The organism is Pinibacter aurantiacus, from assembly GCF_019130065.1.
Lineage (GTDB): Bacteria > Bacteroidota > Bacteroidia > Chitinophagales > Chitinophagaceae > Pinibacter > Pinibacter aurantiacus.
This window is the reverse complement of record NZ_JAHSPG010000002.1, coordinates 461,370-576,712: the sequence shown is the minus strand read 5'-3', so window position 1 is coordinate 576,712 and position 115,343 is coordinate 461,370. Positions and strand designations below refer to the sequence as shown.

The window sequence follows — 115,343 nt, the reverse complement described above, 5'->3', positions numbered from 1 at the left end:
TTTTGTATGATGACCAGGATGAAAGTTTATGGAACGCTGAATTGATTGCGCAGGGAGAGCATTATATGAATCTTGCATCCACAGGCAGCAACCTTTCCAAATATCATCTTGAAGCGGGGATTGCCTTCTGGCATACGCTGAAGACGGATTGTGTTGAAAAATGGGAAAGTATTTTACAATTCTATAATCATTTGCTTTCCCTGGAATATTCTCCTGTTGCGGCGCTTAACAGAACATATGCTTTTTCAAAAGCAAGAGGAAAGGAAGAAGCGATTGTTGAAGCTGAGAAACTTGAATTGAATGATCATTATTTGTACCAGGCGCTGTTGGGAGAATTGTATTCAGGGGTAGATAGCGTAAAAGCTATAAGGCATTTTAAGGATGCATTGCGGCTCTGCAGATCAACTACGGATCACCGACTACTGGAGCGAAAGATTGGAAAGTTGGAGTCTCGAATATGAACCACTGAGGCACTAAGGACACTAAGTTTCACTAAGGCTGCCTCTTACATCTAACGTTTTCTTATTGACAATTAGGTGCATAAAAAAAGTCTCCTGAAATCAGAAGACTTTTTTTCGTGGTGTGGGCCGGGATCGAACCGGCGACACAAGGATTTTCAGTCCTTTGCTCTACCGACTGAGCTACCGCACCATCCTTTTACTTCAACAAATTTAGTTCTTTATAGTACCTCTTTCATCGAAGCGGGACGCAAAAATAGGGGTTTCTGTTAAATAATCACTATTCTGCGAAATTTTTTTCTAAATATTTTTTTGGACGGGCGAATGCAATTCGTCCCTACGGTTTACATGCCGTACTGTGCAAGGAATTTGATACGCATTATTTTTAATTGCTCCCAGTCTAAACTCAAATCACTAAGTTCATCCTGTGCCAATTTAAGATCGCTTGTTTCACAACCTTTAAAATAATCTAATATATCTTGCTGGTCATCTTCATCGACCATTTCATTGATGGCATAATCAAGATTCAGCTTAGTGCCGCTCGCTACAATTGTTTCCATTTCTTCCAGCAATTGCTCCATCTTCATATCCTTGTTCTTCGCAATTGTTTCGAGCCCGATTTTTTTATCAACCTGTTGAATGATGTAAACTTTGTTGCCGCTTTTGTTCACCACACTTTTCATTACGAAATCGTCTGGCTTTACTACATCATTTTCTTCAACATATTTAGCGATGAGTTCGATGAATGGCTTACCATAACGGATGGCTTTTCCTTTGCTTACACCCGAACATTTTTCAAGTTCCTCAACGGTTGTCGGAAACATTGTTGCCATATCGTGCAAGGAGCTCTCAAGGAAAATAACAAACGGAGGTAGTGATTTTTTCTTTCCTTCTTTTTGGCGAAGTTCTTTCAGCATTTCAAACAGCTTTTCGTCTGATGCAGCGGCTCCGCTGTTTGATTCACCTTCATCATCATCTTCGTTTGCGTCTTCAAATAAATTGTTGAGCACAATTTTGAATGATGTTGGCTTCTTCAGGAACTTCTCTCCTTTTGGCGTAAACTTCAATACACCATAGTCTTCAATATCTTTAGACAACAAGCCTTCGAGCAACATCTGACGTATCAAAGAGTTCCAATAGTGATACGGTTCGTTGTTGCCTATTGCAAATTCCGCAATGCCTTCATGGCGGAACATCTGTATTTGTGGAGTAAGTTTACCTGTGATAATGTTTACGGTGTAGTCTGTCGCGAAACGTTCATCGAGGGCTTTCACTGTTTTCAATACCTTCGCAGCATTCTCTTTCGCTTCTACTTTTTCTTTCGGATGTAAACAGTTATCGCAATTGTTACAATTGTCTACCGTCCAATCTTCACCAAAATAGCTTAATAAAGTTTTACGACGACAAACACCGCTTTCTGCGAAAGCAACTGTTTCTCCGATCAATTGTGCACCAACTTCTCTTTCACTTAGTGGCTTGTCGCGCATTAAATGTTCGATCTTGGAAACATCTTTGTGAGAGTAGTAAAGAATACATTTTCCTTCCAAACCATCGCGACCCGCACGACCAGTTTCCTGGTAGTAGTTCTCGATAGATTTTGGAATGTTGTAGTGAATTACAAAACGAACATCCGGCTTGTCAATGCCCATTCCAAACGCAATGGTGGCAACAATTACCTGCACATCTTCATTCAGGAACATGTCCTGTCTTTCTGCGCGAATTTTGCTGTCAAAGCCAGCGTGATATGCAACAGCCTTTATGTTATTTGCTACCAGAATATCTGCAAGTTCTTCAGTTGTTTTTCTATTCAGCGTATAGATGATGCCGCTCTTGCCCTTATTCTGAACAATGAATTTCACCATGTTCTTGATCGTGTCCTCTTTCTTGATCTTCGGTTGAATTTCATAATACAAATTCGACCTGTTGAATGAAGACATGAAAATGTTTGGCTCGCGCAGACCAAGGTTTTTCAGTATGTCGCTTTGAACCTTGGGGGTAGCGGTTGCAGTTAACGCGATTACAGGCACATCAGGATTGATCTGCTCCATCATTTCACGTAATCTTCTGTACTCCGGGCGGAAATCGTGTCCCCATTCAGATATACAGTGTGCTTCATCTACAGCGAAGAATGATATAGTGAGTCCGTTAAAAAGTTCGAGATTCTCTTGTTTTGTAAGTGTTTCAGGTGCCACATACAAAAGCTTCGTTTTGCCTGTCAAAAGATCGTCGTGTACTTCACGAATTTCTTTTTTTGTAAGTGTGGAATTTAAGAAGTGCGCTACTTCATCTTTGCTGCTATAGCCGCGAACCAGGTCCACCTGGTTTTTCATCAAAGCAATAAGCGGAGAAACAATGATTGCCACGCCTTCGCTCATAACAGCGGGAAGCTGATAGCACAAGCTTTTTCCGCCGCCGGTTGGCATAATTACGAACGTGTCTTTTCCGGAAAGTAGCGATTGAATGATTGCTTCCTGATTGCCTTTAAACCCGTCAAATCCAAAATTTTCCTGCAAGCATTCTTTCAGGTTGTATTGAGCGGCTGCTTTTTCAATAGATTTAGCGGATGCTTTTTTTGAAGTAGCTTTTTTAGCTGTTGTGGCCATATTTCTTAAATTTTCCTCCTCACAATAAATTATTTCTCTTTTTTCTCTCCCTTAAATTAAATTCTGCCGTGTGGCAAGCTATTCGTAGAAAGATAAGGAAATAAAGGCAGGATTTTTTAAGGTTGGCGAAGTTACTAAAAAAACATATCTATTAAAATGATGTATTTCACAAACGACAAACTTTTAGGGACGAATTAGCATTTGCCTAAATTTGTGGAGTGTTACCTCCTTCTGTTTCAGGTGCTTAGGCAAATTTTCTTCCAAATGGTTATTTTTATGGTCGCTCCAGCCACTAAGCCTTATATGCAAATTTTAATAATACATTTTTCATAACAAACTAATACTTAAGCGAGTCGTGATGTTTGCTATTTTTGCATCCATCATGACGAAAGAACAGATAAGGCAGATTGCTTTGCGAACGATAAGTCTTGAGACTGAATCAGTTGCAGGGCTCGCACAATACGTAAACGATGATTTTATAAATGCGGCCAATGCTGTTTATGCAACGGCTGGCCGATTGGTTATCAGTGGCATTGGAAAAAGTGCCGTTGTTGCACAAAAAATCGTTGCCACGTTAAATTCCACCGGCACGCCGAGCCTTTTCATGCATGCGGCAGATGCCATCCACGGAGACCTGGGCATGATCCAACAGGATGATATCGTGATGATCATCAGCAAAAGCGGCGAAAGTCCGGAGATCAAAGTATTGGTTCCGCTGGTAAAGAATTTTGGCAATCCCATTATTGCAATGGCCGGCAACGAAAAATCTTTTTTGTGCCAGAACGCTACGTACATACTGAACACCACCGTTTCTCAGGAAGCGTGCCCCAATAATCTTGCGCCAACCAGCAGCACCACTGCACAAATGGTAATGGGCGATGCGCTGGCGGTTTGCCTCATGGAGATGCGCGGCTTTACCGGAGATGATTTTGCAAAGTTTCACCCGGGCGGATTGCTGGGCAAAAAACTGTATTTGCGCGTGCAAGATATTTACATCAATAACCCGAAACCGTTTGTATTGCCTGCAGATGGCATCAAAAAAATAATCATTTCCATTTCTGAAGGCAGGATGGGAATGACCGTTGTTGTTGATGAAAACAAACAGATCCAGGGCGTGATAACGGACGGTGATTTACGCAGAATGCTTGAAAAAGAAACCGAAATAAGCAGCGTACAGGCCACAGACATTATGTCGAAAGGGCCTAAGATGATTGAAGCTGATGCACTTGCAGTAGATGCGCTCGATAAACTTCGTAAATACGATATTACCCAACTGGTCGTTGCAGAAAACAATAAGTATTGCGGAATCATTCATTTACATGACCTGGTAAAAGAAGGCTTGATTTAATTAAGAATTAGCAATTAAGAATTAAGAATTGATGGCTGAAAGTTATGATTACACTAAATTAAAGGGCACTCCCACTAATTCCCAATTCCTAATTCCTAATTTCTAAATGCTTATCCTTATCTTGCCATCCTTAAAAAAAATCGCGTTAAACCTTAAGAAGAACAGTAATGAATAAGCACCATTATGTTGCTATTATGGCTGGTGGAATAGGCAGCCGTTTTTGGCCAAAGAGCAGAACTCATCATCCGAAGCAATTTCTTGATATTCTGAACACGGGTAAGACCCTTATCCAATGGACATTTGAGCGTTTCGCGGGATTTATTCCCAAAGAAAATATTTTCGTTGTTACCTCACAAGAATATACAAAAACAGTAAAGGAACAATTGCCAGATATTAAAGATGAAAACATCCTGGCTGAACCTTCCAGAAAAAATACAGCTCCGTGCATCGCTTACATGGCATTCAAGTTAATGCAGCAAGATCCGAACGCATCGTTGATCGTAGCGCCGTCTGATCACCTGATTCTTGATGTAACCGCGTTTACGAAAGTCTCCCTGGAAGCTTTACGTTTTGTGGAAAAGCACAATGCACTTGTTACCCTGGGCATCAAGCCAACACACCCAAACACTGGTTACGGATACATTCAGTATGAGCAACATGCTGTAAGCGATAATGTATACAAGGTGAAAACCTTTACGGAGAAGCCTAAACTTGAGATGGCAAAAGCCTTTATGGCGAGTGGCGATTTCCTTTGGAACGCAGGCATTTTTGTGTGGCAAGTGAAAAATATCATCTCTGCATTTGAAAAGTATCTGCCGGAAATGTATGAAATGTTTGCTGCGGAGAAAGACACCTTTAATACAAGCGATGAACAAGCTGCCATTGAAAGAATCTATCCTCAGTGTACCAACATCTCTATAGACTTTGGTATTATGGAGAAAGCAGACAACGTGTACATCATTCCTTCTTCATTTGGCTGGAGCGACTTAGGAACATGGAACAGTGCTTATGATAACCTGGAGAAAGATTATTTAGGAAATGCTGTTGCAGGAAATAATGTAATTGTAATTGATGCTACTAACTGCATGGTTCATGCACCAAATAACAAGCTCGTTCTTTTACAAGGCGCTGACGATTTCATTATCGTAGACACAGAAGATGTGTTGCTGATCAGCAAAAAGAACAAGGAACAAGAGATCAAAGATTACGTTGCAGAAGTGAAGCGTAAGAAAGGCGAGAAGTTTTTGTAACGTGAAAGGAGAATCGTGAATTGGTCTTATGGTTTGTCTTCACGAGAACAATTGAACACTCAGCCAATTCACGATTGACGATTCACCTTTCACGAAAATTAATAGAGGCATTAACCCCGTGGTTAGTGCCTTTATTATTTAAATGCCTATAAATTTGTTTTCTCATTGTATATCTTTGAGCGTTTTTATTTTTTTAGAATCCAAAAGCTAACTCTTGAATTTTACAGAAACCTGTTCAAACTTTATCGAAGGCATAAAAGGCACTACTCCGCTTGAGTTTGTTGCCGTTGTATTTGGTATTATTTCTGTTCTTTACTCACGCAAAGAAAATATCCTCGTTTATCCTACAGGTATAGTTAGCACTGTTCTTTACATATACTTGTGTTTTGCGGGAAAGCTATATGCCGAGGCCTCTGTTAATTTTTACTATACGGTAATGAGTGTTATTGGATGGGTAATGTGGAGTAGAAAGAAAGATGGCGATGCTGCCTTGCACATTACAAAAAGCAGTAGAAGGGAATGGGCGTTCAGTCTTCTATTTTTTGTGGGATGTTGGGCAATTCTTTTTCTGGTGCTTAAACACTTCACAGATAGTATTGTTCCGCTGGCAGATGGCTTCGCCGCAGCGTCAGCATATACCGGCATGTGGCTGATGGCAAAAAAGAAACTGGAGAACTGGATTTGGTGGATTATAACAAATGTTGCTTCGATCCCTCTTTATTACATCAAGGGATATTCATTTACAAGTTTTCAATTTTTAGTATTATTGGGTTTGGCAATAGCGGGATTAATTACATGGTCAAAGAAAGTAAAGCATGAAGCAAATTAAAAAGATAGTAATAATAGGGCCCGAAAGCACAGGAAAAAGCACGCTATGTCAACTGCTCGCAAAGCATTTCAATACCATTTGGGTAAGAGAATATGCGAGAGAATATTTGCTGCAAAATGGCAAGCAATATACGTATGAGGACTTGCTGACGATTGCAAAGGGGCAAATAAACCTGGAAAATAAGGGCTTAGACGAATTGTCTGAAGAGCAAAACGAACCCAGCAGAACACCACTACTATTTATCGACACAGATATGTATGTGCTGAAAGTATGGAGCGAATTTGTGTTTGGCAAATGTGATCAGTACATTCTTGATGAAATTGTAAACAGAGAGTATGACCTATATCTGCTCTGCGATGTTGACATGCCGTGGGTAAAAGATGAACTCCGGGAATACCCGGACCTTGCTACAAGAGAGAAACTATATCATATCTACAAAGACATTCTTATTAATCAAAATGTGCCGTGGGTGGAGGTGAGTGGTGGCTATGAGGAGAGGCTGGAGAAGGCGATACAAGCGGTGGGGCAAATCATTGAATAACTGAGTAACTGAATAACTGAATAACTGAATGTTTCAAATTCAAAGACCTTGAAATAACTAAAGGTTCTCAGATGTTCAAGCCTTCAGTTATTCAGTTACTCAGTTATTCAATGATTGCCGTCGCTTCAATTTCCACCAAATAATCCGGATCGATCAAGCCTTTTACTTCTATCATTGAGCAGCAAGGTTTGATGTCTTTAAAAAATTCTCCGTGAGCTCTTCCATATTCCTCCCAACGGGAAATATCGGTAACAAATAAACGCGTTCTCACAACATGCTCCAGGGTCGCGCCGGCTTGCAGCAGCACCTTTTGTATTTTCTCAATCGCAAATTTGGTTTGCGCATAAGCGTCGTCGTCACCCACAACATCTCCGTCATCATCTACGGCAACGGTACCGGTAACTTCGATGACGTTACCCACTTTTACAGCGCGACTGTAGCCTACAATGTCTTCCCATTTTGCTCCCGATGAATAATTTGTTCTGTTGCCCATTTGTAACGATTTTATTTTACTTCAATATTCGCCTCGGTAATCATCGCTTCGCCATTAAGTTTAAGAAAAACCTGCGCAACGGTAACTACATCTTTCTGACAATAATTTACAATGCGGTCAATGTCTTTCAACTTCCAGTAAACTTCACCCACCATGCTTCCATCAATATCGTCTTTGGGTGTGGGTACACCAAGGCTGTGTGCCATCAGTTCGAGTGAGGTGTAATTTTTATAGTCGCCAAACTTCCACATGTCCATGGTGTCGAGATGCTTTACTTCCCACGGTTTTTTGCCTTGCATATTCAATGCGCATGCAATAGGCAATTCGTTTATTATCAGGCGACGGCAGAGATATGGAAAATCGAATTCCCTGCCATTGTGCGCACACAGATATTTGCTGTCGTCGTTCGCCCACCTGTTGAGCATTGCGTTAAATTCAGTCAGCAATTTCTTTTCATCATCTCCGTAAAAAGATTTCAGGGAAATTTTTTTCTCCTCACCATGCCCTGTAATAAAGCCGCAGGAAATGCAAACAATCTTTCCGAATTCTGCATAAATGCCTGCTCTCGGATAAATAGACTCCGCTGTATCATCTTCCTTATTACGCAGCAAAATGTCAGCTTTCTTTTGCCACAAATACTTCCAGCCTTCTGGCACAATATCATAAGTTGGGAACTGCGAAACGGTTTCAATATCAAGAAAAAGAATATTCTGTATGGGGAATGTCAATGGCATGCGCTAATTTAATTTGAAAATTTGACAATACGAGAATTTGAAAATGCTTTAAGTGTAACAATCCAATCTAATTGTTAGCTCTTAACTGTTCGGGGAAATAATAAAAAAAGGGAAAGCCGCACAGAACGAATTTTTCCCGCCTGCCTTTCTGGATGATCAGGTGCGGGGAATAACTAGTCGGGCAGGAAATTCTCAAATTTTCAAATTCTCAAATTCAAAATCCTGAAAACAATATTTACGTGTAACCAGTCGTTAACCCCTTACTCTGGCTGGAAGGACATGAATCACCAAAATTTAAAAGTTATATTTTTGTTGCTGATTTTTGATAATTCTATCGTATCTTTTTATAGCGTTAGTTGCCATATGTAAAAAAGAAAACTGCATTAAAAATTTGAAATCAGAATATTCTGCTTTTGAAGGCATTTTTATTGCAGTGTGACGAATGAGCCAAGTTTAAATAGAAAAATCATGACAGCAGAACATCAGCGACTAACAGTAAACGCGAAGAAACCTGTGCCGTTAGAACAATGGGGACCTTACTTAAGCGAGCGCCAATGGGGTACAGTAAGAGAGGATTACAGTTTATACGGAGATGCCTGGAATTATTTTCCGCATGACCACGCAGCCTGCCGGGTGTATAAATGGGGTGAAGATGGGCTAGCAGGAATTTCTGACTACTTTCAAAATCTATGCTTTGCCATTGCACTTTGGAACGGCAAAGATCCCATACTTAAAGAACGCTTATTCGGACTTACCAACAGCGAAGGCAATCATGGAGAAGATGTAAAAGAACTATACTACTACCTTGACAATGTGCCTACGCATTATTACATGCAGTTCCTGTACAAATATCCTCAGCAGGAATATCCATACAACAAACTTTTAGCGAAGAACCGCAAACGAAGCAAAGCGGAAACTGAGTACGAGCTGCTTGACACCGGCATATTCAATAACAATGAATACTATGACGTGTACATTACTTATGCCAAGCAAGGGCCTCAGGATATTTTTATAAAGATTGATGTTAAAAACCGTTATCACAAAGAAGCAGAAATAACAGTGCTTCCCACGTTATGGTTCCACAACAGATGGGGCGAGGGAGGAGATGAAAAAAAGCCCTCCATCACGTACAACAATAAGCATTCCGTTGTAGCAGAGCACGAGCGCCTGGGCAAATACTATTTCTATTTTCAGCCTGCAGATACTTGTTTCTTTACAGAAAATGAGACCAACAAAGAAAAGGTCATGCATTTGCCAAATGAAACCCCTTTTGTGAAGGATGCATTTCATCGGGCCATCGTCAATGGAGAAAATGTTGACGCCTTACATAAAAAGAAATCGGGGACAAAATTTGCACCGGTGTACAAACTACATGTGCCTGCCGGCGAAACAAAGACAATTTATTGCCGGCTCTCGAAATCGGCGCTGGATACACCTTTCGGCCATGGCGCAGAAAATATTTTTAAAACGAGAAAAGAAGAAGCGGATATTTTTTATCGCTCGATATTGAAAAGTGACCCACGGTCAGATCTTTTCCAGGTGCAGCGCCAGGCATTGGCGGGACTGCTTTGGAGCAAACAGTATTATCGTTACGATGTAGAAAAATGGTTAACAGTTCCTGATGGACTTTCTCCTATTCACCCAAACAGAAACCAGGGCCGCAACCACTTGTGGCAACATGTAAAAAACCAGGATATCATTGCCATGCCAGATAAATGGGAGTATCCGTGGTATGCCGCATGGGATCTGGCTTTTCATTGTATACCCATGGCGCTTGTTGATGCCAATTTTGCGAAACATCAACTGCTGCTCATTATGCGTGAGTGGTACATGAAGCCGGATGGTCAAATTCCTTCCTACGAGTGGAACTTCAGCGATGTGAATCCTCCCGTGCATGCATGGGCAGCGATGCAGGTGTACAGAATAGAAAAAGAAAAAACCGGCAAAGGCGATATTGTTTTCCTGAAAAGAATTTTCCAAAAACTGATCATCAATTTCACCTGGTGGATCAACCGTAAAGATGTTCGGGGAAACAACATTTTTGAAGGAGGCTTCCTTGGTCTGGATAATATCGGGGTATTCAATCGCAGCCATTACTTCACACCGGAAATGAAACTGGAACAGGCTGATTGTACCGGCTGGATGGGAATGTATGCGTTGAACATGATGGATATTGCGCTTGAAATTGCGATGGATGATATTGGCTTTGAAGACGCCGGAACCAAGTTTTTTGAACACTTTGTTTTGATCGCCGAAGCGCTCAACGAACATACGATGTGGAATATGGAAGACAAGTTCTTCTACGACATTCTCAACCTCCCGGGTGAGGCACCAATGCCTTTGCGTATACAGTCCATTGTTGGTCTTACATCCTTGTTTGCAGTGTCAATTATTGAGAGAAATATGCTCGATAAACTGAAAGACTTTACGAAACGTATTTCGTGGTTTGAAGGCTACAGAAAAAAGAATAATCGTTTCTGGCCAAACGAAGAGCGTGGCGATAGGGAGAAGATCTTGCTATCTCTTGTTCCCCGCGAAAAACTTACTTACCTGCTGGAGAAAATGTTGAATGAAGATCATTTTCTTTCACCCGGCGGCATAAGAGCTTTATCGAAATATCATGAAGCAAATCCTTACAGCATAACGCTTGGGGGAATTGATCATACCATTCAATACGATCCGGGAGACAGTACTTCTGATATTTTTGGCGGCAACAGTAACTGGCGCGGGCCGGTGTGGATGCCGATCAATTACCTCATCATTCAGTCCATCAGAAAATACGGGAAGTTTTATGGCGAGAGCGTGATGGTAGAATATCCGACCGGCAGTGGCAAGAAATTAAACCTGGAAGAAGTGGCCGACGAGTTGACACAACGTGTTATCAGTTTGTTTGAAAAAAACGAGGATAATGAGCGACGTTATAATGGAGACTACAACTGGTTCTACAAGCAAAAGGGCAACGAGAACCTGGTATTATTCTACGAATATTTCCACGGCGATACCGGCACTGGGCTTGGTGCCAATCACCAAACAGGCTGGACGGCTTTAATTGCAGATTTGATTAATAGTTTAACGCACAAAAAAACGGCTGAAGAAGCAGTTCCGCTGAGTTTGTTTGAAGAGGCGGAGGTGAATGTGGAACGCTTAACGCCTAACGTGTAAAGCTTAATGCTCAATGCCTAACGCCTAACGCAAGAACTACGAGCTACTGGAGCTGCGTTAAGCGTTGAGCAAAATAAAAAAAGACAGAGCAAAAACTCTGTCTTTTCATTTTATCATTCATTCAAACAATTATTCCTGCACAACAAGACGGAAGCCATTTCCGTGGATGTTTACGATTTCAATTTTTTCATCGTCCTTTAAGTACTTGCGCAATTTTGCAATGTACACATCCATACTTCTACCATTGAAATAAGTATCGCTGCCCCATATTTTCTTCAATGCCTGGTCTCTTGGAAGTAGATCATTCAAGTGCTCTGCAAGCATTTTCAACAATTCATTTTCCTTAGGAGAAAGCGTTTGTGTTTTGCCACCATGGCTCAGTTCACGCAGTTTGGGATTGAAATGGTAAGAGCCCAAATTGTATTCTTTATTCTCCTGCTCTTTGTTCAGGTCTTCGTTGCGTTTTAAGATCGCTTTTATTTTTAGCAATAAAACTTCGCTGTCGAACGGTTTAGTGATATAATCATCTGCACCAAGTTTGTACCCCTGAATAATATCTTCCTTCATGGTCTTTGCACTTAAGAAGAACAAAGGAATTTCAGGATCTACGTCGCGGATAGCTTCTGCAAGTGTAAAGCCGTCCATGTGTGGCATCATAACGTCCAGAAGGCAGAGGTCAAATTTTTGGCGTTGAAAAGCTGCGAGACCAAGGCGGCCATCTCTTTCCAATACTACATCATAATCGTTTAGCTCAAGGTAATTTTTCAAGACCAACCCAAGGTTCTGATCATCTTCGCACAATAATATTGTTGCTTTCTTATCTTCCATGATTATACTTGTTTAGTAGAAAATAAAGTTAACCTATTTTGTCAAGGGTCAAAAGAGGGGCGTGTAATTTTTTGTTAAAGGAGACGGGCTCTAACGCCTAACGCTCAATGCTTAACGCTAAAAGCCAAGTTCAGGTCAGTTGCCGCGGTTCGTGTCTTCACGAACCGCAAACAGCGAGATTGTTGAATGGTTCGTGAAGACACGAACCATGGCGTTTTGCGTTAACCACTAACTTTGTTTAAAATCTAATGCCACAATGCATATCACAAACGACAATAAAATAAAGAAGCTGATCGTAATAGGAGACCGTGTATTGATTCGTTTAACCAAGCCCAATGAACGTACGGAAAGCGGCTTGTACTTACCACCGGGCATACAAGAGAAAGAAAAAGTACAACAAGGTTATATCATCAAAACCGGCCCCGGTTATGCGATTCCGGTTCCAACAGAAGATGAGCCATGGAAACAGGATGATGATAAAGTGAAATACATTCCATTACAAGCCAAGGAAGGCGACCTCGCTATCTTCCTTTTAAGTGGCGCCACAGAAGTAATCTACGAGGGCGATAAATACTATATAGTGCCGCAGGGTGCTATTTTGTTGCTGGAGAGAGAGGAAGAGCTATAATTAATAATTAATAAAGAATAATTAATAGAGTGGCGGCGAAATTGTTTGCGGCAAACTAAGTTTTCTGAAACAAAGCAAAGGCGGCATTCAGTATTGAATGCCGCCTTATTAATTATTCTTTATTAATTATTAATTACACTCCCAGCTTATCCAGCACCACCTTCGCCATTTTATAAAACGCTTCATGGCTGTAGCCCGCGATGTGTGGCGTGATGATTACGTTGTGCTGCGCGAGTAACCAATCAAGTTGTTCTTTCTGCTCAGGTGTATAGGTATCAAGCTTTTCATTTTCCAGAACATCCAACGCTGCTGCAGTTATTTTACCATTTTTCAAAGCATTGACAACAGCGGCTGTGTCATGCACTTTACCACGGCTGCAATTGAGGAAATATGGTTTCTGCTGAAGGCTGTTGAAGAAATCATCATTCGCCATGTGACGCGTTTCTTCCGTTAGCGGTACGTGGAAACTCACTACATCTGCATACCTGCCGATCTGTTCAAGGTTTGCTTCGTGAATATTGCCTTTGGCAAAACCATATTTGTATTTATCATAAGCAAGAACGGTAACATCAAAAGAAGACAGCACTTTGGCAAATGCCTGTCCCGTATTTCCAAACCCAATTAAACCAACCGTTCTTCCCGTAAGCTCAGTACCGCGATTGGCATCACGGATCCATTTCCCTTCTCTCACCTCCTGCTGGCTGATGGAAATTTTGTTCATCATGTTCAGCAAAAGGCCCAGCGCATGCTCGCCTACAGCGTTTCTGTTCCCTTCCGGGCTGCTTTCGCACTGTATGCCTTTAGTTTGCGCATAAGCAACATCAATCAGCTCCATGCCGCTGCCTAATCGCCCAATCCATTTGAGTTTTGGAGCAGCATCTAGTATGTTTTTATCAATTCTTAAACGAGTAGTGACAATTAAACCATCCACATCCGCAATGGCATCCTTTAGCTCATCGTAAGTTATTTGCGGAGCATAAATTACTTCATATCCTTGCTCTGTAAGTCTTTCTTTCAGGTAGTCGTGTACTTTGGCAGTTATAAGGGCCTTCATTGTAGTAAGTTAAAAGTCAAAATTAAAAAAATCAAAAGTCAAAAAACTGTTTGCGATTCAAGCTTTTTGACTTTTTACTTTTGACTTTTTATTTTTAACTGTTAGTAGTTCATTAAAAAAGTAAGCTTCGCAAAATCCTCAATCGTCAGTTGCTCGGCACGTTTATTAAAAATTTCGTCTTTCAAAACCTCTGGTGTAAACAACCCTTTTACCGCGTTACGCAATGTTTTGCGGCGTTGGTTAAACGCAGTTTTCACGAGGTTAAAAAATGCTTTTTCACTTTTCATTTCGGGAACGTTTGTTCTTGGCACCAGTCGAATAACGCCGCTCATTACTTTAGGAGGCGGGTTAAAGCAATTTTGATGCACATCAAACAAATACTCCACCTTGTAAAAAGCCTGTACCAGCACACTCAGCACGCCGTACACTTTATTGCCCGAAGGTGCAGCTACTCGTTGTGCCACTTCTTTCTGAAACATGCCGACTACAATTTCTACGTCCTCTTTCCATTCCAGCACTTTAAAAAGTATCTGCGTAGAAATATTGTAAGGAAAATTACCTACGATTGTAAACTTGCCCTCATAAGGTTTGTCAACGTCCAGGAAACTTTTGTGAATGATCTTGTCCCGTAAAACAGGATATGTTTTATGCAAAAACTCAACCTTCTCGTCATCTAATTCCACCGCCTTAAAGGTGATATCCGGAATTTCGATCAGGTATTTCGTAAGTGCCCCACCGCCCGGGCCCACTTCCAGCAACTGTTTATACGGATGTGCCTGCAAAGCATTCACAATCTTTTTACAGATATTTTCATCCTTCAAAAAATGCTGACCCAGGGATTTTTTTAGTGTATACATGTGGGGCAAAAATAGGCAACTTTAGTGGAGAGTTAAGAGCAATGACTGAATAACTGAGTAACTGAATAACTGAAGCTGAATTTTGGACGGCGCCTACAGGCTCGCACGCCCTAACAACAAACAATTATAAACTAACAATTTCACAGCCCACTCTCAACTTTCAATTTTCAACTTTCAATTCTCCCCTCTCCACTAATTCCTTACCTTTAAGCCTCAAATTGTTTTTACAGCATGCATACAACTTCTTCTGAGCAGCACAAACCGGTTATCGGGATTTCTTGCGGAGACTTAAACGGCATTGGTTTGGAGCTGATTATTAAGGCTTTATCAGACAATCGCCTTCTTGACCAATGTACTCCTATTGTATTTGCATCTAACAAGTCGATCAACTTCTATCGTAAGTCACTAGCGGATATAAACTTCAACTACCAAAGCATTAAGGACTTTACACGCATCAGTCCTAAGCAGGTAAATATATTCAACTGCTGGGAAGAAGAGGTTGCTATTACACCCGGACAACTAAATGAAATCGGCGGCAAGTATGCAGTAAAATCGTTGACAATAGCGGTGGAAGCTTTGAGAGACGGTCATATCGACGGTCTGGTAACGGCTCCTATCCACAAGAAAAATGTACAATCAGAAGGCTTTAACTATACAGGACACACGCCTTATTTGAAAGACGCAATGAACGCGAAAGACGTTTTGATGTTCATGGTGGCTGAAAATATTAAAGTTGGTTTGGTTACAGAGCACGTGCCGGTTGCTGAAATTGCAAAACACATTACGCAGGAAGCAATTCTTTCCAAGCTTGCAATCATGCACGAAAGCCTGATCAAAGATTTTGGCATCGACAAACCACGCATCGCTGTACTTGGCCTCAACCCACATGCCGGTGATGAAGGCTTGATTGGTAATGAAGAAGAAAAAATCATTAAACCGGCCATTCAGGCTTTCAGACAAAACAACAATGCTTTGGTGTTTGGAGCATACAGTGCCGATGCCTTTTTCGCAAGAGGCATGCATGAAAGATTTGATGGCGTTTTGGCCATGTATCACGACCAGGGATTGATTCCATTTAAATCATTGGCCATTGGCGAAGGGGTGAATTTTACAGCAGGCTTGAACGTTGTTCGCACATCTCCTGACCACGGGACCGCATTTGATATCGCAGGAAAAAACAAAGCTGATTATACGTCTTTTGTAGCTTCTATATTCAGCTGTATTGATATTGCGTCTGCAAGAAAAGGTTATGTGGAAAGAAACAGAAACCCACTGAAGAAAATCACTGCCAGCATTTTGGCGAATGCAGTGGATGAGAGAATTGACTTGGAGTAAAGTTGTTAGTAGAACTGAATAATCAAAGTTCAAAATAAATTACGGCCAGATCAGGAATGATCCGGCCGTTTTTGGTTTAAGGGATAAGCAAAATTTTTATTGAGTCCAGAACTCCGACATTTTGATTTTCTCTTTTGTCAATTTTGTTACAAAGAAGAACTGGTACAATTCCCAGAACCATACTCTTCTGCCAATCCGGGTATACCAACGCATTGCGCTTCGTAGTCTGGCCTCTTTATGAAAGAATAGTCTCTTTAAAGCGCTCGGCCTGGTTTGCATAATTATTTCAATAAGCTTCACGTATAGAATAACCAACCATGGCCGTAAATATTTAGTGGCGATCACCTGGTGTTTGTAATCCCATTTTCTTTGATCGGTTAAAATGATTTCCTTGTCTTTGACATCTTCGAAGTAAGGCGTCCATTTGTGTGGCGTTACGTAAAGCAGTTGTACCTGGTCGGGATCGTAGGACAACAACTGCCTTAAGCTGTTGTAAAAATCCCTCGTGCGTTCTTCGCCAAAACCAACCACATATGTAGCCATAGATAGTATGCCGTGCTTACGCAAAAGCTGAATGGCCTGTTTGTCTTTTGACACCGTACCCGCTTTCTTAATTCTTTCAAGCACCACTTCATCATAGTTTTCAATGCCCAATAAAAACCTTTCAAAGCCAGCCTGTTTATACAAGTGAAGAACCTCTGCATCGCGTACAATATTATCTGCACGGATCGAACCAACTAATATCAGTTTCAAATTCTTTGCAATCAAAGCTTCCAGAAATTGCCGCCAGGCTTTTGGATTTGAGGAGGGATTTTCGTCTGCGAAATTGATCACTTCAATGCCGTACTTTTTGTTGAGCATTTCAATTTCATCTGCCAGCAACTGCGGATCGCGGTGTCGCCATTTTTTCCAAAACAAACTTTGTCCGCAATAAGTACATGGATATGGACAACCTCTTGAAAATTGTATCACCACAGCTTTTCGTTTTCCCCAATAAGTATAATTATATCCGTCCATCAGTTCCCATGCGACCCGAAAGGCATCGAGGTTTTTAATATTTTCTGCCGGTGCTGTTTTTACCGGAACACCATTTAGTTTAAATGCAAGGCCTTTGATATTTTCCAAACAGCTCTTCTGCGCCAATGCTGTTATAAGATTCAAAGTAATTTCTTCGCCCTCGCCACAAACGATGTAGTCGATCTGCGGATTCTGTTCTAAAATTTCTTTCCAGTGATAAGTTGGAAATACACCACCAATAATTATTTTGATCCGCGGATTTATCAGTTTTACAGCATTTGTAATATCGTTAATGATGGGCTGTGCGGATGTTGACCCGGAATGTCCCAGCATGATCGCGTCGGGATTGTATGTTATTATTTGCGACACAACCTGACTGTGTTTCAAAAAATAGTAGTCTGCATCCAGCAATTTTACTTCGTGTCCAGCATCTATTAAAGGACCAGCAATGGAAAGCAATCCGAGTGGTGGCAAATGTTCCTTTGCCATTCTACTACCGATAGATAAGTGCGGAGGGTTTATGATTAATATTTTCATGGAGGTTTTTTTGGGGGAATCCTTGTTAGTTGTTCGTTCTTAGTTGTTAGAAGAGCTTGTTGTTTCATTTTCAAAAGCATTCGCCAACAACCAATAACGAACAACTATCAACTAACAACTTTATTCAATCGCCTTGCTCATCTTCTTCAATCCTGCATACAACAAGCTGAGAAAAATACTCCAGCCTGCAACCATTATCCATACGTCTTTATTTTGCACCGGATGAAAAATGATACGATAGATATCACACATTAAATTGAATGGATTGGAAACTATGTCCCAGCTGTTGTAGCGCCAGTATCTACCTATATAAATGCCAAGAGCATTGAGGAACATTACGGGATACAACAACAGCCATTCATTCTTCACAATCCACAAGGCGTTAATCATTTTTTCAATGTGCCTGATCGACAGAATGCCCAGCAGCAAACCATTCCATGCAAACGACATGATGAGCAAAAGATCGAACCACATGGGCGTAGTGTGCATTTCACTTAAATGAAAAAGATCTGTGATGATGTAAAATGAATTAGGTACAAAAAGCAACCATACAATAAACAGCAGGCTGAACAACCACTTGTTTTGAATGAGCACAAAGTTTCTCGTCATTAGCCGCGACATAAAGAACGGCACAAACGCCAGCAACAAATTCCAGCATAAAGACAGAAAAGTTATTTTGCCCGTATATAAAACCCTTGCCAGTGACAGAAAAATACTGAAGCTGCAACTGGTAAATAAAAACTTTTCCGCCTCGTTCTTAATGCCGCAGATACGTTGAATTGTTTTTGATAAATAAAGAATGCGTGTCATAAAAACTTTGGAATAAAAATGATTAAGGCAATTATGAATGAAATGATAGCAGCAATCAGCACCGCTCCTGCGGCCATGTCTTTAATGAGTTTTACGTTGAGGTGCATTTCGGGGTGCAGGTGATCCATTATTTTTTCAATAGCAGTGTTGATCAGCTCCATTGCCCACACAAAACCGATGCACAATAAAATGGCGATCCATTCGGCTCCTGATATCTTCATGTAAAAAGAAAACGCTACTATGGCAACCGTTGCAATAAAATGAAGCCATGCATTGTGTTCATATTTCACAAAATTTACAATGCCGTTGAAGGCGTATGAAAATGCTTTAAGCCTTGCTGCTATTGAAAAAGATTTGTCTTGCATGTTTGAAATTTTATGAGATAACTGTTTCCTCTGAAATTACGTGATTCAAATTTTTCAACTGCTTAATGGAAAAAATGCAGGCAATCAGAATGGATAAAAAACTAGCTCCTATCAACACTTTCATATCCTCCATGCCGCCACCTAAGAATGCAATGAGTATTGCCCAAAACAAACCGGCAAGCAGTATTAAAAAGAAAACGGTATTCATAAATCTGGCCGAAAAGGAACCCGAAATTTCAAAAGCAAGCTTAATGCAGTAGCTCGCGAAGAAGGGAACGGGCAGTGTAATGATTGTGCCAACCAGCACTATCGGAATTATCCATAACCAACCATCCATCGCAATATCGACCATGGCTGAAGTAATAATCACACTAAAGAACCAGATGCGCAAGGCAATTAATAATGTTTCTGCAGTTTTCATTTTGCGGCAGTTTTATTTGCGTTAGAAAAATAGCTTTTCACTTTACTATCGGCATAGTTCCAGGAGAGCCACGAGTATTGCTCCTGATCACTCAAATATCTTTTTACTCTCTTGTCCAGGTTCTCTCCCGATGTAGAATCACTGGCGAGGAAAACGTCTTTGTTTTCATACAATACAGGCAAGGTTCTATCCGATAAACCAAGCAGGAACGGTGTATCCAATGTGGTGATTTCTGCTCTGTGGCTAAGGTTGTATCTGACCATCAGTACGTCCCAATTAATGCATGATGCCGCAACCAGCAGAACAACCGCTGCCCATGCATTTACTCTGAATAAAAAGTAACTTGTTTTCGTAGCGTATACTTTCACAAACACTGTCATCAATCCTACCAATACCATTAGCAAAAAGAACAACACGCCTATTCTTTTATACGCCAATCCATAATGCTGGATGTAATAATAATCGCGCAGTAATACCGATAATACAAGAAACGCGTTTTGGAATATCCACAGGTACGTTCCATACTTCAGCCATTTATTTCTTTTGTAAAAATTCAGATTGCCATTAAAGAAAAACAGGACTACGGCCATCGCAAGAATTATGGATACGATCAACAATCCCGTGCCTTCATGTACAAGTTTGTACAAAGGTTTGTCGGGGCTAAATTCAAAGTTCATCCACACATAGTTTAAGTCAATGCAGTTCACAAAAAACAACAACGCATTCAATAACACAAGACTAATCACGCCAGTCAGGTTTTCATTCTTTAAACCGATGATAGAAAAATATTTCACAGGCATTGGCTGCACTGTGAATTTTCTTCGCACTGTCTTTTTTCTTCTCACCAGTTCATCGCTTTGCACAATGTCATTTACACTGAAATAGTTGATCCTGGTTTTCGCCAATAAAGACCCAATGACATAAAAGCCAAAAAGCGTAAAGAAAATCCTCTCTGGTTTGAACATGAAAAAGAAGCGTTCAAAATTTATCTCCAGCCAGTTGGCTACATTTCCCACGATGTTTGCAAATACACTATTGGCACCTGCATAAATAACGAAGAATACGAACGCGATTGCCACTGGAATGATTGAAAACTTTACATACTTCGCCCAATTTGACTTTCGCTTTGCTTTTTTTCCAAACGCGCCACTCACCGTTTCGGCAAGGTTGCCAATGAATAAAAAGAAATTCAGAAAAACAGAACCACCTGCATACCATGCGGAGCGATGCGTGTACTCAGCAAAACCAACGGTTAAAAGAACGTTGCAGATAAACGCATACTTTGTAAGCACCGTGTTGTGCAATAAAAGAGTGCCAAGGCAAATCACATTAGCCACCAATAACCAACGTACGATCGTATTTGCCCTGGCGGAAGGGTACAGATAAAACAAGGCCGAAAGAACAAAAGCATCAAAGAATACAGTATTAAGAGCCATTTGCTCGCGATAAAAAAGAACATTGAATAGAAAAGCTCCTATGATGTACAAGGTCAATTTTCGTAGCTGTTCGTTCATGAGATTTGTTATTTATTATATTAAAAGCACTTTGAATTACAAAGTTTATATACAAAAAAAATCACCCTAAGGATCTGATCATTTTTTCCAACGCTTCCAAATGTTGTTTGAAAGCTTTTTCACCAGCTTTGGTGATGGAATAAGTTGTGTTTGTTTTACGCCCTATAAAACCTTTCTGCACTTTTATGTAAGCATTCTCCTCCAGCGTTTTCATGTGTGAAGCAAGGTTGCCATCTGTTACGCCGATCAATTCTTTAAGCTCATTAAAATTCACTTCCTCATTCACCATGAGGGCACTCATTATACCCAGGCGAACGCGGCTATCAAACACTTTATTTAAATTCTCAATCGGATTCTTCATGTTCGAAGTTATGAGTGATGGGCGAATGCGATTCTCGCCTACCATTTTCAATTTTCAACTTTCAATTTTCAATTTCCTTGGGCGAATGCAATTCGCCCCTACATTTTCAAATTATCAAATTTTCAAATTATTCCCTCTCATATTTCCACCACATCACCAATCCATATACGATGTGCAAGATACCAAAACCAATGGTCCACAAAATAAGTCCCGAATGCAAGAGCCAGCAATTGATCATGCCAAGCAATATCTGCGCGTATCCCAAATACCTGATTTCCCCAAGTGTGTACTTGCTTCCATTCACAAGCGCTACACCATAAAACAACAAACAGGTAGGCGCAATTAAGGTATAAAAATTAAGGTCAATCATTTTTAAGATCAACACACCGCCGGCAGCCATTGGTAAAAAAGTGTTCCACAACAACCTGCGAGCGCTTGTGCCCCAGATCGCGACACCCGTTTTTTTACTTCGTATATAGGTAAAGGTGAAAGCCAGCACCAATGCACCTGCCAAAACGCCCAGAGCAATCAAAAACAAACTGTACTCAAGATTATTTACGGAGTAGTATCTGCTTTCTACATCCAGTCCGCCAAATGAGGCCAACTTTCCATGAGCCATCCATGCGCCTATTAACGCACAAACGCCTGCGCCTACACCACTCCATCCGCTAAGGCTTATGAAGCGGCTCGAGCGCTCCATCATCTTCTTAATATCCTGTAAAGTATCTAAAGGCTTAGATGACGAATCCATATAAAAGTACTTTGAAAAACAAAGTAATATAAAAAAAGCGTACTCTCCAAGAGTTTTAACTTTTTGTTGCTAGCTATTTGTCGCAACCGGCTAGGTAATTAATAATAAAATCACCGTCGAATTGAACAAAAGATTGACTGATTTTGTAATTTATTGAACCTTCTAAATAATTGTTTATTCTGTCAACCTGCTATTCACTTAGAATCACTCAGTTATTCAATAATTCACCAATTCAGTTATTATTTTCTGGCGTATTTTTGAGCATGCATCGTCCTTTGAAAAGTATAATTATTTCAACCCTCCTTTTGATCGTATCATGTACAAGTGCTTTGATAGGCTATTCCCAATCGAAAATTATAACGGGTTATATCAAAGATGGCCTGAGCGATGAACGCATTCCTTTTGCCTCGATTGATTTCATTAACGCAAAAGCCGGTAAACTGAGCGACTCTTCCGGAGCGTTCACTTTCTATTTTGATGCCTGGCCAACGGATACGTTAGAAGTTTCTTATGTAGGTTATAAAGATTACAAACTATTCCTGAGCCCAGAATATTTTCGCCAAAATGCAACGGGCGATACTCTTTTTCTTGTAGTGCCGCTTGACCGTGGCAAATATGAAACGGCAGTTATTGTAAAAAGAAAAATAGATCGTGGATTGTTAATGTGGAAACGGATCGTAAGACGAAAGCCTTACAACGACCGCTACAGATTTGACAATTATTCCTACGAATTGTACAACAAACTGGAACTTGATTTTAATCGCATCAACAAGGAAAGATTAAAAGAGATAAAACTGCTAAGACCTTTCGGATTTATTCTTGAAAATGCAGACACATCCAACGGAACTACTTTCCTCCCGGTATTTTTAACTGAAACCATTTCAGATTATTACGCTCAAAAAAGCCCTTTCAAAAGTCGCGAGATCATTAAAGCAAGTAAAACGCTGGGCGTAAAAAATGAAAGTATTACAAAGTTTCTGGGTGGTACGGATCAGAATGTAAACATCTATGCAAACTTCATCCCGGTTTTCGACAAACAGTTTGTAAGCCCCTTGTCAGACAATGGCGACGCTTACTACCGTTACAGGGTTTTGGATACGCAATATGTAAACAAACGTAGATTAATTCACCTTTCGTTCACCCCTAAGCGTCGTGGAGAAAATACTTTCGAAGGAGATTGCTGGGTGCATGACACCACGTTTGCGATTCAAAAAATGAATTTGTTTTTATCGAAAGACGCAAACATCAACTTTGTTGAAAAGCTAAGTCTTATCCAGGAATATACCATGGTCAACGATTCTTCGTGGTTCATTTCAAAAGATAAATTTGTAGTAGACATTGCCCCTATTGGTAAAACAAGGTTTGGCGTTATTGGAAGAAAAACAACGACCTATCGAAATCCCCAATTTGATCTTCCTACCATTTCAGATGCAATCAATCATAACAAGATAAAGCAGGAGGTGGTAATAGAGCCAGACGCCCGCGATCAGGCAGATTCGTTCTGGAAAGCCAACAGGCACGAGGAATTGAACAAGAATGAGAAAGCGATCTACTCTATGATCGATACATTGCAAAAAATGCCGCTGTTCCAAAAGTATACGAACACCATTTCATTTCTTGCAACAGGTTATAAGAGTATTGGCAACTGGGATATTGGCCCATGGTACAACTGGTTTACGTACAACAGTCTCGAAGGTTTCCGTATGCGTTTTGATTTGAGCACCAACTATGGTTTCAATAAAAATCTTTTGCTGCACGGCTACCTCGCTTACGGTTTCGGAGACCAGCAGTTTAAATACAAGGCTGATGCGATGTACATTTTTAAACGCAATCCGCGATTAAGTATATACGGTTCATATACAAAAGATCTGGAAAACGGTCAGATCAATTACGGAGAAATCAGTCCCGATAACATTTTTGCCATTGCTATTCGCAAGCCCGGCGTTCCACTTAAGTTCATGAAAGTGGAAGAATACAGGCTTGAAATGTTCAAAGAATGGACGAGTGGATTTTCTATAACGCCGACGGTCATCCGCAAAAGGTTTGATCCCGTTCTGAACCTTCCTCCCAAAAGTTTGTACGATGATGGTTCAGGAAATTCACTGAACAATTTTGAAGCGTCTATCATGTTCCGCTTTGCTTATCTTGAAAAGTTCCTGGAGAGCCATTTCTATCGTGTAAGTATGGGAAGCCCGTACCCTATTATTGAGTTTAAATATTCAAAAGGTATGTCGGGTGTTTTTGGTAGTAATTACGACTATCACAAGTTGTTTGGAAGTGTTTATGACTATATAAAAATTCCACCTTACGGAAGCATTTACTATAACTTCTTCGGCGGCAGAACTTACGGCACACTGCCTTACATGCTGCTGGATGTAGTGCCCGGAAACGAAATTTATTATTACAACAAATTTGCGTTCAGCTTGATGAACCGTTTCCAATACATCACGGACCGTTATGCCGGTGTGATATTCGAGCACAACTTCGGTAACGGATTATTCAGATTTATTCCTTTAACACGCAGACTTAAGTTCAGGCAGTTCTACAATTTTAAAATGATCAATGGTAATCTTAGCAAAGAAAACTATGATCTGAACTTTAACAACAGTTACAATACTTTTCAAAATCTCGGCGGCAAAACATATCTCGAGGTGGGAACCGGCGTCGATAACATTTTCAAATTCTTCCGTCTTGATCTTGTTTGGCGTGTGTTGCCAACCCCCTTGCCGGAAAATCACATTGAAAGATTTGGGGTGTTTGGAAGCTTCAGGCTGGGATTTTAGTGACTGAATAACTGAATAACTGAGCGTTCAAGTTCAGTTTTGCATTTTTCGCTCTGCAAGGCTTACAGCCTTGCAGTTTTATTTTATTGCCTCCGGCAATATTGTTATCATTAAAGACGATAGAATAGTGCTGCAATGCGACAAGCCTTGCAGAGCAGCTCCAGTTCGGTTTTGTGTTCTAACACTCGACTTCTCAGTTATTCAGTCATTCAGTTATTCAGCTATTTGCCTCTCCGGAAAAACAAAAAAGCTTAGGCTGTTACACCTAAGCTCTGCTAAGCAAGTAGTTTCCTTTTATTCTAACCCTAAGGCGTTGTAGTCTCTTCGTGCAGTGCGGAAGATGGATCTCCCAACTGACGAATGTCATTATTAAGATCTTCGAGTAACGTTATTTTTCTCATCAGTTGCTGACGCTGAAAATTAAAGGCGTGAAGCTTGGTTTCTTTGTCCGCCACCAATTGCAACAATTGCTGATTTTCATTGTGAAGCGATTCCAGCTTAACCTGTAATGCATCCAGGTTAATGGTACTGGTGCTTATTTTCATACCGCTCTCTGCTTCCGGTTCACCGGCTGATTTTGCTTTTCTTTTGCGAAGCTTTTCCATCTGATCTTTCAACTGCAAAATTTCAACATCTTTCTGTTTGATCAACTCGATAGTTTCCTCAAGCTGAGCTGCCGCTAGTTCTGCAGATTGCAATCTTGCCTGCTCTTTATGAAGTTTCAGATTTTCCAGCTGCGTAGTTTCAAGTTCCATTTCTGTATTCTCCAGTTCTCTAACAGTGGTTTCAAGCCTATCTGTAAGATCCTGGTATTTCTTCTCTTGCTTCTCCGATTCATCGAAATACTTCAACTTCCATTCGTCGGCCTCTGAAATGGCATACGGGGATTTGTTCTTTTTAGGAAGAACCGTATTTCGTCTCGATACAATAAAGAAATGGATGCAAAAGCCGAGTAGCACGGCGCAGAATTGGAAAAATATCATTTCCAATAATCCTAATGAAAGATGAATGGTAAGTAACATTTGTAACATAGTGTTCATACTCACGGGAATTTTAAATACCGTTTGGCATAAAAAATTGAATTCGATCTTTCAAAGGATTTGGGGGTATGGGTCAACAAAAAACCACCTTAAGGTGGTTTTCGTATGCGTAAAAATAAGGCTCAGCTTGCATATTAGCAAGTGATATGCGCTATTTCTTTAATCTTTTACCAGTGTTCCTACTTTTTCACCCATTACGACTTTCAATAAGTTTCCTGGTTTGTTGATGTCAAAAACAATGATTGGCAGGGAATTTTCCATGCAAAGGGTGAAAGCCGTCATATCCATAACCTTCAGATTTTTGGCAATACACTCGGCGAAAGTGATGGTTTCAAACTTTTTCGCATCTTTAACTTTCTCAGGATCAGCAGTATAGATACCGTCTACGCGGGTACCTTTCAAAATAACGTCCGCTTTGATCTCAATGGCTCGAAGAGATCCAGCCGTGTCCGTAGTAAAATATGGGTTACCGGTGCCGGCACCAAAAATTACCACTCTGTGCTTCTCCAAATGTCTCATCGCTCTTCTGCGAATGTATGGTTCAGCAATCTGTTCCATCTTTATAGCGCTTTGCAAACGCGTATAAATACCTTCTTTTTCCAAAGCAGCCTGTACCGCCATTCCGTTTATCACTGTCGCAAGCATACCCATATAGTCGCCATGCGCCCTTTCAATACCAGTTTCGGCCTCGTTCATCCCACGATAAATGTTGCCTCCACCTATCACAAGCGCTACTTCCACACCTATATCTGTTATTGTCTTAATTTCTCTCGCATATGCAGAAAGCATTGCGGGATCTAATCCAAAACTTTTGTCGCCCATCAAAGATTCGCCGGAGAGTTTGAGTAGAACTCGTTTGTATTTAGGTTGCATTTTGCGAAAATAGTATTTTATGGGAAATAGTTGATGGTTGTTAGTTCTTAGTTGATAGTTGATAGTTGCTGACCGTCCGTTGTTGACCACAGAGAAGTTGACGTAGAAATGACGAATGCCAAACATAAAACCAAACAACTAACAACCATAAACGAACAACTTAAAAGTTCTAACTTTCTTCCACTTAACACAACCTAATGAACAAACACTTTTTGAAAGCGATTGCCGCTTTTTTATTGCTTGTAATTGCCTCGACTTGCTTTGCACAAAAAAAATCATCTTTCAAAGTCATTGCTTTCTATACCGCAAAAAGCGATCTCGCGCACATCAGCTTTGTCCATGAAGCCAACAAATGGTTCCCTTCAATGGCCGCTAAGTATGGCTTTACTTACGAATCTACAAATGACTGGAGCAAATTAAATGACACTGTACTTGCGAAATATAATGTTGTCATCTTTCTTGATACAAGGCCTGAAGATTCCACACAAAGAGTGGCATTTGAAAAATATATGAAAAATGGGGGCGCATGGATGGGTTTCCATTTCTCCGCATTTGCGTTAACGCCATCCGCATTTCCGCAAAACTGGGACTGGTACCACAATGAGTTTCTTGGTTCAGGTTCTTACGTAAGCAATACATGGCATCCTACTTCTGCCATTGTTCGCGTGGAAGATAAAAAGCATCCTGTAATGAAAGGCATACCCGCTGTCTTTACCGCGCAGCCGAACGAATGGTACCGATGGTCAAACGATTTGAAAAAAAATCCTGACATTGATATTCTGATTGCTATTGATAGCAGCAGTTTTCCTTTAGGCACGGGCCCAAAGCCTCATGAAATATGGCACAGCGGCTATTACCCGATAGTGTGGACGAACAAGAAATACAAAATGGTATATATGAACATGGGCCACAACGATATGGACTATGATGGCGGCACAAACAAAGAACTTTCTTCTACGTTTGGAAATGAAATTCAGAACAGGCTTATTATAAATAGTTTGCTGTGGCTCGGGAGGAAGTAAGCACGCAGATGACACTGATTAAACTGATTTACACTGATCTTATGCGTGTTGGCTTAATTAAAGACCATCTAGCTAATGACACAATGGTTTGTTGTTGCATTTCAGTCAGAGAGCCTTAAGTATTCAACAATTATCCGTGCAAATCTGTCCAATCAGTGTCATCTGTGTGCCAATAATAGCAAAACAAAAAGGCTCCGAATTTCTTCGGAGCCTTTTTTATATATCGTGTTCGCGATTGGAATTATCCAAGAGCTACGCGTTTGAAAGAAATAACTTTCAGGTTGCTGTCAACACTTTTCAAATATTCGCTAACGCTTTTACCACCATCTTTTACGAATGGTTGAGCAAGCAATGTGCTTTCTTTGAAGTATGCGTTCAATTTACCTTCAGCGATCTTGTTGATCATTTCAGATGGTTTGCCGGCCATTTTAGGATCAGCAGCAACTTGTTCTGTAATGATTGCTTTTTCTCTTTCTACCACATCAGCAGGTACTGCATCCGGATCAACTGCTACAGGGTTCATCGCAGCGATTTGCATTGCTACGTCTTTACCAGCTTCAGCAGCTTCTTTGTTCATACCAACCAATACAGAAAGACGGTTTGCACCGTGGATGTAAGCAGATACGAAATCAGCATCAATTCTTTCGAATTTAGAGATACCGATTTTTTCACCGATACTAGCCAATTTATCGTTTACCATATCAGCAATTTTAGCACCGCCGATAGTTACGTTGTTCAATTCGTCAACAGACTTTACGTTGTTTTCGATCGCAGCATCCATGATGCTTTGAGCGAATGCTACGAAGTCAGCGTTTTTACTAACGAAGTCAGTTTCGCAGCTTACGCAAAGAGCGATACCTGTTTTGTTGTCTGCAGTTGTTTTAGCAAGAACAACACCTTCTTTTGCTTCGCGGTCGCCACGCAGAGCAGCAACTTTAGCACCTTTCTTACGCAACCAGTCGATAGCAGCTTCAAAATCACCGTTAGATTCTGTTAAAGCTTTACGACAATCCATCATACCCGCACCTGTTGCCTGGCGCAGTTTATTAATATCAGCAGCTGTAATTGTTGCAGTTGACATAACTTATTAATTTGAAAATGTGATAATTTGAAAATTTCCTGCCCGACTAAAGTCATTCAGGCGGGGAAAATGCGTCTTGTAAATCCGGATGCAAGTTGTGCATTTGTTGGCTTACAAAGCGACATTCTCAATTAAATAATCCTTAAAAGCTCCTCAATGAACTAAAGTATAAGTGTGCGACGCAACAAAAGACGATCAACGTACTTCGGCTGGGTAACACACTTATTTAATTTTATAGTAGCAGGTGTTTGCGAAAAACAAACACCTGTAACTTTTGTATCTATAGGGGCAAATACAGTGCGGAATTATCTTCCTGCAGGGCCACCTGTTCTGCGGCTAGCGCCACCTGGAACACGACGTTTTTGTTGTCCGCCGCCAGCACCACCAGGACCACCTTTACCACGACCACCACGGCCGCTTTCTGCTTCTGCTTCAGCTTGCAAACGGGCAGCTTTTCTTTCTGCTTCGTTATCTACTTCTTCAACATCTTCGTCTTTAGCAGCTTGTCTTTCCGCAAGACCTTCTGCGATAGCAGCAGCGATGTAGTTAGAAATGATTGCGATAGATTTAGTAGCATCGTCATTTGAAGGAATAGCAAAGTCAACTTTATTTGGATCGCAGTTTGTATCTACCATACCAAATGTAGTGATGCCAAGACGTTTAGCTTCAGCCAAAGCGATGTGCTCGTGTCCGATATCGATGATGAACAAAGCAGCTGGTACACGGCCCAATTGAGCGATACCACCTAATACTTTTTCCATTTTTTCTCTATCGCGGCTTAAAGTCAAACGCTCTTTTTTAGTGATGCTGTCCAAAGTACCGTCGTTCAACATTTTCTCAATGCTCTGCATTTTCTTAACGCTCTTACGAACAGTGTTGAAGTTTGTAAGCATACCACCTAACCAACGCTCAGTTACGAATGGCATGTTGATTTTCTTAGCGCATTCTGTAACGATTTCTTTCGCTTGCTTTTTTGTACCTACGAACATGATCTTTTTGCCGCTGCGTGCAATTTGTTTCATTGCTGCTGCTGCTTCCTGAAGGGCTTCAGTTGTTTTATTAAGATCAATGATGTGAATACCTTTCTTTTCAGCAAAGATGTAAGGCAACATCTTTGGATTCCACTTCTTTTTCAGGTGACCGAAGTGTACGCCTGCATCAAGAAGTTGCTGCTGTAAGGAAGTATTATTTTCCATTGTATTTATATAATTTGAAAATTTGAAAATTTGGAAAATTTGAAAATGTGGTTTGCGATTCTTTTGGCTTCGCTGTAAAATTGAAGGAGTGCTTCACTTACATATTGCCACATTTTCAAATTATCACATTGAATATTAACGTTTGCTGAATTGGTAGCTACGACGTGCTTTTTTACGACCTGGTTTTTTACGTTCAACACCACGAGGGTCACGTTTCAATAAACCAGCAGCTTTCAAAGCAGGACGGTATTCAGGGTTTACTTCGAGCAAAGCGCGGGCGATACCCAGTTTTGCTGCTTCTGCCTGACCTTTAACACCACCACCAGTTGCGTTGATTTTAACATCAAATTTATCAGCAGCTTCGATAGTTTTAAAAGGAAGTTCTACCTGGTTTTGCAGGTAAACCAAAGGAAAATATACTTTATAGTCTTTATCGTTTACTATGATTTTGCCTTCGCCTTTGCTAAGGAATACGCGTGTCACAGCTTCTTTACGACGACCTAATCCGATTTTTTGCTTTTCCATTTATGGGAAATTTGAAAATTTAAAATTTAGTTTGAATTGAGATTAGAATTTCAATTCTTTAGGTTGTTGTGCAGTGTGTGGATGTTGATCACCAGCGTACACAAATAATTTTTTCACCATTTTGCGGCCCAAACGGTTTTTAGGCAACATGCCTTTTACCGCTCTTTCAAGAAGCGCATCAGGACGACGTTTCAACAGATTTTTCGCTGTTTCTTCTTTTTTACCACCTGGGTAACCACTAAAGTTGATGTAAGTTTTGTCTTCCAGTTTGTTACCTGTGAAAACAACTTTATCAGCGTTGATGATGATTACGTAATCACCACAATCAACGTGAGGAGTGTAATACGCCTTGTTTTTGCCACGTAATACCGAAGCAATTCTAGCGCACATACGACCAACGGTTTGATTAGTACCGTCTACAACGAACCAATTGCGTTGTACAGTAGCCTCGTTCGCATGTTTGGTTGTGAAATGTAAATGACTCATTGTTTTGAAAATTTTTATCGGCGCTATCCCACCGAATTATTTTAAAATGGCTGCAAAGGTAGCCACAATGAGATCATTTTTCAAAGCTTTTGAGAAAGTATTTTTACAGACACGTTTACAACAAGCTGATTTTCAATAAAGATTTTTGCAATAAAAAATCATAGCCCTGTAAAAACCAGCAAAATCAGGCCTTTATTTCAGCAAAAATAGCCGGTTCAAGACTTTGGAGAGAAATTGATGGCCTCCTGAGAAGTTTTTCACGTTTGATTTTTGCTGAATTTCGGCAGCGGATTGTACAAAATTGTCGGGAACGAGTTCGTTGGAGCAATTTTCAACCATAGCATTAACTGTTTCCGAAGTTGCTTCGGGATGAAATTGTATGGCCGCCACATTTTCCCCCTGAGTAAAAAACTGGTTTTCGCAGGCTGGCGAGTTTATATGATTAATGCACCCCTCCGGCAGATCGAAGGTATCTCCGTGCCAGTGGAAGGTTGTAAACACTGTTTCTATATCTTTTCCCAGCCAAATATCCAGTCCTGGTTTTACAGAAACATCAAACCAGCCGATTTCTTTACCATTATTTGGATAAACATTTGCTCCCAACACAGAAGCAACTAATTGTGAGCCGAGGCAAATACCCAACACTTTTTTGCCTGCGCCTATGGCATATTTGATGAAAGTTTTTTCTGCCGCCATCCATTCGTATAATTCTTCTTCATACACACCCATTGGACCACCCATAACCACCAATCCATCAAAGTCACCCAGGGATGGAAATGTTGCCGATTCCCAAATTTTAGTGGTAGAAACTTCGATATTGTTTTCAGTCAGCCATTCTTGTATATAACCGATTTCTTCGAAAGGAACGTGCTGTATGTAGTGTATGCGCATTGAAGTTGTTTGTTGGTGGTTGTTAGTTGATAGAAGTAGACGTAAATTTAAACTACTCTTTTAATTTTTGGTTGTAAATGTTTGGTAGCCGGTAATCTGTTTCAGGTAGGTTAATGATGATTTCCCTATAAAAAAATAACAGAAAGAAGTTCTAACAACTATCAACTAACAACTAACAACTATTACTATTTTTACCGCCAGCATTTCTAGACTATGTATACCAACGAACAAACTAAAAGTCTTCAACAGGCAACCAAAGACTTATTGCAGCATCTGCAAGCCATTACAGCAAAGAATATTGAACAGTTAAGAAACGTTTTGCGCTTTCACGAATACAGATATTATATTGCCAATGATCCATTGGTTGCAGACTACGAATATGATCAATTATATAAGGCATTAGAAGAAACCGAAACAAAAGACCCGACGCTTATCACTCCGGATTCTCCCACGCAACGAGTAGCAAAAGGGCTTACTAAAGATTTCCCAACAGTACAGCATCTTGTTCCCATGCTTTCTTTGGAGAACTCCTATAATGCAGATGACCTGCTGGATTGGGATCGCAAAGCAAGGGAGATAGGTAAAACAGAGTTGATTGAATATTGCGTGGAGCCTAAGTTCGACGGTGCCAGTATCTCTCTTATTTATGAGAATGACTTGCTTGTGCGTGGCGCTACCCGAGGCGATGGTGTGGCCGGTGATGACATTACGACCAACATTAAACAGATCAAGTCGGTCCCCCTGGCTGCACGTTTTTCCGAATATGATATCCAGCAAATTGAGATTCGTGGTGAGGTGATGCTTACGAAAGCTAATTTCAAAACATACAATGACCAGCTTGCAGAAAATGGTTTACCTCCCCTGGCCAACCCGCGTAATGCTGCTGCGGGCTCACTGCGCATTAAAGACCCGGGTGAAGTAAGAAGAAGAAAACTTGAAGCCTTTCTATATAATGTAAGCTACTACACAAGAGGCAGGGAGCACAACGAAAAAAATGATCCTTTAAATACACACAGCGGCTCTCTTGAAATGCTTTGGAACCTTGGCTTCAGAAGTCCTAACAAGGAAAAAAAGATATTTAAAGGCATCCAGGGTGTAATAGATTATTGCCGCGAGTTTGAAAGTAAGCGTGATGACCTTCCTTATGAAGTGGATGGCATGGTAATAAAGGTGAATGAGATTGACCTGCAGGAAAAATTGGGCATGACCACACATCACCCACGTTGGGCGATTGCTTTTAAGTTTAAAGCAAGACAAGCCACTACGAAGCTTCGTGGCGTTGAGTTCCAGGTGGGTAGAACCGGGGCGGTTACTCCTGTCGCCAAGCTTGATCCCGTTGCTATTGGCGGTGTTACTGTTTCCAGCATCTCTATCCATAATGAAGATTATATAAAAGAGAAGGACCTTAAAATAGGCGATAGTGTTCTTATCGAAAGGGCTGGCGACGTAATTCCACAAATTGTAAAATCGCTGGCAGAGCTACGCAAGGGCGATGAAAAGACAATTCATTTTCCCAAAACCTGTCCTGTCTGCCATTCAACGCTTACAAAGGAAGAGGGTGAAGCAGTTTGGCGTTGTATAAATATCGAATGTCCGGCACAGGTTGTGGAAAGAATCATACACTTTGTAAGTAAGGATGCCATGGACATCAGGAGTCTAGGAGAATCGAATGTGCGTAAGTTCTATGAGTTGGGCTTCTTAAAGGATATTCCTTCGATTTATAATTTGCCCTTTGATAAGATAAGGCAAATGGAAGGCTTTGGCGAAAAATCCATTACCAATCTTCAGTTTGCAATAGAAACATCCAAAACACAACCACTACACCGTCTTATAACCGCATTGGGTATACGGTATGTTGGCGAAACTACAGCGAAGGCATTGGCGATGCACTCAACTTATTTACCGGCGCTACAGGACAAATCAATTGAGGACCTGCAACAAATGGAGGACGTGGGAATAAAAGTTGCTACGAGTATATATCATTTCTTTCACAATGAAGATAATCTTAAGATGCTTCGTGAGCTGGAACAGGCAGGTGTTAACTTACATAACACAAAAAAGAAAGAAATTATTGAAGGCAACCTTAATTCGCAAACCTTTTTGTTTACAGGAACGTTAATAAAGTTGAAAAGAAGCGAAGCGGAAGAAATGGTTGAAAAGAACGGTGGCAAAATCCTGAGTGGTGTAAGTAGCAAGCTGAATTATTTGGTCGTTGGCGAGGACGCCGGATCAAAATTGGAAAAAGCTAAGAAAATACCCTCTGTTCATATAATCACCGAAGATGAGTTTTTGACCCTTTTGACAACTAAATAAATTCTACATTTCTCAATTTTGTTGTCATTTTTTAACTTAAAAAAACCTCGGAGATGATTAAGTTACTTTCCGGAGAGGAATGGAAGCCCCTACAGTTTACGGGCTGGAAATTGCTGCGCAGAAAATATGCGCTTTCCTCTCACGGCCGCATTGCTAGCTATACAGATAAGTTGCAGGAAGATGGTAAAATACTTACCGGGTCCTTAACAACAGGGTATAAGACGCTTAATTTACATCGACCGGATAGTAATGGCACATTGTATGTGCATAGGGAACTTGCAAAGCTTTTTATGAAGAAGCCTTCGCCGAAGCATAAATATGTGATACATGTGAACCATAACAAAACTGATAATTCCATTAAAAATCTTGCCTGGGCTACTCTCGATGAGATGATAGAGCACCAGCAAAAGAGCCCTGCCAAGCTTGCCTACAAGAAGGTGCAGGCTAACAGAACCAACGGCCTTAAACTAAACGCTACACAAGTACGAAGTATTAAAACCATTCTTGCCAGCAAAAACAGAAAGCTTACCATTAAACAACTTGCCGACAAATATGGTGTTACCGAAATGACGCTATACAGGATCAAGAGTGGTGAGAATTGGGCGAGAATATAATTTGAAAATTTGAAGATGTGGTAATTTGAAAATGGGTTTCCTTTTCGAATTACCACATTTTTTTTGGCCATACACAAGCGAAATATGTAAAAGAATTTCACACTACCAGAATTTTCAAATTTTCAAATTTCCTGCCATCACTAATTGTCTATAAATTCAGAGGCCTGACTTTTTTTGACAACAACTCCGACCTCCGGCATTTTCAAATTTTCAAATCTTCAAATTTTCAAATTAACTTCGGTTCATGCTTTCAGAAAACACACTCTCCTTTTTAAAGAAACTACAGAAGAATAATAACAAGGAATGGTTTGACAAGAATCGTGCTTTGTATGATGAGGCGAAACAGGATTTTGAAAACCTCGTGGAGCAGTTGATTACTATGATCGGTAAAGATGAAGAGGAAATTTCATTGCTTAAGCCAAAGGATTGTACGTTCCGTATTAACAGGGATATCAGGTTTTCGAAAGACAAGACTCCATACAAAACCAATATGGGCGCTTATATAGTGAGGGGCGGAAAAAAATCTGTGTATGCAGGTTACTATTTTCATTGCGAGCCGGGCAAAAGTTTTGTTGGCGGCGGTTTGTGGATGCCTCAACCGGCGGAATTAAAAAAAGTTCGTCAGGAAATTGATTACTGCTGGGATGAATTCAAAAGCATTGTACAAAACAAAAAGTTCAAAAGCGTTTATGGCGATCTGAGCCGCGATGCGGAATATACACTTGCCAAAGTGCCACGCGATTATGATAAAGACAATCCGGCAGCAGAATTTCTGAAACTAAAAAGCCTTGTTGGTTTGCACAACGTTGCAGATAACGACGTCACTTCCAAAGCATTGGTAAAAAAACTGGGCGACGCTTTTACTACACTCAAGCCTGTGATTGACTTTATTAACCGTAGTCTTGAATAATTAATATAGCTATAACTTTTAAAAAGTTTAATAATCCCCTATTTTTGTAGGCCAAACATATAATGAGCGGAAGAAAACACATACAATTATGGAATACGCGAAACATCGTTTCAGCGGTTTTCATGCTGCTCGTGCTTAGCTTTCTTACGGTCAGCAACTCTTTCCTTTACGGCACCAAAATGGCGGTGAAGTCAAAAATTGCGCAGGGTTCCGGTGCAAATCAAACCACCAAAAAAGCAGACCGCCCCTTGCCCAATACAGAAGAAGAAAAGGCACACCAGTCCTCGGTTTCCAACAGCATGAATGAGGAATATCTTCACGAAAATCATTTTGTAGTTAATACAAATATCGAATCAAATCAGTCCCATCACGGACATCTTTATCTTTTTTATATCGGAAAAAATTACGCTCAACTGCACGCACAGCCTCCCGATTTAGCTTAGTCTCTTCAATCATCTTACCGGATCAATCTCTTTACTGATTGCGCATGTTTGCCTGCTATTGAAAATGGTACAGTAGAGACAATGCATGCATTGTCTCTACGGATCGCTGACTTAAATGCTGTCCGTTGCCATGTTCAATTGCTTAAAACGTGGTTCATTATTCATGGGTGTGCTTACCTCTGATGCCAATCAGTGAGGGGTTATCCGGCTGCATATACACATACATACTTTACTATTTTAACTTGTTTATTATGACTTCGAAAAAAGGTATTTTCAGCTTTTTTCCTTCGGATTTTGCGTCCTCCATCGTGATCTTTTTAGTGGCTTTGCCATTGTGTTTGGGAATTGCATTAGGCTCTAATGCCCCATTATTTTCAGGCCTTATTGCCGGCATTGCAGGTGGTATTGTGGTTGGTATTTTCAGCGGTTCGCAACTTAGCGTGAGCGGTCCGGCCGCAGGCCTCACCGCCATTGTAGCTGCTGCCATTGGCAAACTACCCGCGTTTGATGTATTCCTCGTTTCTGTAGTGATCGCCGGTTTGTTCCAGTTAGTGTTCGGCTTCTTAAAAGCAGGTTTCCTTGGGGATTATATTCCATCTTCTGTAATTAAAGGAATGCTCGCGGCTATTGGTATCATCCTTATTTTAAAACAAATTCCTCACCTGGTGGGCTACCATGCAGATTTCGAAGGTGACGAAGCATTTAAACAGGCAGATGGTAAAAACACCTTTTCTGAAATCATCATGTCGTCAAAATGGTTTCTACCAGTGGCTTTAGGAATAGGTGCGCTGTCGCTCTTAATACAAATTGTATGGGACAATGTGTTCGCAAAAAAATCAAAAGTGCTAAAACTTATTCCTTCGGCTTTGATTGTAGTGTTTGTGGGAACTGCCATTAACGAGCTGTTCCTCAAATATTCGCCAGGCTATGCGTTAGCCAGCAAAAACCTTGTGAACATTCCGGTAGCAGCCAGCGCAGATGCGTTTTTCTCATTCTTTTCTTTTCCAAATTTTTCTTACCTGACCAGTTTTGAAGTATGGAAAACCGCTGCCACTCTGGCTATTGTGGCAAGCCTCGAAACCTTATTAAATCTTGAAGCGACCGATAAAGTAGATCCATTGAAGAGGGTGTCGCCGCCCAATAGAGAACTAAAAGCACAAGGACTGGGCAATATTGTATCGGGCCTGTTGGGCGGTCTTCCCGTTACTTCGGTAATTGTGCGTTCGTCGGCAAACGTAAATGCAGGTGGTAAAACAAAACTGGCCACTATTATGCATGGTTTGTTGTTGTTGTCTTGTGTTGCCTTTATACCTGGCATTTTGAACAAAATTCCTTTGCCTGCTTTGGCCGGTGTTCTGGTGTATACGGGCTTTAAACTGGCAAAGCCTTCTATCTTCAAGGCACTTTTCCAAAAAGGCTGGGATCAGTTTTTACCATTTGTTATCACTATCGTTGCGATCCTCCTGACAGATCTTTTGATCGGCATCCTGGTAGGTTGTTTGGTAGGCTTTGTATTTGTTTTAAGAAGCAATTTCAAATCTGCCGTATTCGTGGTGAACGACGATAACAAATATCTCTTCCGCCTTAGAAAAGATGTTTCTTTCCTCAACAAACCAATTATAAAAAGCAAGCTGGAACTGGTTCCTGAAAATTCTTTCGTCTTGATCGACGCCACAAGAGCCGACTTTATCGATAAAGAAATTATCGAGGTAATTGAAGACTTTATGAAGCATGCAAAATTGAAAAACATAAGAGTGGAACTAAAAAGAAGCCAGTATAAAACGCAAGGTTTTGAACCGGTACAAACAACGGTGTTTGTGTCAAAACAAACAGTGGAATTAGTGCATTAATACAATTAATAATTAATAAAGAATAATTAATAGGTGTGGCCTTTTGGTTGAATCAATGGCACTTTTATTTTCGGTTAATAACGATGCCACCATTGATTAGGAATGCCTCGTTATTAATTTTTAATTACTAATTATTAATTATCAAATCAATCATTTTAAACTTTCGGATAACAAAAGCTGTTTGCAATGTTTAACTTTAACATAGCAAACCAAAAAAACAGAAATAGAAATATGAAAGCTTACGAAAAATTATTGCTAGAGAACAAAGGTTGGGCAGCAGAGAAAGTAGAAGCAGATCCTGAGTTTTTTGACAGGTTAGCGCATTTGCAAACACCAGAGTTTTTGTGGATCGGTTGTAGTGACAGCCGCGTTCCGGCAAATGAAATTACCGGAACTCAGCCCGGAGAAATATTTGTACACCGCAACATTGCAAACCTGGTGATCAATACAGATGTGAACTTGTTATCGGTGCTGGAATATGCAGTAGTACATTTGAAAGTAAGACACGTTATTGTGTGTGGTCACTATGGTTGCGGCGGCGTAAAAGCAGCTACTACCACAACAGATTACAAACAAGTGCTGAACATGTGGCTGCGCAATATTAAAGATGTGTACAGGCTTCACAGAGATGAGCTTGATACCATTAAAGACGAAGAACTACGTTTAAATAGATTGACAGAATTGAACGTACAAGAGCAGGTAATGAACCTTGCAAAAACATCCATCATTCAAAAAGCCTGGGCAGAAAGACAAGCTCCGCACTTGCACGGCTGGGTGTACGGCCTTAAAGACGGTATCATTAAGCCCGTTTTTGAAATGGAGGCTTGCACACATATTGATCCGTTGTACGAGTACGATAAATTTTAGTGGAGAATTGAAAGTGGAGAGTTGAGAGTTGTTTAAAGGTCGCAAGATACAGGTAATTTGGGGGCAGGTGCTTAGGTGCAATATTCATTGCTTGAATTAAGTTTTCAGAATGCATAATTCAGGTAAGGAATATTTGGCCAAAAGCCCTGCTATCAAATACCCGCCGCTTGCGGCCTTTTCGTTTGGTTTCATTTTCAACTCTCAACTATTACTGGGCGAATGCATTCGCCCCTGCCACTCTCAACTCTCAATTCTCCACTCTCAACTAATTCCGTATTTTGCGCCAAATACTTCCTTCCAATGTCAATTCAGGTTAGCGGACTGGTTAAAAAATATGGCGAGCAGAAAGCGGTTAATGATATTTCCTTTTCATTGAACAAAGGTGAAATAGTTGGTTTTCTTGGCCCGAACGGTGCAGGAAAATCTACGACTATGAAAATTATTACAGGCTATTTGCAAGCTGATGCCGGTAAAGTAACCGTTAGCAATATTGATGTTCGCCAACATCCATTGGAAGTTAAAAAGAAAATAGGCTATTTGCCGGAAGCCAATCCTTTGTACTACGATATGTATGTAAGGGAATATCTTGACTTCACCGCTGGCGTACACCAGGTTACCAATAAAAAAGAAGCGATTGAAAAAGCCATTGTTACCGTTGGTTTAACTCCGGAAAGCAATAAGAAAATCGGGCAACTTTCCAAAGGTTATAAACAACGTGTGGGCCTCGCTGCCGCGCTGCTACACGATCCGGAGGTCTTGATCCTTGATGAACCAACTACAGGACTTGACCCTAACCAGATCATCGAAATAAGAGAGGTGATCAAACAATTGGGTGTAAACAAAACCGTTATTTTTTCTTCGCATATACTACAGGAAGTGGAAGCCATTTGCGACCGGGTTATCATCATCAATAAAGGCAAGCTGATTGCTGACGACAGCGTTCAAAACCTGCGCAAGCAAAGCAACGACAACTCTATTCGCGTAAGCTTTAAAGAATCACTGGAAGACGAATGGCTCCGCCGCCTGAGCGCCATTCAAACAATTACAAAAGTAAATACCAGCGAGTGGCTGCTAACCGCAACCGACGTTGCAGAAGCAAAGAAGCAACTGCTGGAACTGGCGCTGGAAAACAATTTGAACATCACATCCCTTCAAAGCGGCGGTCAAAGTTTGGAAGATGTGTTCAGGAGTTTGACGCAAGGGCAGGGATAGTTGAGAGTTGAGAATTGAGAGTGGAGAGTTGTTGGCGGCTTGTTAGAACGGTATAAAAACGCAAACAAATCCATTTAGGGAAACTATTTACAAGTCAACTATAATATCCCTCCAATAATGACAAAGTCCGCATTCGAGAAATTAGATAATTCAATTGCCAGTTTTGAACTTCTTAAACAAGAAAGTGAAAAATATTGGGAGCAGATTGAATTAGATGCTTGTTGGGGATTTCAAGTTCAGAAAGGCAGTAAGTGGAAACCAGGACTTACTGAATCAGAGATTGATGATTTTCAAAAACAGCTGGGATTACAATTTCCAGAGTCATTGAAAAACTATTTTAGAACAATGAATGGACTTGATAAACCCGGAATAAACAACAATGGAGGTGAAGGTCCGATTGAGTTTGGTACAAGATTTTACTCATATCCTGATGACATTGAAAAAATAAAGTCGAAGCTTGACTGGATTCTAGAAGATAATGCCTTGCCTAAGGACGCCATCACACAATCAATGGCGCCAGCTATATTTCCTTATTTTGGACATAGGTTTCTAATTTTAGATAACGAGGAGCTTGTGCTTTCGATGTATGGCAGGGACATTATATTTTGGGCGGATAGTCTATCCAAAGGAATAGCGCGGGATACATTTTATCAATACGCTTCGGTAATCACAGCAAAAGTAAATACGAATTCCTTATGGAATAAAAAGGCACTAGATCTGGAGAAATTCAATCGGCCAAAACGCATCTCCCAACAACGACCAACCAACAACTAACAACCAACAACTAACAACCATCACCCCGCACCCTAACAATTAATAGTTATTTCATAAGGTTTTCGGAATTTTCTTCAATAAACTCCACGAAAAGTTCAATAGATTTGCAACCAGTTTATCAAATGGTAAACATTCTTTAAAATCTCAAATTTCAAACGACATTACTTATGAGCTACATTACAGAAGTTCACGCCCGCCAGATATTGGATAGCCGCGGCAATCCTACAGTTGAAGTTGACGTTACTACAGACGAAGGTGCAGTTGGCCGTGCCGCAGTTCCAAGTGGCGCCAGCACTGGTATCCACGAAGCAGTAGAATTACGCGATAACGACAAAAAGAAATATGTTGGTAAAGGTGTATTGAAAGCTGTAAAAAATGTAAACGATATAATCGCAAGCGAATTGTTAGGTTTGGAAGTTAGCGATCAGGCTGGCATCGACCAACTAATGATTGACCTTGATGGTACTCCAAATAAAGGCAAACTGGGTGCTAACGCTATTTTGGCGGTTAGTATGGCTGTTGCAAAAGCAGGTGCTCAGGAAGCTGGTCTGCCTCTTTACCGTTACATCGGTGGTACAAACGCAAAAACTTTGCCTGTGCCAATGATGAACATCCTTAACGGTGGTGCACACGCTGATAACAAAATCGACTTCCAGGAATTCATGATCATGCCTGTTGGCGCTCCTGATTTCAGCGAAGGCCTTCGTTGGGGCGTTGAAATTTTCCACGCTTTGAAAACCGTTTTGAAAAAGAAAGGCTACAGCACAAACGTAGGTGACGAAGGTGGTTTCGCTCCAAACATCCAAAGCAACGAAGAAGCTATTGAAACTGTATTGACAGCAATCCAGGCTGCAGGTTACAAAACAGGTTCACAAATCATGATCGCTATGGACGCTGCAAACAGCGAACTGTGGGATGCTAAAAAGAAAAAATACGTTTTCCACAAATCTGATGGAAAAGAAATGACCAGCGAGCAACTGGCTAAATACTGGGAAAAATGGGTTAAAGAATACCCTATTGCTTCAATCGAAGATGGTATGGCAGAAGACGACTGGAACGGTTGGAAAATGCTGACTGACCTTGTTGGTAGCAAATGCCAGCTGGTTGGTGATGACCTTTTCGTAACAAACGTAGAGCGCCTTCAACAAGGTATCGATAAAAAAATCGCAAACGGCTTGCTGGTAAAAGTTAACCAGATCGGTAGCATTACCGAAACCATTAACGCGGTTACCCTTGCTCAGCACGCTGGTTACAACACCATCATGAGCCACAGAAGCGGTGAAACTGAAGATACAACTATCGCTGACCTTGCAGTTGCTTTGAATTGCGGTCAAATTAAAACCGGTTCTGCAAGCCGTACCGACCGTATGGCTAAATACAACCAATTGATCAGAATTGAAGAAGTTTTAGCTGAAACTGCTATTTACCCTGGCAAGAAGCTGAAATTCGGAAGATAATCAGGTTATAAGTTTTGAGTAATGAGTTTTGAGTTTTGAGTGGAGACACTCTGGCTTAAAACTCATTACTTTTTTAGGCAACTCGGTTATCCACAGCTGAAAACCGGGACTTGAAACTCACTACTTTTTACCCACACCTGCAAAACTCATTACTCAAAACTCATAACTCATAACTTAAAACTCACTACTTTTACGAAAATCCCAAATCTTCATGGCTCTGCTCAACAAAATACCATCCTGGATTAAGAATAAGTATGCGCTTACCGTACTTGGTTTTGCCATTTGGATGATCTTTTTCGACGACAGGGATATTATCACAACCCATTTCCGCCAGCCAAACGAGCTTAAACAGCTACAAAAGAGCGAATTGTATTACCAGGAGCAAATCGACCTCACCAAGGCAGAATTAGAGGAACTTAAAGCAAATCCAGCCACCCTGGAAAAGTACGCCAGGGAAAAATACTTCATGAAACGCGACAGCGAGGATCTTTTTATAATTAATAAATAGCTCATACATAAGAGTTAGGCTCCTATTTTCCAAAAAAAATTGAAAAAAAGACAATAACTTTATCCTGAAGGCGTTTTAAACACGGACTAATTTCCGAAGCTGGACACTTCGGAAGATTTTATTACTGGACTTTAAATGGTTTGCTAATGAAAAGTTTTACACCTGAAGACATTTTATTGTATTTGTACAAAGAAACTTCTCCAGAGCACACCGCAGCTATCGAAAAAGCGTTATCTGAAGATTGGTCTTTACAGGAAACTCTCCGCACTTTACAAGAAAGTATGGAAGGTATCGTTGTAGACACCGTTTCTCCACGCCAGGAAGCTGTCGAGAATGTGCTTAATTACGCGAAAGAAGTTATGGCAGAAACTGCCTGATTCTTTAGCAATAAAATGTAAAAGAGTCGCCGTGACAAGTGAGGTCATGGCGATTTTTTTTGCCCGCAAACGACTAACTCTCAACTCTCCATTCTCAACTCTCAACTAGCAAAGGCAGGACGAATGCGATTCGCCCCTACATTTTCAACTTTCAATTTTCCCCGCCTGCCTGATGCAGTCGGGCAGGAATTTTCAATTATCTTGCTTTCATGACTCGCAAAGAACGATACGCTTTCGTACTTGATTATTTTAAGCAACATGCGCCCAATGCTGAAACAGAATTGCTCTACGATAATCCCTACCAGTTATTGGTGGCTGTTATATTATCGGCACAATGCACAGATAAAAGGGTGAACATGACCACGCCGGCAATTTTTGAAGAATATCCGGATGTGGAAGCTTTGTCCCACGCCACTTTTGATGATTTGTTTCCACTGATCAGAAGTATTTCTTACCCCAACAACAAAACAAAACATCTCATCGGGATGGCGAAAATGGTGGTGGAGAAGTTTCATGGAGAAATTCCCATGACTGTTGATGAATTGGTGGAATTGCCCGGCGTTGGGAGAAAAACAGCAAATGTGATCACCTCTGTGGTAGACAATCAACCAAACATGGCGGTGGACACGCACGTTTTTCGCGTAGCGGCAAGAATTGGATTGACACTTAATGCTACTACTCCTTTGGCTACTGAAAAACAATTACTCGAATTCATTCCAAAAGAATTGGTGCATATAGCCCATCACTGGCTCATTTTGCATGGAAGATATATTTGTGTTGCCCGCACCCCAAAATGCGATGAATGCGGCTTGAGGCCGGTTTGTAAATATTATCAGAAGAATGTGAAGGCGGGGGTGAAAGCGATAGGGTAATAACTGAATAACTGAGTAACTGAATAACTGAATGTCTTGTGTTTGTGCCTGACTTCGATTACTCAACCACTCAGTTATTCAGTTACTCAGTTATTCAGTTATTTAACTTCTATCTGGTAAATATTCGTCTTCTTCGGTTCCTTATCCTCCCAATTTCTGCCAAACCTGAAAGTAACGGTGGTGCTTCCTTTTGCTACTGCAGTTATGGAAAAAACGTCATCGTTTGTTCCGCCGACGGGCCCTTTACCGCCTGCCGTTGCTGCTTTTGTCATTGATGAAACTTTTACCACACCGTCCGGCACAGCTTTAAAGCTCCAGCTATAACCTGTTGTGCCGCCGCCAGGTAATGTGATCGTTTTCGTTTCGTTCACGTTCATAGCTATATTTTCACCGGCCATAAGAGTGTTTTTTAGACGAATACAAATAAAAAAATCCGGCCAAACTAAATTCACCGGATTTTTGACCATATGTGTACCTACATCAAGGTTTAAATGGTTAAAAAAGGGAAACTTTTCAACATTTAGTAGTACCCTACTTATGTACACTTTACAACCAAGCAATCTGCCTGGTTGACAATAGTTACGTTTTATTAATAAAATTTTATTCCACCATTCTTATTGTCCAAAAGTCATCAGCTCTGTTGGCATCGGTTATGTAAGCAAATGGCATGTAGAAATAGCCTTTTACTGCCCAGGTTTTGCTCCATGAGTTCCTGATAATAAAGACCTGCTTTGCTGAATCGTAACCTACCGCCATTACCGCGTGACCGCCGAGCACACTTTCTGTTGGTTTCGGCATTGGCATCATTCCGTCTTTGCCTATGTTCATAAAGCTTTGATACACGGTAAAACCAAACACGAAAGGATAGCCCTCAGACAGGCATGACTGCAATTGGAAAAGATTCGTATTTACCAGTCTCTGGTAACTGGTTATCTGATTCTTCAATGCATCCGTATAACACTTGGCAGGCGGTTTTTTAGAGAATTTTGCACCCGGTGAATTGTCGTCATCATATGTCCATTCTTTTTCCGGGCACACGCCTTGCTTATTCAATGTTTTAATACCATCGCGGATAAAGGCTCCACTATCTGAGTTTATGGAATTAATGAGCACTCTTTCGTTGTAATAAATAAACAAACGGGATGGCATGAAGTATTTCTTCTTTTGCTTCATTTGTCCAAATTCAAATGCGCCACCTAATGCATTTGCAGTGCAACTTCCCAACTGTCCCTGGTCATAAACAGGCGGACATTTGGAACGCAGATCTACTTTTGCAGGCAGCTTCCGGATAATTGTCAACGGCGCAGAGTATAGTACGTCCCTCTGATCCGGGAGATCGGGCAGCCAACCAAAACCATAGGCAGGCTTAGCGGCAGATTTTTTTGTTGCCATGGAATCTCAGTTTAAAGGTTTAATAGATTTTGTTTTGATTGAGCAAACATGGGGTAGATTAAAAACAAGTTTAGGGAGCGGCTGTAATAGAGGGAGATAAATTGTTAGTCGGCGACTGTAGCTAAAAAGATAACCAAATAAATCACAAAAGGTTCGGCAGCAAACAAAGATAATATGAAGGCCCAACCTTTGTCAATAGGCATCTTCAATTATTTATGCACTTTTGAGGTTTTATGAAAACTGATAGACATTTGTTGCGATGGCCATTTGCCATATAGCGCTTCAATTTTTTGATAGCGGTAAGTAAAAATTTCACGAAGCGATTTTTGAACCAGCAGAGCATTTGCCCAATTTCCAATAAACCCAAAGGGCACTTTATAATGAACAATATCCGTCATCTCAACGCCATCCTTTACAGCAGCAAAAAAGTGCTGATGGTGCCAGAGGCTGTATGGCCCTTGACGTTGCTCATCTACAAAATATTTGTGATGCTCCACATGTGTAATTTCTGTCATCCAGTGTAGAGGAATGCCAAGAATAGGCTTTACAATGTATTCAATAATTTGTCCCGCATACAAATGGTCGCCATGATGTTGCGAAATGATTTTAAAGCCAAGGTTTGGCGGTGTAATAACCGGCAATTTTTCCGGGTCGGAAAAAAAGTTCCATAGCGCTTCCACTGATGCTGGAATAGTTTGAACCGACTTTAAAGAATAGACTGCCATTTTGAAAAATAATAAAGTTAAAACTACAATTTTCGCACGCGGTTAAAAGAATATGCACATTGATTTTTTTACGTTTTTGAGCGTTAATTTTATAGAATGTCAAGCTTTCGCGAACAACTCGAAATGAAGTTTATTGAGGAATACAATAAGCTTAATCCGCAACAGAAATTAGCAGTAGATAATATAGAAGGACCCGTAATGGTTATCGCCGGACCGGGCACAGGCAAAACCCAGATCTTAAGCGCGAGAATCGCCAAAATACTGATGGACACAGATGCCCGGCCGGAAAACATTCTGTGTCTTACCTATACAGATGCGGGCGTTGTTGCCATGCGCAAGCGCTTGCTCTCTTTCATAGGTGCAGACGCATATAAGGTGAACATTTACACTTTCCATGCTTTTTGTAATGATGTAATACAGGAAAATCTTTCACTCTTTGAAAAGACATCGCTTGATCCAATTTCCGACCTGGAAAGGATCGAATTATTTAAAGACCTTATCGATGCGTTTCCGAAAGATCATTTGCTAAAACGTTATAGAGGCGATGTGTATTTCGAAATAAAAAATTTGCAGTCGCTCTTTAGCACCATGAAACGCGAGGGCTGGACCTATGAATTTATTTCACAAAAAATAGATGAGTACATCGCCGACCTCCCAACACGGGACGAGTATGTTGCAAAACGTGCCACTAAAGAATTCAAGAAAGGAGATGTGCGTACAGACAAGATAGCGGAAGAAAAAGAAAAGATGGAAAAGCTGCGTGCAGCTGTGGGCGAGTTTGGAAAGTTTCAAAAGCTAATGCGCGACCGCAACCGTTACGACTTTGACGATATGATCAATTGGGTGATCAAAGCCTTCGAAGAAAACAAAAACCTGCTGCTTAAGTACCAGGAACAATATCAATACATACTGGTAGATGAATACCAGGATACCAGCGGTACGCAGAACAAATTGGTTTCACTGCTGATCAATTATTGGGAGAAGCCAAATGTTTTTGTGGTAGGGGATGATGATCAAAGTATTTATCGCTTCCAGGGTGCGAACGTGGAGAACATGTTGAATTTTGCAGACGCATACAAACACGATCTGTTAACGGTTGTACTCACCAATAACTATCGCTCTACCCAACCGATCCTTGACATTTCCAAAACGCTTATTGGCAATAACAATGAAAGGCTGGTGTTGCAAATAGACGGTTTAAGCAAGGAACTTTTATCTGCCAATGCGAGACTACAACAATTACTGCATTTGCCCATCATTAAAGAATATGAAACGCAGCGGCAGGAAATGATGGACATAACGCTGCAAGTGCAGCAACTAATGGCAGAAGGTGTTGTGCCCGGCAGGATCGGCATTATTTACAAAGAGAACAAGTATGGCGAAGAGCTTACACAATATCTCAAACTGCGCAATATTCCTGTATACAGCAAGCGCAGCCTGAATGTTTTTGATATTCCGCTGGCGCAAAAAATAATTCTGTTGTTTCAATATCTCGCAGCCGAGCATGATATTCCCTATGGTGGCGACGAAATGTTTTTTGAGATATTGCATTTCGACTGGTTTGGTATTCCTCCGCTGGAAATTGCAAAACTTAGCATCGAAGTGTCCGAAAGCCAGTTCGGCAACAACAAAACTTCATTAAGGAGATTGCTGAACGAAAAAGCGACACGGCCGGCAAGGGATCTGTTTACACCTCAATTACACCAGGGATTACAAACAGCCAGCCGCGTCATTGAAAAACTGATTGGCGATGTTCCGAACGTGACCATCCAAACGCTTTTTGAGAATATCATTCGCGAAGCAGGTGTTTTAACATTCATCATGAAAAGCCCTGAAAAGATCTGGCTCTTCCAGGTGGTGAATGCGTTGTTTGATTTTGTGAAGGAAGAAACCAAACGTTATCCTACGATGTCTCTCGCGCAACTGGTGAATGTAATCGATCTGATGAAAAAGGAAAAGATCATCTTGCCATTAACCCAGGTAAGCGGTAGCGATAAAGGTGTGAATCTTATGACAGCCCACGGCTCAAAGGGACTTGAGTTTGAGCACGTGTTTTTTGTAGGTTGCAATGCTACTTTCTGGGAAAGAAAAAGAAGGCCAGGTGGCGGGTTCAGCATGCCGGACACGATGTTCTCTTCCCAACCCATACAAAATGATGAAGAAGAATTGCGCCGCCTTTTCTACGTGGCGCTAACCCGTGCAGAGCAACATCTTTTTATTTCTTACAGTCGTTTTAAAAATGACGGCAAGGAGCTAGAGCCATCCCAATTTATTGCGGAAATACAAGAGGTACATGCGTTACCGGTGCAAAAGGTTTTTGTGGGTGACGAAGTGTTGGCGGAGTTTTCTATACTGCAATTTGGTGAATCCCTGCAACCGGAGATCTCTAAAATGGAAGAAGACTTTGTAAGTAACCTGCTTGATAAATTTGTAATGAACGTTACTGCACTCAGCAACTATCTTGCATGTCCGTTGCGTTTCTATTTCCAGAACCTTGTTCGCGTTCCTTCCGGTAAGTCAGAAGCTACTGAATTTGGTTCGTCCGTTCACCATGCATTGCAGCGATTGTTTGAAAAAATGCAGCAAGATCCGGCCAATAATTTTCCTTCGAAAGAAGAGTTTATCAGCGACTTTGAATGGTACATGCGCAGGCACCGCGAAAACTTTACACCGGAGCAATTTGCACGCAGAATGGAATACGGCCAAACCGTGTTGGCGAACTACTACGAGGAATATAGTTACACGTTTAATAAAATTGTTGCCATCGAACGCAATATTCGAAATGTGACGGTGCAAGGCATTCCTCTTAAGGGAAAGCTTGACAAGCTTGAATTTGACGGCAAAAGCGTGAACGTGGTAGATTACAAGACCGGTGATGTTGACAAGGCGAAATCGAAACTACTGCCGCCGAATGATAAAGATCCAAATGGTGGCGATTACTGGCGCCAGGCGGTTTTTTATAAAATTCTTATTGACAACTACCAGCAAAAACAGTGGAACGTTGTAAGTACCGAGTTCGATTTTATTGAACCCGATAAAAAGAAAGAATATCAGCGCAGGAAAGTCCATATTCAACCGCAGGATATTACCACGGTCACGCAACAAATTGTTACCGTGTGGAACAAAATCCAGCAACGTGATTTCTATACCGGATGCGGAAAAGAAGATTGCCACTGGTGCAACTTTGTAAAAGACAACCAAATGGCCGTGGCATTGCATGAAGTGAACGAGGAGGACGCGTGATTTTTTGGCACACGGATGACACGGATTGGACTGATCTGCACGGATAATAATTGAATAAACGAGTAACTGAATAACTGAATGTTTATGTTTAAGAAGCCTGCTTGATTTCAACCCTTCAATTATTCAATCATTCAATTATTCAATTATTATGTTAAAAGATCCGTGTAAATCAGTCCAATCCGTGTCATCCGTGTGCAAACTATTAGAATTTCGTTATAAGTTTGCGGCTCATTATGCGAACAACCAAACACATACAATTCCCCATAATAGTAAGCTTTTTGTTGGTCATTGCTTTCATCTGGCAATTCACCAGTTGTGCCGTGATCGTGGCCCCGACCGGCGGCCCGAGGGATTCTTTGCCTCCGGTGCTTATAAGCGCCGTGCCTAAAGATTCATTGAAGGGTTTTACTGAGAAAAAAATCGTTTTTGAGTTCAACGAGTATGTAGAAGTGAAAGATGTTCAGAAAAACCTGATCGTTTCACCTTATCCCAAAACAACTCCCAGTGTTGAATATAAATTGCGTACGGTAACTGTTCGTTTGAAAGACACCCTGCAGCCGAATACGACCTACACGCTTGACTTTGGAGATGCAATCCATGATATTAACGAAGGCAACATTGTAAAACATTTCACTTACATTTTTACCACAGGAAACCGTTTCGATAAAGGCACTTTTTCCGGAAGGGTAATTGTGGCCGAAACGGGAAATGTGGACAGTACGCTCACCGTATTTCTATACAAGAACCGTGAGGATTCGGCTGTGTCAAAACAGCGCCCAAGCTACATTGCAAGGGTCGACTCGACCGGACGCTTCACTTTCCGGAACTTACCGGCAGATACTTTTGCGCTATACGCCTGGAAAGACGAGGGCGCCGCGAGATATTTTGGCAACAAACAGATTTTTGCCTTCGCCGACAACTACATTGTAACCTCGCAAGAAAATCCTCCGGCTCCGGTAACGTTGTATGCGTTTTTTGAACCGGAAGATACCAGCAAAAAATATACACCGTCGCTGCCAAAACCGCAAACGCAAAAAGAGAAAGACAAGAACAAGGAGGATAAAAGATTCAAATTCTCAACTTCGCTAACCAGTGGCAAACAAGACATTTTGGATAGTTTGAGAATTAGCTTCGAATCGAAGGTTAAAACATACGACACCGCAAAGTTCCTTTTTACACGAGGCGATTTTACACCAATTAAGGATTACTCATTGACGCTCGACACCAGCAATAAGGATTTCACGCTGCATCACAAATGGATCGCTGATACGCCTTATCATATTATTTTAATGAAAAATTTTGCAGAGGACAGTACCGACAGATATGTTACGAAAGATGACACTATTTCCTTCCGCACAATGAAAAAAGAAGAATACGGTTCTCTTCGTCTTCGCTTTACCAACCTTGATTTTTCAAAAAAGCCGTTGCTGGTGCTTTTGCAAAACGATAAAATAAAATTTTCTACTCCACTGGAAACCAGCCAGTTCAGGGCCAGGCTCTTTTTACCCGGCGAATACGTGATCCGCATTGTGTACGACGAGAACAAAAACGGCAAATGGGATACCGGCTCCTTCTTCGGCACGAGAAAACAACCGGAAAAAGCCACCACCATCAAGAAAAAGCTGACGGTGAAGGCGAACTGGGATAATGATGTGGATGTCATACTGTAATGACTGAATAACTGAATAATTGAATAACTGAATGGTTGAGTATTTGAGTGGCTGATTGAATTTGAACCACTCAGTTATTCAATTATTCAGTTATTCAGTTATTCGATTTCGTACCTTTGCACCTATGCAGCTCCCCTCTTCTTTATTGGAAAACGCGGTAAATGAATTTGCCAAATTACCGGGCATTGGAAAGAAAACAGCTTTGAGACTGGTGCTCCATCTTTTGAAACAAGACGTTGAGGCGGTGCAGCATTTTGGAGATTCTATCAGTAAAATGCGCAAGGAAATTAAATTCTGCCAGCGCTGCTGCAATATTGCCGATGCAGATATCTGTTCCATTTGCGCCAATAGCATGCGTAAGCAGGATATTATTTGCGTGGTTGAAAACATTCGCGATGTAATCGCCATCGAAAGCACACAACAATACAATGGCACTTACCACGTATTGGGTGGTGTTATTTCTCCGCTGGACGGCATTGGTCCCGATCAATTAAACATTGAGACGCTTGTCAGCCGCATTCAGAAAGAGCACACACAGGAAATCATCTTCGCCCTTAACCCAAACATCCAGGGCGATACCACGATCTACTATATTCAAAAGAAACTACAGCCATTCCCCGTAAAAGTCACAACGATCGCCCGAGGCATCTCCTTCGGCGGCGAGTTGGAATATGCAGATGAAATGACACTGGCACGAAGCCTGCAGAACAGACTGCCGGTGGAAAGCTACGTTGCCGGAGGCAGGTAGCTGGCCGCTGGATACAGATGGCCGGTGGCCTGTTTCAGGTTGCCGGTGTTTATGCGCATTATGCTTTACTAATTACAGCAAGTTTGCAATTGACAAAGAATGTTACCACCGGCTACTGGCGTCCGGCTACTGGCAACCTCCTCTCGCTTGCATCTTCAAAAGCTTTTCATTACCTTTGCCCTGCTTTTGCAGGCAGATTTGTTTATTGTTCGGCCTGCGCAGTACTTGAAAAACTGAACTAATAAACGATTGAAATAACCGGACTACTTCTCCATTTCTATTTCCCTCGTTAATTCGTTTAGGATTACCAAGTAAAAAGGTAAAAATCAAAAGTCAAAAGTGTTTGCTTTAGCACAACCAGTGCCGCGTTGTATTGGTTTTTGAAAAATATCCTGAACGACAATATTGCAAGCTTTTGATTTTTTAATTTTTCCTTTTGACTTAACAAGGGCTTTTGATTTTTTAATTTTAAATTTTGACTTAACATGGCAGATATCAGAAAGGAACTCGAAAACCGCATATTGGTGATCGATGGCGCCATGGGCACCATGATCCAGCGCCATAAACTTACAGAAGAGGATTATCGTGGCGACCGCTTTAAAGACTGGCACAGCGACGTGAAGGGCAATAACGACCTGTTAAGCATCACTCGTCCTGATGTGATCATCGGCATCCATAAAGAATATCTGAAGGCCGGCGCAGACATTATTGAAACCAATACTTTCAGCAGCACTGTTATCGCGCAGGCAGATTATGATATGCAGGCGCTGGCTTATGAGTTAAACGTTGCCTCTGCACAATGTGCAAGAAAAGCAATTGAAGAATATAAAGCTGAAACCGGTGACACTGCTCCAAAATTTGTTGCAGGCGCCATCGGACCGTTGAACAAAACACTGAGCCTGTCTCCGGATGTAAACAACCCGGGCTATCGCGCAGTAACGTTTGACGAAGTTGCAGAAGCTTATACAGAACAGATCCGCGGCCTTGTTGATGGCGGCGTTGATGTAATATTGATTGAAACCATTTTCGATACGCTGAATGCGAAAGGAGCAATTTTTGCGGCAAAGAAATTCTTCCGCGAGAACAAATTGCCTGAATTGCCGATCATGATCAGCGGAACAATTACAGATGCCAGCGGAAGAACTTTGAGCGGCCAAACGCTTGAAGCTTTCTACATTTCTGTGGCGCATGCCAATCCGTTGAGTGTTGGTCTTAACTGTGCGTTGGGTGCAAGTGAAATGCGTCCTCACATTGAGGAGCTTTCGCAAATAGCAAGCTGTTATGTGTCGGCTTATCCAAATGCGGGTTTACCAAATGCAATGGGTGAGTACGATGAGCAACCGCATGAAACCGCTCACTTCCTTGAAGACTGGGCGAAAGAAGGTTTCGTAAACATCGTTGGTGGCTGCTGCGGCACCACGCCTGATCACATCAAGCACATTGCGGATAATGTGAGAAAAATGAAGCCGAGAGAGTTGCCTGTTGTTGAAGCAGCTCTAATTTGAAAATTTGACGATTTGAAAATTTGAAAATTCTGTTGGTGCTACATGCATGAATTTGCAGTGGCTGACCGAATTCCGATCGGCAGTGATTGAATAATGAATTTTACTATAAACGCTGACCGACTATTAATTTTTAATTATTAATTATTAATTACTCAATGAGTATCATTAAGCCTTACTTGCGTCTTTCCGGCCTTGAGCCTTTGGTTGTGCGACCTGAAACTAATTTTGTGAACGTGGGTGAAAGAACCAACGTAACTGGTTCCAAGAAGTTTGCACGTTTGATCAAAGAAGGGAACTATGAAGAGGCGCTAAGCGTTGCCCGCCAGCAAGTGGAGAATGGCGCGCAGGTTTTGGATATTAACATGGATGATGCATTGCTTGACGGTGTACAGGCGATGACAACATTCGTCAACCTTGTACAAAGTGAGCCCGATATAGCCAAGATCCCTTTGATGATCGACTCTTCGAAGTTTTCCATTATTGAAGCAGGCTTGAAATGCTCACAGGGAAGATGTATTGTGAACTCCATTTCAATGAAGGAAGGAGAAGAAAAATTCATTGAACAGGCGTATGTGTGTAAAGATTTCGGCGCAGCGGTGATCGTAATGGCCTTCGATGAAAAAGGCCAGGCAGATACCATGCAGCGCAAGGTAGAAATATCTGAGCGTGCTTATAAAATACTGACCGAGCAGGTCGGTTTTAAACCGGAAGATATCATTTTCGATATCAACATTTTTGCGATCGCAACAGGTCTTGAAGAGCACAATAACTACGGTGTTGACTTTATTGAAGCAACACGAATCATCAAACAGAAGTTCCCATTAGTTAAAATAAGCGGTGGAGTAAGTAACCTTTCATTTTCTTTCAGAGGAAATGAACCGGTGCGTGAAGCTATGCATGCTGTGTTCCTGTACTATGCGATCAATGCAGGTATGGACATGGGTATTGTGAACGCGGGAGCATTGCAGGTGTACGATGAAATTGAACCTGCACTAAGAGATCTTTGCGAAGACGTTATCCTTAACCGCAATAACGATAACAACGAAGCGACTGATAAACTGATCGCATTTGCCGAAACGGTTAAGAGCAAAGGCAAAGAGGAAAAGAAAGATGAAGCATGGAGAAGCGCATCTGTGGAAGAACGCCTGAAACATGCGCTGGTATTGGGTATCACAGATTACATTGAGGCTGATACCGAAGAAGCGAGACAAAAATATCCAAAACCACTTGAGGTAATTGAAGGTCCGCTAATGGACGGCATGAACGTGGTAGGTGATTTGTTTGGCGCCGGTAAAATGTTCCTGCCGCAAGTGGTAAAAAGCGCACGTGTAATGAAAAAAAGCGTTGCCGTTCTTACTCCTTACATTGAAGAAGAGAAAAAGAAAAATCCGAAGACCCAACAAGGTGGTGCTGCAAAAATATTGCTGGCAACTGTGAAGGGCGATGTGCATGATATTGGTAAGAACATTGTGGGTGTTGTACTGGGTTGTAACGGGTACGATATTGTTGACCTTGGTGTAATGGTTCCTACAGATAAAATTCTGGAAACCGCACAAAAGGAAAACGCAGACATCATTGGATTGAGTGGTTTGATCACTCCTTCATTGGATGAAATGGTGCATGTGGCAAAAGAAATGAAACGTCGCGGCATGAAGCAGCCTTTGCTGATTGGCGGCGCCACTACATCACGTACACACACGGCGGTGAAAATTGCTCCTGAGTACCAGGAAGGTGTAGTGTATGTATTGGATGCCTCAAGAAGTGTAACCGTAGCGGGAAGCCTGCTGAACAAAGACCAGAAAGGCGATTTCCTTAATTCTATCAGTAAAGAATACACCAAATTAAGAGACGACTTTGCGAACAAAAAAGTAACGAAGACTTATCTGCCGTTTGCTGAAGCTCAAAAGAATGTAACCAAAATTGATTGGGACAACTACACTCCTGTTAAGCCTACTTTCACAGGAACTAAGGTTTTCGACAACTTCGATCTTGCTGAAATCGCGCAATATATCGACTGGGCTCCATTCTTCATTGCATGGGAACTCGGCGGTCGTTTCCCGGATATTTTGACTGATGACGTAATTGGTAAAGAAGCTACTAAATTGTACAACGATGCGAAAGCGTTGTTGCAAAAAGTAATAAACGAAAAATGGCTGACAGCAAAAGGTGTTATTGGTTTCTGGCCGGCAACGAAAACAGCACCGGATTCAGTGTTGGTTACATCTCACACCAACGAAGCGGTGAAGCTTGAATTTTTGCGCCAGCAAATTAAAAAAGCAGCCGATCAACCTAACTTCTCTTTGGCAGACTATATTAAGCCTGCTGATAAGGGTTCTGATTTCATGGGTGCATTCAGTGTGACCATTCAAGGCATAGAACCGCATATCAAAAAGTTTGAAGCTGAGCAGGATGATTATAACAAGATCACCTTACAAGCGCTTGCAGATAGATTGGTTGAGGCTTTCGCAGAATGCCTGCATGAAAAAGTGCGTAAAGATTATTGGGGCTACGATAAGAGTGAAACATTATCGAACGAAGAGTTGATCAAAGAAAAATATGTAGGTATACGTCCGGCACCGGGTTATCCTGCATGTCCTGATCATACTGAAAAATACAAACTGTTTAACTTGCTGGGCGGTGAATCAGTTACAGGCATTCATCTTACAGAATCTCTCGCCATGTATCCTGCAGCTTCGGTTTGCGGCTGGTATTTTGCAAACCCGGATAGTAAATATTTTGGCGTTGGTAAAATAGAAAAAGACCAGGTGGTTGATTACGCCGCTAGAAAAGGAATGGATCTCGAAGTGGTTGAAAGATGGCTGAGCCCGATCCTGGAATACGCATAGAAAGGACCAGATTTTAATCCAAATATACAAGGCCAGATGTCAACAAACATCTGGCCTTTTTATATCCGTGATATTGCATAAACGTTAATTGCAATTAATCTCTACACCCCCTCATGCATCAATTGAGCATCATCATCTGTAAATAGTTTATTGATGCGCGGTTGCAGGAACCAAATTCCTACAATAAAAAACCAAAACAAAAGCATGTCCAATATGTAATCTCCCAAAAGGGCCTCTCTTTGCAATTCCACACTTTTTAAAGCTTTTGAAACAAAATAGAGACAATAAACAGCACAGAACATCGCAAACAGATGCAAAGGTATTATAAGGAAAAATAGAAAAGGAAAATATGTAGGGACTTCCTGGTTGTAAGGGTGCATTGCATGCGAATACATATACGACATAAAAAAGCTTAATGCGACCAGGTGCAAAACAGGGAATGAAATGAAGATCAAAAACGGATTAAGATTCATTTTCACCGATGCAGGCAGTTTCCTATGCAGGTTGATCCCAAGTGTATAAAACCACGAAAAGAAAATGAGAACCATTGTTATCACTATAACTGGAACGGCAACAGACATAAACCTGAAGATGCCCGGGAAATCAGGCAGGGAATTGGAAAAAACAGATGAGAACATCCTGACCATCATTACAGCCCCTGCTATGATCTGCATGACGAGCGGAATACCAACTACTACGATAAACAATTGCCAGTGCTTAGATTTTAAAAAGAATTTCATGGTTTGATTTTTCTATAGTTAAGGGTTTACGAATTCAAATTACGCATGTTTCAGCGCTTCGCGTTTTGTTAAATTAGAAACTTTCGTTTCATCCACAAATTTCTGCACCGCTTTCATGTTGTGGCGGGCATACTGCCTCAGCGCCCAGCCCATTCCTTTCTGAATAAAAAATTCTTTCGAATCAATTAGTGCCTTGCAATGTTTAAATAATAGTTGCTCATCGGTCTTCAATTTGTATTGCAACTGAAAGATCATGCTAACTCTCTGCAGCCACATGTTATCAGATTTGTTCCACCGTGCGGTTACCTTTTGTGTTTGCTTGGGAAATAACATAAAATAATTGCCTGCCCAATCGGTGGCAATAGCATCAACGGAATCCCACCAGCTCTTTGTCGTAATGCAATATTCTATCAGTTCAAGAAAATCTTCCTTCCATTGTTTTTTCATTTTTGCCGCTAGTTCGATAGCGATATATTGCCATTCACGTTGCGGTTGTTGCCACATCCATTTTATAAGAGCAGGTAGTTCTTCGTATGACGGCAGGGATTGCGCTGCAATAAATTCTTTGAAGATCATTCTCCTCTCGGGCGTCTTTAACCCGTAGTAGGAAAACATGTTGCGCATGTAGGCGGATTGGCCTTCGGCGATGGTTTTGTTCGCGTTTTCTTCGAATAACTCTTGCAACGGCTGGAGGTATGGATGCGTTTTTTTCATGTTATGGTTTTAAGTGCGAAGTCTCACATTTACCACTAAGGCACTAAGGGCACAAAGTTTGGCGCAAAGGAAACGAAGATATTTATATAAGCCCATCTTTGTTTCCTTTGCGCCTTACGAATTTACTTTTTGTCAGGGAGCGTTTTCTTTGTGCTCTTTGCGGTTAAAAAAATCATAGTGAGGCTTAGTGTTCTCAGTGTCTTAGTGGTGGAAAAGATGCGAAGCGTCTATCTTATAATCACTACAGTTCCTTTTCTTGCAAATATCTCACCGGTATCACACTCCGCTTCTACGAAGTACACGTAGGTGCCGGATTCAACAAAGCTGCCTTTCACCTTGCCATCCCATGCGGCGTTCAGGTCTCCAATCTGGAAATTACTTTTCTCGAAAATAATATCACCCCAGCGACTGAAAATCTGGAAATGTTTTATTTGCTTAATACCCTTTCCTTTCAAATTAAACAGATCGTTCTTACCATCATTATTTGGCGTGAACGCGTTTGGAACAAATAGTCCTTCTGAGCAAATAAGTTTTATGTTGAGTGTATCAGATGCTTTGCAACCAAATTGTGTTGCCCCTACCGCTACGTACGACATATTCTCACGTGGTGCTGCAACCGGTGACGCACAGTTTGAACAACTCAAATATGTAGAGGGCAACCATAACCATTTCACCACATCGCTGCTTCCTGTTGCGGTCAGGTTTACAGTGTTGCCCGTTGGCAATTGGATATCAGGACCAACACTTACTGTTGGCAATGGTTTTACATCAATCGTTATTTTGGCTTCGCTCGTAAAACAGTGGTAAGCATCGGTTCCCGTCACCGTGTAAGTTGTGGTTACCAAAGGCGCAGCTATAGGATGATTGCTCGTTATGTCGCTCAATCCATCACCTGTCCATGCATAAGTAGCACCGCCGCTTACCGGCAATTCGATACTGCTTCCTTTACACACAAATGAATTAGGTGGAACTGTTAAAGTAAATGGTTGCACTACCGTTATCAAAGTGGAATCAATGCTTACGCAACCAAACTCATTCGTTGTTTTTACTTTATAAAGCGTTGTCGTAAGCGGGCTGATATTTGGCGAAGCCTGCCCACTATTGCCTTGCGCCACGTCCGGCGTCCAAATGTATTGGTTTCCATCATGCGCATTTAGCTGAATGGTTTTGCCCAGGCATATTGTTGAATCCTTTGGCTGAAGATTTATTTTAGGGCTTGCATGAATTACAATAGCATGATTGCTGGTATCACTGCAACCATCTTTACTTACGATCAATGCAACATTGTAAGAACCCGCTCCATGATAGATATGCGAAGGGTTTTGCACGGCGCTGTCCCTTCCATCTGCAAAGGTCCACACCCATCTAACATCCTGCAGATCTGCCGATCCTTTAAATAAAACATTTGCATTTTCACAACCATAATCCGGCGCACTAATACTGCCCTTTGGTCGATGCACAACAAGAATCGAATCTTTAAACTGCTTTTCGCATCCGTACAAAGTTTTTACATCCAACGACACTTCGTATTTACCGAGTTTATTAAAATCAAATTGAGGATTGCTGGTTATGGAAGTATCTTTTGCAACACCGGTTCCAAAAGTCCATTTATAGTTCAGCGGTTGTTCCATTACATCGCCGGAAAAACTTTTTACGTTCGGCGTAAAACTCACTATTCCGGAATCGCAAACCACCAGAGGTGAATTGGAAAAAGCAACATTCAGCGAATCAATTATAATCTGTGTATCAATCTCAGAAGTGGAAGCGCAATTGCTTCCGTCTTTCAAAAGTAGTGACGGCGTGTAAGCACCAACACTGTTGTAAGTGTGTACGGCAAAAGTATCCGTTGTTTGCACGGTGTTGCCATCACCAAAATCCCAGGTATAGGAAGTTGCATTTTTTACAATGGCGCTTAACGTTATCTTTTGTTGTTTACATCCGGAGGTTATGTCTGCGGATAGGACGGCATAAGGGCCCTTCACTTCAATGGTTTGTACAGAAGAGTCTACAGAATTATTATTTCCATAAGCGTATAACACAACTCTGTAGATACCTGCACTCTGGTAAGTATGTTTAGGATTGGAAAGATTATCCGCTTGGCTGCCATCACCAAAATCCCACGAAATGTTGTTTGCGAATTGCGACTTGTTATTAAAAGTCGCAACCAGCGGAGGACAGGAGTTATTGTTTAGATAAGCTGTAGTAAAATCATATGCAGCGGTTACGTATTTAATTCCAATTATTTTAGTCGTCGTATCTGAACAACCCGATGTAAGATTTGTGGCAACAAGGGTTACAGTATCTACGCCAACTTTACCATAATACTTTTGAGGATTGTAGGTAAACATATCCGTCGAGTGATCGTAGGTAAATGTCCACTTAAATTTATATCCGTTCAGGTAAGGGTAGTTAACGATTTTGTTATAAAAACTAACGAAGGTGTTTGGTTGCACCGCCTCGGGATAGTAAGAGAAATCAGTTTGCGGTCCGCTTACAGTGGCACTTCTGTAATAAAGCGGAGTAGAGGCAGAACAGCCATCGGCATCTGTTACTTTCAATGCCACAGGATAATTACCTGGCTTGGTATATGTGTACGAAAGCTCCTCTTTACTTACTTGCGTCTCTTTATTTCCGTCACCGAAATCCCACTCCCATTTTGTAATCGGTGTATTATCAGATATGGTAGATGCATCTTCAAAAACAACAGGTGATTTCAAACACACAATATCTCTTTTGATATTGAACGCGGCAGTTGGCCCTTTAATTTTCAACGCCACATAATTGGTTGTATCTGTACATCCCAAATTGGCTTCCTTGATGATCAGGCGCAATCCTTTTTTTCTAACATCAAACCCACTGATATCGGCCGTAAATCCTGTCGTCCATGGTCGTGGAGATGTTGGATAATTGGCTGCTATGTTTGCCAGCGAGCCATCAATATATTCCCAACGGTATATGTAATAATTGTATCCCTGCAAATCAGGATTTGGATTTGCTTCAAGGTTTCCAAGCGTGCCTTTTATACTTCCGCTGGCACAAACTTCAGATTGCTCTGCTGTGAGTGTTGGTTGTTGTTTTAACAGCACAAAAGCGTTCACAGAATCCTTCACGGAACAGTTGCCATTGGTTGTGGTCAGCACAACTTTATACTTACCTGTTTTTGCAAATTCATGTTGTATTTTCTGTTGATCATTTGAAAGATCCACAACTGGTGAATCATCGCCAAAATCCCATGACCATGTAAGTGCTTTCTTTGACGTTTGTGAGAAAGTTACCAGGCCCCTTGTGCCGTCGCACGTATTCTTCGCGCTGCTTATTTTAGGAAACGGTGGAAATACCTTTATGTAGTCTTTTTTGATGATTGTATCCGTGCACTGACCATTGGAGGCGATCAACTTTACAGTAAATATCTTATCGTCATAATATTGATGCCTGATGTCATATTCGCTTGTGTAATACACCGGCGAACCATCGCCAAAATCCCAGCGAAAATTGCTGGCGTACCCTACAGTAGTATTTGTAAACTTAACCGGATTGCTCCCGCAGACCTCGGTAGGCGCAGTAAAATCGGCTTTGGGTTTTTCTCTTACATAAATAATTGTACTTGCGGTACCTGTACATTTTCCTGTCGTAGTATACGTAAGCACCACATTAAATTGCCCTATTGAGTCGAACACATGTTGCGGTTGCTTATCGGTTGACTTCTTGCCATCACCGAAGTTCCAGTTGTATGTTACAATTTGATCCGGTGCTGACGACATGAAATTGACCTTTAGTCCTAAGCAACCTTCAATTACATCGGAACCAACGCTTACATAAGGTTTAAATAAACTCAGTGTTTTATTGATCGTGTTGCTGCAGCCATTTCCATTTGTCACCACAAGTCCTACAGTATAGTAGTTATCAGCGTTATAAGTGTAAGTTGGGTCTTTGTCAGTTGAGGTCGCTCCATTTCCGAAATACCATTTCCGTGAAGCGATGTTAGTGGAAGTGTCGTGAAACTGAATGGTAACAGGCGTTCCGCAAACGCCATCTGCATCAAAGGTATAACCACCAGTGGGCGCAGGGTTAACGATAATTTTTTTAGACCCGGAAGCAGAACAACCTCCATACATGTCAATCAATGTCACAGTTGTTTCTCCCGCATTTTGAAACTTATAGGTGAAATTCTGACCTACATTTTCAAACCGGTGTCCTTCTGCCTGCCAGATAGTTGTGGTGCTTCCCGAAGTACTTTTATCCTTAAATGTAGCCTCCGCATATTGGCAAACAGTGGCAGGAGCATCGAAATCGATATTGAAATTTGCAATGTTGACCTGCTGTGTATCGCTTACAGCTTTGCAACCATCGCTATTGGTTACTCTAAGAACAGCGGGGTAAGCGCCTTTTTTTCCATATACATGTGTCGGATCTTTATCAGGAGAAGTTTTTTGATCTCCAAAGTCCCAGCTGTATGTAAGGGTTCCTGTTCCGGTCGTTTTATTTGTAAAACTCACGTTGTCGTTTACATCGCAATACACCGCTTTTGCCACCGAGAATGCTGCCTTCAATGGCGCTTTAACTTCTACAAGATTTTTTTCCAGGCTGGTGTAGCAGCCATAGCTGTTTGTTACGGTAAGACCAACGGTGGGCCTTTGAGCAAAATTATAGGTATGTGTTACCTGCTGATATGCACTTCCCTTTTGTACGTTACCATCACCAAAATCCCAAAAATAATCGGATATCGAACCATCACCGGCAGAAGAGCTGCTGACAAATGTTACATTAAACGGCGCACAGCCCTTAACGTCAGTTGTTGTAAAATCGACGGTTGGTTTTTTGTAAACGGTAACTTGCCTGGTTGCTTCCGATGTTTTTCCACCGTCAGTCACCGTTAGTTTTATAGTGTATGTTTTTGCAGTTCTGTAAATGGCACTTGCACCATCGGAGTTGGTCGAGGTATTTCCGTTGCCTAAGTTCCAGGAATATGTTGCGTTTGGAGATGCACCGGTAGTAGCGTTTGTGCAGGTAATAGCAAGAGGAGAACAGCCACCGGCTTTATCTACCGTAAAATCTGCCTTGAGTTGTGCCAACGCAGGATTGCTGAAAAAAATCAGAGCAATGGTAACAAGAAAGCACAGTGATTTTCTTACATCAAGGATTGAATGCATTGGTCATAAACAGAATGTCAGTTAGCTACTAGGTTTAACCTCTCTTCTGAAAATTACTCTTTGCTTTTCACATATTCAACGATCGAACGATGTGTTTCAAAAAAATAATGTAAATACTACCAGTTTCCCATCTGCTCAGGCACAATGCGGTCCATGTGCTTATCATCAATAGCATGGTCCTTCCAGAAGGGATCATATCTTACAAAGAAAGACAACCACATCGAGCGTGATAATCGCATAAGGTAAGGCTGCATAGCTGCTAAGAGTACGGCATTAAAGCCAAGCCACCAGAAAAAGCGTGAGTCGTCCAGGGAGAAGCCAATTAACAGCCACCATGCAGCAAAAGAGATGCCACAAACCATTAGCGCCAGTGCATAACTCACATAGCCCGTTCCATAATAAAACCCTACTTCTATTTCTGTTGGTTGCTTGCAAACAGGACACAGTGAGTTCATTTTCATACAAGTTTTCAGTTTGTATGGATTCTTTTCTTTGAACATATCACCTTGCCTGCACCGGGGACATTTACAAGTAAGCACACTCCATAGGTATCCCGGACTTTTTTGCTGGCTCATATCGCTCGAATTTGTGCAAAGGTACGGAATTGAGGGTTGTTCGTTGTTAGTTGATAGTTGTTAGAGCTCTCAAAAGGGCTTTAATTAATTGAAAGTTGAAAATTGAAAATTGAAAATGAACCTCGGGAAGAACTTTTCAAATTATTACCAGTTTTCAGATACAAGGGGTTTCCAAATATTAAAGCATTTTCAATTTTCAACTTTCAATTTTCAATTAACTAACAACTTTCTCCATCTGCATGCTCCTCGACCCCTTCACCAGCAAATGCGTATTTTGAAACTGCTGCTGCTGGAACCAGTCCTTTGCTTCAGCAGCATTTTGAAGTTGAATAAAAGGATGTTTGATTTTGAGAAAATCGCCACCTACGAGCACCACATCTTTCCAGGAATATTTTTCAATCAGATTAACAATAGAATGGTGTTCCGCCAGACTTTCTGCGCCAAGCTCTGCCATGGCTCCAAGCATAAGCACTTTGTCTTTTGCATTTAGCTTCGCAAAATTTTCGATTGCGGCTTTCATGCTGCTGGGGTTTGCGTTGTAGGCATCGAGAATAATATGGTTTGTTCCCAGGCTCATCATTTGCGAGCGGCTGTTGGATGGAACATAATTTTCAATAGCTGACTTTATTTTGTCTGCGGGCACTTTGAAAAACTCTCCGATAGCAACCGCAGATAATACGTTAGGGAAATTATAATCTCCTACCAAATGTGTTTGTATGCGCTCAATGTTCTTCGTGGTAACATAAAGAAACGGCTCGCTTTGCACAACGCTTCCCCAAACATCTGCCCCGGTTGTGCCGTAGGTAAATAAATGTGGAATGCCTTTACTCATTTCGCGCAAATAATCATAGTCCCACATTACAAAGGCAGTTCCATTGTTTGCCCGCAGGTAATCGAACAATTCACCCTTACCTTTCTTAACGCCTTCTATTCCGCCAAAGCCTTCCAGGTGGGCCTTTCCTGCGTTGGTGATCAAACCATGAGTTGGCAAAGTGTATGTGCAATAACCTTCTATTTCCTTTTGATGATTGGCCCCCATTTCTATCACCGCCATTTCAGCATCTTTTTTCACGCTTAGTATTGTAAGCGGAATACCAATGTGATTGTTCAGATTTCCTTGTGTAGTATAGGTTTTATAAGTTGTTGCCAGCACCGTAGAAGCCAGTTCTTTGGTAGTCGTTTTTCCATTGCTTCCCGTTATCGCGATAAACGGTATGTCAAATTGCTGACGATGATATTTCGCCAGTTGCTGTAATGTAGTTAAAACATCTTCTACAAGAATGGTCCTTTCATCCACATGATAAGTCGCATCATCAATTACGGCATAAGCCGCACCGGTTTTAAGCGCATGCTCCGCAAATGTGTTGCCATCAAAGGAAGCTCCCTTGAGCGCAAAGAAAATCGAGTCCGGCGTAATCTTCCTCGTATCGGTAGTAATGGCCGGATGTTGAAGGAATATGTTGTAGAGTTGTTCGATGTTCATGAGCCAAATATAAATAATTGAATAACTGAATAACAGAATAACTGAATCTAATAAACAAAAATGCCTTACATGTTCAGTTATTCTGTTATTCAGTCATTCAGTTATTTGCATAAAAAAAGCCATCTGTTTCCAGATGACTTTTTAAATATTATGAACTGAACTTATTTCTTACGATTGTTCTGTTTTCTTTGTTTGTATTCGATACCAGATTTTCTGCCGTTACCTGCTGCGCTACCTACGCGATCCATTGCGCAACGGAAACCTACAGTGCTTGCACTTTGTTCTTCTTCAAGGAAGCGACGTGTGCCTGGGCTCAACCAGTAAGCTCTGTCATCCCAGCTACCACCTTTGATAACTCTTGAGTGATCGCTGATCAAAGTAGTTTTTCCGTATCCGTAAGAAACACCAGCCAGAAGTGAGTCACCATCAAGGTAGTTGATTACGTCACCTTTTTGATAGTTACGACGTTTCTTGCTCTCTTCGTCAGTTACGTAGCGATATTTAATTCTTCCAAGGCTGTCTCTTTCAGCTTTTCCTGTGCTCACATCGATAGTTTGGAATTTGTTACCACGGAAAGAAGCCACATCATTTTCGTCAGTTGAAGAAAGTGGACGATAAACATCGGCTACCCACTCACTTACGTTACCAGACATATTATAGATACCGAAACCGTTTGGATAGAATGAATTAACAGGGGCAGTGTAAACAGCGTTATCGTTCAAACCTCCTGCAACACCCATGTTATCACCGGCACCTCTTTTAAAGTTAGCCAGGAAAGTACCTTGCCAGCTTCCGCGACGAGTGTCACGAAGACCGTTTACGTTTTGGCTCCAGGAATACACTTGTTTGTTTGTAACCAACTCTTCACCGCGTTTTTTATCATTCTTAGTAGGCATTGGGTTCTGGTTTACATAACCAAGAGCCGCATATTCCCACTCAGCTTCTGTTGGAAGGCGGTAGTTTGGCAAAAGAATACCATCTTCAAAAGTTACGTTGGTACGAGGTGTACCGTTTGGATTTTTGAGCGGGTTCTTTTTAGAACGTGCACCTTTACCAGGAGTTGCCTGAAACTCACCTAACAGGTAAGATTTAGTATTGAAGTTCTCCTGGCCGATACCAGAAATGTTTTTGATAGATTTATCGTTAATGAATCCTTTTTGGATCAGCGCAAGTTCGTTTACGCGGTCAGTTCTCCAAAGACAGAAATCATTAGCTTGTTTCCAGCTTACACCTACTACAGGGTAATTATTATATGCCGGGTGACGGAAATAATATTCAACCATTGGTTCGTTGTAAGCAAGTTCGCTTCTCCAAACCAAAGTATCTGGCAAAGCTCCGTTTCTAACTGCCTGGTATTCGTCACCGTCAAAAACAGTGTTGATCCAGTACAGATACTCACGATAGTGAACGTTCGCCACTTCCGTTTTATCTATATAGAATGAGTTAACAGTAACGCGGCGTGGAATATTGTTCCAATCGCTCATTACGTCCTCTTCTGTAGCGCCCATTGTAAAAGTACCACCTTGCACAAACACCAAACCGGGACCACTTGGTTGTTCTTTTTCTAAAGCAACCTGATAACCGCCCTGGTTTTTATCATTATAGTTCCATCCTGTAACATCCGATTTGGCTTTTTTCTTGCCAAATAGTTTTCCATCCTTGCAGGAACCCAAAACTGCGGCACAGGATAAGAGTATCGCGAAATTTTTCCAGTTCATTTTGTATGCCATTTATGCTGGTTTTAAATTGTAATAGGTAATAACGCAGTTGATATCCAAATATTGTTATCCCCGCAAACTTTGTTACAGAATTGCGAATATAAATACTTTCAACATTTTAACATTATAGTAATTGCGCCATTTTTCCGAACAGCAGATCGTTGATTGCAACATCCATGCCTTTTTACAACAAATCTTTGGCTTATTCGTTAATGCCTATGTTTCAGCGAGTATTATTTTTGTACCCTTAAAAAATTACTTACCATAAGTAGCTAGTTTTTATGAGAATACTATTATTTTAGCCGCCGAATCAATCCTCCTACTAAAAGCAATTAATGAAATAAATTTTTACTTTAATCCCCTGAGGCACGATTTTTTGTATAAAAATGGCCTGTTTCAGAATTCACTTTTAAGGAAAATAAATCTATCAATGAAAAGAGCATTGAAATTAATTGTTACAGTTGCAACAGTTATTAGTGTTAGTTATGTAAATGCGCAAACCGGAACGAATCCGATAAATGTGACCACTACAGCGGTTCCGTTCCTGCGTATTTCACCGGAGGCAAGAGCAGGAGGAATGGGCGAAACTGGCATCGCGACCGCACCTGAAGCAAATGCAAACTTCTGGAACCTGGCCAAAACACCTTTTAATGAGAGCAAAACTGGCATCGCACTAAACTACACTCCCTGGCTAAAAAAGCTCGGGCTTAATGATGTATATCTTGCCACACTGGGCGGATACCACAAATTAGATGACAACCAGGCACTTACATTCTCCATGAGATATTTTAACCTGGGAAACATTCAGTTTGTAAACGAAAATCAGCAGGAACTTGGCTCTTACAGGCCACGTGAATTTTGCTTTGACGCAGGTTATTCACGTAAACTTTCTGAGAAAATAGGCATGGGCCTCGCGTTGAGATACATCAACTCAAAGCTGGCAAGTGGTGATGTTCTCGGAAACGGAACAAATTACAAAGCAGCCAGCACAGTTGCAGCAGACCTGTCATTTTATTACAATGGTCTTAACGCCGAAACAGGTGAAGGTTTCACCGCAGGAGCTACACTTACAAACCTTGGCGGTAAAGTTTCTTATACCAGCGATGCAAATAAGAAAGACTTTATTCCCGCAAACTTCGGCATAGGTGGCGCTTACACAAAGGTGTTTGACGAAAGCAATAAAATGACTTTCGCACTTGACCTCAATAAACTACTGGTTCCTTCCTTCCCGCTTGACAGCGCCGGAAGAGAAGATTACAAAACCACCTCTTCAATCAGCGGCTGGGGCCAATCTTTTAGCGACTGGCCAGGCGCTAGCAACGTTTCTGTTGGTATAGAATATGGCTACATGAACCAGTTCTTTGTGCGTACAGGTTATTTCTACGAAACAAAAGAGGCTGGCGATAGAAGATATTTCACAGTGGGCGCCGGTTTGAAATACAATGTATTTGGACTTAACTTCTCATACATCATCCCGTCTGGAAGCGGTGTAAACCAAAATCCGTTGTCTAACACACTTCGCTTTGGTCTAACATTTGACCTCGATCCGGCTACAAACGGAAGCGAGAACAGCGGCGGAGAATAATTTTATTAATGGAGAGTTGAGAATGGAGAGTTGAGAGTTAATGGCTCAGCTCTCCATTTTCTTTTCATACCTTTCAACTCTCAATTCTCAACTTTCAACTCTCAATTAAACTATGTCTTACAGAATAGGCTTCGGTATCGATTTTCATCAATTGGTAGAAGGCAGGGATCTTTGGATCGGCGGAATTAAAATTCCACACACGAAGGGAGCATTGGGACACAGTGATGCAGATGTTTTGCTACATGCTATCTGCGACGCCATGCTGGGCGCCCTGAGCCTTGGTGATATTGGCATTCATTTTCCCAACACAGACGAAAAGTACAAGAACATCGATAGCAAAATTCTTTTGCAAGAAACCTTCAAACTCATTACAGACAAGGGTTATGAGATCGTAAACATCGATAGCAGCCTTTGCCTGGAAGCTCCCAAAATAAAAAAATACTCCGGCGAAATGCGCGAAACCATCGCCCGCATTCTTAATCTGTCCATCGACGACGTTTCGATAAAAGCAACTACTACAGAAACAATGGGCTTTGTGGGAAGAGAAGAAGGGCTGGTGGCATATGCAAATGTGCTCCTGAAGAAAAAATAATTGAATAACTGAATCATTGAATAATTGAAGTTCTGACGCAGACTTTCCTCAATTATTCAATGATTCAATGACTCAATGATTTACTTTTGCTCCCATGTCATTACAGGTAAAAATCATTAACCAGTCAACCAATCCCTTGCCGCATTATGCCACTTCCGGGTCTGCGGGCATGGATATCAGAGCAAATTTAGAGTCCCCGATTACTTTACAACCACTGGAGCGAACACTTGTTCCTACCGGTTTGTTTATTGAACTGCCAGAGGGCTTCGAGGCTCAGATAAGACCAAGAAGCGGGCTTGCCATTAAACAAGGCATTACATGCCTGAATACTCCAGGCACCATCGACGCAGATTATCGCGGTGAAATAAAAGTAATCCTCATCAATCTTTCCAAGGAAGAACAAATGATTCAACATGGGGACCGGATTGCCCAAATGGTGATCCAGAAAGTAGAGCAGGTAAGCTGGCACGAAGTTGAAGCATTATCAGAGACAGAGAGAAATGCGGGCGGCTTTGGCCACACAGGTAAAATTTAATCTGTGTAAAACATCTTGCCGTGCAAGAACTTTTTGCAATTAACGTCCAACTTTAAAAAGTATCTGATGAAATTTTTTTCGCCTCTATTACTGGCAATCAGTATCATTACAATTGTTAGTTGTCATTCTACCAGGAAGATCAACACAGCATTGTCTAAAAAAGACACTACACAAATGATTGTTGTGAAGGATATTCATAACGATTCGCTGGATTTCATAAAACAAACCCTGCATGCGCTCGATTCCAACAGGATCGATTTTAATACATTTTCTGCGAAAGTAAAAGTAGACGTATGGGACAAAGACGGTAAAGAACCAGATCTTACTGTTTTCATCCGCATGAAAAAGGATAGCGTTATATGGCTTTTGGTAAATGCCACCGTTGTAAGCTTTGAGGCTTTTCGGGTAATGATAACACCCGACAGCGTTAAAGTATTAAACAGAAAAGATAAAGTGGTAGAGCTGCGTTCAGTAAACTATTTACAGGAACTTACTCATTTGCCGGTTAAGTTTTCAACTATGCAGGATCTGCTAATCGGCAATCCGATATTCATCGATTCAAATGTTGTGTCTTACAAAAAGAATCAGGATAACATTACGATGCTGATCGTGGGAGCCCTGTTCAAAAATCTGCTTACCATTAATAGCAACCTGAATGCCGTTGCCAATAGTAAAATGGATGATGTGGACCCAACACGCAACCGCACTTGCAACATAAGCTATGGCAACTATGAAAAATGGGACTCGAAAAACTTCCCGAAGTTTAGAGAGATTTCTGTAGTTGAAAAGTCCAAGATCGACGTGCAGATGGACTTTAAACAATATAGCTTTAACGAAACTTTAAACTACCCTTTCAGCATCCCGAAAAATTATAAGGTGCAATAAGCGTTAAACTTTTATATTTGATCAAATGGGCAGCAATGCCCTTTTTGATCTTATTCAATGCTAAACCGCAATAAATTCAAAGCATGACTAAACCATATTTTCTTTTACTAGCCATTCTTTTTACCGTCAATTGCATAGCGCAAAATCCTACCAGTGCTGATCTCAAGAAAAAACAGGCTGATATTCAAAACGAGATCGACGATTTGCGTAAATCGCTTGATGAAACTAAAAAGTATAAAAAAGAAAGTCTTGGTCAACTTGCTTTGATTCAAAAAAAATTGCGTTTGCGTGAACAACAGGTTTCACTGGTAAACCAACAGATCAATTCTATCCAGGGAAACATCAATCAAAACTGGAGAGAAATTGTAAAGCTTCGCGGAGAACTCGATACACTGAAGATTCAGTATGAAAAAAGCGTTGTGTACGCTTACAAGAACCGAAGCAATTATGATTTTTTGAATTTTCTTTTTTCTGCGTCCAGCTTTAATGACGCATTGAAAAGAGTAGCCTACTTAAAATCCTATCGCACCTACAGGGAGCAGCAAGCAGAGAATTATCGCACCACTCAGGAAATGCTGCAACAAAAAATATCCAGCCTGAACGATAATAAAAAACAAAAGAACGAAGCACTAAGCGAACAAACCAAACAAAAGGCCGTTCTTGAAGAAGATAAAAAAGAGCAGGACGTTGTTGTAAATAAATTAAAAACGAGGGAAAAGGAACTAAACAAGGACATGAATGACAAACGCAAGCAGGATATTGCTTTGCGTAACGCCATTAACGCGGCCATCCGTCGTGAAATTGATGCTGCAAGAAAGAAGGCGATGGCAGAAGAAGCTGCGGCGAAAAAAGCTGCGGAAGCTAAAAGAGTTGCCGACGCTGAGGCTGCCAAAAAAGCCGCTGATCTCGCAAAAGCAAACAATGCTCCGAAAACTAACCCTAACGCGCCGGCTACGACAACAAACCCACCTGCAACTACAAACCCAGGCACTACCACAGTTACTACGGTGCCTGCCAAACCAAAACCCGCAGCGAACTACAATTCTTTCGAAAGAGAAGAAACGAGAGCCATGTCTGAAAGCTTCGAAAAGAACAAAGGCAATCTTCCATGGCCAATGGCATCCGGAATTGTTACCATGCACTTTGGAAGACAAAACTATGGCGGTGTTGTAACGTACGATAACCCTGGCATCACTATAGAAGCGAACACAGGAAGTTCTGTAAAAGCAGTGTTCGATGGCGAAGTACTGGCAGTAACATCAGTGGGCCCGGTAGAAGCTGTGATTGTTCAACATGGTAAATACATTACTTCATACAGTAACCTTTCATCCACCTCTGTTTCAAAAGGCCAAACCATTAAAATGGGACAAGTATTAGGCAAGCTGGCCGAAAAGGATGACAACAGGGGCGAACTTGAATTCCTTATTACAAACGTAATCTCAAACGACAGATCTGTGAATCTTGATCCGGAAAAATGGCTTCGTTAGTGGAGAGTGGAGAATTGAGAGTGGAGAGTGAGGAGCCGAAGAAGGTTAACAACGTTGAAAATATTTGTATCTAGAATAATAGTGACTGTGGCCGATAATTACCGTTGAAATCAGCATCGAGTGGAATTGGAAAATCGAAGAGATCTTTGACCTTTAACAACTCTCCATTCTCCACTCTCAATTCTCAACTATCTAAACCATGAGTAAAAGTCTTGTCGGCACCAAGTCTATCGCATTTGCAATAAGAATCATTAATTTATACGAGTTCCTCTGCCAACATCAGAAAGAATTTGTTTTATCAAAACAATTATTGCGTAGTGGGACGTCGATTGGCGCTTTAATTAGAGAAGCAGAACATGGCCAATCAAAGGCGGATTTTTTAAATAAAATGAATATTGCATTGAAAGAAGCAAACGAATGTGATTATTGGTTGCTCTTGTTACGAGAAGGAGTCTATTTGCAAACCAGCGAATATAATTCCATACAAAAGGATTGTGATGAATTAATAAAACTATTAGTGGCTATTGTAAAAACAACAAAATCAAACTTAAAAAAAGTGGCAAATCGAGTGCATGGCTGAACGTGAAGAACTCTCAACTCTCCACTCTCAATTCTCAACTAAGAGCAACCGAAAGCCGCACCTTACCAACGACCATGGCATGAACAAAATATTCCTCCTTTACTTTCTTACATTATTCACTGTCAATTGTTTTGCTCAAACGCCGCGAAGCGCCGAACTCAAAAGGAAGCGTGCCGCCATTCAGCAGGAGATCGATGCACTGCGGCGATCGATTGATGAAACAAAAAAAGACAAAAAAGAGAGCCTTGGCCAACTTGCTTTGATACAGAAAAAACTCCGCCTGCGACAGCAACAGATTGACATTGTAAACGAACAGATCAGCGACATCCAGGGCGACATAGATTTAAACGCAAAAGAGGTTGACAAGTTGCGCAACGAGTTGGATACCCTCAGGCAACAATATGAAACAAGCGTAGTCTACGCATACAAAAACCGGAGCAACTACAATTTCCTCAACTTCCTTTTTTCTTCCACCAGTTTTAATGATGCACTAAAAAGATTTGCTTACCTGAAGGCATATCGTGCCTACAGACAACAGCAAGTAGAAAATTACCTTAACACGCAAACACAACTGCAGCTAAAACTATCTGACCTTAAGGACAGCAAAAAAGAAAGAAATGAAGCCCTGCGCGAACAAACGAAACAGCAGGCAGTGCTGGTAGAAGACAAAAAAGAACAGGACGAGGTAGTCACCAAACTGAAATCGCGCGAACAGGAACTAACGAAGAGAATAAATGAAAAACGCAAACAGGATATTGCTTTGCGAAACGCCATTAATGCTGCGATACGTCGTGAAATTGCAATCGCGAGGGCGAAGGCGCTGGAAGAAGAAAAGGCTGCGCGAAAAAAAGCTGCCGCAGAAAAGAAGGCCCTGGCAGCAGCCAATAAAAAGAAAAAAGGCAGCAAAGTAAATAAAGAAAAAGCCGATCCTGTTACCCTCGCGTCTTCAAAACCGGCAAAAGCCGAAAGTCCGCTCGACGACAGGCCCGAAACGAGAGCAATGTCCGCAAATTTTGAAAGGAACAGAGGTCATTTGCCCTGGCCAATGGCATCCGGTAGCGTGATCATGCACTTTGGACCACAATTTTATCCCAATAGCAAAGCAAGATTTGACAACTATGGAATAACCATCGAAACAAGAGCAGGCACAAGCGTTAAGGCAGTCTTCAATGGAGAAGTTTCCGCAATCATGTCGATCGGCCCAAGTGAAGCCGTTATTATTAAACACGGAAGATATTTCACCACCTACAGTAATCTGTCTGGCGTTTCCGTTTCAAAGGGTGATGTTGTAAAAATGGGACAAGTTCTCGGCAAGCTTGATGATAAAGGCGACAACCTCGGAGAACTGGAGTTTCTTATCTCAAATGATAAAATGGTCAACCTCGATCCTGAAAAATGGCTGAGATAGAGGAATGACTGAATAACTGAATCATTGAATAACTGAATGTTTCTAAATTGGGATTCACTTTGAAATTCGAACACTCAGTTATTCAGCCATTCAGTTATTCAGTCATTGCATACGCAAACTCATCCTTCTCTTCCTTCCCGTTTTTCTCGCGAATCAAAAATACGGTCATGTGTTTCGCATCGAGCCTTTGAAAGACAAGTTGTGTTTTTTCTTTCTTGCTTTCAAAAACGGCTTTGTTCGTTTCGAGTTTTATTAAAGGATAACTGTATGGACTTGTTTTGTCTTCCAACGTAATGTTACCCGGCTTTAGGTGCCTCAGTTTTAGTACGGGAACACTGTCTGTTTGCTCAATGAGCATGAACTCATAAAAAACGGCTTTGCCTTTATCCACGCATCTGTAGCTGCACATCATGTTATCGCCCATCGGTGCGCTCCAGTTTTCTTCCATGTCGCCCCATTCATGTTTCATACCCCATTTTCCTGCAATAAAAGCCAGATCTTTTATATCTGCTTTCAATTTCTGGGCATGAGATCCACAATAACAAACAATGGCGGCAAGCATCAACAAAAGCTTTTTCATCAATATGTTCTTTAAGGTTAATAGAATCGTTTCCCAAATAGACTCGATATTCTTTGAATTTGCAATACTTTCGTATATCTATAAAGGAGAAATTCGCAATATTGAAAGCAGTAGTTTACAAATCAACCGGTAGCTGGTACAGCGTAAAAACAGAAGATGGTACGCCATACAATGCACGCATCAAAGGGGCATTCAAAATTGAGGGACTCAAGTCAACAAACCCCGTAGCTGTTGGTGATCTTGTAGATATTGAAGACGGAGACCTTGAGAACAATGTGATGATCACCAATATTTATGACCGTCACAATTACATCACAAGGACTTCTCCCCACAACAAGAACCAGCACCACATTATAGCATCTAATCTCGATCAGTGCGTTTTGGTAGCAACATTGCGCGAACCTAAAACCTCCATGGGTTTCGTTGACAGATTCCTGATTACCGCAGAAGCCTATCACATTCCTGCGATCATTGTTTTCAATAAAGCCGACGTTTATCGCAAAAAAGAAATAGAACATTTCGAACATTTTAAAAGCATGTATGAAAGTGTTGGCTACAAAGTCATTCTTACAAGCACTGTAAACGGCCAGGGTGTTGATGAAGTAAAGGATCTGTTGAAGGAAAAAATCACTTTAATAAGCGGTCATAGTGGCGTGGGAAAATCATCTTTCATCAATATTATTTTTCCTGAAAAGAATTTAAAGACGAAGGAAGTAAGCGGCTGGAGCGGCAAGGGAATGCACACTACCACGTTTGCAGAAATGTTTGATCTTCCTTTCGGCGGAAAAATAATTGATACGCCCGGTATTCGTGAACTGGGTTTGGTCGACATTAGCAAGCAAGAGCTATCACACTATTACCCGGAAATGCGGGACACTTTACAAGATTGTCAATTCAATAATTGCCTGCATGTAGAAGAGCCGGGCTGCGCCATTAAAGCCGCTGTAGAATCCGGTAAAATTTATGCGGACAGGTATGTGAGTTATTTGAATATTCTGGGAACGATTGAGGAGAGCTATAAATAGTGGAGAATTGAAAGTGGAGAGTTGAGAGTTCTTTAAGGTCGAACATACCGCCTTCAATATTACATTCCTGCGTACCCAAGATGCGTTACATTTTCAACTTTCAATTGTCAACTTTCAATTACACTTTAAACTTCTTCGCCTTTGGCGTTTTCTCACCGCTTAGTATGCGCTCGGCACCAACGTTTTTGCCATTGCTGGGGCAGCCATATTTAGGTGCAAACAAGCTGCACGAGCTAAACATGATCAAAACTGAGCACAAAATCATCAAGCTACTTGCCAAAAGTTTCATTGAAAATCAATTTATTAAGTAAAAGGGTCTCAAGATTTCCAGCTATAGAACGTTTTTTTCACAAAAATAGTATTTCCATTAGTGGAGAGTGGAGAATTGAGAGTGGAGAGTTAAAAACAATTGTTGATGTTGTCCAACAACTCTCAACTCTCCACCCTCAATTCTCAACTATTTAAACCACCCTGAATATTTTATATAATTCTCCGCTATCCTGTTTATCTCCCCGCTTATCAATTCCTCTGAAATGTCTTTTATCTTTTTTGCGGGCACTCCTGCGTATATACTTCCGCTTTCACAAACCGTGCCTTCAAGTACCACCGCTCCCGCTGCTATAATGGTGTTGCTGAATATTTCCGCATTATCCATCACAATTGATCCCATTCCTATCAGCACGTTGTCGTGGATCGTACATCCGTGCACCAATGCATTGTGGCCTATCGAAACATTGTTGCCTATAATAACTTTTGATCTTTCGAATGTTGCGTGCAAAACGGCTCCGTCCTGCACATTTACCTTATTGCCCATTCTTATGCTGTTTACATCACCCCTCACAACTGCGTTGAACCAAAAGCTGCATTGAGAACCTGTTTCAACATCCCCTACAATTGTTGCATTAGGCGCTATATAGCAGTCATCTCCAAACTTTGGCGAAACCCCTTTTACTGGTAAAATAACAGGCATAAGTATTTTTTGAAGTTAAAAGTAAAAAGGAAAAATTAAAAAACGGCGTCGCACGGCTGTAATACAGCTTTTTTACTTTTTACTTTTTACTTTTGACTTTTCTTATGAACTACAGACAATTATTTCTTCAACATGTTGCCCAGACTTCTCCGGCTCCGCTGGCGCTGGAAATTGTAAAAGCGAAAGGCACAAAGCTTTGGGACAAACAAGGAAAGGAATATATTGACCTTATTGCCGGAATTAGCGTGTGCAATGTTGGTCACCGGAATCCCAAAGTGGTAAAAGCGATAAAGAAACAAGCCGACGACTACCTGCATTTGCTCGTATATGGCGAGTTTATCGAAACGCCTGAAGTGCAATATGCAAAATTGTTAACTGACCATTTACCGGCATCTTTAAACAGCGTGTACTTTACCAACTCCGGAGCAGAAGCCACCGAAGGAGCAATGAAACTTGCCAAGCGCTACACCGGCCGGCCAAACATCATAGCGTTTAATAAATCTTATCATGGCTCTACACAGGGCGCACTAAGCATCATTGGCGATGAATATTTTAGAAATGCTTACAGACCGCTATTGCCCGGCATCAAACATCTTGAGTACAATTCACATGGTTCTATAGATGCAATTGATGAACAAACGGCTTGTGTAATTCTTGAAACTGTTCAGGCGGAAAAAGGTGTGTATGCCCCATCGCTTGAGTGGATGAATGCACTTCGACAAAAATGTACTGAAACGGGAACACTTCTGATTCTTGATGAAATACAAACCGGATTCGGCAGAACCGGCTCTCTGTGGGGATTTGAGCAGTATTACGTTGCACCAGACATTGTTTTGCTGGGAAAAGCTCTTGGCGGCGGAATGCCTTTAGGTGCTTTTATTGCTGATAAAAAGATCATGAATTCATTTACAGAAAATCCCGTGCTTGGACACATTTCAACATTTGGTGGACATCCCGTTTGTTGTGCAGCAGGAATGGCGGCGATGAAATTTTTGCTGAAGCACAACCTTATAGAATCGGTTAAGGAAAAAGAATTTCTCTTCCGCGCGTACCTCAAACATCCAAAAATCCAACACGTCCGTTCCCGTGGATTGTTGATGGCTATTGAGTTTGATACCTTTGACACCAATAAAAAAGTTATAGATGCATGCATTATGAAAGGTGTACTGACAGATTGGTTTTTGTTTGGCGCCAATTGCATGCGTATTGCTCCTCCCTTAACGATATCAAAAAAAGAGATAGAAAAAGCCTGCGAAATTATCGTCAGCGTTTGTGATAGTTTGTAAAGCAAATTGTCGAAAAAGGCCAGAAATGGCCTTTTGATGGCACTTTTGCTCAAAAAGGTCTGGTGAGTTTCAAAAAAAGTTTTTTCCAGTTGTGCATATATTTTCAATTGTGTATTAATGACTTTTACATGCGCGAACTTTTTCTACATTGAAAATCTCGTCCTTTTTGACAAAAGAAGGGACCGTTTTGAATTTTTTTTTAGGAAGAATAAGGTGACTTATTTTATGTTTGTGGTATAAACAAGCGTTAGCATAACCAAATACGAGTTACCACGATAAGTCACCGACCATGACTTTGAATAATCGAATTAAAAGCTTGTATTATCCCCATTAGTAACTTTTGACCTTGTAATGCTTAGCAAGTTTTTTTAACTGCCAAATTACCTATGCCTGTGTTTACCTAAGGCGGTTAAAGAATTCGCAAGTCATTACACCCATTAGTAATCGTTTGACCAATCCTTCATTCATCCGACCATGATGAATGTGTCAAAAAAAGTAGTTTTTCATAGGATAAGGTTTAACTGTTAGCAACCTCGACCAAATACTTTTCTTTAGTTAATGACCAAGTTATAATTGTTTGACCAGACAATTATTTTATAACCATTAGTAACCTCTTACCAAAAAAGTGGTTTTTCATAGAATATGTGCCGTTAGTAGCTTTTGCCAATGTTTATATTGACCAACTAATTGCTTTGCTCATTAGTAACCTACAGCCAAATCATTTTTTTCATAGGATAAGGTTGACCATTAGTACCTGTGCCAATACTTGCCTTTTTTTCGAACTCAGTTTTTCATAGAATATGTCCCGTTTGTAATCTGTGCCAATGCTTACTTGTTTTAGGAGTAAGGCCGTTAGTAACCAACAACCAAATACTTGCCTTCTTAGATGTTGATCGTTATAAAATAGTTGCGCTAAAAAAAACTATTTTGACCCAAAGGGCAAATATGATCTCGCAGTGTTACATATGTTATAATAATGCAAAACTGTTTTATGATATCGGTCAGCAAAGGTTACATTTTAGTAAAGCCGTTATTAATAATATTTACAAGCATTGCCGGCAATTATGCTTCACGATTCATTGCATATTCCTATGCAAGATGTTCATCATTTTTTAACGCCATAATCTTAAAACATGAATCTCTATTTGAAACAAATTTCAATAGTGGGAGTACTTGCCGTATGTATCATAAGCTGCGAGAGCCGCTATTCTTCAGAAAGTAAATCATTGGATGCAAACGCGGCAGACTCAACGGCCACGGGCATTCCATCATCTTCGGCAAATCAATCTTTTCCTGATCAGCGAAAATTTATTCGAACTGCGGACTTGAAATTCAAAGTCGATAATGTTGTATCAACCTCATATAAAATTGAAGACATTGTTTGCAAAAACAAAGGCTTTGTTACGTACACCAATCTTACGAACAACATTGCAAACACTGAGACGGTGAAGGTGACGGCAGATTCTCTTCTTCGGACAGTGCACTACAATATGTCGAACGACATTGAGATAAGAGTACCAAATCAGGAGCTTGACACGACACTTAAATCAATTGCAACACTTATCGGTTTTATTGATTACAGAATTATAAAAGCAGAAGATGTTACGCTTAATGAATTGAGTAACACACTCACACAAAAACGAACTACAAAACATTTTTCAAGAATCACCTCTGCAATTGACAACAAAGGCAAAAAATTAAATGATGTGTTGGATGGAGAGGATAAGCTGATCGGAAAGGAACAGGAAGCTGACGACGCTTTGGTAGCCAACCTTGACCTGAACGATAAAGTGAAATATAGCACCGTTAAAATTTCGCTGTATCAAAATGAAGCGGCGAAAACAGAAATGCTTCCAGCAACAAAAATCGTTACGCCCTATCAACCTTCGTTCACAAGTCTTTTGGGAGAATCGATATTGTCTGGTTGGGAAATGCTAAGAGAATTGATACTTGCAATTATAAAGGTCTGGCCGGTTATTCTTTTGTGTGTTGGCGTTTATTTCCTTTTTAAAAATTATAAAAAAATCAGTTTGAAATAAAATTACAGCCGCGTAAATAAAAAGAGAGACGCATTTTCATGCGTCTCTACACTAACCCTTCATAAAAAAACAATGAAAATATTTATTACAACAATCCTTTGCCGTTAAGGTACTCAGCTATTTGAACGGCGTTGGTAGCGGCACCTTTGCGAAGGTTATCACTTACGATCCACATGTTCAATGTATTTGGCTGAGATTCATCTCTACGCAATCTTCCTACAAATACATCATCCTTTTCGTGCGCATCTTTAGGCATTGGATACTGTGCGTTTGCAGGATCATCTACCACTACAACTCCAGGTGCTTTCGACAACAATTCTTTTACTTCAGCTAAATCGAAATCTTTCTCGAACTCAACATTCACCGCTTCACTGTGGCCGCCCATTACAGGAATACGAACAGTTGTAGATGTTACACGGATGCTGTCATCACGCATAATTTTTTTAGTCTCGTTCACCATTTTCATTTCCTCCTTAGTGTAGCCATTGTCAAGGAAAACATCAATCTGTGGAATCACGTTCAGGTCAATTGGATATTTATAAGCCATCTCGCCTTGAATACCTTTTCTTTCATTTTCCAACTGTGTAACAGCTTTAACACCAGTTCCAGTAACACTTTGGTAAGTGCTTACAACAAGTCTTTTGATTTTATATTTAGCATGCAGCGGGTTCAACGCCACTACCATTTGAATGGTTGAGCAGTTAGGATTTGCGATGATCTTTGTATCTGCATTCAGAATATCTGCATTGATCTCAGGAACTACCAGCGCTTTAGTTGGGTCCATTCTCCATGCTGAAGAGTTATCAATTACAGTGATGCCCGCTTCTGCAAATTTTGGAGCCCACTCAAGAGATGTGCTTCCACCTGCAGAAAATATTGCAACGTTTGGCTTTGCAGCAATTGCGTCTGCAGCGCTAACTACTTTATATTTTTTTCCTTTGAATTCAACTTCTTTACCTACCGACTTTTCAGAAGCCACAGGGATGATTTCAGCAACGGGAAAATTTCTTTCTGCCAAAACCTGCAGCATTTTTGTACCCACCAATCCAGTAGCACCAACAACAGCAACTTTTAAATCTTTCATAATCGTTGTTTTTGTGAACCGGTGAGAGCCGGTTCGTTTTAGTTTGTTTTATAAATGAATAAAAAAAGCCTCCCCATTTCGGGAAGGCTCAGTTATGTTGATACACAAGTAGACTAAACACCTTCCCCGTTTGAGATGTGCTTCTTAATCTTCTTGGTATTTGTAATAATAAAATTCATACTAGAGTCGCAAAAATAAGCTGCGGGATATTTACATCCAAATAAGTTTTTAGAATATTTATAACTTGCGGCTTCCATTTCCTCCCATTTACCTCGCCCAACTGCTTGAAAAGCCTGCTTTTACACCATGAAATTCTTTTTTACAGCTGTAACCATGCTGCTTCTCACCAATGTCTCGTATACCCAGGCAAAAAGATTCGATGTGCTGATCACTGAAATCATGCCGATTCCTTCGCCGGTTGTGGGCCTGCCTTCCTCAAAATATGTTGAGATCAAGAACGTTTCGCCGGCGGCCATCAATCTTAAAAACTGGAAGCTGTGCGCCGCAAATTCAACTGCCACGATTACCCAAAGTGTTTTGTTGAAGCCAGATAGTTTTCTGTTGATTTGCACGAGCAGCAATCTCGCGGCGCTATCTGCCATTGCGCCCACCATTTCTGTTACCAATTTTCCGACGCTGTATGCAGAGGGAGACGAAATTTTCCTTCTTTCGCCTGAAGGCAAAACCATTCACAGCGTGAGTTATAGCCGTAGTTGGTTTAACGATATCAAAAGCAAGGGCGGCTGGAGCCTGGAAATGATCGATACGCATAACCCTTGCAGTGGCACTTCTAATTGGACGGCAAGCATAAATGACAAGGGCGGAACTCCGGGAAAAGAGAATTCGGCAACGGCAATAAACGTCGACAATACCGCGCCACAATTATTGAAAGCCTTTGCCAGCGACGAAAAACACATCACACTGGTTTTTAGCGAACCTGTAGACAGTACACTGGCTTCCCTCAAAACCAACTATACGCTTAGCGATAATGCAATCGCCTCTGTTGTTGTCAAACAGCCATCATTTACCAATGTTATTCTTGAGCTCACCAGCAATTTAACGGTAAATAAACCTTACGATTTTTCTGTAGCCAATATTCAAGATTGCAGCGGAAATATGATGGATAACACGTTTATCAAAACAGGTTTACCTTCTTCAACAGATAGCCTTGATGCAGTAATAAACGAAATACTTTTCAACCCGACTTCTACCGGCGTGGACTATGTGGAACTATACAACCGCAGCAATAAAATACTTGATTTAAAAGAACTCTACATCGCCAATCGTTCATCGTCGGGCGAGCTTAGCTCCAGCAAACAACTCGCAAATGAACGTCAATTATTTTTTCCGAATGACTACCTGGTGATAACCGAGAACCCATTGACGGTGCGGAAAGAATACCTCGTAAAAAATCCTGAGTTGATGATTGAGCTTCCGTCAATGCCCTCTTTTTCCAATGAAAGCGGCACTTGCGTGATTTTAAACAAACAGGGAAAAATCATTGACGAGTTGCGATACGATAGCAAATGGCATTTTACATTAATTGAAAATCCAAAAGGTGTTGCCCTTGAAAGAATCGATTTTGATGCCCCAACACAGGACCAGAACAACTGGCACTCGGCCGCAGCCAGTGCGGGTTATGGCACGCCTACGTATCAAAATTCTCAATTCAAAACAAATGGCCAGCCGCATGGATTAGTTGATATTTCGCCGAAAGTTTTTTCTCCCGATAATGACGGCTACGATGATTTTGCTACGATCAATTATCAATTTACTGAGCGGGGTTACGTTTGCAACATTTACATTTTTGACGCCAACGGAAGGCCAGTAAGAAATCTCGTAAAGAACGGGCTATGCGGCCAGAGCGGCTATTTCAGATGGGATGGGGTGGATGAGCAGGGCAAGCAATTACCCATTGGAAACTATATTGTCTTTACTGAAATTTTCAACTTGCAGGGAAAGACGCAGCGGTTTAAGAATGTGGTGGTATTGGCGCGGAAGCTGCGGTAGAGTTGTTTGTGGCCGGTAGCCAATTACCAGTTGCCGGACTTTTAGTGCCATCATTCCAAAAAAATAGAACCTGCACATGTATGCAGGTTCTATTTTCTATTGAAACGTTGTCGTTAATATACTGGCTACTGGTAACTGGCTACTGGCCAATGTTACCTAGCGCCTTACACCAACTTAATATCAAAGTTCACCAGGTCAACAAACTGCTGAATGCGAGCGTCGATCTGTTCTTTAGTGATTTCTTTTAAACGTGTAGGACCAAATTTTTCTACGCAGAAAGAAGCCAGCGCAGAACCAATGATGATCGCTGTTTTCATGTTCTCAAAAGAAATGTCTTTTGTTTTGGCGATGTGCCCCATAAAGCCTCCGGCAAATGTATCGCCAGCTCCTGTTGGATCGAATACATCTTCAAGCGGCAATGCTGGTGCAAAGAACACCTCATTTTCATGGAACAATAAAGCACCGTGTTCACCTTTCTTAATGATCAGGTACTTAGGTCCCATTTTCATGATTTGTTTTGCAGCTTTCACCAACGAAAACTGACCACTTAATTGTCTCGCTTCGCTATCGTTTACCATAAGCACATCAACCAGTTTCAATGTTTCTTCAAGCTCAGGCATTGCTATTTCCATCCAGAAGTTCATCGTGTCCATAACGACAAGCTTTGGACGAGTTTTCATTTGCTGAATAACACTTTTCTGAATTGCAGGAGCCAGGTTACCAAGCATCAGGAATTCTGCACCCTGATAGCTTTCTGGAATAACCGGATTGAAGTCTGCCAATACATTCAGGTCTGTAACCAATGTATCGCGGCTGTTCATATCCAGGTGATAGCGGCCACTCCAGAAAAATGATTTTTTGTCTTTAACAACTTCTACTCCCTCCAGCTCTACTCCACGTTTTTTCAAATCGTTCATTTCTTCTTCAGGAAAATCATATCCTACGATTGACACTTGCTGAATGGGTTGCACAAAATTGCTGGCTGCATAAGCCACATAAGTTGCCGAGCCTCCAATGATACGGTCTGTTTTTCCAAAAGGGGTTTCAATGGCATCAAAGGCCATTGTTCCTACAGCTATTAAAGACATATTTAATTTTTAAGTTGCGCAAATATAATTTGAAAATTAGGATAATTTGAAAATTTGAAAATTAGGAACGCTGTAAATGCTGCATTCATAACGATTGCTTAATTCCATTTTCAAATTTTCAAATTACCACATTTTCAAATTTCAAGTCCTAACAACCGTTAGTTTTATTAACTTTACGGTTTTATGGCAAAAATCAAAAGCTCTAAGAACGCGACCAAGAAGGAAACCATTGTTGAAAAGGCATCTAAACTTTTCTTTGAGAAGGGCTTTAGTGCCAGCAGCATGCGCGATCTTGCGGAGCGTGTGGGTGTAGAAGCTGCCAGCCTGTATAATCACATTCGCTCCAAAGAAGAACTGCTACAGGAAATATGTTTCAAGGCGGCCCAACATTACACCGAAAACATTGATGCCATTGAAAGAGAAGACTCCCCTTTTATTCAGAAAATAGAAAAAATCCTACGCTTTCACATTGATCAAATGATCAATAATTATGAAGTGGTGCAGGTGGTTGACAGAGACTGGAAACACTTATCTGAACCGCATCTTACCAACTATCATAACGAAAGAAGAGCTTACCGCAAACGCATCACCGCCATTGTAGAAGAAGGGATCAGACGAGGCGAAGTAAAGGATATTGATGCTCCAACCGCCGTGCTTATCATGCTGCATGCTGTCAGTGGAATTGAATCCTGGCACCGCAGCGTTCAAAAAATTTCAGCCAAAGACCTTGAGGAAAATATTTTGTTGATATTGCTCAAAGGACTGGGCAAGTAATTGAAAATTGAGAGTTGAGAATGGAGAGTTGAGAGTTGGCAATCCGGGAGAATTAACTCTCAACTCTCCATTCTCAACTCTCCACTACTTTAAACTATCTTTGCCACTCGAATGGAAAAGACAAACTTTATAGATTATATCCGCATTTTCTGCCGAAGCGGGCACGGAGGTGCGGGCAGCAAGCATTTTTTGCGTACAAAATTCAACGCTATGGCCGGTCCTGACGGAGGCGACGGCGGGCGTGGCGGTCATATTATTTTACGGGGAAACAAGAACCTTTGGACCTTGCTTCACTTGCGCTATTACAAAAACGTACTGGCGGAGAATGGCGAGGCTGGCAGCGGTACTAATTGTACTGGCCGCAGTGGTAAAGATGTTTATATAGATGTGCCGCTGGGAACTATCGCAAAAGATGAAGAAAGCGGTTTGCAGGAAGTAGAAATCCTGGAAGATGGCCAGGAAGTGATTTGGATGTACGGCGGCCGCGGAGGTTTGGGTAATTCAAATTTCGCAACACCAACCAACCAGGCTCCGGAACACGCACAGCCCGGTGAGCCAGGAACTGAAGGATATAAATACCTTGAGCTGAAAGTATTGGCAGACGTAGGTTTGGTAGGTTTTCCAAATGCTGGTAAATCTACATTGCTGAGTGTTATGACTGCTGCAAAACCCAAAATCGCCGATTACGCTTTTACTACGTTGACTCCACAGTTGGGAATGGTAGAATATCGCGATGGAAAATCTTTTTGTATTGCCGATTTGCCAGGGATCATTGAAGGTGCCGCAGAAGGTAAAGGCCTGGGACACCGCTTTTTACGCCATATTGAGCGCAACTCGATTTTGCTGTTCCTGATTCCTGCTGACAGTGCAGACCATAAAAAAGAGTTTGATATTCTGCATAAAGAATTGGAAGAATACAACCCGGAAATGCTGCAGAAAGATTTTGTTATTGCTGTCAGCAAAAGCGATATGCTGGATGATGAGTTAAAAGAAGCGATTGCAAAAGACCTTCCGGCAAATGTTCCGCATGTATTTATTTCATCCGTTACACAACAGGGGCTAAGCCAGCTGAAGGATATGTTGTGGGCGAGTTTGAATGAAAATCAACAATCATAAATCAAAAATAAAAAGTCAAAAGTCAAAAAGCGACCAGCCAAATCGGCGACGTCTATTTTTGACTTTTGACTTTTTTTTGACTTCTTTACTTACTCTTTAATTAGCTGCAAAGTCATTCTCTCATAGCTATTCACGATCACTTCCAGGAAGTAGTTTCCTTTAGGCAGATCTTTTGTGCCTGCTATCTCAAATGTATTTTGACCAGTTGTTCCTTTAACTGATTTGCGAATCACTTCGGAGCCGTCGGTTTTGATCACTTTCATATTTACCATCGCATCGTCGTTCAGCTCCACATTTACTTTGATATTATTCAAAACCGGGTTTGGCGTAATGCTCATTACTTTCAGCGCTTTGGTGCCGAAAACACGTACCAGCAACAGTTTTGAGTAAACAGATTTGCCGTCTTTATTTACTTGCTTAATGCGATAGTAGATGTCATTCTTTAGTGTATTGATGGCTCTAACGTTGTCTGAATAAGCATACAACACATTGATATCCGAGGCCCCTGCACTTGGCACATCGCCTGTTTTTTGAAAATGCACACCATCTGTGCTGCGCTCAATTTCAAAATGATCGTCCGATTCTTCTTTTGCGGCGGTCCAGTTAAGGATCACACTGTTCTTTTTATATAGCGCCAGAAAATCGTTCAGCTGCAGGCTTGCAGAATCTGCAGGAGAATTTACTGTAGTGTTTTTGCTGAATGCAATATGGTCATTGCTGCCTTGAGCAGAAAGCGCCTGGTCATAAGAAAAACCAGCAACCAGCATACTGAGGAGAAAAATACAAGTTTTCATTTTGGGTAGATTCTTGAGTTTAATACGATTTGTTTAATGGTATTTCTTAAGGAAAACTTAGTTTGGATCAGTACCTGATTTTAAATAGGAATAAAGAATTGAAAGTATAATTATCCGGCAAAGCGGAAAAAATGACTAAGAATAAAGGCGGGTATTGGTGCAAAAGGTTATTGCAGCAGGATGGATTTTTGAGGTGTTACCTAACCCAAATGTATAGTGGAAATTCTTATCCTGCAAGAAATGTGAAAAAATCTGCGAAGTGCATAGACAACATGCTGATAATCAATTATTTTAATTTACCACTAAGGCACTTAGGACCCTGAGCTCCACTAAGGGTACAGTGTACGAAATCTACCTTCTTAGTGAAACTTAGTGTATCCTTAGTGGTAATTTTTGGTGCTACTTCACAACGACTTTCACATTTCGTACATCCCTACACTTTCGTATCTTCTTTCTTATTGCCCACCATAAACAGCATCAGCGCCATTGCGGCGAAAAAAGCGACTGCCAACAATGAATATCCTGTATTGCCCAGTGCCTGCGAAACAGCATCACCCAGGCTGATCTTTTTCATACCGCTTTCAAAAAACACATTCAAAATAGCCACAATCACTCCAGCCAAAGCACCGCCGGCAACGAGGCCGGTAGCAAATAAATTTCCTTTTCTCAGGTCCTCTTTTCCATCTTCTTCTACACCTTTCTTTTTGAGACGAATGTCAACGATGCCGCGAACAGAGCTGCCTATAAATATCGGCAGAGTGGTCGATAAAGGCAAATAAGCACCCACTGCAAAACTCAGAGAGTTAATGCCACACAACTCCATCACCACTGCAATAAATGCCCCTACGAATATAAATTGCCATGGCAGATTACCTGATAAAATGCCTTTATCCAATACCGCCATAAGCGTAGCCTGGGGACCTGGAAAACTTTTACCACCAATAGCATGCTTAATGCCGTGTGCCGCCATTTCGGCTGTTGGCGTATCCAAAACTTTAACTGTCCAGCCTATGACGATTGATGAAACGATAGCGCCGATAAATAGTGCAATCTGCTGGTTTCGTGGCGTGGCACCGAGAAGAAAGCCTGTCTTTAAATCCTGTGAAGTTGCACCGGCATTTGCCGCAGCAATACAAATAATACCCCCTACAACGAGTGCCATTGGTTCATAAACCTTTCCCGTAAAACCAATCCCAATAAACACAAGACATGTGGCCATTAATGTGGCGATCGTCATTCCGGAAATGGGGCTGTTTGAGGAACCGATCAATCCCACAATGCGGGAAGCCACCGTTACAAAGAATGCACCAAAGACAATAACCAGCAAGGCAATCAGCAGCCTGTTACCAAAGTTGTTTCCCGGAATAATGGTTAGCAAAGACATTAATAGTACCAATGCAAGACTTCCGAATAATACAACTTTTATGTTCAGATCCCTGTCGGTTCTTGCTACACTTTTTTCTCCTTTTTCCTTAACCCCTCCAATGCTTTCTCTAAAAGAAGATACGATCGTCGGAACGGTTTTTATCAACGTGATAAAACCACCCGCAGCAACTGCACCTGCGCCAATCTGACGAACATAGGCCCGGTAGATGGCTTCAGTTGTATCAGAGAAAGTTTGAGTCTGTGCATCCCAGCCGAAACCATCAGGGTTAATACCGAGGTTAGTCAACTGCCCGAAGATCAAATGCCCCGGTACAAGCGTCGCCAATAAAGGGATCAAAACGAACGTACTGAGCACACTTCCTGCCACCAACACCCCACCAATGCGGGGTCCAATAATATAACCAACACCCAGATACTCGGGAGTAATTTCGCCGTCAAGTCTCGCAGCAGGAAAATATTTATTTTTTAAACTTGTGACGAAGGTGGGTACATCGGCAATTACATGCAATACTTTCTGCAGGAACGCATATACCGCAGCAACGCCTAATCCCCAGAAAGCTGTTTTTGCAACATCGCCGCCTTTTTCCCCTGCTTCCAAAACTGCTGCACACGCAGCGCCCTCAGGGTAAGGAAGTGTACCGTGTTCCTTAACAATAAGCGAGCGTCGCAAAGGAATCATCATAAGCGTGCCAAGCATTCCTCCAAAAATCGCAAGGGTAGTAATGGTGATATAGTTGAAAAATTCGCTGCTGGAAGGATCACTTAAAAAAAGAAAACCAGGCAAAGTAAAGGCAACGCCTGAGGCAATGCTTTCGCCTGCACTTCCTGTTGTTTGTATAATATTATTTTCAAGAATGGTTGTTTTGAAAAGCATTCTGCCAAGTGTTATGGCAAGCACTGCTATGGGAATTGATGCAGATACAGTAAGCCCCGCTTTCAAAGCAAGGTAAACGTTCGCCGCTCCAAACAAAATCCCGAAAAAGGACCCAAGGAGTACGGACTTTATCGTAAACTCTTTAATATTGGCTTCTGACGGTATAAAAGGCTGAAAGGCTTTCTTATCGCTCATTCTCATCGTTTTTAAGAGCCGTCAAGATACGGAGAAAGTGATGAGTTTTGAGTGATTAGCTATGAGTTATGTACGAACGGCAATGTACGATGTACGAAGTACGGTGTACGAAAGGCGATGAACTATGCGTAAGCGCAAGATAAGTTGTAATCATTCCTTGCCGCAATGCATAACGCTTTACGCCTAACGCACTAGTTTATGCCAAATTAAACTTATTACTTACGCCACTTGTGAGTTTAACTTCTTTTGCCCTGCAACACAGAAAGAATTCTTAATTCCTAATTCTTAATTCTTAATTGCTTACTTCGGTTTATACTTCGATCCTTCAAAAATCGCTTTCGCACTTGTTTGCATTACCTGTTGAGGAGTAAGTGAAGAGTTTTTGTCTGCATATGCTTTTACTATTTGCCAGCCGATCCACTGGCCGATGTTGCCTGGACTGTCTTCCGGAAAGCCTTGCGTAGAAGGGCCTTCGCCAACATATAGTTCTATGAAAGAAGGATCAGTTGTAAAAATATCTGTTTGCTGGAGCATGTAGTTCCACACATTGCCTTCATTGGTTTTGGCCCAATCCAGCTGTCTTTTGGTGTACCCTGTTTTTAAACTGTCATCTGCTTTCGGCACAAACTTGTCGAGCAGGTACCATCTTTTTCCTTTCTCCACCATTTGCTCAATCAATGACATTCTGCCACTTTGATCTGGAAACAGATCTTCCACAACGCCTTTCATACAATTCACTGTGATGTATTTTTTCTCAAAACGACGGGAGATATAAGCTGGGAAAATCTCCTGGCCCTGATCGCTTAAGTAAAAGGGATAGTCTTTCCCCGCATAAGCTTGCAAACCAATCGCCAACCCGCTTGGCGTAAGTGCTACGCCGGGCGCATCGAATGGCCCAACAAATGTTATAATTCTCGGTGTTTTGTATTTGGGGAAATAATACTCGACATGCTGAAACGCATCTTTCAGCTCAGGCTTCAACCAGGAAACGTCGCTGAATTGTTTTTGCAGAAAATCATTTACACTGGTATAACTGCTGATGAAATGTTTGGCAGCAATTTGAAGTGTTTTGTTTGTGTCGTTTATCGGTCCGGCTCCGAGAATGTTTTCAGTAAAATCATTTGCGAAACCAGGAAACTGTTTTTCAATGTCCTTCAAACCCGGCATTACGTTATTGCTGTCGATCTTAAAAAATGGCTGTTCAAACCGATCAATTTGAATATCGACGGGCACTTTGCTTACGTCGGGACCGGAGTTATTGCAGGAAATCGCTGCAAGTGCGAGTAGAGAATAAAAAAATTTTTTCATTATAAATTATTGGGAGCGCCACTTTTTTGTTACCTCGATAAATTCCTCATGTGTCAATGTATCCTTATCTGAAAGCTCATTTGCAAGCTCAAGTAGTTCTTTTTTATCAACTTCCGACAGACTATCTATAATATCCTCTTCGTTGTTCATTGCTTTCAAATTTACACAGATTAATAACCATACAAAAACGGCTGATTTGCCATTTTATTACTGAAATTTGCTATTACAACAAAACGTTGTGAAATAAGCTGGCGCAAATTAAGCACAAGATTTGATTAATTTTCTGCCGCAAAAAACACAAAGATTAACTGATGAAAATAGCTTTAGCACAACTGAATTATCATATAGGCAACTTTGAAAGCAATACCGCCAAGATCATTGATGGCATTAAGAGGGCGAAGTCAGAAGGCGCAGACCTGGTGGTGTTTTCTGAATTATCCATCTGTGGCTATCCGCCGAGAGACTTCCTCGAATTTGACGATTTTATTAATAAATGTTATGCAGCAGTAGACGAGATCAAAGTGCATGCAGACACGATTGGCGTAATTGTAGGCGGGCCACAGCGAAACAAAACTCCTGAGGGCAAGGACCTTTTTAATGCCGCGTGGTTTTTATATGAGGGAGAAATCAAGCAAGTGGTTCACAAAACACTATTGCCCACCTACGACGTGTTTGATGAATATCGTTATTTCGAGCCGGCTTACGACTGGCACGTTGTTGCATTCAAAGGCCAAAAAATCGCGCTGACTATTTGCGAAGACATCTGGAACCTTACAGATGCCCCTCTATACAGAGTTTCACCAATGGATAAATTGATCCTTCAACAACCGGATCTGATGATCAATATTTCCGCTTCACCATTCGACTACAACCAGGAGGTTAGCAGAAAAAACATTGTGCGTGAAAACGTGCTGAAGTACAATTTGCCAATGCTGTATTGCAATTGCGTTGGCTCACAAACAGAGATTGTGTTTGATGGCGGCAGCGTGGTATATGATGCAAAAGGCAATCTTGTGCAGGAGCTGAAATATTTCGAAGAAGATTTTATAGTTGTTGAGGTAGCTGAAAATTTTGGCAAAAACAGCGTTGCCCCTGCAATTGACCCTTCCGTTAAAATAGAAGATGCTGCTGCAACGATCGATCATTTGATCGACACAAAAGCGATCAATAAAATTCACGATGCTTTGATATTGGGCATTCGTGATTATTTCAGCAAAATGGGTTTCAAAAAAGCCATTCTCGGCAGCAGTGGCGGCATAGATAGCGCTGTGGTATTGGCTTTGGCCTGTGAGGCGTTGGGCGCGGAAAATGTGAGAGCGGTTTTAATGCCTTCACAATATTCAAGCGATCATTCTGTAAGCGATGCAGAACAGCTAAGCAAGAATCTGGGCAATCCGTACGACATTGTACCCATCAAAAACATTTATGATGCTTTTCTTACAGAACTGAAACCCATTTTCAAGGACCTTCCTTTTAGTGTAGCTGAAGAAAATACACAGAGCCGCACACGAGGAAATTTATTAATGTCTATCTCCAATAAGTTTGGATACATTTTGCTGAACACTTCCAATAAAAGTGAACTCTCTACGGGTTATGGAACATTGTATGGCGATATGGCCGGAGGTTTAAGCGTTTTAGGTGACACCTATAAAGTACAGGTATATGCGCTGGCACGATACATCAACCGCAATAAAGAAATTATTCCTGACAATATTATCACCAAAGCACCGTCTGCAGAACTCCGTCCCGGACAAAAAGATACTGACAGCCTTCCTGAATACGATGTACTGGATAAAGTATTGTATCAGTACATAGAACGCAGGCAGGGACCAAAAGAAATCATTGCAATGGGCGTTGATGAAGCATTGGTAAAAAGAATTCTAAAACTGGTAAACACCAACGAGTATAAACGCAACCAGTTTTGTCCCATCATACGCGTGAGCAGCAAGGCTTTTGGTGTGGGAAGGAGAATGCCTATTGTGGGAAAATACCTGAGTTAAGCTTTTTAACCGCAGAGGTCTCAAAGATTGCGCAAAGGGAACGAAGATGAGTTTAAGAAGCTTTTCTTCGTTCCCTTTGCGCTTTGAGTCTAACTATAATTTTCAGTTTTTTTCTTGGCGAACTTTGCGGTTAAATCATTTGCGGTTAATATTTTCCGTTCTTCAATGGCCTCAACAAGTCCTCCAAACCATTCAATCTAATCTCATACATCGTTTGCAAAAGCATGCCCAGCTTGCCTTGGGGAAATCCTTTTGATTTGAACCAAACAAGATAAGATTCGGGAAGATTGCAGATAAGCTGGTCCTTGTATTTGCCGAAGGGCATTTTCATTCTAACCAGTTCCAGGAGAAGCTCGCCGTTTGGCTGCGGATTTTCGTTCATTCGGCAAAAGTAGTTGTTAGTTGGTAGTTGATGGTTGTTAGATTTAGGTAGCCGGCAACTTCTCCTAACAACCACTAACTAACAACTTCCTGCAAACGAAAAAGCCACCATTAAGAATAATGGCGGCTGACTGTTTATGAAATCCAAAATTAAAACGGTAATTAATGTTTTAGCTTAACGATGATCGTTACAGGAACCGGTCCCAGAGTTGAGTCCTTCCATAATTCCATCGAAGTTGAATTCAGTGTATGCATTTGTATGTCTTTCACCGGAATTGGAAACCCGGGAATAGTTGCATTTAATACTTTATTTTGAAGCGTCCATGTAAAAGGAGCACTATCAGGATCTGTCGAATTGCATTTTGTTGCACCTTCGGTTACCGTACCGGTACCTCCTTTGTCAAATTTGAAGCTGTTGTCTACAAAGCAGGAAGGCAATTGACTGGTAATGTCTTGATCAATACTTCCATTTTTGTCAATGTCTGCTCCGATTATGTCAATTTTCCAGGCTGATTGCACTAGTACATCTGTGTCTGAAGTAGAAGAAGAATCATCTTTTTTACAACTCACAAAACCCACAACGCACACTGCCATGATTAAGAGGAAGTTTTTCATGAAGCCGTAGAATTTAAGTTATTAAACTAATTTGAGAGAAGATTATTGTATTAAAGGTAATTTTTTTTCGCCCGAATAAGAAGTAACCCTTAGAAAATCATGCACTTTTGAGAAAATTCTTTCAAAGTATCCTCCTAAATTTTAAGTGTGGCAAAAGAATTGCAAACTGATTATTCTTATTTTGCGTAATCATCTATTTCATAGTTAACAGGTTTATATTATGCTACAAACTGCGGAAGATATAAGACAGCTAAACGAAAAAATACAATACCAGGGGATTTTTATCGATCGCCTTCGTGACGAAGTGGGAAGAGTGATAGTAGGGCAGCAATATATGCTCGACAGGTTATTGATCGGTTTGCTTAGCAATGGCCACGTGTTGCTGGAAGGGGTGCCCGGCCTGGCGAAAACCCTTACCATTAAGTCGCTGGCCCAGGCCATACAGGCAAAATTCAGCCGTATTCAGTTTACTCCAGATCTTTTGCCCGCCGACGTGATCGGGACAATGATATATAACCAGCAGCGAAATGACTTTATCGTAAGAAAAGGCCCCATTTTCGCCAATTTTATCCTTGCAGATGAAATTAACCGTGCCCCGGCAAAAGTACAAAGTGCCTTGCTGGAGGCGATGCAGGAGCGCCAGGTAACTATTGGGGATAATACACACAAACTGGAAGAACCGTTTCTTGTACTGGCAACGCAAAACCCGCTGGAGCAGGAAGGTACCTATGCGCTTCCGGAAGCACAAGTGGATCGCTTCATCATGAAAGTGATTGTTGGCTACCCTACAAAAGACGAAGAGCAACTGATCATTCGTCAAAATGTGCAGGGCTTGAACTTTGAAAAAGTACAGCCAGTAGTAACCGTTAGCGAAATCCTCCAGGCGCGCGACCTTACCCGTCAGGTGTATATGGACGAAAAAGTGGAGCATTATATATTGGATATCGTTTTTGCAACACGTTACCCGGAAAGATATAATCTGAGCAAATTAAAATCGCTTATTAGTTATGGTGGTTCGCCGAGAGCCAGCATCAACCTTGCACTTGCTTCAAAAGCAAATGCATTTCTAAATAAACGCGGCTATGTAATTCCGGAGGATGTTCGCGCCATCGCCAAAGACGTGTTGCGTCATCGTATCGGACTCACATATGAAGCAGAAGCAGAAGATATCGACGTGGAGCTTGTAATTGATGATATTTTGAAGGCGATTCAGGTGCCTTAGCAAGGAATTAGAAATTAGGAATTAGAATTCTTCAGGCGTTAAGCGTTAGGCATTCAGCGTTAAACACTATCCATGCTTACAACAGCGGAAATATTAAAAAAAGTAAAAGAGCTTGAAATAAAAAGCAAGAAGCTCACCCAGCATATATTTACGGGTGAGTATCACTCTGCTTTTAAGGGCCGCGGTATGAGCTTTCGTGAAGTGCGTGAGTATGCAGCGGGTGATGATATCCGTTTCATCGACTGGAATGTGAGTGCCCGGTTCAACCACCCTTTCAGTAAACTTTTTGAAGAAGAACGCGAGCTTTCAGTTTTATTACTGGTAGATGACAGCGCCAGTTCAGCTTTCGGGACCGTTCATGGCCGTAAGAAAGATATGGTAACGGAAATTGGCGCTGTGCTTGCTTTTTCTGCCATTAATAATAATGACAAGGTAGGTGTTGTTTTCTTTAGCGATATTATTGAAAAATATATTCCGCCGAAAAAGGGCAAACAACATGCATTGTACATCGTGCGCCACTTACTAAGTTTTGCAGCAAAAAGAAAAGGCACGAGCCTTACAACCGCCCTGCGTTATCTCAACAACAGCACAAGGCAAAGAAGTATCGTGTTTATTTTAAGCGACTTTATAGATACAGGCTTCGAAGATGCATTAAAAGTAGCGGGCAAAAAACATGATGTGGTCGGCATTAAGATATATGACAAAATGGATATGCAGCTGCCGCCAATTGGCCTGATGCAAGTGCAGGATTCTGAAACCGGCGCCACCAAATGGATCGACTCGTCAGATTTCTTAACGCGCCAGCAGTATGAGCAGGCGTTTTTTGAACATACGGAAATCTGTAAAAACATTTTTACAAAGGCCGGCAGCGATCTTCTGCATATTCGTACAGACGAGGATTATGTGAAGGTGCTGCAGAAATTTTTTATCGGAAGAAGTTAATTAATTGAAAATTCCTGCCCGACTGCATCAGGCAGGCGGGGAAAGTGGAAAATTGAAAATGTAGGGGCGAATCGCATTCGCCCTTGAACATGGAAAATTGAGAATGATGTTTTTGACAATGGTCTTTGCTTGAACAAACCGTCGGCAAACCTGCATTCACAGCTTTTTAATTTTGACTTTTTCCCTTTTGACTTCGCATTGGCATAGTATTAAACATTAGGGCTCTAATCGTAAATAACTAAATGACAAACGGATTGATGACTAAAAAGGCGAATTATATTGTTTCACTGGTATTAATGACCTTATCTTTTCAATTTGCAACCGCGCAATCCGTTTCAGTAAAGGCGAGTATAGACAGTTCCTATATTTTAATTGGCCAGCCCATACAATTGGTACTCGAGGCGACTGTTCCTTTAGGGGTAAACGTCGACTGGTTTCCTTTAGACAGCCTTCCTCATTTCGAATTTATTGACAAAGGAAAAATTGATACCGTTACAACACAGGATGGCAAAGCATTTCGCCAGCTGATTACCATTACAAGTTTTGATTCCGGCCGGTGGAGCATTCCCCAATTGCCCCTAAGGGTTGACGATAGAGAAACCCTGACAGATTCCATCTCTGTTAATGTTGATTACTCTGCGTTTGATCCAAAACAGGATTATCATGATATCAAAGACATTATTGTAGTAGACAATCCTTATTTAAAATACATTAACTGGTTTATCGCCGGCATTGCGCTGATTGCTCTCGTGCTCACCATTTATTTCCTGCGTAAAAAAGTAAGAAAATACAAGCCTTCGCCAAACACTTTCTCCGATTCCAAACTCTCGCCTTTGCAGGAAGCCCTGGAAGCCTTGCAGCAACTGCAAAAACAGCCTTTGCAAAGCGGCCCTGATGTTAAGAATTATTACACCGTGCTTAATGATATTGTTCGCCAATTCTGGTGGAGAAAAACCAGTTGGGCAGCGCGCAAAAAAACAAATGACGAGCTGGTACAACAGTTATCCCGCACGGATTTGCCGCAAAATGAAAAGCTCGACTTTGCACAACAGTTGCGCATGACAGATGCGGTAAAATTTGCTAAATACATTCCATCGTTCGAGGAAAACAGTGTAGCGTTTGAAACAACTAAAAAAAGCCTTCAGTCACTTGATGGCATTTTAAAAAACAATTAAACAACAGGTTTTGGTTTTAAACTATTTCGAAAATATCGCTTTTGCATACCCGTTTGTGTTGCCTGCGCTTCTCATAGTACCCTTTCTTATTTTCTGGTACTTAAAGAGAAATGCGGCAGTTCAAAGCAGCATGCCTATTTCTTCTTTGCGGCAACTAAAAGGAGCGCAAAGCTGGAAAACAACTTTGCGACATGTTCCTTTTGCATTGCGTTGTTTGGCATTCATATGCTTAATTCTTGCATTAGCAAGACCCCAAACTCGCAATGACGAATCTCGTGTAACCGGAGAAGGCGTTGATATTATTTTAGCGATTGATGTAAGTGGAAGTATGCTGGCGCAGGATTTCACGCCCAACAGGTTGGAAGCCGCTAAAGCTGTGGCTGCAGACTTTATTGACAGCCGTCCAACTGATCGCATTGGTATTGTTATTTTTTCCGGCGAAAGCTTTACCGTGTGCCCGCTCACAACCGATGCCGGAGTATTGAAATCGCAACTATACAATATTAACAGTGGTATACTGGAAGATGGAACTGCTATCGGTTCAGGTCTTGCCACTAGTGTTGACAGATTAAGATCAGCCACTTCTAAAAGCAAGGTAGTCATATTGCTTACCGATGGGGAAAACAACGGCGGCCAAATTCCACCGCTTACTGCAAAAGAAATTGCAAAATCTGTAGGCGTGCGTGTATACACAATTGGCGTAGGTACAGAAGGCTATGCGCCGGTGCCTATGCAAACAATGTCCGGCGAAGTAATTACACAGAAAGAAAAAGTGAACATCGATGAAAAATTGCTGCACCAAATAGCAACAGAAACCGGTGGCCAATATTTCAGGGCAAAAGACAACGAAAGCCTCAAAAACATTTACAGCGAAATCGACAAACTGGAAAAATCGAAAATAGAAGTAACCGCTATTCACCGCTTCACCGAAAAGTTCTATCCCCTGGCAATAGCAGCCGCGGCGCTTTTACTGCTCGAATTGATTTTGCGTTATACAATTTTGAGAAAGTTTCCTTAGACGAATAATTGAATAACTGAGTAACTGAATAACTGAGTGCTTGATTTTCGATCTTGCTCTATGAGCAGCGAACACACAGTTATTCAGTATTCAGTTAATAAAAAAAGCGCGCCTGATTCCAGACGCGCTTTTTAAATATTTTAGAATCTCTCTAGTCGTATTTTCTACCACCTCTCATCATGATCGTGCTTAAAGACACGTTCAGACAAAACTGTATGTAGTTTTCTTTTACTAAAGGATATGTACCTTGTCCTCTTGTACCGATCTTAATTCCTGCGCTGTAACCATAGTAATTATAGCCGGCACCTGCAGGCACAGAGAAACCAAGTGTTACAGAGTTGGATTGTATTTTTTGTCCCTGGATAATAAGGTATGAAAGTTCATTAATATAACCTGCATACAGTGACAGACCTGGTCTGTCACCCCACTTAGTGTGGCGCGTAAGTGACCAGCTACCTCCCGCTGCAAAGCTCTGCGCATTGGTAGATTCAAACCCGTTGCCGCTGTAGCCTGTAGCCTTCCAGTTATGTTGAATGTAGTCAACACCCAGTTTCAGTTTAGTGTTCTGCATTGATATACCACCACCATAGATTGATGGGAACTTAAAGCGTCCATCAACAGTTTTATCTGCCACGATCTGAACATCGTTAGGCCCAGTCACATACTGGTCGGCAAGCGTTTTAAGATTTATTTCCGGCTGGTAAAATGCACCTAAGGTCCACAACAGGTTTTTAGTGTTGAACTGGTACTGAGCACCTGCGTTCACCGTGAAGTTGTTGTAGTATGTATTGTTTACAAAATTGAATACTGCAGCAGGAACAGAAGCCGTTTGTTTCTGATTTACAGATCCAAACAGGTAACCAGCGGTGATACCCAATGACAAATGTTTTTTGATCAAAATGCTGTTTCCAAAATAAAATTGGTTCAGCCCTCCGGTTCCTTCAATGTTGATAGGTATTGTAGACGTAGAACCTTCAATTGTTTTCGTCCCAACCGTCAAATAGTTTACATCTGTATAACGTCTAAGGCCAATAACAGTTCCCACATTGTTAATGAGGTTCAGCCCAAGAGCGGCCCTTCTAAAAGTAAAGTCGCCGGCTGTATGACGCTCTCTTTCATTGATATATTGAACGGAACTTCCGCCAAAAGAAACATCAAACATCAAACGCCCCGCACTAATCGAACTATATGAAGCGGGATTCAGGTCATTGATCGTTTTATCAGACTTCATCGCAACGCCTAGCTGGCCCATGCCATAGTAAGCATTGTTGTCCCTTATGTAGTAATCGCCTAAACCATATGCAGAATAAATAGAGTTGATCCCTTTTTGGGCTTCACTCACTTGTACAGCAGTAAGCATTATAACAGAGGCAGATAGTAATTTAATAGTTCTCCTTTTCATGTAAGTTTTTATAATGTTATACGAACTGTTTATTTCTGTTTATAGATTAGCAATTGCAAAGTAAGGGGAGATTTCTGTTTATTTTGATTTAACGTTCCATCTACTCCTATCATTCTGTTAAAAGAAAGATCTCCCGGCGTGTTACCTGCCCATGGTAAAAGCTTACGAGTGGTCACCTGACTGGCAATTTGTTCTCCCAGAATATAATTGGTCACATCGTAAGTATATCTTGTATTTGTTTGATTTTCTCTATCTATAAATAAACTACCAGATTGAGCTCCTGTTCCGTTGCTGTTTGAAAGTGGTCCGGAAAATGAGAGATCAATATTTTCGTAGAACATATATAAAGCAGGGAACAACGGATATTTTACATCATCGTAGCTGTATAAGAGAGGGTATAATTCAAGATTTGCCGTTACTACTTTCACGAAATCAGACAGTTTCTCAATATTCTTCACCGTTGGGAAGCTGATTTTTGTTCTTATCCCCATGAAGGAATTAATGTAAAAATTATGATTAAGCTGGTCTGAAGTGAACGTTTTGCCCGGTGTAAGATTTTTGAGGTACGTACTCGTTGCGGTATTTCCGTAAATGCTGTTAAACTGATAAGGAGAGGTAGCAACAGTAAAATCAACTGATTTTGCTACTTTTTGGCCGTTATCATCATGGTAGTAAAAACGCATTGCCGCAGTAGTTGCTCCAAAGCCGTACAACACGTTTGTCGTTGCGCTGTCAGAAGACAACCTGAGCCCTTTAAACCACGCCTGGAAGTAATCATTAGTAGTAATTTCCTGCGCGTTTGTTTTATAAAAATTAAAAAGCTGTTGCCCGAGTGCATCACTGAGCTTAATTCGTATCGTGTCCGAAGTGTTTGGTCTTAAAGTTTGTGTTACGCTTCCAAGATAGCCAGCTTCGGTAGCAAATTTATCCTTGTTGTAGAAAGTAAGAAAGTCACTGGTACTCTGTAAGGGTTTCGTAATATCTTCGGAAACTCTCTGAACATTTATGTTTATTACAGCGTTAGTATCTCCGTAATGGGCACGGTTAGGCTTAAGGATCAAAAACAAAGAATCGTATCCTTGTGTTATTGTTCCTATTGTTCCGGCAGCCACGCTTGGCATATTAAGTCTGAAATAAGATGCGCTGCTTATCGTACCGAAAGCAGTATCTTTATTATAACCAACAATTAGTTGATTCGAACCAGAAGTTTGGAAAGAATCGACCCTTTCTATTTCATAATGAGCAGTGAAGGTATCGATCTGGGCAAGGTACGGATTGTCGAATGGGGAAACAGTTTGTATATACTGAGGCTCTTTAGAACACCCAAAAGCAACAAAAATAACTGCCAAAATAGCCATGCAGCTAATTCCTTTAACGCGATAAGCCATTCTTTTTTCGCCAAACTTAGTCCACGCATGTATTGTAAGTTGGCAGATGCTACAAAAGGGAGGTTTTAATAGACAAAGACGCCATTTATCCAAATAAGGAGCAAAAATTTGTCTTAAAAATCATCTTAAAGCTTTGTTAACGCGTATTGTAAAATGCCCTTGCTGTAGCTACATAACTCATATTCATATACGGAAACAAATATTTCGTCGCAATGAACCTGTGGCAGCGCCTAAAGTGGTTACAATTGCAAAAAAAATTCATGTTGAAAAGTTTTTCTTTTTTCGGTCTGGCAATTGTGTGTGCTTCGACGTTTGTCTCCTGTACAAAATCTACAACTACCTCTACAGTTGGCAACTGGACAAGAAGAGGTGACTTTTCCGGCGTTCCAAGAAGTGGAGCTGTTTGCGCAGTAACTAATGATAGTGCTTATGTAGGTCTCGGTTTTGATGGTATTAACCGTTTGAACGATTTTTACGTATTTGATATTGATAAAGGTATTTGGTTTCAAAGAGCATCCATGCCGGGTGTTGGTAGAAACCTGGGTATCTCTTTCAGCATTAATGGCAAAGTTTACGCAGGTTTTGGTTATGATGGTGGTACAACTTACTACAACGATTTTTACGTATTTGATCCAGCTTCTAACAAATGGACTCAATTAAACAATTTCCCTAGCACAGGTCGCTATGCTGCATTGGGTTTCAGCATAAATGGCAAAGGTTACATTTGCTCTGGTAACAACGGCAACGCGTTGCAGGAACTTTGGGAATACAATCCGGCAAATGATAGCTGGACTCAGAAATCTGGTATCCCTGGTTACAAACGTATGGGTGCCGTTTCATTTGTAATCAACAACATTGCTTATGTTGTAACCGGTAGCAACAACGGCGTTTACAATAACGACATGTGGGCTTACGATCCATCTTCAGATACGTGGACTGAAAAGAAAAAAATCACAAACGTAAGCGATCAAAGCTACGACGACACTTACACAACAATCACCAGAGCTTTTTCATCTGTTTTCGTTCTTAACGGAAAAGCAGAGTTGGCTACAGGTAGCGCCGGCGGTTACAACTCTAAAACGTGGGAATACGATCCAGCTGCTGATCAGTGGCTTGAGAAAACTCCTTTTGAAGGAACAGCTCGTGAACAAGCGGTTGGCTTTACTTTGAAAAACAGAGGTTTCATCGCAACTGGTAAGAATGCTACGATCCAACTGGATGACGTAAGAGAGTTCAAACCAAACGATACAGACGATACTACAGACGATTAATCGCTGTAAACTTAATAAAACCAAGAAGGGGTGGCTTTCATAAGTCACCCCTTCTTTTTGTACAATATTTTGTGGCGGGCGTCTAATATCGAAGGCGATTGCTTATTTTACAGAACTGATAAAATTCTACTCCCGATGCTTCCAGTTAATCTTAAGGACTTTGACAAAAAAGTCGCGGAAAATAAAAGTAAGCTGCGCCGTTTTCTCACAAAGGTTGAAAAAAACCCACCAAGGCATTTGGATAAAATTGCTGATCAAATCAATACTGAGGTTTGGCAGGAAGTAGACTGTCTGTCTTGTGCAAACTGCTGCAAAAAAATGTCGCCTACTTTTACCAGCAAAGACCTGAAGCGCATTTCCGCACACCTTAATATGACAGAGGAAGAGTTTCGCGATAAGTGGTTGGAGTATGACAAGAAAGACAAGGATTGGATGAATAAAACCCAGCCCTGCCAGTTTCTGGACCTTAAAACAAACATGTGTTCCATTTATGAAGTTCGCCCGGCAGACTGCTCCGGCTTTCCGCATTTAAATAAGAAAAAAATGGTGGACTACATACATGTTCATAAACAGAATATTCAATACTGCCCGGCGACCTATAAAATGGTGGAAAAGCTTTCGGAACGTGCAGCTGCGGGCGCAAAGGCCAGCCGTGAAAGAAAAGAACGTGAAGCGTAAATGGTCAATGGTGAATCGTGAATAGCGACCTGATTTCAACTCTTTCTAAATAATAAAAAAAGGCTTCGAATTGCTCGAAGCCTTTTAAATATTTTACTATACCACAGAAGCGATATTCACGATTCACCATTGACCATTCACGATCATTATTCTGCCTCAGCAACTACTTCTTTCACTTCCGGAATCATTCTCTTCATCATTCCTTCGATACCTGCTTTCAAAGTGATCATGCTGGAAGGGCAACCGCTGCAGCTTCCCTGCAACATAAGGTTTACAACACCTTCGTTATAGCTTCTGAACTGAATCGCGCCACCGTCCATTTCCACAGCTGGTTTTACGTAGTTCTCCAATAATTCTTTGATGCGTTTTACAACATCGTCATCATCAGCAGAAACAACATTGCTTGACTCTGGTTTCACGGTAACCAATTCCTCTTCGTTAACAACCGGCTTGTTTTCTTCAAGGTATTCTTTCAAAAACTGACGGATTGAAGGAATAACATCATCCCAATCAGTTTCAGAAGTTTTTGTTAGAGTAACAAAGTTGCTTGCTATAAAAACGGCTTTAATAAAAGGGAAGCCGAAAAGTTCTGTTGCGAGAGGGGAAGGTTTTGCGCTTTCCACATCAGGGAAATCTACACTTTTACCAGGGTACAAAAGTTTGTTGGCCACAAACTTCATAGTTTCCGGATTCGGTGTCATTTCTGTATAAATGCTAATAACGGGATTTCCTGTTTTTATCATAACTCACAGTGTTTAGTTGGCAAAAATACGAAAAGCTTTGGGTCAAACATTTCTATAACGGAAAAATATAAACTTTTACTTAATGATTACAATCAGTCGCGTGACAATGGTTGGCTTTTTGGCAACTTCTGTAATTCAGCCAATGTGCGGTAACAATTAAAATAACAGCTGGAAAAAGAAGCAGGAGGTGCCATGCGCTAAAAATCTGCTTGGCAAAAAGAAAGCAAATGCCTGTTACAAACAGGCCGATAGGTAACAAACTGTGGTGGTGTTTCTTATAGCCGTGATACAGGGCATAAATACCCACAGCCAATGCAAGAAAGATCATGAAGAACTCAAACTTCACGTTCTCAACGATATTAATGCCGAAAATGGGCAAACTTGCTACCAACAAGGGCAAAATTGCGCAGTGAATTGCGCAGGCTACGGAAGTAAATATTCCCAGTGCATCCCAATTTGGTTTCAAATTCATTAAGGAGGCAGCAAAGATATAAAAAACTTGCAACTGAGTTGCAAGTTTTTGTCAACTATTTCACTTTTTAACAAATAACACTGCCACATAGCTTAATTTTGCATTCTCAAAAGGTACTTATGAAGAAAAAGATCCTGATCTATTCGCTTTTTTTCATCTTATTATTCGTCGGCTTTGTTTTCGCCCTTACCCGATTCATACCAGGTTTTGGTGAAGTCAAGCTACCGGTTCTAAGTTATGTACAGCCTTTTTCTTTTAAAGACCAGGATGGAAAGCTGATTACGCAGCAAAATGTGATGGGCAAAGTTTATGTGGCCGAATATTTCTTTACGACCTGCAAAGGAATTTGTCCTAAAATGAACACCAACATGAAGGACGTTTATAATGCTTTGAAAGACGAGAACGATTTTCTTATACTTTCCCATACTGTTGACCCGCAAACTGATAGCGTGGGCAGGATGAAAGTTTATGCAGATTCATTGGGGGCCAATCCTTCAAAATGGCTTTTTCTCACTGGTCCAAAAGATAGTTTGTATTACACAGCACGCGTAAGTTACTTACTGGATGATCCCAAAAACAACAATCAAAATATTGAGGACCAATTTATTCATACCCAGTTTTTTGCGCTCGTTGATAGATCTGGGCGGGTTAGAAAGATCTATGATGGTTTGAAGAAAAACGAATTGGAAGAGATGGAAAAAGATGTAAAAAATCTATTGAAGGAGAGCGATGGCGGCCGATTTGCAAATGGCTTGTTTAACAATAACCCCGGCTAAAAAATCCGTAAATTTGCAGGCATGCAAGAGCAGATCCAAAAAATATTAAAGCATAACCAGCTGAGTGTTACAGGCGGAAGAACTAAAATTCTTGAGCTTTTTCTTGCTCAGGATGACGCGCTTGCCCATGCTGATATTGAAAGAAAAACCGGCGAAAAATTTGACCGCGTAACGGTATACCGTACACTGCAAACATTCCTCGAAAAAGGAATTATCCATAGCATTCCTACTTCCGACAACTCTGTAAAATACGCTTTGTGCAAGGACAATTGCTCAGAAGGCCATCACCATGATCACCACGTGCATTTCATGTGTAGCGTATGTGGCAAAACACTGTGTATAGACGAAGTGTCTGTGCCGGTTGTTAATCTACCCGCAGGCTACAAAGTAGAGCAAATTCAAATGATCGTGACGGGGGTGTGCAAGGATTGCGCTTAGTTAGTGGAGAATGGAGAGTTGAGAATTGAGAGTTAGAAAACATTTTGCATAAATAGAAAGAGGCCGCAAGTTTGACTTGCGGCCTCTTTCTATTTATTTTGATTGATTCGCCAATTACAACTCTCAACTCTCCATTCTCCACTCTCAACTAATTACGGCGCTAACCTTTTTATCATCCAAAAGTTCCCGCCATCAATCTGGTATTGAATGCGGTCGTGCAAGCGGCTTGATCTTCCCTGCCAGAACTCAACGCTAATAGGCATTACACGGAAACCACCCCAATGTGGCGGACGGGTGATCTCATGGCCCTCAAACTTTTTTTCCATTTGCATTTCGCGGGCCTCAAGCCATTCCCGATTTTCAATAATGGAGCTTTGAGGCGATGTCCATGCACCAATGCGGCTGCCTCTTGGGCGACTGTTGAAATATTCATCGCTTTCCTCGGCACTTACTTTTTCAACTGTGCCTGAAATGATTACCTGTCTCTGAAGTTCTTTCCAGAAAAACACGAGTGTGGCTTTTGGATTCTCCTGCAACTGTTGCCCTTTATGGCTCTCGTAGTTCGTAAAAAATACGAACCCTTTATGATCATATCCCTTTAGCAAAACAGTTCTGGCTGCGGGCGTACCATCCGCTGAGGAGGTTGCCAATGTCATTGCATTTACTTCATCCAGATTGCTCTTTATTGCTTCGTTCCACCACTTTTCAAACTGATCGAAGGGGTTACCCATTACATCTTTCTCTGACAATGATTGCAATTGATAGTCTTTTCTGATGTCCGCAATTGATGGTTGCATATTCGTCTATTTGCTTTTATCGAGGTAATACTCACGAGCGATCTGGTCCAATGCTGCATAAAAATCTTCGCCATATTTTCTGATGAGCGCTTCTTTCAAAAATGCATAAACCGGCACTTTTAGTTTTTGCCCCAACACACAGGCGGGACTGCACATGCCTTCTCTTGGTTCGTAATTCAATAATTCTGCAGTCTTTGTTTTAGTAACTTTTATGGGGTATAGATGGCAGCTGATAGGTTTCTTCCACGCGATTTTGCCATCATAATAAGCTTGCTCAAAAGCGCATTTGATCACGCCTTCTTTGTCTCTGAATCCATAGGCACACATTTTACCGCCGATTGTTGGCGTAACCCAGCCAAATTCGTCGATATATTCGTATTTGCCTATTTTTCTGATTGCTTCAAGCCCTTCCTCCGTGAGATAGGGTTTCACAATTTCAAATACTTCGTCAACAATTTTCTTCTCCTCCTTTGTAAGCGGAGCGCCTGCGTCACCATCTTCACAGCAACCACCTTTGCACTTTGTAAGATCACATACAAATTGCTCTTCCACCACCTGGTCACTCAACATTACATTGTCAATTGCTATCACGGTTCAATTTTCCGCAAAGGTACAAAGCACAATTTGAAAATGTGCTGATTTGAAAATTTGAAAATTGACGAGTCCGATCTTTGTATATGATTTATAACCCATTCAAGGTCAACTATGGACCAAGTCCACGCGACCCAATTTTCAAATCTTCAAATTTTCAAATCTTCAAATTAAATGTCTATCGCCATTTAAGCGTGTTAATCAAATGCCTTACATCTTCTTGTAAAAATTGATTTACTACAGAGAGGGAGTCTTCATTTGGCGGCGCGTCAAAATAAAGGGCGCCACGGAGGAAATGTTTTACTGAGTCTGAAACGAGGAACTGGCTGGCTGTTGCAGCATTGCCGCCAATTTTGAACCAGATGCCATTTACGCCATTGGGCGTTACAAACACGCTATCGTCAATGGAAGTGGCCTTCAGGCTGTGTTTAAATGTGAGCTTGTACGAACCTTCCATAAGGTCAACAAACTTGTTTACGCCAACAGAGTCAACGTATTTGCCATCTTTGGTTCTTACTTTGTACCGGGCTTTACCACCTATTTCATTGTAGCTGATATACACTTTTGCATTGAACCGGGGCACATCCACATTTATCCAGTAAGGATTTTCAGGCTGCTCTTCAAAATAAGTGCTATCCTGTACAACGTTGGCGTACGCTGGATATTCAAAAGTGTAAGGATAGCCCGGACGATCAAACTTTTGATAACTATGCTGCGGAAGATCTATCTTAAAATATCCCTTCTTTTTTGGCGTATAAACGCTATTGCAGGAAAGTATCAATAAAGCAAATGCTGCTATGCAAGCGAAAAATACTGTATGCTTAAGTTTAATCGTAATCATGAATAAAATTGAGAACGGCGAAGTTATACAAACATCTTAAGGTTGCTGTACTATGGTAACCTTTACTTTAAGAATACGGTTTTTATCAGCTTCCAAAATGGTGAAGTGAAAGTCGCCTGCCTTGATCACTTCATTTTGTGGAGGAATATATCCGGCGAGTTCAAGTATCAACCCTCCGAGAGAATCGCTGTCGCCCCGAACAGAATCAAATGTTTGAGCGGGAAGATGCATGGCTTTACAAACATCGTTGATCATCGTTTTTCCTTCAAAGACATAATTGAATTCATCAATCTTGCCATTGCCGGATTCTTCGTCATCAAACTCATCTTTAATATCGCCGATCACTTCTTCCATGATATCTTCAAGCGTCACAATGCCGCTTGTTCCGCCAAACTCATCAACGACAACTGCAAAGTGTACGTGCTTTGACTGAAATTCTTTTAAAAGGTCTTCAATTAATTTATGCTGATGTACAAAATAAGGTTGGCGCATCAATGGGTGCCAGTCGTATGCATCGCCTTCATCAAGATGCGGAATAAGATCCTTTGTTTGTATCATTCCCACAACGTCGTCAAGGCTTCCTTTATACACCGGCAAGCGTGAGTAGTGTTGCTCTTCAACCCGTTTTATAAGTTCTTTAAACGAAAGGCTGTAATCAACGCCGGTTACATCAAGCCGCGTCCGCATAATTTGTTTTACGGTTATGTTTCCGAACTTGGCAATCCCTTTTAGAATGTTTTTTTCTTCTTCTGTTGAACTGTTGTCATTTTCCAGTTCATCCAAATCGTAAGAGCGGCTTTTTCTACCTATTGAATTTTCTATGCCATCCGCAAATCCAGCCATTGCCATGCCGGTTCTCTTAAATAGCAGATAAACAATCTCCACTAAAAAAGAGGCGTCCCGAGCGAAGCGCAAATTGTTTTGACTTGCATATACTTTCGGCAATATCTCACCAAACAAAACAAGAAAGAAAGTAACGATCAGAACTTTTAAAAGAAAATCAACTATCCACAGGCTGTTGCCCAAAAGTTGATGAATCAAAAAGTTTGAAAGGATAATGATCGAAATGTTTACAGTAAGATTTGCAATGCGCAATGAAGAATGAAGGATCTTAGGTTCACGAAGCAGCGTCACAATTCTTTTCCAACCCTCTCCCTGCTTGGTTTTCAGCACGTTGATATCTTTATCTGTCAGAGAGAAAAATGCAACTAACGAACCTGCAAGAAAGTAGGAGATGACAAGCAGAAAAATAATGACGGCAACGAGAAATGTAATGCCCTGCACATTCACGGTTGATTGCAGCAAAAGCGGCGACAAGATTGTTTCTATTGAGTTATAACCCGAATGAAAATCCAAAATATCTGGTTTTGGTGAATGTTTAGTTTAATACAAAGGCAGGTTTTGAGGCCCGTCCGACCAGTCATCCGGGCGGACCTGCCAACTACGTTTTGTGTGGCACAAATTTGCAATAAATATGTGTAAATCAAAAAGGCAAATCTCCCGTTGGTTCCGGTGGAATATCCGCAGGATTTAAGCCCTCTAACCCCTCAGTGGGATAAGATTGCAATCCTGGAGTCCCATCCGTTCTTTTGTCCAGCATAATCAGGTTATCGCCCACAACCTCTGTGGCGAATTTTTTGTTTCCCTCTTTATCTTCCCAACTTCTTGTGCGTAAACGCCCTTCTATGTAAACCAGGCTGCCTTTGTGCAGGTATTTTTGAGCAAGCTCGGCAAGTCCGCGCCATAAAACTACTGTGTGCCACTCTGTTTGAGAAATCAGTTTGCCGGCCCTATCCTTGTAGGTTTCCGTGGTGGCCAATGAAAATTTTGCTACTGCTATATTACCTTCCAAATGCTGTACATCTGGGTCTTTTCCTAAATTACCAATTAACATCACCCGGTTTACTCCTCTCATGATAATGAATTTGAGTTTACAAATTTTCCTGTGCTAACGAAATCTCTCTAAAATTAATTTTTTTAAACCAAAATCAAATAGATTTTTTTGGCATTTTTAAATGCATAAAACCAACAAGATTAAGGGATAAAATAAATTCTCCGTGGATGCATGACGGTTTTTTATCTTGGAATTTCTAGACTGTTCCAATTTGAAAATTTGAAAATATGAGAATTTGAAAATTTCTCCTATGCAACGCTCCTTTTTTCAAATAACTCCCCGATATCAGGCGAGTGAATTATAAATTCAAAAAAGACACACCCCAAAGCATTTTCAAATTTTCAAATCCTCAAATTTTCAAATTAAATTTCATGTACCCATGATTGTTAGACTAAAATAGTACCGCCTCCTGCTGCATGAGGGTGTTAATGAATTTTGGAAAAGCCAGTTTTTTTATTTCCTTATCGGGCAATAGATCATAGCCCGGAATATCAATGGGCGTTTGAACAGTAATTTTAATGATCTGGCCAATAATCAGTTGATGGGTTAACTGCTGTTTTACAATGGTGGAGATTTCCTGTAGCTGGAAAGGCTTGTCTATAAATGACTTCACGGCCTCCTTCAGATTCTTTTTCGTCCAATCAATTGGTTCATCATGCTCGTGCAACACAAACTCGTGCAGGTTTTGCCAGATGTCTTTCGCTTCTCTTTTTTTCACAAATGTTTTCCCGTTTACACTAATCGCGAAGTAATACATGTAACGGGTCTTCTTTTTCAGAACCTTTTCTTTTACGGGCAAATCATTTACCCATGCTTGCTGAAAAGCCCTGCATTCCTGCTTTTGCGGGCAGGCGCCACACAAAGGATTTTGCGGTTTGCATACAACAGCGCCAAAATCCATAATGGCCTGGTTATACACGCCGGGATTTTCTTTGTCCAGAAGACTGTCGGCTAATTGATTGTACAATTTTTTCCCTGTTGTGGAATCTATTGGTGTGGAAATCCCAAAATAGCGGGAAAGCACACGCAATACATTTCCGTCCACAACTGCATAAGGCAAATTGAAGGCAAAAGAAGCGATTGCGGCGGCAGTATAAGGGCCTATTCCTTTTAAGGCGAGAATGTTCTCGTAAGTATCGGGAAACCTGCCTTTATACACGCTATCTATAATTTTTGCGGATGCGATCAGGTTTTTACAGCGGCTGTAATATCCAAGCCCTTCCCACAACTTAAAAACCTTTTCCTCAGGAGCGTTTGCGAGCTTTTTTACAGTGGGAAAAGTCTCAATAAATTTATTGTAATACGCAAGCCCTTGTTCTACACGGGTTTGCTGCAAAATAATTTCGCTGAGCCAGATTTTGTACGGATCTTTTTCACCTTTCCATGGCATGGAACGATTGTTTTCTGTATGGTTCCAAACCATCATTTTTTGGGTAAAATCAAAATTCATTGTATAAAGTAAAAATCAACTATTTACATGTAAAAGAAAAAAACTAGTAATTTTAGGAAATATTCAAAATCAATAACTTGCATGAATAAAAAGATTCTCTTATTTTTCTGATGAAAACAATTGGATCTTATTTTATTACCGGATACAAAAATATTGAAGTAATGAGAAAAGCCGACCTAATCAATCAGATTTCAGAAAAGACGGGTATTCCCAAAGTAGATGTATTGGTTACGCTGGAGGCGATGTTCAAAGAAGTAAAGGACACGCTCTCGGAAGGCGAAAATATCTATATCAGGGGCTTTGGGAGTTTTATTACCAAGAAACGCGCTGCGAAAATTGGCCGTAACATTAAGAAAAATGTAGCGGTTGAAATTCCTGAGCATTACATCCCTGCATTTAAACCTGCAAAAGAATTTGTGCAGGAAGTAAAAAAATTAAAAACAGTTAAAGAAGATCAACCAGGTGCCGATGAAGAGCTGTAATGACGTAAATTTGCGGTCTTAAAACGTTTTTCGTGAAAAGACAGCAGATTATTCTTATTGCCGGTGGCGTGGCTGCACTGTTGTGTATTTATTTTCTGGGGCAAACGGTTCCTGCGAAAAAGGGCACCTTAGCTTCTCAGAATGAAGCACATACAGATTCAGCTGCTACCATTAATACCGAGGCATTGCTCAGCGCAGCGAAGAAAAAATTAACTTCTTCACAACAGGCTTATATAAACGGTCTTGAAGCTTCAGTAGTGCGTGGCGATGTAAAAACGCAGCAAATACGCACTTATAATCAGCTGGCTACGTTCTGGAAAGATTCTGCCAGAATGTTCGAACCATATGCTTATTATACAGCCGAAGTAGCTAAGTTGGAAAATTCTGAAAAAAGTCTCACCTTTGCAGCCCGATTATTTTTAAATAATCTGCGTGGCGTTGATGAACCTTCGCTGAAAAGCTGGGAGGCAAGTCAGGCCAAAGAGTTATTTGAGAAGGCTTTAGCGTTGAATCCTGCTAATGATTCTACTAAAATCGGATTAGGAAGTTGCTACATTTTTGGAAGCACCGCCGCTAATCCAACAGAGATCATGCAGGGAATTCAGCAAATACTGGAAGTTGCCAGAAGAGATTCCACGAACATGTATGCTCAGTTAATGCTGGGAATCGGTGGTGTGGTTTCGGGACAACTTGATAAAGCAGTAGAACGACTTGAAAAAGTTGTGAAAGCAGAGCCGCATAATATGGAAGCTGTTTTTATGCTAGCTGAAGCCTATGAAAGAAAAGGCGATAAAGCAAATGCCATAAAATGGTATGAGATCGGGAAAAGACACGTTCCAAATAAAGATGTTGTGAAGGAAATAGAGGAACGAATTGAAATGCTGAAGAAATAAATCGATATACAAATTTAAAATTGTTGAAAGATGCCTTGTGGTAAAAAAAGAAAACGTCATAAAATAGCGACGCATAAACGTAAAAAAAGACTAAGAAAGAATCGTCATAAGAAAGGTAAAAAATAATTTACCCTCTTTGTAATTCATTCCTCTATGCCGGAGCATGTCATGCATCCGGCATATTTTACTTGGCTGAACTATTTTTATTTCAATAGTATACACATTATTTCATATCATTGTGTACTATGTATAATGCGAATAGCATTCTCAGCGATTTTCCTTTTGGTGATGGTTGGTTAGTTTGTAAATGTGAATACGCTTGAACAAGGAATTAATTATTAATGCTGCTCCCCAAGGTGTTGAAATAGCACTTCTTGAAGACAAAAAACTGGTTGAACTGCATAATGAAAAAGCAGATGCCAGCTTTGCCGTGGGCGATCTTTACCTGGGTAAGGTTAAAAAACTTATTCCGGGATTAAATGCCGCTTTCGTTGATGTAGGCTTCGAGAAAGACGCGTTTCTCCATTACACCGATTTAAGTCCATACGCAAAATCCTTATTAAAATTCACTCAACAGGCTATTGGTGACAATACGCCGGGTGGTTTTGACTTTGGTAATTTTTTGGTGGAACCTGAAATCATTAAAACGGGAAAAATAAACGAGGTACTTAGCGGCAAACCAAACATCCTCGTACAGATATTAAAAGAACCTATTGCTGCAAAAGGCCCTCGCCTTAGCTGTGAAATTTCTTTGCCCGGAAGGTTCGTAGTAATTACGCCATTCAATGATATTGTGGCCGTTTCCCGTAAGATCCATTCTTCGGAAGAAAGGAAGCGCCTGCAAAAAATTATTGAATCGATAAAGCCAAAGAACTTTGGCGTTATTGTGCGTACTGCGGCTGAAGGCAAGAACACAGCAGAGCTTCACGAAGACCTGTCTGCACTGGTTGATACCTGGAAACAAATTCAGGGGAATTTGAAAGGTGCCGTTGCGCCTGCAAAGATCCTGAGTGAACAGGCAAAAACAACCAGCATGCTGCGCGATCTGTTGAATGAAGATTTTAACCGCATAGTAGTAAATGATAAAAACATTTTCAACGACGCAAAAAACTACATTCAAAAGATTGCTCCGGATAAAGCAGATATCGTAACCTTCTTCCACAATGGTTCTCCCATTTTTGATCAATACGGTATTACCAAGCAGGTTAAAGCTGCTTTTGGTAAAACAGTAAACCTTCCAAGTGGTGCATACCTGATCATTGAGCACACAGAAGCTTTGCACGTTATCGACGTGAACAGCGGATATAAAAGTGTGAGCAACAACCAGGAACAAAATGCGCTGGAAACCAATATGGAAGCAGCAGAAGAAATTGCACGTCAGCTTCGCCTGCGCGACCTTGGTGGTATTATTGTGGTAGACTTTATTGATATGAAACTTCCTGAGAACAAAAAGAAACTCATGGAAGCGATGGAAGAATACATGAAACCGGACAGAGCGAAGCACGCGGTTCTTCCTATCTCTAAATTCGGCCTGATGCAGATTACGCGCCAGCGTATGAAGCCTGAGGTAACGATCAATACGCAGGAAATTTGCCCTAGCTGTAATGGTACCGGAAAAATCTCTTCCACACTTGTACTGGAAGATGAAATAGAAAAAAATCTGAACTATCTCATTACACACAAGCACAGCAACCTTACTTTGATGGTGCATCCTATCATGCATGCATACTTAACTAAAGGCTGGTTGTGGTCCAGATGCTGGAAATGGAGAAGAAAGTTCAAACAAAAGATCAACGTTGTTGCCAATACAAATTATCACCTTACTGAGTTCCACTTCTTCGATCAGCATGATGAAGAAATAAAATTATAGAAAAGCCCCAACGCAGAAATATTTACACCAAACAAATGATTCCTGTGTTACATACCTTTATCTTACTTACGGCCTGGAAATAAACCTCCAGGCTTTTTTTATTTTCAGCCCCTTGTTGTTACCGCTTCATGGCACATGTAGCTCCCCTTTTTTAAGTTTTCAAAATAACCCCCTCTTTATCAGCTGCTATCTTACCCTCACTTTGCAGGAATTCAATCACCTTCCAGGCTTTTTCTTTTGATATGCCGGATAGTTTCTCAATTAACCTTTTTATATTCACTTCTTCGGCAGCAATGATGTCGAAAATCCTGTTCTTGATTTTTTCAAATTCTTCTTCGGATAAAGTGCCGCGTTTCTTTTTTAAACAATTATCGCAAACACCACATTCACTCATCTTTTCATCGCCGAAGTATTTGCCAATGCTTTGGCTGCGGCAAGCGTTTGGCTCGATAACATAATCAAGAAAACGCTTTAGTCTCCTTTCATACTCTTCTTTGCGGAACTCGTATTGCTTTTGATCGATAACAACAGATTGCGCTGCTACCCTTTCGTGAATGAAATACAATTGTGGCGAATCTTTTTGAATATCGTATTCAATGATCCTGTAGCGATCAAGTTGAGCAAAAGCTTCTTTCACTTCTTCTATCGTTTTCTTTACCACAAATGCCACTGATCTTTCATAAACAGAAACGGGATAATCAAAAACACCTTCGTAATTGCGCAGCAAGGCTTTTATGAAAGGCTCGAGTGCAGGATAGTTGTTTTCAAATTCATACAGTGTCTCTTTATTGCAAATGAATTGAATTTTCGAAGGCACGAAAACCTGTTCATTAAACGACACATAGCCTTCCTGTTCCAGCACTTTCAAGCTATTGATGGCAAGGATGAGATCAAGTTGAAACTTCTTTGCAAAATCAATAATGTCAAAAGAATAATAAGTTCCTTCACCTATCCCTGTTGGTATTTGCAGATAATTCGCGACCGCCTGGTAAACGCTGCGAATAGTTTGCAGATCTGGGAATTTTAATAACGCAGCCTCTTTTAGATCCTCAATATCCTTTTGCTGATAAAGCATTACCGCGTAAGATTTCTGCTCATCTCTTCCCGCACGGCCAGCTTCCTGGTAGTAATTTTCAAGGCTGTCGGGCAAGTCATAATGCACAACGGTTCTTACATCGGGCTTATCGATGCCCATTCCAAATGCATTAGTACAAACAATACAACGAATCTTGTTTTGTATCCAGTCCTGTTGTCGTTGCTGGCGCACTTCCTGCGTCAATCCTGCATGATAGTGATCGGCAGAAATGCCATATGATATGAGCAGATCTGCGACATCTTTTGTTCTCTTTCTGCTTTTGCAGTACACGATGCTGGTGCCTTGCACATTGTTTAGAATTTCCACCAGCTTGTTAATCTTAACCGGCGCATTGAACGCGCTGTATGAAAGATTAGGTCTTTCAAATGATTTCTTAAAAACGGTATAGTTTGTAAACGCTAACTTTTCACAAATATCTTTTTGTACAGCGGGGGTTGCAGAAGCCGTTAACGCAAGAATAGGCACGCTTGGCAGCTCCTCTCTCAAGTTTGCGATGCGCAAATAAGGCGGCCTGAAATCATAGCCCCACTGGGAAATACAATGCGCTTCATCGACAGCAATCAGGTTGATTGGCAATGACGGCAAATATTCGAGGAAAAGTGTTGTCTCCAGTCGTTCGGGTGAAACGTATAAAAATTTGCAATTGCTGTGTGATGCCAATTCCAAAGTATGGATCACTTCTTTCCTGTTCATACCAGAGTAAATAGCAAATGCAGTGATACTTTTTTTGCGAAGATTATCCACCTGATCTTTCATCAAAGCAATAAGCGGGCTGATCACCAAACACAAGCCATCCTTTGCCATTGCT

General features: G+C 41.1%; 103 protein-coding genes and 1 tRNA gene (2 of these 104 cut by a window edge). 52 read left to right on the top strand and 52 right to left on the bottom strand.

Features of this window, described 5'->3' with window-relative positions; genetic code table 11:
- Positions 1-461: the 3' end of an RNA polymerase sigma factor gene (locus KTO63_RS05805; RefSeq protein ID WP_217790282.1), read on the top strand. The gene continues 778 nt to the left of window position 1, outside the view; 461 of the gene's 1,239 nt are visible here — the last part of the coding sequence; its start codon lies off the left edge, out of view; its stop codon occupies positions 459-461.
- Between the two features lie 117 nt (positions 462-578).
- Here the strand turns inward: KTO63_RS05805 and KTO63_RS05800 are convergent.
- Positions 579-651 (bottom strand) — tRNA-Phe (locus KTO63_RS05800).
- Between the two features lie 151 nt (positions 652-802).
- Positions 803-3,061, bottom strand: a complete 2,259-nt coding sequence (gene recQ / locus KTO63_RS05795) for a DNA helicase RecQ (RefSeq protein WP_217790281.1) — start codon at positions 3,059-3,061, stop codon at positions 803-805.
- Between the two features lie 358 nt (positions 3,062-3,419).
- Between recQ and KTO63_RS05790 the strand changes: the two genes are divergently transcribed.
- The 4 genes from KTO63_RS05790 (at position 3,420) to KTO63_RS05775 (ending at position 7,029) form a co-directional block, all read left to right on the top strand.
- The gene (locus KTO63_RS05790) at positions 3,420-4,409 is read left to right on the top strand and encodes a KpsF/GutQ family sugar-phosphate isomerase (protein WP_232373035.1); all 990 of its coding nucleotides are present in this window, start codon (positions 3,420-3,422) and stop codon (positions 4,407-4,409) included.
- 167 nt (positions 4,410-4,576) lie between these two features.
- On the top strand, positions 4,577-5,659 hold the full coding sequence (locus KTO63_RS05785) for a mannose-1-phosphate guanylyltransferase (RefSeq protein WP_217790280.1): 1,083 nt from the start codon (positions 4,577-4,579) through the stop codon (positions 5,657-5,659).
- A 214-nt stretch (positions 5,660-5,873) separates the two neighbouring features.
- Positions 5,874-6,488, top strand: coding sequence for a nicotinamide riboside transporter PnuC (pnuC, locus tag KTO63_RS05780; protein WP_217790279.1), 615 nt, complete (start codon positions 5,874-5,876; stop codon positions 6,486-6,488).
- Positions 6,475-7,029: an AAA family ATPase gene (locus tag KTO63_RS05775; protein WP_217790278.1), complete on the top strand. Its 555-nt coding sequence runs from the start codon at positions 6,475-6,477 to the stop codon at positions 7,027-7,029. The genes pnuC and KTO63_RS05775 overlap by 14 nt, the downstream gene beginning before the upstream one ends.
- A 103-nt stretch (positions 7,030-7,132) precedes the next feature.
- On the opposite strand, the gene KTO63_RS05770 is transcribed toward KTO63_RS05775, so the two are convergent.
- Together KTO63_RS05770 and KTO63_RS05765 are read right to left on the bottom strand one after the other, a co-directional pair.
- The gene (locus KTO63_RS05770; RefSeq protein ID WP_217790277.1) at positions 7,133-7,522 is read right to left on the bottom strand and encodes a RidA family protein; all 390 of its coding nucleotides are present in this window, start codon (positions 7,520-7,522) and stop codon (positions 7,133-7,135) included.
- 11 nt (positions 7,523-7,533) lie between these two features.
- Positions 7,534-8,256, bottom strand: a complete 723-nt coding sequence (locus KTO63_RS05765) for a 3'-5' exonuclease (RefSeq protein ID WP_217790276.1) — start codon at positions 8,254-8,256, stop codon at positions 7,534-7,536.
- A 468-nt stretch (positions 8,257-8,724) separates the two neighbouring features.
- On the opposite strand from KTO63_RS05765, the gene KTO63_RS05760 reads away from it, so the two are divergent.
- Positions 8,725-11,418, top strand: a complete 2,694-nt coding sequence (locus KTO63_RS05760; protein WP_217790275.1) for an MGH1-like glycoside hydrolase domain-containing protein — start codon at positions 8,725-8,727, stop codon at positions 11,416-11,418.
- A 129-nt stretch (positions 11,419-11,547) separates the two neighbouring features.
- Here the strand turns inward: KTO63_RS05760 and KTO63_RS05755 are convergent, their stop codons facing one another.
- Complete coding sequence (locus KTO63_RS05755) at positions 11,548-12,246, bottom strand: response regulator transcription factor (protein WP_217790274.1); 699 nt, start codon at positions 12,244-12,246, stop codon at positions 11,548-11,550.
- Positions 12,247-12,502: 256 nt separating this feature from the next.
- Between KTO63_RS05755 and KTO63_RS05750 the strand changes: the two genes are divergently transcribed.
- A complete protein-coding gene (locus tag KTO63_RS05750; RefSeq protein ID WP_217790273.1) occupies positions 12,503-12,874 on the top strand; it encodes a co-chaperone GroES in 372 nt (123 codons plus the stop codon).
- Positions 12,875-13,007: 133 nt separating this feature from the next.
- On the opposite strand, the gene KTO63_RS05745 is transcribed toward KTO63_RS05750, so the two are convergent.
- Both KTO63_RS05745 and rsmA read right to left on the bottom strand, forming a co-directional pair.
- A complete protein-coding gene (locus tag KTO63_RS05745) occupies positions 13,008-13,928 on the bottom strand; it encodes an NAD(P)-dependent oxidoreductase (protein WP_217790272.1) in 921 nt (306 codons plus the stop codon).
- A gap of 101 nt (positions 13,929-14,029) precedes the next feature.
- The gene (gene rsmA, locus KTO63_RS05740; protein ID WP_217790271.1) at positions 14,030-14,785 is read right to left on the bottom strand and encodes a 16S rRNA (adenine(1518)-N(6)/adenine(1519)-N(6))-dimethyltransferase RsmA; all 756 of its coding nucleotides are present in this window, start codon (positions 14,783-14,785) and stop codon (positions 14,030-14,032) included.
- 231 nt (positions 14,786-15,016) lie between these two features.
- Here rsmA and pdxA point away from each other — a divergent pair, with 231 nt between their 5' ends.
- Complete coding sequence (gene pdxA / locus KTO63_RS05735; RefSeq protein ID WP_217790270.1) at positions 15,017-16,120, top strand: 4-hydroxythreonine-4-phosphate dehydrogenase PdxA; 1,104 nt, start codon at positions 15,017-15,019, stop codon at positions 16,118-16,120.
- 96 nt (positions 16,121-16,216) lie between these two features.
- On the opposite strand, the gene bchE is transcribed toward pdxA, so the two are convergent.
- The 7 genes from bchE to KTO63_RS05700 form a co-directional block, all read right to left on the bottom strand.
- Positions 16,217-17,674 carry a magnesium-protoporphyrin IX monomethyl ester anaerobic oxidative cyclase gene (bchE, locus tag KTO63_RS05730; RefSeq protein ID WP_217790269.1) on the bottom strand — a complete coding sequence of 486 codons (1,458 nt, stop codon included), beginning with the start codon at positions 17,672-17,674 and terminating at the stop codon, positions 16,217-16,219.
- 120 nt (positions 17,675-17,794) lie between these two features.
- Positions 17,795-18,484 carry a DUF1361 domain-containing protein gene (locus KTO63_RS05725; RefSeq protein ID WP_217790268.1) on the bottom strand — a complete coding sequence of 230 codons (690 nt, stop codon included), beginning with the start codon at positions 18,482-18,484 and terminating at the stop codon, positions 17,795-17,797.
- A complete protein-coding gene (locus tag KTO63_RS05720; protein WP_217790267.1) occupies positions 18,481-18,849 on the bottom strand; it encodes a diacylglycerol kinase family protein in 369 nt (122 codons plus the stop codon). The genes KTO63_RS05725 and KTO63_RS05720 overlap by 4 nt, the downstream gene beginning before the upstream one ends.
- Before the next feature lie 10 nt (positions 18,850-18,859).
- Entirely contained in the window at positions 18,860-19,270 is a 411-nt protein-coding gene (locus KTO63_RS05715; RefSeq protein WP_217790266.1) for a hypothetical protein, read from the bottom strand.
- Positions 19,267-20,784 (bottom strand): DUF4153 domain-containing protein, encoded by a 1,518-nt coding sequence (locus KTO63_RS05710; protein ID WP_217790265.1) that lies wholly within the window; start codon positions 20,782-20,784, stop codon positions 19,267-19,269. The genes KTO63_RS05715 and KTO63_RS05710 overlap by 4 nt, the downstream gene beginning before the upstream one ends.
- A gap of 61 nt (positions 20,785-20,845) precedes the next feature.
- The gene (locus tag KTO63_RS05705; protein ID WP_217790264.1) at positions 20,846-21,145 is read right to left on the bottom strand and encodes a winged helix-turn-helix domain-containing protein; all 300 of its coding nucleotides are present in this window, start codon (positions 21,143-21,145) and stop codon (positions 20,846-20,848) included.
- Between the two features lie 127 nt (positions 21,146-21,272).
- Positions 21,273-21,896 (bottom strand): hypothetical protein, encoded by a 624-nt coding sequence (locus tag KTO63_RS05700; RefSeq protein ID WP_217790263.1) that lies wholly within the window; start codon positions 21,894-21,896, stop codon positions 21,273-21,275.
- A gap of 305 nt (positions 21,897-22,201) precedes the next feature.
- On the opposite strand from KTO63_RS05700, the gene KTO63_RS05695 reads away from it, so the two are divergent.
- On the top strand, positions 22,202-24,679 hold the full coding sequence (locus KTO63_RS05695; RefSeq protein WP_232373034.1) for a DUF5686 family protein: 2,478 nt from the start codon (positions 22,202-22,204) through the stop codon (positions 24,677-24,679).
- 305 nt (positions 24,680-24,984) lie between these two features.
- Here KTO63_RS05695 and KTO63_RS05690 read toward each other — a convergent pair whose 3' ends face one another.
- Positions 24,985-25,719 carry a hypothetical protein gene (locus KTO63_RS05690; protein WP_217790262.1) on the bottom strand — a complete coding sequence of 245 codons (735 nt, stop codon included), beginning with the start codon at positions 25,717-25,719 and terminating at the stop codon, positions 24,985-24,987.
- Between the two features lie 159 nt (positions 25,720-25,878).
- Positions 25,879-26,592, bottom strand: coding sequence for a UMP kinase (gene pyrH, locus KTO63_RS05685; RefSeq protein WP_217790261.1), 714 nt, complete (start codon positions 26,590-26,592; stop codon positions 25,879-25,881).
- A 197-nt stretch (positions 26,593-26,789) separates the two neighbouring features.
- Between pyrH and KTO63_RS05680 the strand changes: the two genes are divergently transcribed.
- Positions 26,790-27,614: a ThuA domain-containing protein gene (locus tag KTO63_RS05680; RefSeq protein WP_217790260.1), complete on the top strand. Its 825-nt coding sequence runs from the start codon at positions 26,790-26,792 to the stop codon at positions 27,612-27,614.
- A gap of 241 nt (positions 27,615-27,855) precedes the next feature.
- On the opposite strand, the gene tsf is transcribed toward KTO63_RS05680, so the two are convergent.
- The 5 genes from tsf to KTO63_RS05655 all read right to left on the bottom strand — a co-directional run bounded on the left by tsf (position 27,856) and on the right by KTO63_RS05655 (position 31,793).
- Positions 27,856-28,695 (bottom strand): translation elongation factor Ts, encoded by an 840-nt coding sequence (gene tsf / locus KTO63_RS05675; RefSeq protein ID WP_217790259.1) that lies wholly within the window; start codon positions 28,693-28,695, stop codon positions 27,856-27,858.
- Between the two features lie 305 nt (positions 28,696-29,000).
- Positions 29,001-29,891: a 30S ribosomal protein S2 gene (gene rpsB, locus KTO63_RS05670; RefSeq protein WP_217790258.1), complete on the bottom strand. Its 891-nt coding sequence runs from the start codon at positions 29,889-29,891 to the stop codon at positions 29,001-29,003.
- Between the two features lie 135 nt (positions 29,892-30,026).
- A complete protein-coding gene (gene rpsI, locus KTO63_RS05665; RefSeq protein ID WP_217790257.1) occupies positions 30,027-30,416 on the bottom strand; it encodes a 30S ribosomal protein S9 in 390 nt (129 codons plus the stop codon).
- A gap of 42 nt (positions 30,417-30,458) precedes the next feature.
- Complete coding sequence (gene rplM, locus KTO63_RS05660) at positions 30,459-30,902, bottom strand: 50S ribosomal protein L13 (RefSeq protein WP_217790256.1); 444 nt, start codon at positions 30,900-30,902, stop codon at positions 30,459-30,461.
- A 192-nt stretch (positions 30,903-31,094) separates the two neighbouring features.
- Positions 31,095-31,793 carry a type 1 glutamine amidotransferase gene (locus tag KTO63_RS05655; protein ID WP_217790255.1) on the bottom strand — a complete coding sequence of 233 codons (699 nt, stop codon included), beginning with the start codon at positions 31,791-31,793 and terminating at the stop codon, positions 31,095-31,097.
- Between the two features lie 213 nt (positions 31,794-32,006).
- Between KTO63_RS05655 and ligA the strand changes: the two genes are divergently transcribed.
- The 12 genes from ligA to nth all read left to right on the top strand — a co-directional run bounded on the left by ligA (position 32,007) and on the right by nth (position 43,990).
- On the top strand, positions 32,007-34,106 hold the full coding sequence (gene ligA, locus KTO63_RS05650; protein WP_217790254.1) for an NAD-dependent DNA ligase LigA: 2,100 nt from the start codon (positions 32,007-32,009) through the stop codon (positions 34,104-34,106).
- Positions 34,107-34,159: 53 nt separating this feature from the next.
- Positions 34,160-34,720 (top strand): NUMOD4 domain-containing protein, encoded by a 561-nt coding sequence (locus KTO63_RS05645; RefSeq protein ID WP_217790253.1) that lies wholly within the window; start codon positions 34,160-34,162, stop codon positions 34,718-34,720.
- A gap of 244 nt (positions 34,721-34,964) precedes the next feature.
- Complete coding sequence (locus KTO63_RS05640; RefSeq protein ID WP_217790252.1) at positions 34,965-35,630, top strand: DUF2461 domain-containing protein; 666 nt, start codon at positions 34,965-34,967, stop codon at positions 35,628-35,630.
- Positions 35,631-35,692: 62 nt separating this feature from the next.
- Entirely contained in the window at positions 35,693-36,073 is a 381-nt protein-coding gene (locus KTO63_RS05635) for a hypothetical protein (protein WP_217790251.1), read from the top strand.
- Positions 36,074-36,324: 251 nt separating this feature from the next.
- Positions 36,325-37,923, top strand: a complete 1,599-nt coding sequence (locus KTO63_RS05630) for a SulP family inorganic anion transporter (RefSeq protein ID WP_217790250.1) — start codon at positions 36,325-36,327, stop codon at positions 37,921-37,923.
- Positions 37,924-38,154: 231 nt separating this feature from the next.
- Entirely contained in the window at positions 38,155-38,790 is a 636-nt protein-coding gene (locus KTO63_RS05625; protein WP_217790249.1) for a carbonic anhydrase, read from the top strand.
- 300 nt (positions 38,791-39,090) lie between these two features.
- The gene (gldA, locus tag KTO63_RS05620) at positions 39,091-40,002 is read left to right on the top strand and encodes a gliding motility-associated ABC transporter ATP-binding subunit GldA (RefSeq protein WP_217790248.1); all 912 of its coding nucleotides are present in this window, start codon (positions 39,091-39,093) and stop codon (positions 40,000-40,002) included.
- A 117-nt stretch (positions 40,003-40,119) separates the two neighbouring features.
- Positions 40,120-40,776, top strand: coding sequence for an SMI1/KNR4 family protein (locus tag KTO63_RS05615; protein WP_217790247.1), 657 nt, complete (start codon positions 40,120-40,122; stop codon positions 40,774-40,776).
- 167 nt (positions 40,777-40,943) lie between these two features.
- Positions 40,944-42,233, top strand: coding sequence for a phosphopyruvate hydratase (gene eno / locus KTO63_RS05610; protein WP_217790246.1), 1,290 nt, complete (start codon positions 40,944-40,946; stop codon positions 42,231-42,233).
- Between the two features lie 211 nt (positions 42,234-42,444).
- Complete coding sequence (locus KTO63_RS05605; RefSeq protein WP_217790245.1) at positions 42,445-42,741, top strand: FtsB family cell division protein; 297 nt, start codon at positions 42,445-42,447, stop codon at positions 42,739-42,741.
- Positions 42,742-42,887: 146 nt separating this feature from the next.
- Positions 42,888-43,118, top strand: a complete 231-nt coding sequence (locus KTO63_RS05600; protein WP_217790244.1) for a hypothetical protein — start codon at positions 42,888-42,890, stop codon at positions 43,116-43,118.
- Between the two features lie 209 nt (positions 43,119-43,327).
- The gene (nth, locus tag KTO63_RS05595) at positions 43,328-43,990 is read left to right on the top strand and encodes an endonuclease III (protein ID WP_217790243.1); all 663 of its coding nucleotides are present in this window, start codon (positions 43,328-43,330) and stop codon (positions 43,988-43,990) included.
- A 98-nt stretch (positions 43,991-44,088) separates the two neighbouring features.
- Here the strand turns inward: nth and KTO63_RS05590 are convergent, their stop codons facing one another.
- The 3 genes from KTO63_RS05590 to KTO63_RS05580 all read right to left on the bottom strand — a co-directional run bounded on the left by KTO63_RS05590 (position 44,089) and on the right by KTO63_RS05580 (position 46,107).
- On the bottom strand, positions 44,089-44,388 hold the full coding sequence (locus KTO63_RS05590) for a protease inhibitor I42 family protein (protein ID WP_217790242.1): 300 nt from the start codon (positions 44,386-44,388) through the stop codon (positions 44,089-44,091).
- A gap of 202 nt (positions 44,389-44,590) precedes the next feature.
- Positions 44,591-45,382: a C1 family peptidase gene (locus KTO63_RS05585; RefSeq protein ID WP_217790241.1), complete on the bottom strand. Its 792-nt coding sequence runs from the start codon at positions 45,380-45,382 to the stop codon at positions 44,591-44,593.
- 209 nt (positions 45,383-45,591) lie between these two features.
- The gene (locus KTO63_RS05580) at positions 45,592-46,107 is read right to left on the bottom strand and encodes an SRPBCC family protein (protein WP_217790240.1); all 516 of its coding nucleotides are present in this window, start codon (positions 46,105-46,107) and stop codon (positions 45,592-45,594) included.
- Between the two features lie 96 nt (positions 46,108-46,203).
- On the opposite strand from KTO63_RS05580, the gene KTO63_RS05575 reads away from it, so the two are divergent.
- The 5 genes from KTO63_RS05575 to metH all read left to right on the top strand — a co-directional run bounded on the left by KTO63_RS05575 (position 46,204) and on the right by metH (position 56,119).
- Complete coding sequence (locus KTO63_RS05575; RefSeq protein ID WP_217790239.1) at positions 46,204-49,350, top strand: ATP-dependent helicase; 3,147 nt, start codon at positions 46,204-46,206, stop codon at positions 49,348-49,350.
- Positions 49,351-49,583: 233 nt separating this feature from the next.
- Positions 49,584-51,020 (top strand): Ig-like domain-containing domain, encoded by a 1,437-nt coding sequence (locus tag KTO63_RS05570; protein WP_217790238.1) that lies wholly within the window; start codon positions 49,584-49,586, stop codon positions 51,018-51,020.
- A 124-nt stretch (positions 51,021-51,144) separates the two neighbouring features.
- The gene (recR, locus tag KTO63_RS05565) at positions 51,145-51,768 is read left to right on the top strand and encodes a recombination mediator RecR (RefSeq protein ID WP_217790237.1); all 624 of its coding nucleotides are present in this window, start codon (positions 51,145-51,147) and stop codon (positions 51,766-51,768) included.
- 485 nt (positions 51,769-52,253) lie between these two features.
- Entirely contained in the window at positions 52,254-53,273 is a 1,020-nt protein-coding gene (locus tag KTO63_RS05560; protein ID WP_217790236.1) for a homocysteine S-methyltransferase family protein, read from the top strand.
- Positions 53,274-53,428: 155 nt separating this feature from the next.
- Complete coding sequence (gene metH / locus KTO63_RS05555; RefSeq protein ID WP_217790235.1) at positions 53,429-56,119, top strand: methionine synthase; 2,691 nt, start codon at positions 53,429-53,431, stop codon at positions 56,117-56,119.
- Between the two features lie 101 nt (positions 56,120-56,220).
- Here metH and KTO63_RS05550 read toward each other — a convergent pair whose 3' ends face one another.
- The 6 genes from KTO63_RS05550 to KTO63_RS05525 form a co-directional block, all read right to left on the bottom strand.
- A complete protein-coding gene (locus KTO63_RS05550; RefSeq protein ID WP_217790234.1) occupies positions 56,221-56,859 on the bottom strand; it encodes a hypothetical protein in 639 nt (212 codons plus the stop codon).
- A gap of 39 nt (positions 56,860-56,898) precedes the next feature.
- Positions 56,899-57,573 carry a DNA alkylation repair protein gene (locus KTO63_RS05545; RefSeq protein ID WP_217790233.1) on the bottom strand — a complete coding sequence of 225 codons (675 nt, stop codon included), beginning with the start codon at positions 57,571-57,573 and terminating at the stop codon, positions 56,899-56,901.
- 227 nt (positions 57,574-57,800) lie between these two features.
- Entirely contained in the window at positions 57,801-62,723 is a 4,923-nt protein-coding gene (locus KTO63_RS05540; protein WP_217790232.1) for a PKD domain-containing protein, read from the bottom strand.
- Between the two features lie 116 nt (positions 62,724-62,839).
- Positions 62,840-63,184, bottom strand: coding sequence for a DUF983 domain-containing protein (locus KTO63_RS05535; RefSeq protein ID WP_317195740.1), 345 nt, complete (start codon positions 63,182-63,184; stop codon positions 62,840-62,842).
- A 328-nt stretch (positions 63,185-63,512) separates the two neighbouring features.
- Complete coding sequence (locus tag KTO63_RS05530) at positions 63,513-64,781, bottom strand: UDP-N-acetylmuramoyl-tripeptide--D-alanyl-D-alanine ligase (RefSeq protein WP_217790230.1); 1,269 nt, start codon at positions 64,779-64,781, stop codon at positions 63,513-63,515.
- Positions 64,782-64,942: 161 nt separating this feature from the next.
- Positions 64,943-66,511 carry an SUMF1/EgtB/PvdO family nonheme iron enzyme gene (locus KTO63_RS05525; RefSeq protein ID WP_232373033.1) on the bottom strand — a complete coding sequence of 523 codons (1,569 nt, stop codon included), beginning with the start codon at positions 66,509-66,511 and terminating at the stop codon, positions 64,943-64,945.
- 418 nt (positions 66,512-66,929) lie between these two features.
- On the opposite strand from KTO63_RS05525, the gene porV reads away from it, so the two are divergent.
- The 7 genes from porV to KTO63_RS05490 all read left to right on the top strand — a co-directional run bounded on the left by porV (position 66,930) and on the right by KTO63_RS05490 (position 73,571).
- Positions 66,930-68,084: a type IX secretion system outer membrane channel protein PorV gene (gene porV / locus KTO63_RS05520; RefSeq protein ID WP_217790229.1), complete on the top strand. Its 1,155-nt coding sequence runs from the start codon at positions 66,930-66,932 to the stop codon at positions 68,082-68,084.
- Positions 68,085-68,196: 112 nt separating this feature from the next.
- Positions 68,197-68,676, top strand: a complete 480-nt coding sequence (gene ispF, locus KTO63_RS05515; protein ID WP_217790228.1) for a 2-C-methyl-D-erythritol 2,4-cyclodiphosphate synthase — start codon at positions 68,197-68,199, stop codon at positions 68,674-68,676.
- A 94-nt stretch (positions 68,677-68,770) separates the two neighbouring features.
- Positions 68,771-69,211, top strand: a complete 441-nt coding sequence (gene dut, locus KTO63_RS05510; RefSeq protein ID WP_217790227.1) for a dUTP diphosphatase — start codon at positions 68,771-68,773, stop codon at positions 69,209-69,211.
- A gap of 66 nt (positions 69,212-69,277) precedes the next feature.
- Positions 69,278-70,096, top strand: a complete 819-nt coding sequence (locus KTO63_RS05505; protein ID WP_217790226.1) for a DUF4292 domain-containing protein — start codon at positions 69,278-69,280, stop codon at positions 70,094-70,096.
- Positions 70,097-70,179: 83 nt separating this feature from the next.
- On the top strand, positions 70,180-71,583 hold the full coding sequence (locus tag KTO63_RS05500; protein WP_217790225.1) for a murein hydrolase activator EnvC family protein: 1,404 nt from the start codon (positions 70,180-70,182) through the stop codon (positions 71,581-71,583).
- Between the two features lie 199 nt (positions 71,584-71,782).
- Positions 71,783-72,163, top strand: a complete 381-nt coding sequence (locus KTO63_RS05495; protein WP_217790224.1) for a four helix bundle protein — start codon at positions 71,783-71,785, stop codon at positions 72,161-72,163.
- A 79-nt stretch (positions 72,164-72,242) separates the two neighbouring features.
- Entirely contained in the window at positions 72,243-73,571 is a 1,329-nt protein-coding gene (locus KTO63_RS05490; protein ID WP_217790223.1) for a murein hydrolase activator EnvC family protein, read from the top strand.
- Positions 73,572-73,665: 94 nt separating this feature from the next.
- Here KTO63_RS05490 and KTO63_RS05485 read toward each other — a convergent pair whose 3' ends face one another.
- Positions 73,666-74,151, bottom strand: coding sequence for a DUF6265 family protein (locus KTO63_RS05485; RefSeq protein ID WP_217790222.1), 486 nt, complete (start codon positions 74,149-74,151; stop codon positions 73,666-73,668).
- Between the two features lie 101 nt (positions 74,152-74,252).
- Between KTO63_RS05485 and rsgA the strand changes: the two genes are divergently transcribed.
- Positions 74,253-75,176: a ribosome small subunit-dependent GTPase A gene (rsgA, locus tag KTO63_RS05480; RefSeq protein ID WP_217790221.1), complete on the top strand. Its 924-nt coding sequence runs from the start codon at positions 74,253-74,255 to the stop codon at positions 75,174-75,176.
- Positions 75,177-75,294: 118 nt separating this feature from the next.
- Here rsgA and KTO63_RS05475 read toward each other — a convergent pair whose 3' ends face one another.
- Together KTO63_RS05475 and KTO63_RS05470 are read right to left on the bottom strand one after the other, a co-directional pair.
- A complete protein-coding gene (locus tag KTO63_RS05475) occupies positions 75,295-75,465 on the bottom strand; it encodes a hypothetical protein (protein ID WP_217790220.1) in 171 nt (56 codons plus the stop codon).
- Between the two features lie 168 nt (positions 75,466-75,633).
- The gene (locus KTO63_RS05470; RefSeq protein WP_217790219.1) at positions 75,634-76,146 is read right to left on the bottom strand and encodes a gamma carbonic anhydrase family protein; all 513 of its coding nucleotides are present in this window, start codon (positions 76,144-76,146) and stop codon (positions 75,634-75,636) included.
- A 104-nt stretch (positions 76,147-76,250) separates the two neighbouring features.
- Here KTO63_RS05470 and KTO63_RS05465 point away from each other — a divergent pair, with 104 nt between their 5' ends.
- Entirely contained in the window at positions 76,251-77,432 is a 1,182-nt protein-coding gene (locus tag KTO63_RS05465; protein WP_217790218.1) for an aspartate aminotransferase family protein, read from the top strand.
- A 1,133-nt stretch (positions 77,433-78,565) separates the two neighbouring features.
- A complete protein-coding gene (locus tag KTO63_RS05460; RefSeq protein ID WP_217790217.1) occupies positions 78,566-79,471 on the top strand; it encodes a DUF4349 domain-containing protein in 906 nt (301 codons plus the stop codon).
- A gap of 85 nt (positions 79,472-79,556) precedes the next feature.
- On the opposite strand, the gene KTO63_RS05455 is transcribed toward KTO63_RS05460, so the two are convergent.
- A complete protein-coding gene (locus KTO63_RS05455) occupies positions 79,557-80,555 on the bottom strand; it encodes an aspartate-semialdehyde dehydrogenase (RefSeq protein WP_217790216.1) in 999 nt (332 codons plus the stop codon).
- Positions 80,556-80,861: 306 nt separating this feature from the next.
- Here KTO63_RS05455 and KTO63_RS05450 point away from each other — a divergent pair, with 306 nt between their 5' ends.
- Complete coding sequence (locus KTO63_RS05450; protein ID WP_217790215.1) at positions 80,862-82,565, top strand: lamin tail domain-containing protein; 1,704 nt, start codon at positions 80,862-80,864, stop codon at positions 82,563-82,565.
- 164 nt (positions 82,566-82,729) lie between these two features.
- Here KTO63_RS05450 and KTO63_RS05445 read toward each other — a convergent pair whose 3' ends face one another.
- Positions 82,730-83,653, bottom strand: a complete 924-nt coding sequence (locus KTO63_RS05445; RefSeq protein ID WP_217790214.1) for a PfkB family carbohydrate kinase — start codon at positions 83,651-83,653, stop codon at positions 82,730-82,732.
- 183 nt (positions 83,654-83,836) lie between these two features.
- Here KTO63_RS05445 and KTO63_RS05440 point away from each other — a divergent pair, with 183 nt between their 5' ends.
- Positions 83,837-84,427: a TetR/AcrR family transcriptional regulator gene (locus KTO63_RS05440; protein ID WP_217790213.1), complete on the top strand. Its 591-nt coding sequence runs from the start codon at positions 83,837-83,839 to the stop codon at positions 84,425-84,427.
- Positions 84,428-84,538: 111 nt separating this feature from the next.
- The gene (gene obgE / locus KTO63_RS05435; protein WP_217790212.1) at positions 84,539-85,543 is read left to right on the top strand and encodes a GTPase ObgE; all 1,005 of its coding nucleotides are present in this window, start codon (positions 84,539-84,541) and stop codon (positions 85,541-85,543) included.
- Between the two features lie 89 nt (positions 85,544-85,632).
- Here the strand turns inward: obgE and KTO63_RS05430 are convergent, their stop codons facing one another.
- From KTO63_RS05430 to KTO63_RS05415, 4 genes are all read right to left on the bottom strand, one after another.
- A complete protein-coding gene (locus tag KTO63_RS05430; protein WP_217790211.1) occupies positions 85,633-86,337 on the bottom strand; it encodes a T9SS type A sorting domain-containing protein in 705 nt (234 codons plus the stop codon).
- Between the two features lie 433 nt (positions 86,338-86,770).
- Complete coding sequence (locus KTO63_RS05425) at positions 86,771-88,792, bottom strand: OPT family oligopeptide transporter (RefSeq protein WP_217790210.1); 2,022 nt, start codon at positions 88,790-88,792, stop codon at positions 86,771-86,773.
- 300 nt (positions 88,793-89,092) lie between these two features.
- A complete protein-coding gene (gene gldB, locus KTO63_RS05420; protein WP_217790209.1) occupies positions 89,093-90,100 on the bottom strand; it encodes a gliding motility lipoprotein GldB in 1,008 nt (335 codons plus the stop codon).
- Between the two features lie 6 nt (positions 90,101-90,106).
- Positions 90,107-90,250 carry a hypothetical protein gene (locus KTO63_RS05415; RefSeq protein ID WP_217790208.1) on the bottom strand — a complete coding sequence of 48 codons (144 nt, stop codon included), beginning with the start codon at positions 90,248-90,250 and terminating at the stop codon, positions 90,107-90,109.
- Between the two features lie 161 nt (positions 90,251-90,411).
- On the opposite strand from KTO63_RS05415, the gene KTO63_RS05410 reads away from it, so the two are divergent.
- Positions 90,412-92,100 (top strand): NAD+ synthase, encoded by a 1,689-nt coding sequence (locus KTO63_RS05410; protein WP_217790207.1) that lies wholly within the window; start codon positions 90,412-90,414, stop codon positions 92,098-92,100.
- A gap of 145 nt (positions 92,101-92,245) precedes the next feature.
- Here KTO63_RS05410 and KTO63_RS05405 read toward each other — a convergent pair whose 3' ends face one another.
- Together KTO63_RS05405 and KTO63_RS05400 are read right to left on the bottom strand one after the other, a co-directional pair.
- Positions 92,246-92,482 (bottom strand): DUF3820 family protein, encoded by a 237-nt coding sequence (locus KTO63_RS05405; protein WP_217790206.1) that lies wholly within the window; start codon positions 92,480-92,482, stop codon positions 92,246-92,248.
- 161 nt (positions 92,483-92,643) lie between these two features.
- Positions 92,644-93,096, bottom strand: a complete 453-nt coding sequence (locus KTO63_RS05400) for a hypothetical protein (protein ID WP_217790205.1) — start codon at positions 93,094-93,096, stop codon at positions 92,644-92,646.
- Between the two features lie 220 nt (positions 93,097-93,316).
- Between KTO63_RS05400 and KTO63_RS05395 the strand changes: the two genes are divergently transcribed.
- The 4 genes from KTO63_RS05395 (at position 93,317) to KTO63_RS05380 (ending at position 97,453) form a co-directional block, all read left to right on the top strand.
- Positions 93,317-94,318, top strand: coding sequence for an AAA family ATPase (locus tag KTO63_RS05395; protein ID WP_217790204.1), 1,002 nt, complete (start codon positions 93,317-93,319; stop codon positions 94,316-94,318).
- Positions 94,319-94,390: 72 nt separating this feature from the next.
- The gene (locus KTO63_RS05390) at positions 94,391-95,260 is read left to right on the top strand and encodes a DUF58 domain-containing protein (protein ID WP_217790203.1); all 870 of its coding nucleotides are present in this window, start codon (positions 94,391-94,393) and stop codon (positions 95,258-95,260) included.
- Between the two features lie 242 nt (positions 95,261-95,502).
- On the top strand, positions 95,503-96,435 hold the full coding sequence (locus KTO63_RS05385) for a BatD family protein (protein ID WP_217790202.1): 933 nt from the start codon (positions 95,503-95,505) through the stop codon (positions 96,433-96,435).
- 10 nt (positions 96,436-96,445) lie between these two features.
- Positions 96,446-97,453 (top strand): vWA domain-containing protein, encoded by a 1,008-nt coding sequence (locus tag KTO63_RS05380; protein ID WP_217790201.1) that lies wholly within the window; start codon positions 96,446-96,448, stop codon positions 97,451-97,453.
- 151 nt (positions 97,454-97,604) lie between these two features.
- Here the strand turns inward: KTO63_RS05380 and KTO63_RS05375 are convergent, their stop codons facing one another.
- Together KTO63_RS05375 and KTO63_RS05370 are read right to left on the bottom strand one after the other, a co-directional pair.
- Entirely contained in the window at positions 97,605-98,855 is a 1,251-nt protein-coding gene (locus KTO63_RS05375; RefSeq protein WP_217790200.1) for a hypothetical protein, read from the bottom strand.
- A gap of 29 nt (positions 98,856-98,884) precedes the next feature.
- Complete coding sequence (locus KTO63_RS05370; RefSeq protein ID WP_217790199.1) at positions 98,885-100,213, bottom strand: DUF4270 family protein; 1,329 nt, start codon at positions 100,211-100,213, stop codon at positions 98,885-98,887.
- Between the two features lie 290 nt (positions 100,214-100,503).
- Here KTO63_RS05370 and KTO63_RS05365 point away from each other — a divergent pair, with 290 nt between their 5' ends.
- Both KTO63_RS05365 and KTO63_RS05360 read left to right on the top strand, forming a co-directional pair.
- Entirely contained in the window at positions 100,504-101,514 is a 1,011-nt protein-coding gene (locus KTO63_RS05365) for a Kelch repeat-containing protein (RefSeq protein ID WP_217790198.1), read from the top strand.
- A gap of 135 nt (positions 101,515-101,649) precedes the next feature.
- Positions 101,650-102,192 carry a YkgJ family cysteine cluster protein gene (locus tag KTO63_RS05360; protein ID WP_217790197.1) on the top strand — a complete coding sequence of 181 codons (543 nt, stop codon included), beginning with the start codon at positions 101,650-101,652 and terminating at the stop codon, positions 102,190-102,192.
- Between the two features lie 146 nt (positions 102,193-102,338).
- Here the strand turns inward: KTO63_RS05360 and KTO63_RS05355 are convergent, their stop codons facing one another.
- Entirely contained in the window at positions 102,339-102,935 is a 597-nt protein-coding gene (locus KTO63_RS05355; RefSeq protein ID WP_217790196.1) for a NifU family protein, read from the bottom strand.
- A 79-nt stretch (positions 102,936-103,014) separates the two neighbouring features.
- The gene (locus KTO63_RS05350; RefSeq protein WP_217790195.1) at positions 103,015-103,407 is read right to left on the bottom strand and encodes a MerC domain-containing protein; all 393 of its coding nucleotides are present in this window, start codon (positions 103,405-103,407) and stop codon (positions 103,015-103,017) included.
- Between the two features lie 119 nt (positions 103,408-103,526).
- Here KTO63_RS05350 and KTO63_RS05345 point away from each other — a divergent pair, with 119 nt between their 5' ends.
- On the top strand, positions 103,527-104,183 hold the full coding sequence (locus tag KTO63_RS05345) for an SCO family protein (protein ID WP_217790194.1): 657 nt from the start codon (positions 103,527-103,529) through the stop codon (positions 104,181-104,183).
- Positions 104,184-104,204: 21 nt separating this feature from the next.
- Positions 104,205-104,621, top strand: coding sequence for a Fur family transcriptional regulator (locus tag KTO63_RS05340; protein ID WP_217790193.1), 417 nt, complete (start codon positions 104,205-104,207; stop codon positions 104,619-104,621).
- Between the two features lie 152 nt (positions 104,622-104,773).
- On the opposite strand, the gene pdxH is transcribed toward KTO63_RS05340, so the two are convergent.
- From pdxH to mutY, 6 genes are all read right to left on the bottom strand, one after another.
- On the bottom strand, positions 104,774-105,418 hold the full coding sequence (gene pdxH, locus KTO63_RS05335) for a pyridoxamine 5'-phosphate oxidase (RefSeq protein ID WP_217790192.1): 645 nt from the start codon (positions 105,416-105,418) through the stop codon (positions 104,774-104,776).
- Positions 105,419-105,424: 6 nt separating this feature from the next.
- On the bottom strand, positions 105,425-106,009 hold the full coding sequence (locus KTO63_RS05330) for a DUF3109 family protein (RefSeq protein WP_217790191.1): 585 nt from the start codon (positions 106,007-106,009) through the stop codon (positions 105,425-105,427).
- Positions 106,010-106,187: 178 nt separating this feature from the next.
- Positions 106,188-106,850, bottom strand: a complete 663-nt coding sequence (gldD, locus tag KTO63_RS05325) for a gliding motility lipoprotein GldD (RefSeq protein WP_232373032.1) — start codon at positions 106,848-106,850, stop codon at positions 106,188-106,190.
- A gap of 36 nt (positions 106,851-106,886) precedes the next feature.
- Positions 106,887-108,206: a gliding motility-associated protein GldE gene (gene gldE / locus KTO63_RS05320; RefSeq protein WP_232373031.1), complete on the bottom strand. Its 1,320-nt coding sequence runs from the start codon at positions 108,204-108,206 to the stop codon at positions 106,887-106,889.
- A 127-nt stretch (positions 108,207-108,333) separates the two neighbouring features.
- Positions 108,334-108,765 (bottom strand): single-stranded DNA-binding protein, encoded by a 432-nt coding sequence (locus KTO63_RS05315; RefSeq protein ID WP_217790190.1) that lies wholly within the window; start codon positions 108,763-108,765, stop codon positions 108,334-108,336.
- 370 nt (positions 108,766-109,135) lie between these two features.
- Positions 109,136-110,194, bottom strand: coding sequence for an A/G-specific adenine glycosylase (gene mutY / locus KTO63_RS05310; RefSeq protein WP_217790189.1), 1,059 nt, complete (start codon positions 110,192-110,194; stop codon positions 109,136-109,138).
- A 161-nt stretch (positions 110,195-110,355) separates the two neighbouring features.
- Between mutY and KTO63_RS05305 the strand changes: the two genes are divergently transcribed.
- The 3 genes from KTO63_RS05305 (at position 110,356) to KTO63_RS05295 (ending at position 113,439) form a co-directional block, all read left to right on the top strand.
- Positions 110,356-110,676, top strand: a complete 321-nt coding sequence (locus tag KTO63_RS05305) for an HU family DNA-binding protein (protein ID WP_217790188.1) — start codon at positions 110,356-110,358, stop codon at positions 110,674-110,676.
- 32 nt (positions 110,677-110,708) lie between these two features.
- Entirely contained in the window at positions 110,709-111,569 is an 861-nt protein-coding gene (locus KTO63_RS05300) for a tetratricopeptide repeat protein (protein ID WP_217790187.1), read from the top strand.
- Positions 111,570-111,888: 319 nt separating this feature from the next.
- The gene (locus KTO63_RS05295) at positions 111,889-113,439 is read left to right on the top strand and encodes an Rne/Rng family ribonuclease (protein ID WP_217790186.1); all 1,551 of its coding nucleotides are present in this window, start codon (positions 111,889-111,891) and stop codon (positions 113,437-113,439) included.
- A 151-nt stretch (positions 113,440-113,590) separates the two neighbouring features.
- Here KTO63_RS05295 and KTO63_RS05290 read toward each other — a convergent pair whose 3' ends face one another.
- Positions 113,591-115,343, bottom strand: partial view of a RecQ family ATP-dependent DNA helicase gene (locus KTO63_RS05290; protein WP_217790185.1) — the 3' portion only. The gene runs 149 nt beyond the window's last position; the window shows 1,753 of its 1,902 coding nt (coding positions 150-1,902); its start codon lies off the right edge, out of view — the gene reads right to left on this strand; it ends in the stop codon at positions 113,591-113,593.

What these genes read in the sequence shown, in the direction of transcription:
- recQ (WP_217790281.1), bottom strand. Translation starts at nt 3,061, where the DNA reads ATGGCCACAACAGCTAAAAAAGCTACTTCAAAAAAAGCATCCGCTAAA.
- KTO63_RS05790 (WP_232373035.1), top strand. Translation starts at nt 3,420, where the DNA reads ATGTTTGCTATTTTTGCATCCATCATGACGAAAGAACAGATAAGGCAG.
- KTO63_RS05785 (WP_217790280.1), top strand. Translation starts at nt 4,577, where the DNA reads ATGAATAAGCACCATTATGTTGCTATTATGGCTGGTGGAATAGGCAGC.
- KTO63_RS05775 (WP_217790278.1), top strand. Translation starts at nt 6,475, where the DNA reads ATGAAGCAAATTAAAAAGATAGTAATAATAGGGCCCGAAAGCACAGGA.
- KTO63_RS05770 (WP_217790277.1), bottom strand. Translation starts at nt 7,522, where the DNA reads ATGGGCAACAGAACAAATTATTCATCGGGAGCAAAATGGGAAGACATT.
- KTO63_RS05765 (WP_217790276.1), bottom strand. Translation starts at nt 8,256, where the DNA reads ATGCCATTGACATTCCCCATACAGAATATTCTTTTTCTTGATATTGAA.
- KTO63_RS05760 (WP_217790275.1), top strand. Translation starts at nt 8,725, where the DNA reads ATGACAGCAGAACATCAGCGACTAACAGTAAACGCGAAGAAACCTGTG.
- KTO63_RS05755 (WP_217790274.1), bottom strand. Translation starts at nt 12,246, where the DNA reads ATGGAAGATAAGAAAGCAACAATATTATTGTGCGAAGATGATCAGAAC.
- KTO63_RS05750 (WP_217790273.1), top strand. Translation starts at nt 12,503, where the DNA reads ATGCATATCACAAACGACAATAAAATAAAGAAGCTGATCGTAATAGGA.
- KTO63_RS05745 (WP_217790272.1), bottom strand. Translation starts at nt 13,928, where the DNA reads ATGAAGGCCCTTATAACTGCCAAAGTACACGACTACCTGAAAGAAAGA.
- rsmA (WP_217790271.1), bottom strand. Translation starts at nt 14,785, where the DNA reads ATGTATACACTAAAAAAATCCCTGGGTCAGCATTTTTTGAAGGATGAA.
- pdxA (WP_217790270.1), top strand. Translation starts at nt 15,017, where the DNA reads ATGCATACAACTTCTTCTGAGCAGCACAAACCGGTTATCGGGATTTCT.
- bchE (WP_217790269.1), bottom strand. Translation starts at nt 17,674, where the DNA reads ATGAAAATATTAATCATAAACCCTCCGCACTTATCTATCGGTAGTAGA.
- KTO63_RS05725 (WP_217790268.1), bottom strand. Translation starts at nt 18,484, where the DNA reads ATGACACGCATTCTTTATTTATCAAAAACAATTCAACGTATCTGCGGC.
- KTO63_RS05720 (WP_217790267.1), bottom strand. Translation starts at nt 18,849, where the DNA reads ATGCAAGACAAATCTTTTTCAATAGCAGCAAGGCTTAAAGCATTTTCA.
- KTO63_RS05715 (WP_217790266.1), bottom strand. Translation starts at nt 19,270, where the DNA reads ATGAAAACTGCAGAAACATTATTAATTGCCTTGCGCATCTGGTTCTTT.
- KTO63_RS05710 (WP_217790265.1), bottom strand. Translation starts at nt 20,784, where the DNA reads ATGAACGAACAGCTACGAAAATTGACCTTGTACATCATAGGAGCTTTT.
- KTO63_RS05705 (WP_217790264.1), bottom strand. Translation starts at nt 21,145, where the DNA reads ATGAAGAATCCGATTGAGAATTTAAATAAAGTGTTTGATAGCCGCGTT.
- KTO63_RS05700 (WP_217790263.1), bottom strand. Translation starts at nt 21,896, where the DNA reads ATGGATTCGTCATCTAAGCCTTTAGATACTTTACAGGATATTAAGAAG.
- KTO63_RS05690 (WP_217790262.1), bottom strand. Translation starts at nt 25,719, where the DNA reads ATGAACACTATGTTACAAATGTTACTTACCATTCATCTTTCATTAGGA.
- pyrH (WP_217790261.1), bottom strand. Translation starts at nt 26,592, where the DNA reads ATGCAACCTAAATACAAACGAGTTCTACTCAAACTCTCCGGCGAATCT.
- KTO63_RS05680 (WP_217790260.1), top strand. Translation starts at nt 26,790, where the DNA reads ATGAACAAACACTTTTTGAAAGCGATTGCCGCTTTTTTATTGCTTGTA.
- tsf (WP_217790259.1), bottom strand. Translation starts at nt 28,695, where the DNA reads ATGTCAACTGCAACAATTACAGCTGCTGATATTAATAAACTGCGCCAG.
- rpsB (WP_217790258.1), bottom strand. Translation starts at nt 29,891, where the DNA reads ATGGAAAATAATACTTCCTTACAGCAGCAACTTCTTGATGCAGGCGTA.
- rpsI (WP_217790257.1), bottom strand. Translation starts at nt 30,416, where the DNA reads ATGGAAAAGCAAAAAATCGGATTAGGTCGTCGTAAAGAAGCTGTGACA.
- rplM (WP_217790256.1), bottom strand. Translation starts at nt 30,902, where the DNA reads ATGAGTCATTTACATTTCACAACCAAACATGCGAACGAGGCTACTGTA.
- KTO63_RS05655 (WP_217790255.1), bottom strand. Translation starts at nt 31,793, where the DNA reads ATGCGCATACACTACATACAGCACGTTCCTTTCGAAGAAATCGGTTAT.
- ligA (WP_217790254.1), top strand. Translation starts at nt 32,007, where the DNA reads ATGTATACCAACGAACAAACTAAAAGTCTTCAACAGGCAACCAAAGAC.
- KTO63_RS05645 (WP_217790253.1), top strand. Translation starts at nt 34,160, where the DNA reads ATGATTAAGTTACTTTCCGGAGAGGAATGGAAGCCCCTACAGTTTACG.
- KTO63_RS05640 (WP_217790252.1), top strand. Translation starts at nt 34,965, where the DNA reads ATGCTTTCAGAAAACACACTCTCCTTTTTAAAGAAACTACAGAAGAAT.
- KTO63_RS05635 (WP_217790251.1), top strand. Translation starts at nt 35,693, where the DNA reads ATGAGCGGAAGAAAACACATACAATTATGGAATACGCGAAACATCGTT.
- KTO63_RS05630 (WP_217790250.1), top strand. Translation starts at nt 36,325, where the DNA reads ATGACTTCGAAAAAAGGTATTTTCAGCTTTTTTCCTTCGGATTTTGCG.
- KTO63_RS05625 (WP_217790249.1), top strand. Translation starts at nt 38,155, where the DNA reads ATGAAAGCTTACGAAAAATTATTGCTAGAGAACAAAGGTTGGGCAGCA.
- gldA (WP_217790248.1), top strand. Translation starts at nt 39,091, where the DNA reads ATGTCAATTCAGGTTAGCGGACTGGTTAAAAAATATGGCGAGCAGAAA.
- KTO63_RS05615 (WP_217790247.1), top strand. Translation starts at nt 40,120, where the DNA reads ATGACAAAGTCCGCATTCGAGAAATTAGATAATTCAATTGCCAGTTTT.
- eno (WP_217790246.1), top strand. Translation starts at nt 40,944, where the DNA reads ATGAGCTACATTACAGAAGTTCACGCCCGCCAGATATTGGATAGCCGC.
- KTO63_RS05605 (WP_217790245.1), top strand. Translation starts at nt 42,445, where the DNA reads ATGGCTCTGCTCAACAAAATACCATCCTGGATTAAGAATAAGTATGCG.
- KTO63_RS05600 (WP_217790244.1), top strand. Translation starts at nt 42,888, where the DNA reads ATGAAAAGTTTTACACCTGAAGACATTTTATTGTATTTGTACAAAGAA.
- nth (WP_217790243.1), top strand. Translation starts at nt 43,328, where the DNA reads ATGACTCGCAAAGAACGATACGCTTTCGTACTTGATTATTTTAAGCAA.
- KTO63_RS05590 (WP_217790242.1), bottom strand. Translation starts at nt 44,388, where the DNA reads ATGGCCGGTGAAAATATAGCTATGAACGTGAACGAAACGAAAACGATC.
- KTO63_RS05585 (WP_217790241.1), bottom strand. Translation starts at nt 45,382, where the DNA reads ATGGCAACAAAAAAATCTGCCGCTAAGCCTGCCTATGGTTTTGGTTGG.
- KTO63_RS05580 (WP_217790240.1), bottom strand. Translation starts at nt 46,107, where the DNA reads ATGGCAGTCTATTCTTTAAAGTCGGTTCAAACTATTCCAGCATCAGTG.
- KTO63_RS05575 (WP_217790239.1), top strand. Translation starts at nt 46,204, where the DNA reads ATGTCAAGCTTTCGCGAACAACTCGAAATGAAGTTTATTGAGGAATAC.
- KTO63_RS05570 (WP_217790238.1), top strand. Translation starts at nt 49,584, where the DNA reads ATGCGAACAACCAAACACATACAATTCCCCATAATAGTAAGCTTTTTG.
- recR (WP_217790237.1), top strand. Translation starts at nt 51,145, where the DNA reads ATGCAGCTCCCCTCTTCTTTATTGGAAAACGCGGTAAATGAATTTGCC.
- KTO63_RS05560 (WP_217790236.1), top strand. Translation starts at nt 52,254, where the DNA reads ATGGCAGATATCAGAAAGGAACTCGAAAACCGCATATTGGTGATCGAT.
- metH (WP_217790235.1), top strand. Translation starts at nt 53,429, where the DNA reads ATGAGTATCATTAAGCCTTACTTGCGTCTTTCCGGCCTTGAGCCTTTG.
- KTO63_RS05550 (WP_217790234.1), bottom strand. Translation starts at nt 56,859, where the DNA reads ATGAAATTCTTTTTAAAATCTAAGCACTGGCAATTGTTTATCGTAGTA.
- KTO63_RS05545 (WP_217790233.1), bottom strand. Translation starts at nt 57,573, where the DNA reads ATGAAAAAAACGCATCCATACCTCCAGCCGTTGCAAGAGTTATTCGAA.
- KTO63_RS05540 (WP_217790232.1), bottom strand. Translation starts at nt 62,723, where the DNA reads ATGCATTCAATCCTTGATGTAAGAAAATCACTGTGCTTTCTTGTTACC.
- KTO63_RS05535 (WP_317195740.1), bottom strand. Translation starts at nt 63,184, where the DNA reads ATGAAAATGAACTCACTGTGTCCTGTTTGCAAGCAACCAACAGAAATA.
- KTO63_RS05530 (WP_217790230.1), bottom strand. Translation starts at nt 64,781, where the DNA reads ATGAACATCGAACAACTCTACAACATATTCCTTCAACATCCGGCCATT.
- KTO63_RS05525 (WP_232373033.1), bottom strand. Translation starts at nt 66,511, where the DNA reads ATGGCATACAAAATGAACTGGAAAAATTTCGCGATACTCTTATCCTGT.
- porV (WP_217790229.1), top strand. Translation starts at nt 66,930, where the DNA reads ATGAAAAGAGCATTGAAATTAATTGTTACAGTTGCAACAGTTATTAGT.
- ispF (WP_217790228.1), top strand. Translation starts at nt 68,197, where the DNA reads ATGTCTTACAGAATAGGCTTCGGTATCGATTTTCATCAATTGGTAGAA.
- dut (WP_217790227.1), top strand. Translation starts at nt 68,771, where the DNA reads ATGTCATTACAGGTAAAAATCATTAACCAGTCAACCAATCCCTTGCCG.
- KTO63_RS05505 (WP_217790226.1), top strand. Translation starts at nt 69,278, where the DNA reads ATGAAATTTTTTTCGCCTCTATTACTGGCAATCAGTATCATTACAATT.
- KTO63_RS05500 (WP_217790225.1), top strand. Translation starts at nt 70,180, where the DNA reads ATGACTAAACCATATTTTCTTTTACTAGCCATTCTTTTTACCGTCAAT.
- KTO63_RS05495 (WP_217790224.1), top strand. Translation starts at nt 71,783, where the DNA reads ATGAGTAAAAGTCTTGTCGGCACCAAGTCTATCGCATTTGCAATAAGA.
- KTO63_RS05490 (WP_217790223.1), top strand. Translation starts at nt 72,243, where the DNA reads ATGAACAAAATATTCCTCCTTTACTTTCTTACATTATTCACTGTCAAT.
- KTO63_RS05485 (WP_217790222.1), bottom strand. Translation starts at nt 74,151, where the DNA reads ATGAAAAAGCTTTTGTTGATGCTTGCCGCCATTGTTTGTTATTGTGGA.
- KTO63_RS05475 (WP_217790220.1), bottom strand. Translation starts at nt 75,465, where the DNA reads ATGAAACTTTTGGCAAGTAGCTTGATGATTTTGTGCTCAGTTTTGATC.
- KTO63_RS05470 (WP_217790219.1), bottom strand. Translation starts at nt 76,146, where the DNA reads ATGCCTGTTATTTTACCAGTAAAAGGGGTTTCGCCAAAGTTTGGAGAT.
- KTO63_RS05465 (WP_217790218.1), top strand. Translation starts at nt 76,251, where the DNA reads ATGAACTACAGACAATTATTTCTTCAACATGTTGCCCAGACTTCTCCG.
- KTO63_RS05460 (WP_217790217.1), top strand. Translation starts at nt 78,566, where the DNA reads ATGAATCTCTATTTGAAACAAATTTCAATAGTGGGAGTACTTGCCGTA.
- KTO63_RS05455 (WP_217790216.1), bottom strand. Translation starts at nt 80,555, where the DNA reads ATGAAAGATTTAAAAGTTGCTGTTGTTGGTGCTACTGGATTGGTGGGT.
- KTO63_RS05450 (WP_217790215.1), top strand. Translation starts at nt 80,862, where the DNA reads ATGAAATTCTTTTTTACAGCTGTAACCATGCTGCTTCTCACCAATGTC.
- KTO63_RS05445 (WP_217790214.1), bottom strand. Translation starts at nt 83,653, where the DNA reads ATGTCTTTAATAGCTGTAGGAACAATGGCCTTTGATGCCATTGAAACC.
- KTO63_RS05440 (WP_217790213.1), top strand. Translation starts at nt 83,837, where the DNA reads ATGGCAAAAATCAAAAGCTCTAAGAACGCGACCAAGAAGGAAACCATT.
- obgE (WP_217790212.1), top strand. Translation starts at nt 84,539, where the DNA reads ATGGAAAAGACAAACTTTATAGATTATATCCGCATTTTCTGCCGAAGC.
- KTO63_RS05430 (WP_217790211.1), bottom strand. Translation starts at nt 86,337, where the DNA reads ATGAAAACTTGTATTTTTCTCCTCAGTATGCTGGTTGCTGGTTTTTCT.
- KTO63_RS05425 (WP_217790210.1), bottom strand. Translation starts at nt 88,792, where the DNA reads ATGAGCGATAAGAAAGCCTTTCAGCCTTTTATACCGTCAGAAGCCAAT.
- gldB (WP_217790209.1), bottom strand. Translation starts at nt 90,100, where the DNA reads ATGAAAAAATTTTTTTATTCTCTACTCGCACTTGCAGCGATTTCCTGC.
- KTO63_RS05415 (WP_217790208.1), bottom strand. Translation starts at nt 90,250, where the DNA reads ATGAACAACGAAGAGGATATTATAGATAGTCTGTCGGAAGTTGATAAA.
- KTO63_RS05410 (WP_217790207.1), top strand. Translation starts at nt 90,412, where the DNA reads ATGAAAATAGCTTTAGCACAACTGAATTATCATATAGGCAACTTTGAA.
- KTO63_RS05405 (WP_217790206.1), bottom strand. Translation starts at nt 92,482, where the DNA reads ATGAACGAAAATCCGCAGCCAAACGGCGAGCTTCTCCTGGAACTGGTT.
- KTO63_RS05400 (WP_217790205.1), bottom strand. Translation starts at nt 93,096, where the DNA reads ATGAAAAACTTCCTCTTAATCATGGCAGTGTGCGTTGTGGGTTTTGTG.
- KTO63_RS05395 (WP_217790204.1), top strand. Translation starts at nt 93,317, where the DNA reads ATGCTACAAACTGCGGAAGATATAAGACAGCTAAACGAAAAAATACAA.
- KTO63_RS05390 (WP_217790203.1), top strand. Translation starts at nt 94,391, where the DNA reads ATGCTTACAACAGCGGAAATATTAAAAAAAGTAAAAGAGCTTGAAATA.
- KTO63_RS05385 (WP_217790202.1), top strand. Translation starts at nt 95,503, where the DNA reads ATGACAAACGGATTGATGACTAAAAAGGCGAATTATATTGTTTCACTG.
- KTO63_RS05375 (WP_217790200.1), bottom strand. Translation starts at nt 98,855, where the DNA reads ATGAAAAGGAGAACTATTAAATTACTATCTGCCTCTGTTATAATGCTT.
- KTO63_RS05370 (WP_217790199.1), bottom strand. Translation starts at nt 100,213, where the DNA reads ATGGCTATTTTGGCAGTTATTTTTGTTGCTTTTGGGTGTTCTAAAGAG.
- KTO63_RS05365 (WP_217790198.1), top strand. Translation starts at nt 100,504, where the DNA reads ATGTTGAAAAGTTTTTCTTTTTTCGGTCTGGCAATTGTGTGTGCTTCG.
- KTO63_RS05360 (WP_217790197.1), top strand. Translation starts at nt 101,650, where the DNA reads ATGCTTCCAGTTAATCTTAAGGACTTTGACAAAAAAGTCGCGGAAAAT.
- KTO63_RS05355 (WP_217790196.1), bottom strand. Translation starts at nt 102,935, where the DNA reads ATGATAAAAACAGGAAATCCCGTTATTAGCATTTATACAGAAATGACA.
- KTO63_RS05350 (WP_217790195.1), bottom strand. Translation starts at nt 103,407, where the DNA reads ATGAATTTGAAACCAAATTGGGATGCACTGGGAATATTTACTTCCGTA.
- KTO63_RS05345 (WP_217790194.1), top strand. Translation starts at nt 103,527, where the DNA reads ATGAAGAAAAAGATCCTGATCTATTCGCTTTTTTTCATCTTATTATTC.
- KTO63_RS05340 (WP_217790193.1), top strand. Translation starts at nt 104,205, where the DNA reads ATGCAAGAGCAGATCCAAAAAATATTAAAGCATAACCAGCTGAGTGTT.
- pdxH (WP_217790192.1), bottom strand. Translation starts at nt 105,418, where the DNA reads ATGCAACCATCAATTGCGGACATCAGAAAAGACTATCAATTGCAATCA.
- gldD (WP_232373032.1), bottom strand. Translation starts at nt 106,850, where the DNA reads ATGATTACGATTAAACTTAAGCATACAGTATTTTTCGCTTGCATAGCA.
- KTO63_RS05315 (WP_217790190.1), bottom strand. Translation starts at nt 108,765, where the DNA reads ATGAGAGGAGTAAACCGGGTGATGTTAATTGGTAATTTAGGAAAAGAC.
- mutY (WP_217790189.1), bottom strand. Translation starts at nt 110,194, where the DNA reads ATGAATTTTGATTTTACCCAAAAAATGATGGTTTGGAACCATACAGAA.
- KTO63_RS05305 (WP_217790188.1), top strand. Translation starts at nt 110,356, where the DNA reads ATGAGAAAAGCCGACCTAATCAATCAGATTTCAGAAAAGACGGGTATT.